Source organism: Streptomyces tailanensis (assembly GCF_008386495.1).
Taxonomy (GTDB): Bacteria; Actinomycetota; Actinomycetes; order Streptomycetales; family Streptomycetaceae; genus Streptomyces; species Streptomyces tailanensis.
The window spans coordinates 116,045-230,304 of the sequence record NZ_VTHJ01000001.1; the positions used below are offsets into that span (position 1 = coordinate 116,045).

103 protein-coding genes and 1 riboswitch (1 of these 104 cut by a window edge) are annotated in these 114,260 nt (G+C 70.6%); of the genes, 63 read left to right on the forward strand and 40 right to left on the reverse strand.

Features of this window, described 5'->3' with window-relative positions; translation table 11 throughout:
• Positions 1-26 precede the first annotated feature (26 nt).
• A complete protein-coding gene (locus F3T56_RS00520) occupies positions 27-260 on the forward strand; it encodes a (2Fe-2S)-binding protein (protein ID WP_149822620.1) in 234 nt (77 codons plus the stop codon).
• A gap of 10 nt (positions 261-270) precedes the next feature.
• On the opposite strand, the gene bfr is transcribed toward F3T56_RS00520, so the two are convergent.
• Positions 271-750 (reverse strand): bacterioferritin, encoded by a 480-nt coding sequence (gene bfr / locus F3T56_RS00525; protein WP_149822621.1) that lies wholly within the window; start codon positions 748-750, stop codon positions 271-273.
• A 174-nt stretch (positions 751-924) separates the two neighbouring features.
• On the opposite strand from bfr, the gene F3T56_RS00530 reads away from it, so the two are divergent.
• The gene (locus F3T56_RS00530) at positions 925-1,581 is read left to right on the forward strand and encodes a sulfite oxidase-like oxidoreductase (protein WP_149822622.1); all 657 of its coding nucleotides are present in this window, start codon (positions 925-927) and stop codon (positions 1,579-1,581) included.
• 33 nt (positions 1,582-1,614) lie between these two features.
• On the opposite strand, the gene F3T56_RS00535 is transcribed toward F3T56_RS00530, so the two are convergent.
• The 5 genes from F3T56_RS00535 to thiO form a co-directional block, all read right to left on the reverse strand.
• Entirely contained in the window at positions 1,615-2,526 is a 912-nt protein-coding gene (locus F3T56_RS00535; protein ID WP_149822623.1) for a deoxyribonuclease IV, read from the reverse strand.
• A gap of 275 nt (positions 2,527-2,801) precedes the next feature.
• Positions 2,802-4,724: a Stk1 family PASTA domain-containing Ser/Thr kinase gene (gene pknB / locus F3T56_RS00540; RefSeq protein WP_172638745.1), complete on the reverse strand. Its 1,923-nt coding sequence runs from the start codon at positions 4,722-4,724 to the stop codon at positions 2,802-2,804.
• Between the two features lie 205 nt (positions 4,725-4,929).
• On the reverse strand, positions 4,930-5,724 hold the full coding sequence (locus tag F3T56_RS00545; RefSeq protein ID WP_149822625.1) for a thiazole synthase: 795 nt from the start codon (positions 5,722-5,724) through the stop codon (positions 4,930-4,932).
• A gap of 3 nt (positions 5,725-5,727) precedes the next feature.
• Positions 5,728-5,928, reverse strand: a complete 201-nt coding sequence (gene thiS / locus F3T56_RS00550; RefSeq protein ID WP_149822872.1) for a sulfur carrier protein ThiS — start codon at positions 5,926-5,928, stop codon at positions 5,728-5,730.
• A gap of 23 nt (positions 5,929-5,951) precedes the next feature.
• Positions 5,952-7,154 (reverse strand): glycine oxidase ThiO, encoded by a 1,203-nt coding sequence (thiO, locus tag F3T56_RS00555; RefSeq protein WP_149822626.1) that lies wholly within the window; start codon positions 7,152-7,154, stop codon positions 5,952-5,954.
• Positions 7,152-7,263: riboswitch (TPP riboswitch) on the reverse strand. It overlaps the preceding gene by 3 nt.
• Positions 7,264-7,315: 52 nt before the next feature.
• Between thiO and F3T56_RS00560 the strand changes: the two genes are divergently transcribed.
• The 6 genes from F3T56_RS00560 (at position 7,316) to F3T56_RS00585 (ending at position 12,235) form a co-directional block, all read left to right on the forward strand.
• Positions 7,316-7,696 (forward strand): avidin-fold protein, encoded by a 381-nt coding sequence (locus F3T56_RS00560; RefSeq protein ID WP_149822627.1) that lies wholly within the window; start codon positions 7,316-7,318, stop codon positions 7,694-7,696.
• A gap of 31 nt (positions 7,697-7,727) precedes the next feature.
• On the forward strand, positions 7,728-8,954 hold the full coding sequence (locus F3T56_RS00565; protein WP_149822628.1) for an NAD(P)/FAD-dependent oxidoreductase: 1,227 nt from the start codon (positions 7,728-7,730) through the stop codon (positions 8,952-8,954).
• A gap of 104 nt (positions 8,955-9,058) precedes the next feature.
• Positions 9,059-9,424 (forward strand): Rv2175c family DNA-binding protein, encoded by a 366-nt coding sequence (locus tag F3T56_RS00570; protein WP_149822629.1) that lies wholly within the window; start codon positions 9,059-9,061, stop codon positions 9,422-9,424.
• 123 nt (positions 9,425-9,547) lie between these two features.
• Positions 9,548-10,288: a thiamine phosphate synthase gene (thiE, locus tag F3T56_RS00575; protein ID WP_246203309.1), complete on the forward strand. Its 741-nt coding sequence runs from the start codon at positions 9,548-9,550 to the stop codon at positions 10,286-10,288.
• Positions 10,289-10,301: 13 nt separating this feature from the next.
• On the forward strand, positions 10,302-11,225 hold the full coding sequence (gene metF, locus F3T56_RS00580; RefSeq protein ID WP_149822630.1) for a methylenetetrahydrofolate reductase [NAD(P)H]: 924 nt from the start codon (positions 10,302-10,304) through the stop codon (positions 11,223-11,225).
• Between the two features lie 56 nt (positions 11,226-11,281).
• Entirely contained in the window at positions 11,282-12,235 is a 954-nt protein-coding gene (locus F3T56_RS00585) for an SCO2102 family sporulation regulator (protein ID WP_149822631.1), read from the forward strand.
• Positions 12,236-12,245: 10 nt separating this feature from the next.
• Here the strand turns inward: F3T56_RS00585 and F3T56_RS00590 are convergent, their stop codons facing one another.
• The 4 genes from F3T56_RS00590 to F3T56_RS00605 form a co-directional block, all read right to left on the reverse strand.
• Positions 12,246-13,754 carry a phytoene desaturase family protein gene (locus F3T56_RS00590; RefSeq protein WP_149822632.1) on the reverse strand — a complete coding sequence of 503 codons (1,509 nt, stop codon included), beginning with the start codon at positions 13,752-13,754 and terminating at the stop codon, positions 12,246-12,248.
• A gap of 520 nt (positions 13,755-14,274) precedes the next feature.
• Positions 14,275-14,907, reverse strand: coding sequence for a TetR/AcrR family transcriptional regulator (locus F3T56_RS00595; RefSeq protein ID WP_149822633.1), 633 nt, complete (start codon positions 14,905-14,907; stop codon positions 14,275-14,277).
• A gap of 35 nt (positions 14,908-14,942) precedes the next feature.
• Positions 14,943-17,027 carry a YhgE/Pip family protein gene (locus tag F3T56_RS00600; protein ID WP_149822634.1) on the reverse strand — a complete coding sequence of 695 codons (2,085 nt, stop codon included), beginning with the start codon at positions 17,025-17,027 and terminating at the stop codon, positions 14,943-14,945.
• A complete protein-coding gene (locus F3T56_RS00605; protein WP_172638746.1) occupies positions 16,999-17,811 on the reverse strand; it encodes an ATP-binding cassette domain-containing protein in 813 nt (270 codons plus the stop codon). The genes F3T56_RS00600 and F3T56_RS00605 overlap by 29 nt, the downstream gene beginning before the upstream one ends.
• A gap of 172 nt (positions 17,812-17,983) precedes the next feature.
• Between F3T56_RS00605 and F3T56_RS00610 the strand changes: the two genes are divergently transcribed.
• From F3T56_RS00610 to F3T56_RS00620, 3 genes are all read left to right on the forward strand, one after another.
• On the forward strand, positions 17,984-18,523 hold the full coding sequence (locus F3T56_RS00610; protein ID WP_149822636.1) for an SAV_6107 family HEPN domain-containing protein: 540 nt from the start codon (positions 17,984-17,986) through the stop codon (positions 18,521-18,523).
• 134 nt (positions 18,524-18,657) lie between these two features.
• A complete protein-coding gene (locus F3T56_RS00615) occupies positions 18,658-19,428 on the forward strand; it encodes a methyltransferase (protein WP_149822637.1) in 771 nt (256 codons plus the stop codon).
• 278 nt (positions 19,429-19,706) lie between these two features.
• Positions 19,707-20,111 carry a DUF3040 domain-containing protein gene (locus F3T56_RS00620; RefSeq protein WP_149822638.1) on the forward strand — a complete coding sequence of 135 codons (405 nt, stop codon included), beginning with the start codon at positions 19,707-19,709 and terminating at the stop codon, positions 20,109-20,111.
• Positions 20,112-20,556: 445 nt separating this feature from the next.
• Here the strand turns inward: F3T56_RS00620 and F3T56_RS00625 are convergent, their stop codons facing one another.
• The 4 genes from F3T56_RS00625 to F3T56_RS00640 form a co-directional block, all read right to left on the reverse strand.
• Positions 20,557-23,085, reverse strand: a complete 2,529-nt coding sequence (locus tag F3T56_RS00625; protein WP_149822639.1) for a transglutaminase TgpA family protein — start codon at positions 23,083-23,085, stop codon at positions 20,557-20,559.
• Entirely contained in the window at positions 23,082-24,446 is a 1,365-nt protein-coding gene (locus F3T56_RS00630; RefSeq protein ID WP_149822640.1) for a DUF58 domain-containing protein, read from the reverse strand. Before F3T56_RS00630 ends, F3T56_RS00625 begins: the two co-directional genes overlap by 4 nt.
• Positions 24,443-25,486 (reverse strand): AAA family ATPase, encoded by a 1,044-nt coding sequence (locus F3T56_RS00635; RefSeq protein WP_149822641.1) that lies wholly within the window; start codon positions 25,484-25,486, stop codon positions 24,443-24,445. Before F3T56_RS00635 ends, F3T56_RS00630 begins: the two co-directional genes overlap by 4 nt.
• 292 nt (positions 25,487-25,778) lie before the next feature.
• Positions 25,779-26,324, reverse strand: coding sequence for a beta-class carbonic anhydrase (locus tag F3T56_RS00640; RefSeq protein WP_149822642.1), 546 nt, complete (start codon positions 26,322-26,324; stop codon positions 25,779-25,781).
• 338 nt (positions 26,325-26,662) lie between these two features.
• On the opposite strand from F3T56_RS00640, the gene rsmH reads away from it, so the two are divergent.
• From rsmH to F3T56_RS00720, 16 genes are all read left to right on the forward strand, one after another.
• Positions 26,663-27,625, forward strand: coding sequence for a 16S rRNA (cytosine(1402)-N(4))-methyltransferase RsmH (gene rsmH, locus F3T56_RS00645; protein WP_149822643.1), 963 nt, complete (start codon positions 26,663-26,665; stop codon positions 27,623-27,625).
• A gap of 30 nt (positions 27,626-27,655) precedes the next feature.
• Positions 27,656-28,228 carry a cell division protein FtsL gene (gene ftsL / locus F3T56_RS00650; RefSeq protein ID WP_149822644.1) on the forward strand — a complete coding sequence of 191 codons (573 nt, stop codon included), beginning with the start codon at positions 27,656-27,658 and terminating at the stop codon, positions 28,226-28,228.
• Positions 28,225-30,201 carry a peptidoglycan D,D-transpeptidase FtsI family protein gene (locus F3T56_RS00655; protein ID WP_149822645.1) on the forward strand — a complete coding sequence of 659 codons (1,977 nt, stop codon included), beginning with the start codon at positions 28,225-28,227 and terminating at the stop codon, positions 30,199-30,201. The genes ftsL and F3T56_RS00655 overlap by 4 nt, the downstream gene beginning before the upstream one ends.
• 288 nt (positions 30,202-30,489) lie before the next feature.
• Positions 30,490-32,019 (forward strand): UDP-N-acetylmuramoyl-L-alanyl-D-glutamate--2,6-diaminopimelate ligase, encoded by a 1,530-nt coding sequence (locus tag F3T56_RS00660; protein WP_149822646.1) that lies wholly within the window; start codon positions 30,490-30,492, stop codon positions 32,017-32,019.
• A complete protein-coding gene (locus tag F3T56_RS00665; RefSeq protein ID WP_149822647.1) occupies positions 32,016-33,422 on the forward strand; it encodes a UDP-N-acetylmuramoyl-tripeptide--D-alanyl-D-alanine ligase in 1,407 nt (468 codons plus the stop codon). The genes F3T56_RS00660 and F3T56_RS00665 overlap by 4 nt, the downstream gene beginning before the upstream one ends.
• Positions 33,419-34,492 carry a phospho-N-acetylmuramoyl-pentapeptide-transferase gene (gene mraY / locus F3T56_RS00670; RefSeq protein ID WP_149822648.1) on the forward strand — a complete coding sequence of 358 codons (1,074 nt, stop codon included), beginning with the start codon at positions 33,419-33,421 and terminating at the stop codon, positions 34,490-34,492. Before F3T56_RS00665 ends, mraY begins: the two co-directional genes overlap by 4 nt.
• On the forward strand, positions 34,474-35,895 hold the full coding sequence (gene murD, locus F3T56_RS00675) for a UDP-N-acetylmuramoyl-L-alanine--D-glutamate ligase (protein ID WP_149822649.1): 1,422 nt from the start codon (positions 34,474-34,476) through the stop codon (positions 35,893-35,895). Before mraY ends, murD begins: the two co-directional genes overlap by 19 nt.
• A 148-nt stretch (positions 35,896-36,043) precedes the next feature.
• Positions 36,044-37,399, forward strand: coding sequence for a putative lipid II flippase FtsW (ftsW, locus tag F3T56_RS00680; protein WP_149822650.1), 1,356 nt, complete (start codon positions 36,044-36,046; stop codon positions 37,397-37,399).
• Between the two features lie 6 nt (positions 37,400-37,405).
• A complete protein-coding gene (murG, locus tag F3T56_RS00685) occupies positions 37,406-38,494 on the forward strand; it encodes an undecaprenyldiphospho-muramoylpentapeptide beta-N-acetylglucosaminyltransferase (protein WP_149822651.1) in 1,089 nt (362 codons plus the stop codon).
• A gap of 37 nt (positions 38,495-38,531) precedes the next feature.
• The gene (locus F3T56_RS00690) at positions 38,532-39,329 is read left to right on the forward strand and encodes a cell division protein FtsQ/DivIB (RefSeq protein WP_149822652.1); all 798 of its coding nucleotides are present in this window, start codon (positions 38,532-38,534) and stop codon (positions 39,327-39,329) included.
• Positions 39,330-39,608: 279 nt separating this feature from the next.
• Complete coding sequence (ftsZ, locus tag F3T56_RS00695) at positions 39,609-40,799, forward strand: cell division protein FtsZ (protein ID WP_149822653.1); 1,191 nt, start codon at positions 39,609-39,611, stop codon at positions 40,797-40,799.
• Positions 40,796-41,524 carry a peptidoglycan editing factor PgeF gene (gene pgeF, locus F3T56_RS00700; RefSeq protein ID WP_149822654.1) on the forward strand — a complete coding sequence of 243 codons (729 nt, stop codon included), beginning with the start codon at positions 40,796-40,798 and terminating at the stop codon, positions 41,522-41,524. Before ftsZ ends, pgeF begins: the two co-directional genes overlap by 4 nt.
• Before the next feature lie 5 nt (positions 41,525-41,529).
• Positions 41,530-42,249 (forward strand): YggS family pyridoxal phosphate-dependent enzyme, encoded by a 720-nt coding sequence (locus F3T56_RS00705; RefSeq protein ID WP_149822655.1) that lies wholly within the window; start codon positions 41,530-41,532, stop codon positions 42,247-42,249.
• A gap of 129 nt (positions 42,250-42,378) precedes the next feature.
• The gene (locus F3T56_RS00710) at positions 42,379-43,020 is read left to right on the forward strand and encodes a cell division protein SepF (RefSeq protein WP_149822656.1); all 642 of its coding nucleotides are present in this window, start codon (positions 42,379-42,381) and stop codon (positions 43,018-43,020) included.
• Positions 43,021-43,078: 58 nt separating this feature from the next.
• Positions 43,079-43,363 carry a YggT family protein gene (locus tag F3T56_RS00715; protein WP_149822657.1) on the forward strand — a complete coding sequence of 95 codons (285 nt, stop codon included), beginning with the start codon at positions 43,079-43,081 and terminating at the stop codon, positions 43,361-43,363.
• Positions 43,364-43,418: 55 nt separating this feature from the next.
• Positions 43,419-44,693, forward strand: coding sequence for a DivIVA domain-containing protein (locus tag F3T56_RS00720; RefSeq protein WP_149822658.1), 1,275 nt, complete (start codon positions 43,419-43,421; stop codon positions 44,691-44,693).
• Positions 44,694-45,060: 367 nt separating this feature from the next.
• Here the strand turns inward: F3T56_RS00720 and ileS are convergent, their stop codons facing one another.
• Positions 45,061-48,204 carry an isoleucine--tRNA ligase gene (gene ileS, locus F3T56_RS00725; RefSeq protein ID WP_149822659.1) on the reverse strand — a complete coding sequence of 1,048 codons (3,144 nt, stop codon included), beginning with the start codon at positions 48,202-48,204 and terminating at the stop codon, positions 45,061-45,063.
• A 637-nt stretch (positions 48,205-48,841) separates the two neighbouring features.
• On the opposite strand from ileS, the gene F3T56_RS00735 reads away from it, so the two are divergent.
• The 3 genes from F3T56_RS00735 (at position 48,842) to F3T56_RS00745 (ending at position 51,424) form a co-directional block, all read left to right on the forward strand.
• Positions 48,842-49,705: a TraR/DksA family transcriptional regulator gene (locus F3T56_RS00735; protein ID WP_149822660.1), complete on the forward strand. Its 864-nt coding sequence runs from the start codon at positions 48,842-48,844 to the stop codon at positions 49,703-49,705.
• Between the two features lie 77 nt (positions 49,706-49,782).
• Entirely contained in the window at positions 49,783-50,394 is a 612-nt protein-coding gene (gene lspA / locus F3T56_RS00740) for a signal peptidase II (protein ID WP_149822661.1), read from the forward strand.
• 85 nt (positions 50,395-50,479) lie between these two features.
• Positions 50,480-51,424: an RluA family pseudouridine synthase gene (locus F3T56_RS00745; RefSeq protein WP_149822662.1), complete on the forward strand. Its 945-nt coding sequence runs from the start codon at positions 50,480-50,482 to the stop codon at positions 51,422-51,424.
• Between the two features lie 155 nt (positions 51,425-51,579).
• Here F3T56_RS00745 and F3T56_RS00750 read toward each other — a convergent pair whose 3' ends face one another.
• Positions 51,580-52,704: a mechanosensitive ion channel family protein gene (locus tag F3T56_RS00750; RefSeq protein WP_149822663.1), complete on the reverse strand. Its 1,125-nt coding sequence runs from the start codon at positions 52,702-52,704 to the stop codon at positions 51,580-51,582.
• 107 nt (positions 52,705-52,811) lie between these two features.
• Here F3T56_RS00750 and F3T56_RS00755 point away from each other — a divergent pair, with 107 nt between their 5' ends.
• Positions 52,812-53,381 carry a dienelactone hydrolase family protein gene (locus tag F3T56_RS00755; protein WP_149822664.1) on the forward strand — a complete coding sequence of 190 codons (570 nt, stop codon included), beginning with the start codon at positions 52,812-52,814 and terminating at the stop codon, positions 53,379-53,381.
• Between the two features lie 12 nt (positions 53,382-53,393).
• On the opposite strand, the gene F3T56_RS00760 is transcribed toward F3T56_RS00755, so the two are convergent.
• The 5 genes from F3T56_RS00760 to F3T56_RS00785 all read right to left on the reverse strand — a co-directional run bounded on the left by F3T56_RS00760 (position 53,394) and on the right by F3T56_RS00785 (position 58,697).
• Complete coding sequence (locus F3T56_RS00760; protein ID WP_149822665.1) at positions 53,394-55,049, reverse strand: alkaline phosphatase D family protein; 1,656 nt, start codon at positions 55,047-55,049, stop codon at positions 53,394-53,396.
• A gap of 185 nt (positions 55,050-55,234) precedes the next feature.
• A complete protein-coding gene (locus tag F3T56_RS00765; RefSeq protein WP_216372913.1) occupies positions 55,235-55,489 on the reverse strand; it encodes a helix-turn-helix domain-containing protein in 255 nt (84 codons plus the stop codon).
• Between the two features lie 167 nt (positions 55,490-55,656).
• Positions 55,657-56,457 (reverse strand): DsbA family protein, encoded by an 801-nt coding sequence (locus F3T56_RS00775; protein ID WP_149822667.1) that lies wholly within the window; start codon positions 56,455-56,457, stop codon positions 55,657-55,659.
• Between the two features lie 98 nt (positions 56,458-56,555).
• Positions 56,556-57,251 carry a hypothetical protein gene (locus tag F3T56_RS00780; protein WP_149822668.1) on the reverse strand — a complete coding sequence of 232 codons (696 nt, stop codon included), beginning with the start codon at positions 57,249-57,251 and terminating at the stop codon, positions 56,556-56,558.
• Positions 57,252-57,371: 120 nt separating this feature from the next.
• On the reverse strand, positions 57,372-58,697 hold the full coding sequence (locus F3T56_RS00785) for a DUF2252 domain-containing protein (RefSeq protein ID WP_149822669.1): 1,326 nt from the start codon (positions 58,695-58,697) through the stop codon (positions 57,372-57,374).
• 204 nt (positions 58,698-58,901) lie between these two features.
• Here F3T56_RS00785 and dnaE point away from each other — a divergent pair, with 204 nt between their 5' ends.
• Positions 58,902-62,441, forward strand: coding sequence for a DNA polymerase III subunit alpha (dnaE, locus tag F3T56_RS00790; RefSeq protein ID WP_149822670.1), 3,540 nt, complete (start codon positions 58,902-58,904; stop codon positions 62,439-62,441).
• An 87-nt stretch (positions 62,442-62,528) separates the two neighbouring features.
• Here dnaE and F3T56_RS45970 read toward each other — a convergent pair whose 3' ends face one another.
• The gene (locus F3T56_RS45970; RefSeq protein WP_172638748.1) at positions 62,529-62,693 is read right to left on the reverse strand and encodes a hypothetical protein; all 165 of its coding nucleotides are present in this window, start codon (positions 62,691-62,693) and stop codon (positions 62,529-62,531) included.
• Positions 62,694-62,936: 243 nt separating this feature from the next.
• On the opposite strand from F3T56_RS45970, the gene F3T56_RS00795 reads away from it, so the two are divergent.
• The 4 genes from F3T56_RS00795 to F3T56_RS00810 all read left to right on the forward strand — a co-directional run bounded on the left by F3T56_RS00795 (position 62,937) and on the right by F3T56_RS00810 (position 66,993).
• Positions 62,937-64,148, forward strand: a complete 1,212-nt coding sequence (locus tag F3T56_RS00795) for an NYN domain-containing protein (RefSeq protein WP_149822671.1) — start codon at positions 62,937-62,939, stop codon at positions 64,146-64,148.
• A 167-nt stretch (positions 64,149-64,315) separates the two neighbouring features.
• Positions 64,316-65,341, forward strand: a complete 1,026-nt coding sequence (locus tag F3T56_RS00800) for an ABC transporter ATP-binding protein (protein ID WP_246203310.1) — start codon at positions 64,316-64,318, stop codon at positions 65,339-65,341.
• A gap of 106 nt (positions 65,342-65,447) precedes the next feature.
• Positions 65,448-66,272: an ABC transporter permease gene (locus F3T56_RS00805; protein WP_172638749.1), complete on the forward strand. Its 825-nt coding sequence runs from the start codon at positions 65,448-65,450 to the stop codon at positions 66,270-66,272.
• Between the two features lie 34 nt (positions 66,273-66,306).
• Positions 66,307-66,993 (forward strand): DUF2567 domain-containing protein, encoded by a 687-nt coding sequence (locus tag F3T56_RS00810; RefSeq protein ID WP_149822673.1) that lies wholly within the window; start codon positions 66,307-66,309, stop codon positions 66,991-66,993.
• 118 nt (positions 66,994-67,111) lie between these two features.
• Here F3T56_RS00810 and ybaK read toward each other — a convergent pair whose 3' ends face one another.
• From ybaK to F3T56_RS00830, 4 genes are all read right to left on the reverse strand, one after another.
• Positions 67,112-67,612, reverse strand: a complete 501-nt coding sequence (gene ybaK, locus F3T56_RS00815) for a Cys-tRNA(Pro) deacylase (RefSeq protein WP_149822674.1) — start codon at positions 67,610-67,612, stop codon at positions 67,112-67,114.
• 22 nt (positions 67,613-67,634) lie between these two features.
• Positions 67,635-68,375: an LON peptidase substrate-binding domain-containing protein gene (locus tag F3T56_RS00820; RefSeq protein ID WP_149822675.1), complete on the reverse strand. Its 741-nt coding sequence runs from the start codon at positions 68,373-68,375 to the stop codon at positions 67,635-67,637.
• Between the two features lie 11 nt (positions 68,376-68,386).
• Positions 68,387-69,421, reverse strand: coding sequence for a hypothetical protein (locus F3T56_RS00825; protein WP_149822676.1), 1,035 nt, complete (start codon positions 69,419-69,421; stop codon positions 68,387-68,389).
• A gap of 140 nt (positions 69,422-69,561) precedes the next feature.
• A complete protein-coding gene (locus F3T56_RS00830; protein ID WP_246203321.1) occupies positions 69,562-71,076 on the reverse strand; it encodes an oxidoreductase in 1,515 nt (504 codons plus the stop codon).
• A 258-nt stretch (positions 71,077-71,334) separates the two neighbouring features.
• Here F3T56_RS00830 and hisD point away from each other — a divergent pair, with 258 nt between their 5' ends.
• From hisD to hisF, 8 genes are read left to right on the forward strand one after another with little or no spacing between them, the layout of a single operon-like run.
• Complete coding sequence (gene hisD / locus F3T56_RS00835; RefSeq protein WP_149822678.1) at positions 71,335-72,660, forward strand: histidinol dehydrogenase; 1,326 nt, start codon at positions 71,335-71,337, stop codon at positions 72,658-72,660.
• Positions 72,657-73,769: a histidinol-phosphate transaminase gene (locus F3T56_RS00840; RefSeq protein WP_149822679.1), complete on the forward strand. Its 1,113-nt coding sequence runs from the start codon at positions 72,657-72,659 to the stop codon at positions 73,767-73,769. The genes hisD and F3T56_RS00840 overlap by 4 nt, the downstream gene beginning before the upstream one ends.
• Positions 73,766-74,359: an imidazoleglycerol-phosphate dehydratase HisB gene (gene hisB / locus F3T56_RS00845; RefSeq protein WP_149822680.1), complete on the forward strand. Its 594-nt coding sequence runs from the start codon at positions 73,766-73,768 to the stop codon at positions 74,357-74,359. The genes F3T56_RS00840 and hisB overlap by 4 nt, the downstream gene beginning before the upstream one ends.
• Complete coding sequence (locus F3T56_RS45975) at positions 74,356-74,520, forward strand: hypothetical protein (RefSeq protein ID WP_172638750.1); 165 nt, start codon at positions 74,356-74,358, stop codon at positions 74,518-74,520. Before hisB ends, F3T56_RS45975 begins: the two co-directional genes overlap by 4 nt.
• Positions 74,517-75,161, forward strand: a complete 645-nt coding sequence (gene hisH, locus F3T56_RS00850) for an imidazole glycerol phosphate synthase subunit HisH (RefSeq protein ID WP_425473529.1) — start codon at positions 74,517-74,519, stop codon at positions 75,159-75,161. The genes F3T56_RS45975 and hisH overlap by 4 nt, the downstream gene beginning before the upstream one ends.
• Entirely contained in the window at positions 75,161-75,901 is a 741-nt protein-coding gene (gene priA, locus F3T56_RS00855) for a bifunctional 1-(5-phosphoribosyl)-5-((5-phosphoribosylamino)methylideneamino)imidazole-4-carboxamide isomerase/phosphoribosylanthranilate isomerase PriA (protein WP_149822682.1), read from the forward strand. The genes hisH and priA overlap by 1 nt, the downstream gene beginning before the upstream one ends.
• On the forward strand, positions 75,898-76,311 hold the full coding sequence (locus F3T56_RS00860; RefSeq protein ID WP_149822683.1) for a RidA family protein: 414 nt from the start codon (positions 75,898-75,900) through the stop codon (positions 76,309-76,311). The genes priA and F3T56_RS00860 overlap by 4 nt, the downstream gene beginning before the upstream one ends.
• Positions 76,308-77,063 (forward strand): imidazole glycerol phosphate synthase subunit HisF, encoded by a 756-nt coding sequence (gene hisF / locus F3T56_RS00865; RefSeq protein ID WP_149822684.1) that lies wholly within the window; start codon positions 76,308-76,310, stop codon positions 77,061-77,063. Before F3T56_RS00860 ends, hisF begins: the two co-directional genes overlap by 4 nt.
• Positions 77,064-77,132: 69 nt before the next feature.
• Here hisF and F3T56_RS00870 read toward each other — a convergent pair whose 3' ends face one another.
• Positions 77,133-77,768 carry a TIGR03085 family metal-binding protein gene (locus tag F3T56_RS00870; RefSeq protein WP_149822685.1) on the reverse strand — a complete coding sequence of 212 codons (636 nt, stop codon included), beginning with the start codon at positions 77,766-77,768 and terminating at the stop codon, positions 77,133-77,135.
• A 168-nt stretch (positions 77,769-77,936) separates the two neighbouring features.
• Between F3T56_RS00870 and hisI the strand changes: the two genes are divergently transcribed.
• The 11 genes from hisI (at position 77,937) to lgt (ending at position 87,498) form a co-directional block, all read left to right on the forward strand.
• Positions 77,937-78,392, forward strand: a complete 456-nt coding sequence (hisI, locus tag F3T56_RS00875) for a phosphoribosyl-AMP cyclohydrolase (RefSeq protein WP_149822686.1) — start codon at positions 77,937-77,939, stop codon at positions 78,390-78,392.
• Positions 78,393-78,403: 11 nt separating this feature from the next.
• Positions 78,404-79,909, forward strand: a complete 1,506-nt coding sequence (locus tag F3T56_RS00880; protein ID WP_149822687.1) for an anthranilate synthase component I — start codon at positions 78,404-78,406, stop codon at positions 79,907-79,909.
• A gap of 25 nt (positions 79,910-79,934) precedes the next feature.
• The gene (locus tag F3T56_RS00885; RefSeq protein WP_149822688.1) at positions 79,935-80,579 is read left to right on the forward strand and encodes a TIGR02234 family membrane protein; all 645 of its coding nucleotides are present in this window, start codon (positions 79,935-79,937) and stop codon (positions 80,577-80,579) included.
• 173 nt (positions 80,580-80,752) lie between these two features.
• Positions 80,753-81,025, forward strand: a complete 273-nt coding sequence (locus F3T56_RS00890; protein ID WP_149822689.1) for an HGxxPAAW family protein — start codon at positions 80,753-80,755, stop codon at positions 81,023-81,025.
• A gap of 76 nt (positions 81,026-81,101) precedes the next feature.
• On the forward strand, positions 81,102-81,560 hold the full coding sequence (locus tag F3T56_RS00895) for a DUF2752 domain-containing protein (protein WP_149822690.1): 459 nt from the start codon (positions 81,102-81,104) through the stop codon (positions 81,558-81,560).
• A gap of 218 nt (positions 81,561-81,778) precedes the next feature.
• Entirely contained in the window at positions 81,779-82,588 is an 810-nt protein-coding gene (gene trpC, locus F3T56_RS00900; RefSeq protein ID WP_149822691.1) for an indole-3-glycerol phosphate synthase TrpC, read from the forward strand.
• Positions 82,589-82,738: 150 nt separating this feature from the next.
• Entirely contained in the window at positions 82,739-82,942 is a 204-nt protein-coding gene (gene trpM, locus F3T56_RS49610; protein ID WP_342786888.1) for a tryptophan biosynthesis modulator TrpM, read from the forward strand.
• 416 nt (positions 82,943-83,358) lie between these two features.
• Positions 83,359-84,648, forward strand: coding sequence for a tryptophan synthase subunit beta (gene trpB / locus F3T56_RS00910; RefSeq protein ID WP_149822692.1), 1,290 nt, complete (start codon positions 83,359-83,361; stop codon positions 84,646-84,648).
• Positions 84,645-85,463, forward strand: a complete 819-nt coding sequence (gene trpA, locus F3T56_RS00915; protein WP_149822693.1) for a tryptophan synthase subunit alpha — start codon at positions 84,645-84,647, stop codon at positions 85,461-85,463. The genes trpB and trpA overlap by 4 nt, the downstream gene beginning before the upstream one ends.
• Positions 85,464-85,626: 163 nt before the next feature.
• Entirely contained in the window at positions 85,627-86,400 is a 774-nt protein-coding gene (locus F3T56_RS00920) for a DsbA family protein (protein ID WP_172638751.1), read from the forward strand.
• 126 nt (positions 86,401-86,526) lie between these two features.
• Complete coding sequence (gene lgt, locus F3T56_RS00925) at positions 86,527-87,498, forward strand: prolipoprotein diacylglyceryl transferase (RefSeq protein WP_149822695.1); 972 nt, start codon at positions 86,527-86,529, stop codon at positions 87,496-87,498.
• 90 nt (positions 87,499-87,588) lie between these two features.
• On the opposite strand, the gene F3T56_RS00930 is transcribed toward lgt, so the two are convergent.
• The 6 genes from F3T56_RS00930 to F3T56_RS00955 are packed head-to-tail and all read right to left on the reverse strand — an operon-like array spanning position 87,589 to position 95,037.
• Positions 87,589-88,440, reverse strand: a complete 852-nt coding sequence (locus tag F3T56_RS00930) for an HpcH/HpaI aldolase/citrate lyase family protein (RefSeq protein ID WP_149822696.1) — start codon at positions 88,438-88,440, stop codon at positions 87,589-87,591.
• Positions 88,437-89,642 carry a CaiB/BaiF CoA transferase family protein gene (locus F3T56_RS00935; protein ID WP_149822697.1) on the reverse strand — a complete coding sequence of 402 codons (1,206 nt, stop codon included), beginning with the start codon at positions 89,640-89,642 and terminating at the stop codon, positions 88,437-88,439. Before F3T56_RS00935 ends, F3T56_RS00930 begins: the two co-directional genes overlap by 4 nt.
• Complete coding sequence (locus F3T56_RS00940) at positions 89,630-91,135, reverse strand: ADP-ribosylglycohydrolase family protein (RefSeq protein ID WP_149822698.1); 1,506 nt, start codon at positions 91,133-91,135, stop codon at positions 89,630-89,632. Before F3T56_RS00940 ends, F3T56_RS00935 begins: the two co-directional genes overlap by 13 nt.
• Positions 91,132-92,346 (reverse strand): ADP-ribosylglycohydrolase family protein, encoded by a 1,215-nt coding sequence (locus F3T56_RS00945; protein WP_246203311.1) that lies wholly within the window; start codon positions 92,344-92,346, stop codon positions 91,132-91,134. The genes F3T56_RS00940 and F3T56_RS00945 overlap by 4 nt, the downstream gene beginning before the upstream one ends.
• Positions 92,347-92,353: 7 nt before the next feature.
• Positions 92,354-93,934: an ADP-ribosylglycohydrolase family protein gene (locus F3T56_RS00950; protein ID WP_149822699.1), complete on the reverse strand. Its 1,581-nt coding sequence runs from the start codon at positions 93,932-93,934 to the stop codon at positions 92,354-92,356.
• Positions 93,931-95,037, reverse strand: a complete 1,107-nt coding sequence (locus F3T56_RS00955; protein WP_149822700.1) for an ADP-ribosylglycohydrolase family protein — start codon at positions 95,035-95,037, stop codon at positions 93,931-93,933. Before F3T56_RS00955 ends, F3T56_RS00950 begins: the two co-directional genes overlap by 4 nt.
• A 622-nt stretch (positions 95,038-95,659) precedes the next feature.
• Between F3T56_RS00955 and gltB the strand changes: the two genes are divergently transcribed.
• Together gltB and F3T56_RS00965 are read left to right on the forward strand one after the other, a co-directional pair.
• Positions 95,660-100,255 carry a glutamate synthase large subunit gene (gene gltB, locus F3T56_RS00960; protein ID WP_149822701.1) on the forward strand — a complete coding sequence of 1,532 codons (4,596 nt, stop codon included), beginning with the start codon at positions 95,660-95,662 and terminating at the stop codon, positions 100,253-100,255.
• Complete coding sequence (locus F3T56_RS00965) at positions 100,248-101,708, forward strand: glutamate synthase subunit beta (RefSeq protein WP_149822702.1); 1,461 nt, start codon at positions 100,248-100,250, stop codon at positions 101,706-101,708. Before gltB ends, F3T56_RS00965 begins: the two co-directional genes overlap by 8 nt.
• Positions 101,709-101,836: 128 nt before the next feature.
• Here the strand turns inward: F3T56_RS00965 and F3T56_RS00970 are convergent, their stop codons facing one another.
• A complete protein-coding gene (locus F3T56_RS00970) occupies positions 101,837-102,772 on the reverse strand; it encodes a rhomboid family intramembrane serine protease (protein ID WP_149822703.1) in 936 nt (311 codons plus the stop codon).
• A 192-nt stretch (positions 102,773-102,964) separates the two neighbouring features.
• Between F3T56_RS00970 and F3T56_RS00975 the strand changes: the two genes are divergently transcribed.
• Positions 102,965-103,693, forward strand: coding sequence for a vWA domain-containing protein (locus F3T56_RS00975; protein ID WP_149822704.1), 729 nt, complete (start codon positions 102,965-102,967; stop codon positions 103,691-103,693).
• Between the two features lie 150 nt (positions 103,694-103,843).
• On the forward strand, positions 103,844-105,520 hold the full coding sequence (gene qcrB / locus F3T56_RS00980) for a cytochrome bc1 complex cytochrome b subunit (RefSeq protein WP_149822705.1): 1,677 nt from the start codon (positions 103,844-103,846) through the stop codon (positions 105,518-105,520).
• On the opposite strand, the gene F3T56_RS00985 is transcribed toward qcrB, so the two are convergent.
• Both F3T56_RS00985 and F3T56_RS00990 read right to left on the reverse strand, forming a co-directional pair.
• Positions 105,495-106,463, reverse strand: coding sequence for an acyl-CoA dehydrogenase family protein (locus F3T56_RS00985; RefSeq protein ID WP_149822876.1), 969 nt, complete (start codon positions 106,461-106,463; stop codon positions 105,495-105,497). The genes qcrB and F3T56_RS00985 overlap by 26 nt on opposite strands.
• 23 nt (positions 106,464-106,486) lie before the next feature.
• On the reverse strand, positions 106,487-107,626 hold the full coding sequence (locus tag F3T56_RS00990; RefSeq protein WP_149822706.1) for an acyl-CoA dehydrogenase family protein: 1,140 nt from the start codon (positions 107,624-107,626) through the stop codon (positions 106,487-106,489).
• Positions 107,627-107,674: 48 nt separating this feature from the next.
• Here F3T56_RS00990 and F3T56_RS00995 point away from each other — a divergent pair, with 48 nt between their 5' ends.
• From F3T56_RS00995 to F3T56_RS01005, 3 genes are read left to right on the forward strand one after another with little or no spacing between them, the layout of a single operon-like run.
• Positions 107,675-108,466: an SDR family oxidoreductase gene (locus F3T56_RS00995; protein WP_149822707.1), complete on the forward strand. Its 792-nt coding sequence runs from the start codon at positions 107,675-107,677 to the stop codon at positions 108,464-108,466.
• A gap of 26 nt (positions 108,467-108,492) precedes the next feature.
• Positions 108,493-109,128, forward strand: a complete 636-nt coding sequence (locus F3T56_RS01000; protein ID WP_149822708.1) for a TetR/AcrR family transcriptional regulator — start codon at positions 108,493-108,495, stop codon at positions 109,126-109,128.
• Positions 109,129-109,172: 44 nt separating this feature from the next.
• Entirely contained in the window at positions 109,173-110,330 is a 1,158-nt protein-coding gene (locus F3T56_RS01005) for an acetyl-CoA C-acetyltransferase (RefSeq protein WP_149822709.1), read from the forward strand.
• A gap of 130 nt (positions 110,331-110,460) precedes the next feature.
• Here the strand turns inward: F3T56_RS01005 and F3T56_RS01010 are convergent, their stop codons facing one another.
• Genes F3T56_RS01010 through F3T56_RS01025 form a run of 4 tightly spaced genes read right to left on the reverse strand, consistent with a single transcriptional unit; the run spans position 110,461 to position 113,852 of the window.
• Positions 110,461-111,525 (reverse strand): NAD(P)H-dependent flavin oxidoreductase, encoded by a 1,065-nt coding sequence (locus F3T56_RS01010; RefSeq protein WP_149822710.1) that lies wholly within the window; start codon positions 111,523-111,525, stop codon positions 110,461-110,463.
• Positions 111,525-112,244, reverse strand: a complete 720-nt coding sequence (locus F3T56_RS01015) for a CoA-transferase subunit beta (RefSeq protein WP_149822711.1) — start codon at positions 112,242-112,244, stop codon at positions 111,525-111,527. Before F3T56_RS01015 ends, F3T56_RS01010 begins: the two co-directional genes overlap by 1 nt.
• Positions 112,232-113,077: a CoA transferase subunit A gene (locus tag F3T56_RS01020; protein ID WP_149822712.1), complete on the reverse strand. Its 846-nt coding sequence runs from the start codon at positions 113,075-113,077 to the stop codon at positions 112,232-112,234. The genes F3T56_RS01015 and F3T56_RS01020 overlap by 13 nt, the downstream gene beginning before the upstream one ends.
• The gene (locus F3T56_RS01025) at positions 113,070-113,852 is read right to left on the reverse strand and encodes an enoyl-CoA hydratase family protein (RefSeq protein WP_149822713.1); all 783 of its coding nucleotides are present in this window, start codon (positions 113,850-113,852) and stop codon (positions 113,070-113,072) included. Before F3T56_RS01025 ends, F3T56_RS01020 begins: the two co-directional genes overlap by 8 nt.
• A gap of 66 nt (positions 113,853-113,918) precedes the next feature.
• On the opposite strand from F3T56_RS01025, the gene F3T56_RS01030 reads away from it, so the two are divergent.
• Positions 113,919-114,260: the 5' portion of an SDR family oxidoreductase gene (locus F3T56_RS01030; RefSeq protein ID WP_149822714.1), read on the forward strand. 411 nt of this gene lie beyond the right edge of the window; 342 of the gene's 753 nt are visible here — the first part of the coding sequence; it begins with the start codon at positions 113,919-113,921; its stop codon lies off the right edge, out of view.

Here is a 114,260-nt window from a genome sequence, read left to right on the forward strand (position 1 = left end):
GGCACCACTTATCGATCCCGGCGGAGGTGAACCGCGTGTACGTCTGCAGTTGCTTCGGCATCACCGAGCAGCAGGTCAAGAAGCACGCGGCGGACGGTGCCTGCACCCCTCGCCAGATCGCGTCGGCCTGCAAGGCGGGCACCGACTGCGGCTCGTGCGTACGCCGCATACAGGCGATCCTGGGCAGGGGCGCGTGCCCGCGCCGGGACCTGGCCGACCGGGGTGAGCCGGTTCTCACCGAGCTTGAGGAAGCGGCGTAGCTCAGCCCGCTCAGCTCTCCGGCTGCTCGACCAGCTGCGCGATGTACAGCGCCTCGCCGAGCTTCTCCAGCAGCTCCAGCTGGGTGTCCAGGTAGTCGATGTGGTGCTCCTCGTCCTTGAGGATCGACTCGAAGATGTTCGCGGAGGTGATGTCGCCCTTGTCGCGCATCACCTCGACGCCGCGCCGGAGACGGTCGATCGCCTCGACCTCGATCTGCCGGTCGGCCTCGAACATCTCCTTGACCGTCTGGCCGACACGGACATGGAAGAGCCGCTGGTAGTTCGGCAGCCCCTCCAGGAACAGGATCCGGTCGGTGAGCACCTCCGCGTGCTTCATCTCGTCGAAGGACTCGTGCCGCGTGTACTTGGCGAGCTTCGTCCAGCCGAAGTTCTCCTGCATCTTCGCGTGCAGGAAGTACTGGTTGATCGCCGTCAGCTCGGCGGTCAGCTGCTCGTTGAGGAATTCGATGACCTCGGGGTCGCCCTGCATCGCAGAGGCTCCTTCCAAGCGGGGGACTGGGAGGTTGCGCCGCGATGATTTCACCGCCGCCGAAGATCGTCCAGTAAGTGCTGGCTTAGTAAGTAAGTGCAGCCTTAGTTTGTTTTGTCCGAGTCGGGGCGACCCTGGTCATGTGCACCACTCGGGGTCTGTCAGGATGGAGTCATGGGTCAGCCGGTGGAACGCGAATCAGGAGATCGCGGCTCTGAGAACTCCGGGAACGCGGCACAGCCGCAGCTTCCGCCGGGACAGCGACTCCAGCGCGGCTGGCCGGTCACGCACTACGGCCCCGTCCCCAAGTTCCGCCCCGAGCGATGGGACTTCCGGGTCTTCGGCGCCACCGCCGACGGCGAGAAACACTCCTGGACCCACGAGGAGTTCACCGCTCTGCCGTACGCCTCGGTCGTGGCGGACCTGCACTGCGTGACGAAGTTCAGCATGATCGGCGCCGAGTGGGGCGGCATTCCGGCCCGTACGATCGTGGAGATCGCGCCGCCGGCCGCCGAGGTCACCCATGTGATGGTGTGGGCCGAGTACGGCTTCAGCTCCAACCTCCGCCTCGACGACTTCATCTCCGACCGCACGATCTTCGCCACCCACAAGGACGGCGAACTCCTCACCGCCGAACACGGCTTCCCCCTCCGCCTCGTCGTCCCACATCTGTACGCCTGGAAGGGCCCCAAATGGGTCCGGGGCATCGAGTACATGACCACCGACCGCCGCGGCTTCTGGGAAGAACGCGGCTACCACAACATCGGCGACCCATGGCGGGAACAGCGCTACTCGTACCAGGAGGAGCCGGGGGACGGGCCTGAGCTCTGACGCCTGATGCCGATGTGGGTGTCGTCGGCGAGGTCAGCCGTCCCGCAGCTTCTTCAGTCGCTCCACGTCCGCCGCGTGGCCCTGCTTGCCGCCGGGCGTCTCGATGATCAGGGGGACGCCCTCGGTGGCGGGGTGGGTCATGAGGGCGCGGAAGGGGTCCTCGCCGATGTGGCCGGAGCCGATGTTCTCGTGGCGGTCCTTGTGGGCGCCGACGATGTCCTTGGAGTCGTTGGCGTGGATCAGCTTGAGGCGTCCCTCGCCGACGGTGTCGACCAGCAGGTCGAGGGTCTCGTGCATGCCGTCGGGCCCGGTCAGGTCGTGGCCCGCGGCGAAGATGTGGCAGGTGTCCAGGCAGACGCCGAGCTTGGGGTGGGCGTCGAGTGCCTCGAAGTAGGGGCCGAAGTCCCAGGTGCGGGAGCACAGGGAGGAGCCCTGGCCGGCGGTCGACTCCAGGAGCAGATACGGGTCGTCGTCGTGCGTCAGCTCGTCCAGCAGCGGCAGCATGTACGCGCGGACCTGCTTCAGCGCCACCGACCGCTCGCGGCCGCCCGTCGCGCTCCCGGTGTGCACGACCACCCCCAGCGCGCCGATCTCCCGGCCCCGGCGCAATGAGTGCCGCAGCGACTCCACCGACTTCTCCACCGTCGCCTCGGTGTGCGAGCCGAAATTGATCAGGTACGGGGCGTGGACGTACGCCGGGATCGACTCGGTGGCACAGGCCGCGCGGAACTCCTCGTCCTGGCGCGGGTTTCCGGCGGGCGTCGCCCAGCCGCGCGGGTTGGCGACGAAGACCTGCACGGCCTCGGCCTTCAGATCACGGGCGTACGTGAGCCCGACGGAGTTCAGACCACCGGCGACAGGCACATGACCGCCGACGGGATTGCGGGAGGGGCGGGGGAGGGTGCCGGAGGGGCCGGACAGGCCGGGGGACTGCTGAGTACTCACCGCACCAGGGTGTCATGCGACCCGGGACACCCGGCCGGCGGATGCCGAGGGCGCCCCGAGCCCTGACCGGCGCCGGTCAGGCGCCTGTCAGCCGTGTCCGTCCGTCCGCGTCGGTCTGCCGGCGGTGGTGCTGACTGGCTTGGTCGGCCGGTGCCGGTGCCGGTGCTGTCTGGCTTGGCCCGCCGCGCCTGTGCCGACCGGCCAAGCCCGCCGGTGCCGGTGTCAGCTGTGTAGGTCTGCCCGTCTCGGTGCTGTCCGAGCGGGTTCGCTGTCCGTCAGCCGATCTCGATCGTGATCGTCGAACCCTTGGCCGCCTTCTCGCCGCCGGTCACCGACTGTCCCTTGACCTCGTCCCCGAAGAGGCCGAGCAGACCTCGATCCTCCTCGACCTCGAAGCCCGCGTCCTGGAGCTTCTGGGTGGCCTCGTCGACGCTGTCGCCCACGACGTCCGGGACCTCGACCATCTCGGGCCCCTTGGAGATCGTCAGGGTGACGGTGTCGCCCTCGCCGGCCTGCTCGCCCGCACCCGGCGAATGCTCGGCGACCAGCCCCTTGTCGAACTCCGAGTTGACCTGCTCCACGGCGATCTTCACCTTCAGACCTTCCCGCTCCAGCAGGGCGGTGGCGTCCTCGACCGAGGAGCCGGACACCTCGGGGACCTCCACCGGGGCACCCCGGCTGACCACGAGCGCGACGGCCGAGCCCGAGGAGGCCTCGGTGCCGACACCCGGCTCGGTACGGATCACCTGGCCCCGGATGACGTCCTCGCTGAACTCCCGTGTCACCAGGCCCGGTTCGAGCCCGTCGTTCTTCAGCCGGGTCTTCGCCAGGTCCAGCCGGTAGCCCTCCAGATCGGGCACCTTCACGATCTCCGGGCCCTTGGAGATCGTCAGGGTCACGGTGTCGTTGTCCCGGATCCGCTCCCTGGGCCCCGGATCGGTACGGATCACCCGGCCGCGCTTCACGGTGTCGCTGAACTCACGCTTGATGTCGACGTCGAGCCCGGCGCCCTCGATCCGCTTCTCCGCGGCCGACTCGGACACGTTCAGCACCGCCGGGACCCTCGTGAACTGCCCCGAGTTGATGTACCAGACACCTCCGCCCACCCCGAGGACGAGCAGCACGGCGGCGACGATCGCGAGCAGCCCGCGCCGGGGCGTCACAGAGCCGCGCGTACGAGCCCGCCGGGACGGCGGCGCGGGCGTCTCCAACCGGCTTGTGCGGTTCAGCTGTTCAGGCCCCGCCGCCCCCGTCCCGGGCAGGGACAACGAGCGCGGAATGACACTCGTCCGGTCCTCGGCGTTGTCGTGCCCCCCGGCTATCGCCTGCGGTGGCACCGAGTCCAACTGCGCGTCGTTCAACGCGGACCGCGCCTGACGCGTCCGGGCGAGCAGCGCGACCGCGTCGTACGGCCGCAGCTCGGGGTTGCGCGCCGTCGCCGAGGCGACCAGCTCGTCCAGCTCGTACGGCAGCCCCGGCACGGCGGCCGACGGCGGCGGCACGTCGTCGTTCAGGGCGTGGTAGAGCACCTGGGCGGGGGAGTCCCCGGAGTGCGGCTTACCGCCGGTGAGCATCTCGTAGAGCATCACCCCGCACGCGTACACGTCCACACGGGTGTCCGTGGTGCCGTGCTCCAGCTGCTCCGGGGCGAGGTAGGAGACGGTGCCGAGGACAGCGCCCGTGGTGCTCGTGACGGTGTCCACGGCCCGTACGAGCCCGAAGTCGGCGACCTTGACCCGGCCGTCGTCTCCTATGAGCACGTTCTCCGGCTTCATGTCCCGGTGCACGAACCCGGCACGATGCGCGGCCCCGAGCGCGGCGAGCACCGGCTCCAGGATGTCGAGCGCGGCCCGCGGCTGCAGAGCCCCACGCTCGCGCAGCACATCCCGCAGCGTGCAGCCGGCGACGTACTCCATCGCGAGGTAGACGTACGACCCGTCGGTGCCCTGGTCGAAGACCCCCACCACATTCGGATGCGACAACCGCGCCACCGATTTGGCCTCACGGATGAACCGCTCGACGAACGAGCCGTCGGCCGCCAGCGTCGGATGCATCACCTTGAGCGCGAGCACGCGGTCGAGGCGGGTGTCCACGGCCCGATAGACCGTGGCCATCCCGCCGACCGCGATCCGCGCCTCGACTCGATACCGGCCGTCGAGCACATGGCCGACAAGCGGGTCCTGAAGGGTCGTGTCCACGCAGGTGAGTGTACGAGCCGCCACGGACACCCCGCCGGGTTCTGCGCCCGGCGAGACGGACTGCAGCAGACCTGTGACCGGCGCTCCGCGGTGGTGCCGGGTGCCCAGGAACTCGGTGGGTGCGGTTCGTTGGCGGCTGCGGTGGGTGGGGGCAGCGCCCCTGGATGGGGGAGGGACGGGTAGGGGCGGCGGGGGCTAACCAAACTCAGAACGCCGGCCGCTCCGGATCCAACCGGGCCATCCCCTCACTCGGAGACGAAGCCTCCGCGAAGTGCCGCCGAGGAATCCGCCCCGCCCGGTACGCCAGCCGCCCCGCCTCCACCGCATGCCGCATCCCCTCGGCCATGAGCACCGGCTCCTGCGCCCGGGTCACGGCGGACGCGAGCATCACCCCCGCACACCCCAACTCCATCGCGAGCGCGACATCCGACGCCGTACCGGCCCCCGCGTCCAGAATCACCGGCACGCGCGCGTGCTCGACGATCAGCTGGAAGTTGTGCGGATTACGGATCCCGAGCCCGGACCCGATGGGCGACCCGAGCGGCATGATCGCCGCGCACCCGACATCCTCCAGCTTCCGCGCGAGGACGGGATCGTCGTTTGTGTACGGCAGCACGGTGAACCCGTCGTCGACCAGCGTCTCGGCGGCGTCCAGCAACTCGATCGGATCGGGCAGCAGCGTGCGCTCGTCGGCGATGACTTCAAGTTTGACCAGATCCGTGCCAAGGGCCTCGCGTGCGAGCCGCGCCGTGAGCACGGCCTCGCCCGCGGTGAAGCAGCCGGCCGTGTTGGGCAGCACCCGGATGCCCAGCTTGTCGAGCACGGACAGCACCGAGCCGTGCACGGAGGCGTTCACCCGGCGCATGGCGACCGTCGTCAGCTCCGTACCGGAGGCGGCGAGGGCACGCTCCAGGACATCGAGGCTGGGCGCGCCGCCCGTGCCCATGATCAGGCGGGACGAGTAGGTCGTACCGCCGAGGACGAAGGGATCGTCTGCCATGGGTCAGCCTCCTTGGACGGCGGTGAGGACCTCGACCCGGTCCCCCTCGGAGAGGACGGTCGACGGCCACTGCGCGCGCGGGACGACGGTTTCGTTGAGCGCGGCGGCAACCCCGGAGGGAGACGCGGTGAGCGTCGAAACGAGCGCGTCGAGGGCGGTGCCCGGAGCAACCTGCCGCCGTTCCCCGTTGACGAAGACGGTCATGACGTGGGTCGTGTCCATCGCGCTCATGCGGGCTGCTCCGTGAGTTCCCTGAGGTTCCCGAGTCCCTGTGACCCGCTGCCCTGGAACCGCAGCGGCGTGAAGTCGCGGGCCTCCTCCGGGAGTTCCCCGGTGGTCAGCACCTGCGCCATGACGTCGCCGGTGACCGGGGTGAGGAGCACGCCGTTGCGGTAGTGGCCGGTCGCCAGGAGGAGGCCGTCGAGGGCGGTGGGCCCCAGGAGCGGCGCGTTGTCGGGGGAGCCGGGGCGCAGTCCCGCGCGGGTCTCGGTGAGCGGGAGTTCGGTGATCCCGGGGACGAGTTCATGGGCGTCGCGCAGCAGCTCGTACACCCCGCCCGCGGTGACCGTCGTGTCCCAGCCGAGTTCCTCGCTGGTCGCGCCGACGACGAGTTCGCCGTTCTCGCGCGGCACCAGGTAGACGTGGCTGCCGCGGACCAGCGCGCGCACTGTGCGGCTCAGGAAGGGCGCGTACCGCTTCGGCACGGTCAGCCGCAGCACCTGCCCCTTCACCGGCCGTACCGGTGGCAGCACCTCGTCCGGCACGCCCGCGAGCCGTCCGCTGAGGCTGCCCGCGGCGAGGACGACCTGCCCGGCGGCCAGCAGAGTGCCGTCCGCGGTGCGCACCCCGGCCGCCCGCTCCCGGGCCACAGAGAGCTCCTCGGCCCAGGCCCGGCGGAAGGAGACCCCGGCGCGCTCGCAGGCCGTCACGAGGGCCCTGGCGAGCCGCCTCGGGTCGATCTGGTGGTCGCCGTCGACCCGCAGCCCGCCCCGCACGCCCGGCGCCAGCATCGGCTCCAGACGGCGGCAGTCACGACCGTTCAGCCACTCCGACGCGAGGCCCGACCGGCGCTGCAGGGCGTGCAGTTCACGCAGATGGGCGCGGTCGTCGGCGTCCCGCGCCACCGCGAGCGTGCCGGACCGGCGGTAGCCGAGGTCCAGGCCCGTCGCCTCGGTCAGCTCGGCCGCGAAGTCCGGGTAGCGGCGCGCGGACTCCAGGTTGAGCCCCAGCAGCGTCTGCTCGCCGTAGTGCAGCTCGGTGACCGCGGCGAGCATCCCGGCGGCCACCCGCGCGGCCCCGCCACCGGGCTCGGGATCCACCACGGCCGTGGTGAACCCGCGCTGCGCGGCCCGCCATGCCGTGACGAGCCCGATGATCCCGCCCCCCACGACGAGGACGTCCGACGTGCCTGATGTGTGCGTACGCGACATGGGCGTCCAGCCCCTCCCTTCGCCGGCATGACCCGGATCAGGTTCGTACGGTCGGAGGCCGCCAGCCTCCCTCTCAGCCCGGTGCGTCCGGGCTCCCGCGAGTGCTCTACGGTGGCCCACCCTAGCCTCTGCCGTTTGCCTCAGTAAGGGAGCCTCCGCCCATGGTCCGCTCGCTCGACGGTCTCGTCCTCGCCCCCGTCGCGGACCAGGCTCCAGGTCAGGTCGGCACCCGCACCCGGTTCGCGTACCACGAGAAGGACGGCGAGATCTGGGCCGAGTACGCGGGCGGCGACGTCGTACGCGGTCATCTGGTCGGTACGCGCGCGGGGGACCGGCTGGACTTCCGGTACGTGCAGCTGAAGACGGACGGGACCACCTCTTCCGGGCACTGTGTGTCTCTCGTCGTCGAACTGCCCGACGGGCGGGTCCGCCTGGAGGAGACCTGGGAGTGGGAGTCGCAGCCGGGCAGCGGGACGAGTGTGGTGGAGCAGGTCGACGAGGCCGGTGAGGGTGTGCAGGAGTTCACGTGGCACGACCACTGACTGACCATTCGTCAGTGTCTATGGTGATCAGGTGAGCGAGCAGACGCAGGCACCGGGACGGACCGCACGGCGGGTCGTCGTCGTGGGCGCGGGTATGGCCGGGGTGCAGACCGCGGTCGCCCTGCGGGAGCAGGGCTTCGCCGGCGACGTGACGCTGATCGGCGCCGAGCCGCACCAGCCGTACGACCGGCCGCCGCTGTCCAAGGCCGTGCTGCTCGGCAAGGCCGAGGGCTCCGCCTTCGACGTCGACTTCGAAGCGCTCGGCATCGAACTGCGACTGGGCCGCGAGGTGCTGGGCGTACGCCCCGGCGACCACGAACTCGACACGGCCGCCGGACCCGTCCCGTACGACCTCCTGGTCCTCGCCACCGGTGCGGAACCGATCCGGCTGCCGGGTACGGAGGGCGTGCCCGGCGTGCATCTGCTGCGCACACTGGACGACGCCGAGCGGCTGCGGCCCGTACTGGCCCGGCAGCACGACATCGTCGTCGTGGGCGCGGGCTGGATCGGCGCGGAGTTCGCGACCGCCGCGCGGGAGGCGGGCTGCGCGGTCACCGTCGTCGAGGCGGCCGACCGCCCGCTCGCGGGGGCGCTGCCCGCGGAGGTGGCCGCGCCGATGACCGCCTGGTACGCGGCCGGCGGGACCACACTGCGTACGCACGCGCGCGTGGAGCGCGTCGAGTCCGGATCGGTGGTCCTGGACGACGGCTCCCGGATCCCGGCCGGAGCGGTGGTCGTCGGCGTCGGCGCCCGCCCGGCCACGGCCTGGCTGAAGGGCTCCGGAATCGAGCTCGGCGCCTATGGCGAGGTGGTGGCCGACGACCACCTGCGTACCTCCGCACCGGACATCTACGCCGTCGGCGACTGCGTCTCCTTCCCGTCGGGCCGCTACGGCGAACGCCTCCTGGTCCACCACTGGGACAACGCCCTCCAGGGCCCCCGCACGGTCGCCGCGAACATCGTCGGCGAGACCCCCGAGCCGTACGACCCCGTCCCGTACTTCTGGTCGGAGCAGTTCGGCCGCTTCGTCCAGTACGCCGGCCACCACGCCTCCGCCGACACCCTGATCTGGCGCGGCGACCCCGCGGGCGCCGCCTGGACGGTCTGCTGGCTCCGCGAGACCCGCCTGATCGCCCTCCTGGCCGTAGGCCGCCCGAGAGACCTGGCCCAGGGCCGCCGCCTGATCGAAGCGGGCACCCGAATGAACCCGGAACTCCTCGCGGACCCGGCGAGACCCCTGAAGACAGCCGCGGCGTGACCGCCCCGGCCGAGACCCGCTGTCGGTCCCGCCGGGACCCCTGTCCGCCCCGCCGGAGGCGTCTCGGCTACCCACTGTCAGTCCCAGATGGCAGTCTTGGTGACGTGACCGAGATTGACGCAAAGATCGATGCTCTCGTCCCCGCGTGGCTGACGCTCCCCGACATCGCAGAGATGCTCGACGTCGAGGTGACGCGCGTTCGGCAGCTGGTCAAGGAGGGCCAGCTCATCGCCGTACGCCGTGGTGAGAACCGCGCGCTGCACGTCCCCGCCGCCTTCATCGACGGGGACAAGGTCGTCAAGGGCCTGTCCGGCACCCTGACGCTGCTGAGGGACGACGGCTTCACCGACGAAGAGATGCTGGAGTGGCTTTTCACCCCCGACCCGAGCCTGCCCGGCACCCCGGCCCAGGCCCTGAGCGAGAATCGCGGCACGGAGGTGAAGCGCCGCGCGCAGGCGCTCGCCGTCTGATCCGAAGCGCCTGAGCACCTGAAAACATCAGAACAACCGCCTGTGCGGCGTACGGACCCCGGGCCCGCGGGGGTCGAGGTCCGTACGCCGCACCGCCATCGCACCGCCAACGGGGGATTTCGCATGCCCAACGCCGCCGACCGGCTCGCCGACGCCCGGCTCTACCTCTGCACGGACGCCCGCACCCGCCAGGGCGACTTCCCGGAGTTCCTGGACGCGGTCCTGAGCAACGGCGTGGACATCGTGCAGCTGCGTGACAAGGGCATGGAGGCGGCGGAGGAGCTGGCGCACCTGGAGGTGTTCGCCGACAAGTGCCGCGAGCACGGCAAGCTCCTCGCGGTGAACGACCGGGCCGACGTGGCGCACGCCTCCCGCGCCGCGCACCCGTCCGGCGCCGCCGTCCTGCACCTCGGCCAGGGAGACCTCCCGGTCCCCGCCGCCCGCGCGATCCTCGGCGACGACGTCCTCATCGGCCGCTCCACGCACTCCGAGGAGGAGGCCGCGGCCGCCGCCGTCCAGGAAGGCGTGGACTACTTCTGCACGGGCCCCTGCTGGCCCACCCCCACCAAGCCCGGCCGTCCCGCCCCCGGCCTGGACCTCGTGCGTTACACCGCTGCCCTGGCCACCGACCGCCCCTGGTTCGCCATCGGCGGCATCGACCTCGGCAACCTCGACGAGGTCGTCGAGGCGGGCGCCCGCCGTGCCGTCGTCGTCCGCGCGATCACGGAGGCCGACGACCCGGGAGCCGCGGCCGCCGAGTTCGCCAAGCGCCTCCGCGCCCTCCAGCAGTGTCCAAGGGGTGGACAAGAGGTCGGCGAAACGGACAAAAGGTCCTGCTCTGGTTGGGGGACCGGTCCGACCTGACTAACCTGCCGGTATGGCCCTAGGAACCGCCTCCACCAGGACTGATCGCGCACGCACTGTGCGCGACATGCTCGCCACGGGCAAGACCACGTACTCCTTCGAGTTCTGGGCGCCCAAGACCGAGAAGGGCGAGCGGAACCTGTGGAACGCCCTCCGCAGGGTCGAGGCGGTGGCACCCAGCTTCGTCTCCGTGACTTACGGAGCGGGCGGCTCCACCCGGGCCGGCACGGTCAAGGCGACCGAGCAGATCGCCGCCGACACCACACTCACCCCGGTCGCCCACCTCACCGCGGTCAACCACTCCATCGCCGAGCTGCGCAACATCATCGGCCAGTACGCCGACGCCGGTATCCGCAACATGCTCGCGGTCCGCGGCGACCCGCCCGGCGACCCCATGGGCGAGTGGGTCCCGCATCCGCAGGGCCTGACGTACGCCGCCGAACTCGTCCAACTCATCAAGGAGTCCGGCGACTTCTGCGTCGGCGTCGCGGCCTTCCCGGAGATGCACCCGCGCTCCCCGGACTGGGACAGCGACGTGGCGCGCTTCGTCGACAAGTGCCGGGCCGGCGCCGACTACGCGATCACGCAGATGTTCTTCCACTCGGACTCGTATCTGCGTCTGAGGGACGCGGTCGCGAACGCCGGCTGTGAAACCCCTGTCATTCCCGAGGTCATGCCGGTCACCAGCGTGAAGATGCTGGAACGGTTGCCCCAACTCAGCAACGCCGCCATCCCGGACGCCCTGAAAGAGCGGATCGTCACAGCCAAAGACAATCCGGCCGCTGTACGCTCCATTGGTATCGAGTTCGCTACGGAGTTCTGCGCGAGGCTGCTGGACGAGGGAGTCCCCGGACTTCACTTCATCACTCTGAACAACTCCACAGCGACACTGGAAATTTACGAGAACCTGGGCCTGCACCACCCACCGAGGGCCTAGACCGGTCGCACTTGCGTACGACACACTGCGTAGCGGCCACAGGGAGAGGGGCGTACATGGGCTGGACGGTCCTCTACATCGCGTTCGGCGTCGTCGCGTTGTGGCTGCTGGGCGAGGTGTTGCTGCAGTACAAGGCGCGGCTGCGCTGGCGGCTGCTCGCCTTCGTCGGTTTCCTCGGTGTCGTCCTCGGCGTGCTCATCCCCTCGGTGTGGGTCATCGCGCTGGGCGCGGCCGGGTTCGCGGCCGGACAGACCTTTGTGACGCTCTCGTTCCGCCGTGGCTTCGAGGCGGGTTGGGCGGTCCGCCCGCGGTCCGGTGACGGTGACGGTGACGGCGAGAGCGGCAAGGGTGCCAAGATCGGCAAGAAGCGGCGCCGCGGCGAGCCGGAGTACCAGGAGCCGACCCTGGAGGTCTCCGACCTGCGGACCACCGCCGGCGGAACGTACCGCCAGGGCGGCGAGGCTCCGTTCGAGGACGACCGCGACGACGATGTGTTCGTCCGCCCGCAGTTCAGCCCCTCCGCGGCCGAGAGCACGGCCGTGTACTCCCCGCAGCCCCTGCCCGACGACACCAGCACCTACGGCGTCTACGGCGACGACAACGCCTGTGCGGGCGCCCCACAGCCACAGCAGTCCGAGCAGTCCCAGGACGAGGCCTTCGCCTACTACGGCTACGACCAGCAGAGTTACGGCTACGACGCCGCCCAGCAGCAGTACTCCGCCTACTCCGACCCGTACAACGGTACGCAGACCTACGACGCCACCTCCTCCTCCTACGACGACCCGTCCTACGGCCAGCAGTCGTACGGTCAACAGGGCTACGGCCAGGACCAGTACGGCAACGGCGGCTACGGCGACACCCCGCCCGGCGGTGTCTGGGTCCCGCAACAGCGCAACACCGACGACTCGTTCGACGCGTTCGGTAATCGGCTCCCGCCGGAGCAGCCGTATCCGCAGGAGCAGAACGGCAACGGCGGGAACGGGTACGACGAGCAGCAGTACCGTTTCTGAGAAGTCCGCTTCACTGCGAGCCGCGGAACTCCGGCCCCTCCACGATCAGTCCGGCCACCAGCGCGCCCGACATCCCGGCGTGCGGAAGGCCACCACCGGGGTGGGACCAGCCGCCGACCGTGAACAGACCGGATATTCCGGTGCTGTTGGACGGGTGCAGCCAGCCGCCGTCGCCCGCGGCGAGCGCCGGGGCGGGGATCGCGCCGCCCTCCGAGCCGGTCGTCCTCGCGATGTCGGCCGGGGTACGGACCTCGTGCCAGAGGAGGCGGTCGCGAAGGCCCGGTACGGCGCGCTCGGCGGTGGTGATCAGCTGCTCCGCGTGCCGGCCTAGGGCTTCGGGCTCCGCCCGGTCCGGCCCGGCCGGCACTGTCGAGGTGAGGACGATCGCCTCGTGGTCGGCGTCCGGCACCAGCGCCGGATCGTCGGGGCGCAGCACCGTGACCGTCGGATGCGCGCTCATCCCGGAGACGCCACCGAACAGCAGGTCCAGCTCGCTCTCACGCTCCTCCGTGTGCACCACGGTCCGGTGCGCCGTCCCCTCCGGGCGGCCACCGCGCAGCGCCAGCAGGACGGTCAGACGGCTCGTCGCCACGCGCCGGGGCGGCACGTCCCCGTCGCTCCGCACGGCCGACTGCCGTACGACTTGGCCCAGCACCTCGGGCGCGACCCCGGCGACCACGAAGTCCGCCTCGGTCACCGTCCCGTCCGCGAGGTCCACCCCGGCCGCCCGGCCGTCCTTCTCGACGATCCCCGTCACCTCGGCGTCGAAGACGAACTCGACCTTCCGGGCCAGGCACCGCTCGTGCAGCGCCCGCGCCAACTCCCGTATCCCGCCCCGGACATACCAGGTCCCGAAAGCGTGCTCCATGTACGGCAGCACCGCCGCGCTCGCCGGGGTGGCGCGGGGATCCAGGCCGTACGCGAGGGCGTGGCTCTCCAGCAGGGCCGTCAGCCGGGGGTCGCGCAGCTCCCACTCGCCGACCTCGGCCAGGGTGCGGGCACGCCGAGTGCGCAGGAGCCTCTTGTGGGGCACCGCGGGGTACGGTTCGCGCTCGCCGAGCATCCGCCAGTCGGGCCACAGCGGCTCTTCCAGGAGGGGCCGCCGGGTGTGGTCCCAGGCCTCGCGGGCCCGCACCAGGAAGTCGCCCCAGCGGTCGCCGGTGCCCGGGCCGAGGGCTGTGTTCAGGGCGGCGACGACGCCCGCACGTGAGGCGTTCGGCAGCAGCAGGTCCGTGCCGTCCGCGAAGACGTGCCGTGCCGCCGGGTCCACCTGGACCAGGTCCACGCACTTCTCCAGCGGCTCCTTGCCGGTCTTGAGGAAGAGGTCGCGGTAGACGGCGGGCAGCGGCAGCAGCCCCGGGCCCGTGTCGAACACGAAGCCGTCGCGCTCGAAGCGGCCCACGGCGCCGCCGTACGTCGCCATGCGCTCGTACACCACCACCCGGTGGCCCGCGACGGCCAGCCGGGCCGCGGCCGCCATTGCGCCCAGCCCGGCGCCGATCACCACGATCTTTGCCATGCCAGGGACTTTATCGGGCGCCGCTGACAATCCCGCCGGGTGCCCTCAGCGCCCGGGCGCGAGTACGTGCGCGGACGCGATCGTCACCAATCGGCAACGGTGCGGTCTGGGCCTGAGTGCGCAGCTCTGAGTACGCGTACCTAGTGAGTGAGATGAGTACGCGCGCGGATGGGCTCCGACCTGCGTGAACGAGAGAGTGGAGGCACGGGAAGGGGCGCGGCTCCGCACCGCCGGCACGGGGCGGCGGAACGGTACCCGCGCTCTTGACCGCTCCTTCCGTCGGCGGCGTCTACGCCTGTGGCGAGTCGGCGGGAGCGAGGCACGGGGAACCCGGGGAGGCCGTACGGACCGACGGGGGACGGACGAGGGACGGACGGGAACAGGGGAAACGGGGGAACGGGGAAAACGAGGGAACGGGGAAAACGGGGGAACGGGAGGCGCCGGTTCGAGGTGGCCGCGGGGGACGCGGCCAGTTCGGACCGGCGCTTTCACATGTGCCCGGCCAGGTGCCCGGGTCGGGCTACCGGTGGCCGCTCACCCGTCCCTGCAGCAGCCGGGACAGCGCCGCGTGGACGTCGTCCAGGGAGCGCTCCGGCTGGAAGGCCTTCCAGTCCAGGGCCGCCACCAGGACCATGCCGACCAGTGCCGACGCCGTCAGCCCGACGTCGATCTCGTCGCTCAACTCGTCCGCCTCGACGCCCGCGCGGAGCACGTCCTCGACGACGGCGACCGCCTCCTGCCGGACCACCATGAGCGTGGACTGCCAGGCCCGGTTGGTGCGCCACAGCTCGGCCACGTACAGCTGGGTGAAGGACGGGTAGCGGTCGATGAAGACGAGCCCGGCCCGGATCATCGCGTCCAGTGCGTCGACCTTGCTGCCGCTCTCCTCGGCGGTCCGCTCGGCCGCCTCCCGAAGGGAGGCGGTGAGAAGACCCACACCGTGCCGCAACAGCTCCTCGAAGAGGACCGACTTGCTCGCGAAGTTGTAGTAGACCGTGCCCTTGGCGACGCCGGCGCGCTCGGCGATCTCGTCCACCGTCGTGGCGGAGAATCCCTGCTCCGCGATCAGAGTGACGGCCGCCTCGTAGAGTTTCTGCCGGGTCGCCTCGCGGCGGCCCCCGCCTGCGCCGCCGGGGGCGTTGCTGCTTTCCATGGCCCTGATTCTCACAGGAACCGCGCGGTGCGCGGTCACAGCGCCAACTCCGGGTGCAGTCGGTCGAGAGTCCACACCTGCTTGCGGCGGGCGGACAGGGCGGTCAGGGCGAGGGCGCCGACGGTGAAGGCCACCAGCACCGCGCAGGCCTGCCAGACCGGGCCCAGGCCGCCGCCCGTGATGAGCCTGCGCAGGGCGTCCACGACGTGGCTCATCGGCAGGAAGGGGTGGAGCGCGTTGAAGAAGTCCGGGCTGGTCTGCACGGGGTACGTGCCGCCCGCGGACGTCAACTGGAGCATCAGGAAAGCGAGGACGAGGATCCGGCCCGCCGCCCCGAAGCGCGCGTTGAGCCACTGCACGATCGCCGCGAAGCACGCCGTCACCAGGAACAGGAAGCCCACCGTCCCGGCCGCCCGCGCCATCTCCAGGCCGACCGCCCAGTGCAGCACCGCCATCAGCGCGACCGTCTGCAGCACTCCCAGCGTGGCCACGGGCAGCCAGCCCGCCAGCGCGATCCGCCATGCCGCGGCGCCCGCCGCGAGGGCGCGCCGGTTGAGCGGCTGGATCAGCATGTACGCCACCATCGCGCCCACCCACAGGGACAGCGGGATGAAGTAAGGGGCGAACCCGGTGCCGTAGTTGGGCGCCTTGTGCAGGTCCCTGGTGGCCAACTGCACCGGATCGGCCATCACTTCGGTGCGCCGGTCGCGGTCCTGCTTGTCGTAGTCCGGGATCTGCTCGGCCCCGTCGTGCAGGCCGCCCGCGAGCTTGCCCGAGCCGTCGGCCAGCTTGTACATGCCGCCCTTGAGGTCGTTCGCGCCCGTCTTCAGGTCGCCGACGCCCGTGTCGAGGTTCTCCGCGCCGGTCTTGGCGGTGCCGAGGCCGGTGTGCAGTGTCTTGGCTCCCTTGGCGACCTTCTTGGCGCCCTTGTCGAGCGCGTTCACCTTGGTGACCGCGTTGTCGAGGTCCTCGGAGAGGGCGGGGGCCGCCTCGGCGAGGGCGCGGGCCTGCTTCTCCAGGGTCTCCAGGTCCTTGTCGATGGTTTTCATGTCACTGTCGTAGTTCTTCATCACCGTGTTGACGTCCTCGGTGAGGGTGGCCGCCTCCGCCGCCGCGTCCTTCGCCTTCTTCAGGTCCGCACAGGCCGCGTCTGGCAGCGTCGGCTCCTCACAGCGCCGCTCGTAGACGTCGTCCAGGGTGTCGGAGGCGGTACGGGTACCGGTCGCGGCGGCCGGGGCCGTCGTGACGAAGGTGTCGAGGTGGCTCCGGATCGTCGCCGCCGAGTCGGCCACCAGGGTCGCGGTGTCGGCGATCGTGTCGCCGTTCTCCTTGAGGAACGGCCGCGCCTGGTTGGCCACTTGGCCGACCTTCTCGGCGAGCTTCTGGGTGCCGTCCGCGACCTGCTGGGACCCTTCCTCCAGATCGCCCGCGCCCTCGTCCAGGTCCTTCAGCCCCCCGGACAGCTTCCCACTGCCCTCCTTGGCGGTCTTCAGCCCGTCCGCGAGATCCTTGGAGCCCTTCTCCGCCTTGTCGATACCGCCCTTGAGGTCATCGGCGCCGTCCGCCGCCTTCTCGGTCTCCTCATGGAGGTCCGAGAACGAGATGAAGATCCGGTCGAGGAACGACCGCGACGCCTTCGTCGACGCCGCCGTACGCACCTCGGAGAACACGGTCCGTGAGATCTGCCCGACGATGTAGTTGTTCGCGTCGTTCGTACGCACCTGAAGGGCGCCCGTCTCCGGCGATTCCCCGGAGCTGGACGCGACCCTCTCGCTGAAGTCCGACGGCATGGTCAGTGACAGGTAGTACGTGCCGTCCTCCACGCCCCTGCGGGCCTCGGCGGCGCTCACCCGGTGCCACGCGAAGGTGTCGCTGTCGCGCAGCCCCTCGGCGATGTCGTCCCCGGCCGTGAGCTTCTGCTTGCCGACCGACGCCCCCTTGTCGTCGTTCACCAAGGCCACCGGGATGCGGTCGAGACGGCCGTACGGGTCCCAGAAGGACCACAGGTACAGGGCGCCGTACAGCAGGGGCAGCAGCAGGAGCGAGACCAGGGCCGCGCGCGGCAGCTTCCCCCGGCCGAACCGCCTGAGCTCAAGCGCGGCCAGTCGCGGCGAGCGCATCGGCCTTCTCCTTGTCGTCGTTGTCGTGGTCGTCGTCACGGGCCGGCTCGAGGGAGGGGGCTTCGCTTACGTCCTCACGCGCGCGCGGCGCCCTCTCCGGGGCCGTCGACACCACGACCGCCCCCTCCGGAGCCTTGCTGCACACCGCCACGACAGTGATCCCGGACTCGGTGAGAGACCTCAACAGGGCCCACATCTCGGCCCGTTCGTCGTCGGAGAGCTTCAGGTCGGTGTCGTCCACGCCGAGCAGCCGGGGCCGGCCCATGAGGGCCAGGGCGAGGGACAGCCGCAGGGCCTCCAGCCGGTCCAGGTCGCGTACGGCGGTCCGGGAGCCCTTGGGCAGTGACTCGGGGTCGAGCCCGGCGGCGGTCAGCGCGGTGTCGATGCTGAGTCGCGACTCGGCGGCGCGCCCGGTGTGGGGCCGCAGCAGCCCGCGCAGAGAGCCGTCGAACCGCCGCTGCAGCAGTGCCCGTTCGCGGACGTGCTCCCCGACGGTCAGGGCGGGGTCGAGGTCGGTGACGCCGGGGACATGGGCGAGGGCGCTGATCCGGCGGACCGCCGCCATCCGCTTCGGCAGCCGGAGGGAACCGACCATGGCATGGCCCTCGCCGGGCTTCATACGGCCGGTGAGCGCGAGCAGCAGACAGGTCCGCCCCGACCCGGACGGCCCCTCGACGGCGACGATCGAGCCGGGCTCCGCGTCGAACCCCACGCCCCGGAACGCCCAGCCGCGCGGGCCCTTGAGCCCGAAGTCCTCCGCGACGACGGCGACACCCTGGTCCATGTCCCCGGACCCCATCCCTTTTGAACTGACTGGTCAGTGCAAAACCTAGCCCGAACCTCTGATCGAAGCAAAAGGGCAGGTCAGAACGGATTGTCAGTGGCATACCTCACGATGGGCACATACGGCACCTCGTATGAGGGTGTGCCGTCACGAAGACGACAGGAGGTTCGTCATGGCCACCTACCACGCAGCAGCCGCCAACCGGCGCCGCGCCACCGGCCCTGCCCCCTCACTGACCGGCCCGGCGAGCGACGTGCACCCCGTGCTGCGCCGGGCGACCGCCCCGCCCGCGGCCCTCGACCTGCTCGCCCAGGCCCGCGCCGGACTCGACGAGGCGTCCGCGCACCAGGCCCCGAACGAGCGCTACGCCACGGCCCATCTCGCCGCCCTGCGCACCGCCGCCGCGGTGCTCGCCGCCCGGGGCCGCCCGGAACCCACCCCGAAGCGCCGGGCCAAGATACGGAGCGCTTGGGAAGTGCTCCCCGAGATCGCGCCCGAACTCGCCGAGTGGAGCGCGATGTTCGCCTCCGGCGCCGCCCGCCGGGCTCGTGCCGAGGCGGGCATACAGGGCGCGGCGAGCGCGCGCGACGCCGACGACCTCATACGTGACGTGGCGATGTTCCTGCGCCTCGTCGAGCGGATGCTGGTGCTCCAGCCGGTGCTGCCCCAGCCCCGGCAGGACGGCGGCCAAGGAGTCCCGGACGCGGGCTGACCGACCGCCCCGGCGCCGCCCATTAGGGTTGGGGGCACCCGCAACCTCCGCCATGGCCGCCCGGCCGCCGGCGGAGGCGCACACCCACCGCTCCGCCGCACACCAGGCGGTGCCGCGCCGAGGAGTCAACTGCCGTGTCGGACCCGATGCGACCCCGAGCCTCTCTCCGTACCGCCGTGGTCTGGGAGGTCCTTCAGGACGCCCTCGACCGCAGGGTGAAGGCCACGGGGCGTGAGTCGCTCGACGTACTGGACACCGGCGGCGGCAGCGGCAAGTTCGCGGTGCCCGTGGCCCGCCTCGGCCACCGCGTCACCGTCGTCGACCCCAGCCCCAACGCGCTGTTCGCGCTGGAGCGCCGGGCCGCCGAGGCCGGCGTCGCCGACCGCGTGCGGGGCGTCCAGGGCGACGCGCACGGCCTCTTCGACGTGGTCGAGCGCGGCGGGTACGACGCCGTGCTGTGCCACGGCGTCCTGGAGTACGTGGACGACCCCGCCGAGGGCATCGGCAACGCGGTTGCCGCGCTGCGCCCCGAGGGTGTGCTCAGCCTGCTCGCCGCCGGCCTGGGCGGGGCGGTGCTCGCGCGGGCCCTCGCCGGGCACTTCAAGGAGGCAAAGCAGGCGCTCGACGACCCGAACGGACGCTGGGGCGAGGGTGATCCGGTACCCCGCCGTTTCACCGCCGAGCAGCTCACCGCGCTCGTCGAGGGCGCGGGTCTGGCCGTCGCCGCCGTGCACGGCGTGCGGGTCTTCGCCGATCTGGTCCCCGGGGTCCTCGTCGACACCGAGCCCGGGGCCCTGGACGCCCTGCTCACGCTGGAGGCCGCGGCCGCCGAACTGCCCGCGTTCCACTCCGTGGCCACGCAGCTTCATGTGCTGGGTGAGACCCGGGGGGCCGACGAGGTCTGAGCCGTCTCCTGCGGCGAGCCCGCTGATCAGCGGCTCGGCGGCGGATGGAGTACGCCACAGGCCCCCCGATCGGGCGCTCGGAGCCGTATGATCGAGGGAGACCGTCCGGCATGACGGGCCGTCCGCTGGGGAATTCACCCCTCAGCGAGTCGGGGTGCCATGGCGGGTTCCGGTTGGCGAATTGGCGTAGAGGGGCGGGTTTCAAGGGGGCGATTCCCTGCCTATCCTGAAGAGGACCCCCCGGGTCGCCCCGGCGACCGCACGATGAGGAGGACTCCGTGCCGCTCTCAGAGCACGAGCAGCGCATGCTCGAGCAGATGGAGCGAGCGCTGTACGCCGAAGATCCCAAGTTCGCGTCAGCGCTTGAGGGAAGCGGGCTGCGTACGTACACCCGGCGGCGGGTCTACCAGGCGGTCGCGGGCTTTCTTGTGGGTATCGCGCTCCTCATGGCCGGAATGGTCGCACAGCAGATCTGGGTCAGCGTGGTGGGATTCCTCGTCATGCTGGGCTGCGCGGTGCTCGCCGTCACCGGTTGGCGCAAGGCCCCCAAGCCGGGTGAGCAGCCCACGACCGGCGCCGCAGGCGCCGCTGGGGAGCGTCGTCAGACACGACAGCGCCGCTCCATGATGGACAGGATCGAACAGCGCTGGCAGCGCCGCCGCGACGAACAGGGCGGCCACTGAGCCCTCACGCTCACCGGCCCGAAGACGAACGTAAGGGGGGCCACCCCAAGGGGCGGCCCCCCTTCACGCACGCCCAGAACCCAATGGGCAGGCGCAGGAGGCCGGGCAACTCCAGGAACCCACGACTGAGCGGGGACACCGCCCAGCCGCTGGGCTGCCGGGCTGCCGGGCTGCCGAGAGGCCGAGCCGCTCAGTCGCTGGCCCGTCGAGCCACCGCCCCGCTTAGCAGGCGGGCCGCACAGCGCCCGTCCGCCGGGCTGCCCCGGGCCACCGAGCCATCGGCCCAACGGGCCGCAGAACCCCCGACTGCCGAGTTGTCGGCCTCCCGGCCGTTGTGCTCTCGCCCCGCCCCACCTGTGGCCCCAGCACGGCGTGTGAGACCCGCCCCTGTATGCGTCTGCCCCCGCCGGGCGAACCCGACAGGGGCAGACTCACACACGCAGCCTCAGTTGTTCTGGCTCGTCGACGGACGGCGTAGGCGCGGGCGCAGGGACGCGAGGCGGGTGAGTAGTTCGTCTCTGGTTTCCGCCCAGCGGGCCGACGCGGCCCAGGCCACTCGGATGGTTGAACGGGGCAGCAGCAGTGCTCGGAGCTTCGTCCAGCGGCCGACGTGGGCGCGTAGGCCGGTTCCGACCTGGTGGGCGTCGCGGGCGAGCCCTGCCGGGATCTGTGGCTGGGGTGCGAAGAGGACCTGCTCCACCGCCGTCGCCACCCGGTGCACCGCGTCCGCGGCCGCTGGTTCGAGCTGCCCGAGCCGCACGATCCGCGCGGCGGCCTTGCGGGGTGTCTGGGACTCGTCCGGCGGGATCCCGTAGTCCCACGCCGTGTCGGTCACCTCCCGCCAGGCGGCCAGCGCATGGGCCGCCGCGGCCTCCGTACGGGCGTAGGCCGTGGCTCTGCCCGGTGGCCGGGAGCCGCCGGGACCGTCCCCCTCGTAGGCCACCGCCGACAAGTCGGCCTGTCCACGGGCCGCCGCCACCGCACCCTCGTGCGCGCCGAGCCGCACGGACCGCACCCGCAGCCGCCACAGCATCGGCAGCAACGGGATCGCCAGCACCGCGAGCGTGCCCGGGAGCACCAGCAGGGTCCAGGGAGAGAAGAACAGCAGACCCCAGAAGGAGCTCTCGTCGTCGTCGGAGTCCGTCGAGACCGCCGCGGACGGGGTCCCGCAACCGCCTTCCAGCCTCCGCTGCTGAGCCGTGCAGCTCTCGCTCGCGGACGGCTCGGCGGACGGCTCCGCGGACGCCGACGCGGAGGGCCGGGGCACGTCCGGTAGGCCACTGGTGCCGGACGACTCGGGCTGGGTGTACTCGGGAGTCGTGCCCCGGTTCGGGGTCGGCTCGAAGCGGGTCCAGCCCACACCCTCGAAGTACAGCTCGGGCCAGGCGTGCGCGTCCCGCAGCCCCACCGACATCGAACCGTTCGACTGCGGGGTACCGGGGGTGAAGCCCACCGCCACCCGGGCCGGTATGCCCAGGGTGCGGGCCATCGCCGCCATCGCGAACGAGAAGTGGACGCAGAAGCCTTCCTTCTGCTCCAGGAACCGCGCTATCGCCCGCGAACCGCTGCCGACCTGGACCTCGGTGTCATACGTGAACTCGCCGCTGAACGCGAACCAGTCCTGGATCTTCACCGCCCGCTCGTAGTCGTTGGCCGAGCCCTCGGTGACCTCGAGCGCGGTCCGCGCCACCTCCGCCGGAAGCGACGCGGGCACCTTGGTGTACTCCCGCCGCAGGGCCGGCGGCGGCTCCGGCGCCGAGGAGAGCTGCTTCGCGGTGGGCTGCACGATCAGGCTCTGGACCTTGTACTGCACACCCTTGGTGTCCTGCTTGTGGTCACCGACGAGCGTGCGGCCCACCGGCTCGTACCGCCAGTCGCCGTCGATGTCCACGCCGGTCACCGGATACGGCATCGGCAACCAGTCCTGCTCGTAGTCCTTCGCCGCGGCGACCTGGGTCTGGATCACGGTCCGCTTGACCTCGGGCCCGAGGCCGGTCGGCGTGCCGAAGTCGTCCGGAACCCTGGTGATGGACCGCTCGGTGGGCTTCCAGGAGGTGCCGTCGAAGTCGTCCAGGGAGACGATCCGCAGATACATCTCCTGCACGTTGTCGGTGTTGGTGCGGTAGGCCAGGACCTCACGGTCCTCGTCCACGTTCAGGCTGTCGCGCAGCGACACCAGGGGGTTCACCGCGGAGATCGTGCCGCCGCCACCGGAACCCGAGCCGAGGCCGGCGCCCGCGCCGTCCAGCAGTCCGCCGTCGAGGGCGGGCAGTCCGAGCGGTACCACCAGAGCGATGCCCAGCGCGACCACGCCTATCCGCCGACCGGTGCGGACCGGAGCCACGGCGCCGCCCGGCGACTCCGGCCCCGGGCCCCGGGAGGCGCTGCCGAAGACACGGCCCCACTGCGAGAGCCGGTCGCGGCTCTCGGCCAGCAGCAGCATCAGATAGCCCGCGGAGGCGATCAGGAAGAACAGCCACGCGGCGCCGTCGGACAGTCCCGCGGCGACCGAGTACAGCGCGAGCAGCGGCAGACCCGCCGGAGCCGCGCTGCGGAACGTCACCGCGAGCGCGTCGACCATCAGCCCGATGATCAGGACACCGCCGATCACCATCAGATGGATGCCGTCGCTCAGCGGCGCCGGGATCGCATACCGCCCGATGTCCTCGGCGCCGGTCTGCAGCAGCGTCCCGAAGTACTGGAACGCCTCCGGGCCGGGGACGATCCCGGCCACCGCCTGCTGACGGGCGAAGACCAGCGTCAGCATCATCAGCGTGACCAGGGCCTGTGCCGCGATCGTCAGCGGCCGGGCCAGCGGGACCCGCCGGGTGAGCGCGCCCACCCCGGTCTGCACGCCCAGCATGAGGGCGGCCTGGAAGATCCAGGTCGCCGGTTCCACCAGCGGCAGCAGCGCGCACGCCGCCATGATCGTGGCGGCCCAGGCGCACAGCGCCAGCCTCGCCCGACCGCTCATGACCGTCCCTCCATACCGCTCCCGGTCGCCACGCCGGTACGCTGCCGGTCCGCCTGGCGCCACAGGTCCGTCAACGAGGCGCCGCGCGGCACGATCATCGCCGTCCAGCCCGCCTCGTGCAGCAGGCGCAGCGTCTCCTCGCCGGCGCTCCCGGCGCCGGGGCCCGCCACGTCGCCCGGTTCACGCGTCCAGATCTCGCTGTCCAGCAGGAAGGCGACCGCGCCGCCGCTGCGCTGACGCATCTTGCCGATCACCGTCGCCTGCTCCTCGTCGAGGTCGCCGAGGAAGGCGACCAGCAGCCCCTCGTTGCCGCCGCGCAGCACGTCGTACGCGGGCGACAGGCCCGTGCCGTCCGAGTGGTCGATCACCGAGAGGGTGTCCATCATCAGCCCGGCCGCGTCGGCGGACTCCTGGCTGGCGCCCGCGAACCCGTCGGCCCCGTCGCCGGGCACCGAACTGCCCGTGTCCGTCAACAGCCGTACGGAGAAGCCGCGTTCGAGCATGTGGACCAGCATGGACGCCGCGCCGGAGACGGCCCACTCGAAGGCCGAGTCCGGACCCGCGCCCAGGTACGCCTCCGCGCGGGTGTCCAGCAGGACGGTGCAGCGGGAGCGCTGCGGCTGTTCCTCGCGGCGCACCATCAGCTCGCCGTAGCGCGCGGTCGAACGCCAGTGCACACGGCGCAGGTCGTCGCCGTGCCGGTACCCGCGCGGGATCATGTCGTCCTCGCCGGCCAGCGCCAGCGAGCGCTGCCGCCCGTCGCCGTACCCCTTCGCCTCACCGCTCAGCCGCACCGGCGGCAGCGGTTCCACGCGCGGGATGACCGTGAGGGTGTCGTACGTGGAGAAGGACCGGGTCAGCTCGCACATGCCGAACGGGTCGGTCAGACGCAGCTGGAGCGGGCCCAGTGGATAGCGGCCGCGCAGGTCGGACCGTACGCGGTACGACACCTCGCGGCGGCCGCCCGCCTCCACCCGGTCCAGGACGAACCGGGGGCGCGGACCGAGCACGTACGGCACCCGGTCCTGGAGCATCAGCAGCCCGGTGGGCAGCCGCGAGACATTGTCCATCCGCAGGTGGACGCGGGCCTCGCTGCCGGCGGGGACACGCGCGGGGGAGAGGCGCCGGCTGCCCGCGACCCGGTAGCGGGTGCGGTACAGCACGGTCGCACAGACCAGCGGGAGTACGGCGAGCAGCAGGCCGACCCGGAGCAGATCGCTCTGCCCGAGGACGTACGCGCATATGGCGGCCGCTATGCCGGCGGCCAGGAAGGAGCGCCCGCGGGTGGTGAGACCGGCGAGGGCCGTGCGCAGCCCGCCCTTGTCCTGCTCCGGGGCGGCCGCGGGCCCCGGGGTGGTCATCCAAGCCTCCGCGGCGGCTGCTGCGGATACGCGGGCGCGGCGTGGCCCATGCCCGCGTAGCCGCTCTGCGGGGGCGCCTGCTGCGGCACGGGCGTGCGCTGCAGGATCTCCTGGACGACCTGCTCCGGTGTCCTGCGGTTCAGCTGGGCCTGCGCGGTGGGCAGCAGCCGGTGGGCGAGGATGGCCACCGCAAGCGACTGGACGTCGTCCGGCAGCGCGTACTCCCGGCCGCTGAGAGCGGCGGTCGCCCTCGCCGCACGCAGCAGATGCAGCGTGGCACGCGGCGAGGCGCCGAGTCTGAGGTCGGGGTGGTTGCGGGTGGCGCCGACCAGGTCCACCGCGTAGCGCCGGACCGATTCCGCGACGTGCACGCCGCGGACGGCCTCGATCAGCTTCACGATGTCGTGCGCGTGCGCCACCGGCTGCATGTCCTCCAGCGGGGAGGCGCCGCCGTGGACGTCGAGCATCTGCAGCTCTGCCTCCGGGCTGGGATAGCCCACGGACACCCGGGCCATGAAGCGGTCGCGCTGGGCCTCCGGCAGCGGATATGTGCCCTCCATCTCGACCGGGTTCTGCGTGGCCACCACCATGAACGGGCTCGGCAGCTCGTACGTCTGCCCGTCGATCGTGACCTGGCGCTCCTCCAGGGACTCCAGAAGCGCGGACTGCGTCTTCGGCGAGGCGCGGTTGATCTCGTCGCCGATCACGATCTGCGAGAAGATCGCGCCCGGCTTGAACTCGAACTCCTTGCGCTGCTGGTCCCAGATGGACACGCCCGTGATGTCCGACGGCAGCAGGTCTGGCGTGAACTGAATGCGTCGCACCGAGCAGTCGATGGACTTGGCCAGCGCTTTGGCCAGCATGGTCTTGCCGACGCCGGGTACGTCTTCGATCAGAAGATGTCCCTCGGCGAGCAGCACTGTCAGCGAAAGCCGTACGACCTCAGGCTTGCCTTCGATCACTCCTTCGACCGAACTGCGGACTCGCTCCACAGTGCTGGTCAGATCAGTGAGGCTCGCTCGATCGTCATAGGTCGTCACCCGGCCCTCCTCGGCCCGTTCTTTCTTTGCCGGGCCGACGCTCTGCGATGCGGACCGGCCCACCCCGAAACACGGACACCACGCGAACAGTGCTGGTTCGACGCGACGCCACTCCCGTCATTCTTGCTGCCGTTACCGTTTCGTGTCACTCGCCTGTGGATAACTGGCCGCGATATGTCAGGGCTTACGGGCCTTTGAGCGCCAGAGTGCCAGGGAATTGACAGGTTTCAGGGGCTGCGGAGGGCCCGCCGGGGGCGGTAGAGGGCCGCCGGGCGGGCCGGTTCGACACCGCTCAGGCCGGGATGATCTCCCGCAGCAGGCCGGTCTTCACATCGAAGACGAAGCCGCGTACGTCGTCGGTGTGGAGCAGGAACGGGTTGGTCCGCACCCGCTGCATGGACTGCCGTACGTCCTGGTCGACGTCCCGGAAGGACTCCACCGCCCACGCCGGGCGCTGGCCGACCTCCAGCTCCAGGTCGGTGCGGAAGTCCTCGGTGAGGGACTCGAGGCCACAGCCGGTGTGGTGGATGAGGACCACGCTGCGGGTGCCGAGCTTGCGCTGGCTGATGGTGAGGGAGCGGATCACGTCGTCGGTGACCACACCGCCCGCGTTGCGGATCGTGTGGCAGTCGCCCAGCGCCAGGCCGAGCGCGTCGTGCAGGTCGAGTCGGGCGTCCATGCAGGCCACGACGGCGACACGGAGAACGGGACGGGCGTCCATCCCGGGGTCGGTGAACGCGGCGGCGTACCGCTCGTTCGCCTCGACGAGACGGTCGGTGACGGTGCCGTCGGATATGGCGCCTTCGGGTCCGGTGGGAGCTGCTGCGGAAGTCGTCATAACGAAGACGGTACTGGTCACGGCCGCCGAGGGCCCTTTGTGAGAGGCGACAAAAAACGCCATTGAGGCTTGTTGTGAGGTAACCCACAGGAGTGGCGGAATTGCACGGGACCAAGCCCGTACGGATGAATTCTTCCCGTTCAGGTGTTCGTTCCGGGAGGTGTCGCGACGCGCAGGCCGGTTGATTGACCGCGAAGGGCCGTGGACTAAAGTGACGCGAGGCGGGAGGCGAGGCCGCCTGCTGGACTGAAATCCCCAGGAGACCCGGTGACAGCCCGGCATCTCCCCGCGTGCGCGGCGCGTACGTGCGGCTCGCGCCGGATCCTTGAGAGGGCCCCTTGAGCAACAGCCGCCACGTCCCCGTCATGCTCCAGCAGTGCCTGGACATGCTGGCCCCGGCCCTCACGGAGCCCGGAGCCGTCGTGGTCGACTGCACGCTCGGCCTCGGCGGCCACAGCGAGGCCCTCCTCACCCGGTTCCCCGAGGCCCGTCTCGTCGCCCTCGACCGCGACACGGAGGCGCTGCGCCTGTCCGGGGAGCGGCTCGCCCCCTTCGGGGAGCGCGCCACCCTCGTGCACGCCGTCTACGACGAACTCCCCGACGTACTCGAGCGCCTGGGCCTCCCGCGCGTCCAGGGCGTCCTGTTCGACCTGGGCGTCTCCTCCATGCAACTCGACGAGGCCGACCGCGGGTTCGCGTACGCCCAGGACGCCCCCCTCGACATGCGCATGGACCAGACGACCGGCATCAGCGCGGCCGAGGTCCTCAACACCTACCCGGCGGGCGAACTCGTCCGGATCCTCAGGGCGTACGGCGAGGAGAAGCAGGCCAAGCGGATCGTGTCCGCGATCGTGCGCGAACGCGAGAAGGAGCCCTTCAGCAACAGCGCGCGGCTCGTCGAACTGATCCGTGACTCCCTGCCGCAGGCGGCCAAGCGCACCGGCGGCAACCCCGCCAAGCGCACCTTCCAGGCGCTGCGCATCGAGGTCAACGGTGAACTCGCCGTCCTGGAGCGGGCGATCCCCGCCGCCGTGAAGGCCCTCGCGGTCGGCGGCCGGATCGCCGTGCTGTCGTACCACTCGCTCGAAGACCGCCTCGTCAAGCAGGTGTTCGCGGCGGGCGCCGCCACCACCGCGCCCCCCGGCCTGCCCGTCGTCCCCGAGCGTTACCAGCCACGGCTCAAGCTCCTCACCCGGGGTGCCGAACTTCCCACCGAGGAAGAGGTCACCGAGAACCGGCGCGCGGCACCGGCACGACTGCGCGGGGCCGAGCGTATCCGGGAGGAGTGGGACAAGGAGTGAGTCCGAAAAGCGAGCTCGCCGGGAGGGCGCGTGAGTAGGAAACCCGAACTGAGGGGCCGGGCCGCCCGTCTCGCGCGGCTCCTGCCCGCCGGCCGCGCCCGCGCCGCCCGCACCCCGTTCGTCCTCCTTGTCGTCCTTCTCCTGGGCGGTGGCCTCATCAGCCTCCTCGTACTGAACTCCGCGCTCAGCGAAGGGTCGTTCAAGCTCGACGACCTCCAGGACGACGTGAAGAGCTACACCGACCAGGAACAGGCCCTCCAGCGGGACGTGGACGCCTACTCCGCCCCCGAGGCCCTCCAGCGCCGCGCCCGCGAGCTGGGCATGCTGCCCGGCGGCGACCCGGCCTTCCTGAACCCCGACGGCAGCGTCAAGGGAGTTCCCGGGCCTGCCACGGCGTCTCCGGCCGCCGCGCGCATGCCCTACGTCCTCGCCCCCGAGGTGCTCTACCCCGGGCCGGCCGAGTACCCGACTCCCACACCTACTCCCACGCTCCCGGAATACCCGACGCCGACGCCTACGCTGCCGGACCCGCAGGCCCTCACCCCCACACCCACCGGCCCGTACGCACAGTCCACCCCGCTCTCGACGAACCCCGGCAGGTGACGGAAGTGGTCGATTCAGGCAGGCAGCCGCCCCGCCGTCGGGTACCCGGACCCGCCAGGCCCGTACGCCCGGGCAACCAGCAGCGCCGCCCGGGCCCCGGCGCCCGCCCCGTCGCGCAGCGCCGCCCGGGCACCCCCCGGCAGCCGCCCCCGCGCACCATCCGCCTGGGCAGCCCCCGCCCCCGGCTGCGCATGGTGAGCCTCGCGCTGACCCTGGTGATGATCGCCTTCGTCGTACGGCTGCTCCAGGTGCAGGCCGTCGACGCGAGCGAGTACGCCGCCAAGGCCGAACAGAACCGGTACGTCGGCCGCGTCCTGACCGCCGAGCGCGGCGGGATCACCGATCGCAACGGCGTCGCCCTGGCGATCAGCACGGACGCCAACGACATCACGGCCGACCCGACGATGTTCACGCGCAAGCAACTGAAGATCGACGACGGGCCCGAGCAGGCGGCCGCGCTCCTCGCGCCGATCCTGGGCGCGGACCAGGAGACGATCACCAAGAAGCTGCGCACCAAGAAGACCCGCTACGTGCTGCTGGCCCGCCGCCAGACCCCTCAGGTCTGGAACCAGATCAGCGACCTGAAGTCCGCGCTCGTCGAGAAGGCCCAGGACGACAAGAGCACGGTCAACGTCCTGGCGGGCGTCTTCCAGGAACCCAGCACCCAGCGCGTGTACCCGGGCGGCGACCTCGCCGCCGGCCTCCTGGGCTGGGTCAACGCCGCGGGCAAGGGCGGCGGCGGCATCGAGCAGCAGCTCAACAAGCAGTTGGCCGGCAAGAACGGCAAGATCCGCTACGCCCAGTCCGGCGGCCGTCTGGTGCCCACTGCGGGCTCCACCGAGACCCCCGCCGTGGCCGGCTCCGACGTCGAGCTGACCATCGACCGCGACATCCAGTGGGCCGCGCAGAACGCCATCACAAAGCAGGTGGAGAAGTCCCAGGCGGACCGCGGCTACGTGATAGTGCAGGACACCAAGACCGGCGAGATCCTAGCCATGGCCAACTCGCCCGGCTTCGACCCCAACGACCTCACCCGGGCGAACCCGGACGCCCTGGGCAACGCGGCCCTCCAGGACGCCTACGAGCCCGGCTCCACCGCCAAGGTCATGTCGATGGCCGCCGTACTGGAGGAGAACGCCGCCACGCCCGACACCCACGTCACTGTGCCCAACCGGCTGCACCGCGGCGACCGGCTCTTCAAGGACGACATCAACCACCCGACCTGGTACCTGACGCTCAACGGCGTGCTCGCCAAGTCCAGCAACATCGGCACCATCCTCGCCACCGGCGAGCTCGGCAGGACGCAGAAGGAGGCCAACCGGGTCCTCCACTCGTACCTGCGCAAGTTCGGCATCGGCGGCTACACGGGACTCGGCTTCCCCGGCGAGACCAAGGGCATCCTCGCCGCGCCCGGCGACTGGTCGACCTCGCAGCAGTACACGATTCCCTTCGGGCAGGGCTTCTCCATCAACGCCATGCAGGCGGCCTCCGTCTTCTCGACGATCGCCAACGGCGGCGTCCGCGTGGAGCCCACGCTCGTACGCGGCACCAAGGGACCGGACGGGCACTTCACCCCCGCCGAGAAGCCCAAGAAGACCCGGGTCGTGAGCGAGAAGACGGCGAAGACCCTCGCCCGGATGCTGGAGTCCGTCGTGGACGACGAAGAGGGCACAGGCAACAAGGCGCGCATCCCCGGCTACCGGGTCGCGGGCAAGACGGGTACGGCCAACCGCGTGGATCCGGCCACCGGCAGGTACAGCGGTTACACCTCGTCGTTCGCCGGGTTCGCGCCCGCGGACAACCCGAGGATCACCGTCTACTGCGCGATCCAGAACGCCACCCAGGGCAACTACTTCGGCGGCCAGATCTGCGGGCCCATCTACAAGGAGGTCATGGAGTTCGCCCTGAAGACCCTCCAGGTCCCGCCCACCGGCGCGCAGCCCGCGAACCTGCCCGTCACCTTCAGTCCCTGACCCAGGACCTGACTCAGGTCCTCACCGACGTCCTGACCCGCCTCCTGATCCACCCGCTGATCAGCGCAACCCGCCAGGAACCGACTCGTGACCATGATCACCCCCGACCCCGGGAACCACGCACCACCACCCCGCTCGCACAAACCCTCGCCCACCCGTCTCCCACCACCACCCTTGCCGGACCGCGCTTCGCGCGGGCTCCCTTTTAGCTCCGGCGGGGGTGCGCCCGGTACGCTCACCGCCGTGCCACACGCTGATCAGTCCCAAACCACCCAGAAGGGCGTTTCCGTGACATATCCGGGACCGCCCAGGCCGGCCCAGGTCTCCGCCACACCCCTCGCGGAGCTCGCCGACCAGGCAGGTGCCGAGCAGCCGGGGAGTGCCGCGGAGGTCACGGGCATCACCCACGACTCGCGTGCCGTCCGCCCCGGCGACCTGTACGCCGCCCTGCCCGGTGCCCGGCTGCACGGCGCCGACTTCGTGACCCAGGCGGCCGGCCTCGGCGCCGCCGCCGTCCTGACCGACCCGAGCGGGGCCGAGCGTGCCGCCGCCACCGGGCTCCCGGTCCTCGTCGTCGACGACCCGCGCGCGCGGATGGGAGGGCTGGCGGCCACGATCTACGGCCGCCCGGGCCGCGACCTGCTGCAGATCGGCATCACCGGCACCTCCGGCAAGACCACCACCGCGTACCTCGTCGAGGGCGGCCTGAAGACGGTGCGTTCCACCGGACTCATCGGCACGGTCGAGATGCGCATCGGCGACGAGCGCATCAAGTCCGAGCGGACCACCCCCGAGGCCACCGACCTCCAGGCCCTGTTCGCGGTCATGCGCGAGCGCGGTGTCGACTCGGTCGTCATGGAGGTCTCCAGCCACGCCCTGGTCCTCGGCAGGGTCGACGGCTGCGTGTTCGACGTCGCCGTCTTCAACAACCTCAGCCCGGAGCACATGGAGTTCCACTCCGACATGGAGGACTACTTCCAGGCGAAGGCGCAACTGTTCACGCCGGACCGCAGCAGGCTCGGCGTAGTCAACTTTGACGACGAGTACGGTCGCAGGCTCATCAAGGAGGCCACCGTCCCGATCGTCACCTTCTCCGCCGAGGGCCACCCCGACGCCGACTGGCGCGCCGATGACGTCCAGGTCGGGCCGATGGACTCGACGTTCACCGTGATCGGACCGAAGGGCGAGCGGATCACCGCGAAATCGCCGCTCCCGGGGCCCTTCAACGTCGCCAACGCCCTCGCGGCGATCGTCGCGCTGGCCACCGCCGGGCTCGACCCGCAGACCGCCGCCGACGGCGTCGCCGCCGTACCCGGTGTGCCGGGCCGCCTGGAGCGGGTGGACGCCGGGCAGCCGTACCTCGCGGTCGTCGACTACGCCCACAAGACAGACGCCGTCGAGTCGGTCCTCAAGGCGCTCCGCAAGGTCACCGAGGGCAGGCTGCACATCGTGCTCGGCTGCGGCGGGGACCGGGACAGGACCAAACGCTCGCCAATGGGCGCCGCGATGGCCCGGCTCGCCGACACCGCCGTACTGACCTCCGACAACCCCCGCTCCGAGGACCCCCTCGCCATCCTCGCGACCATGCTCCAGGGCGCGGCGTCCGTGCCGGCGCACGAACGAGGTGAGGTCGTCCTCTTCGAGGACCGGGCCGCCGCGATCGCCGCGGCCGTGGCCCGTGCACAGCCGGGCGACACCGTGGTGGTCGCGGGCAAGGGCCACGAGCAGGGCCAGGACATCGCCGGCGTGGTCCGTCCCTTCGACGACCGCCAGGTGCTTCGCGAAGCTATCCAGCAGACCCAGGGGATGAACTTGTGATCGCCCTCTCTCTCGCCGAGATCGCAGAAGTCGTCGGCGGGCAGACACACGACATACCGGATCCGTCGGTCCAGGTCACCGGACCGGTCGTCCGGGACTCCCGTGAGGTGGAGCCCGGCAGCCTCTTCGTCGCCTTCGTGGGCGAGCGCGTGGACGGCCACGACTTCGCGGCCGCGGTCGTCGAGGCGGGCGCGGCGGCGCTGCTGGCGTCCCGTCCGGTCGGCGTGCCCGCGATCGTCGTGGACGACGTCCAGGCGGCCCTCGGCGCCCTTGCCCGCCACGTCGTCCAGAAGTTCGGCACGACCCTCGTGGCCCTTACCGGCTCCGCGGGCAAGACCAGCACCAAGGACCTCGTCGCGCAGGTGCTCCAGCGCAAGGCGCCGACCGTGTTCACGCCCGGCTCCCTCAACAACGAGATCGGGCTGCCCCTCACCGCGCTCAGCGCCACGGAGGAAACCCGTTTCCTCGTCCTGGAGATGGGCGCCCGTGGCATCGGCCACATCCGCTACCTCGCCGACCTGACCCCGCCGAGGATCGGCCTCGTGCTCAACGTCGGCACCGCCCACATCGGCGAGTTCGGCGGCCGGGAGCAGATCGCCCAGGCCAAGGGCGAGTTGGTCGAGGCACTTCCGGAGGACGGCGCCGCGATCCTCAACGCCGACGACCCCCTCGTACGCGCCATGGCGTCCCGTACGAAGGCGAAGGTGATCCTCTTCGGCGAGTCCGGCGAAGCGGACGTACGCGCCGAGAACGTGACGCTCACGGACGCCGGACAGCCCGCGTTCAGGCTTCACACACCCTCCGGTGCAAGCGATGTGACCATGCGCCTGTACGGTGAGCACCACGTGTCGAACGCGCTCGCCGCGGCCGCCGTCGCCCATGAGCTGGGCATGTCCGCGGAAGAGATCGCCACCGCGCTCTCCGAGGCGGGCTCCCTCTCCCGCTGGCGGATGGAGGTCACCGAGCGCCCGGACGGCGTGACGGTCGTCAACGACGCCTACAACGCGAACCCCGAGTCCATGCGGGCCGCTCTGCGCGCGCTGGCAGCCATGGGCAAGGGGCGTCGTACGTGGGCGGTGCTCGGCAAGATGGCCGAGCTCGGGGACGAATCGCTCGCCGAGCACGACGCGGTCGGACGGCTCGCCGTCCGGCTCAATGTCGGCAAGCTCGTCGCGGTCGGGGGCAGGGAAGCGTCCTGGCTGCAACTGGGCGCATATAACGAGGGTTCGTGGGGTGAGGAGTCGGTGCACGTGTCCGACGCACAGGCGGCGGTCGACCTGTTGCGCAGTCAGTTGCGCCCGGGAGACGTCGTACTCGTGAAGGCGTCCCGGTCGGTCGGGCTCGAGAGCGTGGCGCAGGCGCTGCTCGACAGCGGCATCGAGGGTGAGGTTGCCGCCCGATGATGAAGCAGATCCTGTTCGCGGGAGTCATTGGCCTCTTCCTGACGCTGGTCGGCACTCCGCTGCTGATCAAGCTGCTCGCCCGCAAGGGCTACGGCCAGTACATCCGTGACGACGGCCCGCGCGAGCACGCCAGCAAGCGCGGTACGCCGACCATGGGCGGTATCGCCTTCATCCTGGCGACGATCGCCGCGTACTTCCTGTCCAAGCTGATCACCGGCTACACGCCGACCTTCTCCGGTCTGCTGGTGCTCGGCCTGATGGGCGGCATGGGCCTTGTCGGCTTCCTCGACGACTACATCAAGATCGTCAAGCGTCGCTCGCTGGGCCTGCGGGCCAAGGCGAAGATGGCCGGCCAGCTGATCGTCGGCATCGCCTTCGCGGTCCTCGCGCTGCAGTTCCCGGACGCCCGCGACCAGACGCCGGCCTCCACCAAGCTCTCCTTCGTGCAGGACTTCGGCTGGACGATCGGCCCCGTGCTGTTCGTGATCTGGGCCCTGTTCATGATCCTCGCCATGTCGAACGGCGTGAACCTGACCGACGGTCTGGACGGCCTCGCCACCGGCGCCTCGGTCCTCGTCTTCGGCGCGTACACCTTCATCGGCGTCTGGCAGTTCCAGGAGTCCTGCGCCAACACGCAGACCCTGACCAACCCGGCCGCCTGTTACGAGGTACGAGACCCCCTCGACCTGGCGATCGTGGCCTCCGCGCTGATGGGCGCCTGCCTCGGCTTCCTGTGGTGGAACACCTCGCCGGCGAAGATCTTCATGGGTGACACCGGTTCGCTGGCCCTCGGCGGCGCGCTCGCGGGTCTCGCGATCTGCTCCCGCACCGAGCTGCTGCTCGCGCTCCTCGGCGGTCTGTTCGTCCTCATCACCATGTCGGTCGTCATCCAGGTCGGCTCGTTCAAGCTGACCGGCAAGCGCGTCTTCCGCATGGCACCACTCCAGCACCACTTCGAACTCAAGGGCTGGTCCGAGGTCCTGGTGGTGGTCCGCTTCTGGATCATCCAGGGCATTTGTGTCATCGTCGGACTGGGTCTCTTCTACGCGGGATGGGCGGCCGAGAAGTGACGTCCTGGGACGGCATGCACATCACCGTCGCCGGCCTCGGCGTGAGCGGCGTCAGCGCCGCCCGCGCCCTGGCCGGCCTCGGCGCGTCGGTCACCGTCGTGGACGGCGGCGACTCCGAGGCGCTACGGGAGCGCGCCGCCTCCCTGGAGGGCACCGACGTACGGCTCGGGGACGCGGAGACGCTCCCCGAGGGCACCGAGTTGGTCGTCACCTCGCCCGGCTGGAAGCCCACTTCACCGCTTTTCGCCGCCGCCGCCGAGGCAGGCGTCGACGTGGTCGGCGATGTGGAGATCGCCTGGCGCCTGCGCGGCCCCGATGCGGCGCCCTGGCTGGCGGTCACGGGCACCAACGGCAAGACCACCACCACGCAGATGCTCGCCTCGATCCTGGGCGCCGCGGGGCTGCGCACGGTGGCGGTGGGCAACATCGGCACACCGATCATCGACATCGTCCTGGGCGACGAGCAGTACGACGTCCTGGCCGTCGAGCTCTCCAGCTACCAGCTCCACTGGGCGCCCTCCCTGCGCGCCCACTCCGCCGCCGTCCTGAACCTCGCCCCCGACCACCTCGACTGGCACGGCTCCATGGAGGCGTACGCCAGGGACAAGGGCCGTATCTACGAGGGCAATCGCGTCGCCTGCGTCTACAACGTCGCCGACAAGGCCACCGAGGACCTGGTGCGCGAGGCGGACGTCGAGGAGGGCTGCCGGGCCATCGGCTTCACGCTCGGCACCCCCGGGCCGTCCCAACTCGGCGTCGTGGAGGGCATCCTGGTCGACCGCGCCTTCGTCGAGAACCGGCAGAAGAACGCCCAGGAGCTCGCCGAGGTCTCCGACGTCAACCCGCCTGCCCCGCACAACATCGCCAACGCCCTCGCGGCTGCCGCCCTCGCCCGGGCCTTCGGAGTGCCCGCCAAGGCCGTACGGGACGGTCTGCGGGCCTTCCGACCGGACGCGCACCGCATCGAGCACGTGGCCGACATCGACGGCGTCGCGTACGTCGACGACTCCAAGGCGACCAACACCCATGCCGCGGAAGCCTCGTTGGCGGCGTACGAGTCGATCGTGTGGATCGCGGGCGGGCTCGCCAAGGGCGCGACCTTCGACGAACTCGTCGCCAGGTCGGCGACGCGGCTTCGGGGGGTCGTCCTGATCGGCGCGGATCGCGCGCTGATCCGCGAAGCGCTGGCGCGACACGCGCCCGAGGTGCCCGTCGTCGACCTCGACCGGACCGACACTGGGGCGATGCTCGCGGCTGTCCGCGAGGCACGGGCGCTCTCCCGGCAGGGGGACACCGTACTGCTGGCGCCGGCCTGCGCTTCGATGGACATGTTCGTCAACTACAACAAACGCGGGGACGCGTTCGCGGACGCCGTTCGTGAACTCGCCGCCGCCGACGGCTGACCCGGCCCGCCCTTGCCTGGCGGCGCCGGGTGGGACAGGGAGGGAACGCCCGTGACACGGATGTGGTCGGTGCATCGTGGGCGGCTGACCGCCGGTGGCACGGCGCCGCGGGGGGCCTGCGCCCACAGTCCGCTGGAGGGCTCCCGCGATGTCCAATAGCCGTACCGGCCGTCCCCCCGTCCAGCGCCTCACCAGACGGCCGCCCCTTCCCAGGCCGCCGCGGGAGAACCCCGTGCGGCGGTTGCACACGCGTGCGCGCAAGGCCTGGGACCGGCCACTGACCGCGTACTACCTGATCCTCGGCGGCAGTCTGCTGATCACCGTGCTGGGGCTGGTGATGGTGTACTCGGCCTCGCAGATCACGGCCCTCCAGAAGTCGCTGCCGGGGACCTTCTTCTTCCGCAAGCAGTTCCTCGCGGCCGCGATCGGCACCGTGCTGCTGCTCCTGGCCTCGCGGATGCCGGTGAAGCTGCACCGGGCGCTGGCGTATCCGATCCTGGCCGGCTGTGTCTTCCTGATGGCCCTGGTGCAGGTGCCGGGGATAGGGCAGTCGATCAACGGCAACCAGAACTGGATCGCCATCGGCGGCTCGTTCCAGATCCAGCCCAGCGAGTTCGGCAAGCTGGCGCTCGTGCTGTGGGGTGCCGACCTGCTGGCCCGCAAGGAGGACAAGCGGCTGCTGACCCAGTGGAAGCACATGCTGGTGCCGCTCGTCCCGGTGGCGTTCATGCTCCTCGGGCTGATCATGCTCGGCGGCGACATGGGCACCGCGATCATTCTCACGGCGATCCTGTTCGGCCTGCTGTGGCTGGCCGGGGCGCCGACGCGCATGTTCGTGGGCGTGCTGTCCATCGCGGGGCTCATCGGCTTCGTCCTCATCCGGACCAGCGAGAACCGTATGGCCCGCCTGGCCTGCATCGGCGCCACGGAACCCCGCTCGGGCGGCATCGACTGCTGGCAGGCCGTGCACGGCATCTACGCCCTCGCCTCGGGCGGAATCTTCGGCTCCGGACTCGGTGCCAGTGTGGAAAAATGGGGCCAACTCCCGGAAGCGCACACCGACTTCATCTTCGCCGTCACCGGTGAGGAACTGGGCCTCGCGGGGACGCTGTCGGTGCTCGCCCTCTTCGCGGCTCTAGGCTATGCGGGTATCCGCGTGGCCGGACGCACGGAGGACCCCTTCGTGAGGTATGCCGCGGGAGGCGTGACCACCTGGATCACCGCGCAGGCGGTGATCAACATCGGTGCGGTGCTCGGCCTGCTGCCGATCGCCGGAGTCCCGCTCCCGCTGTTCTCCTACGGAGGTTCCGCCCTGCTGCCGACCATGTTCGCCATCGGGTTGCTGATCGCCTTCGCACGCGACGAGCCCGCTGCGCGGGCGGCGCTTGCGATGCGGCAACCCCGCTTTGGTAGAAAGCGGGGCGGCGGCCCTTCGGGGCGGCCCGGGAGATGGAACACGATGCGACGGCGTGCCTCGGTGGCACGTACGTCCGGAGAGCGGTGAATTTCGGTGCATGTCGTCCTCGCCGGTGGCGGAACCGCCGGTCACATCGAGCCCGCGCTCGCCCTCGCGGACGCGCTGCGCAGGCAGGATCCGACCGTGGGCATCACGGCCCTGGGCACGGAACGCGGCTTGGAGACCCGCCTCGTCCCCGAGCGCGGCTACGAACTCGCGCTGATTCCCGCCGTACCCCTGCCACGCAAGCCCACCCCCGAGCTGATCACCGTGCCCGGCCGGCTGCGCGGCACGATCAAGGCGACCGAGCAGATCCTGGAGCGCACCAAGGCGGACGCCGTCGTCGGCTTCGGCGGCTACGTCGCCCTGCCCGGCTACCTCGCCGCCAAGCGCCTCGGCGTGCCGATCATCGTCCACGAGGCCAATGCCCGCCCGGGCCTCGCCAACAAGATCGGCTCCCGGTACGCCGCCAAGGTCGCCGTCTCCACCCCGGACAGCAAGCTCCGCGACGCCCGCTACATCGGCATCCCGCTGCGCCGCGCCATCGCCACCCTCGACCGGGCCGCCGCCCGCCCCGAGGCCCGCGCGATGTTCGGCCTCGACCCGAACCTGCCGACCCTGCTGGTCTCCGGCGGCTCGCAGGGCGCCCGCCGCCTCAATGAGGTCGTCCAGCAGGTCGCGCCCTACCTCCAGCAGGCCGGGATCCAGATCCTGCACGCGGTCGGCCCGAAGAACGAACTGCCGCAGGTACACCAGATGCCGGGAATGCCCCCATACATCCCGGTACCGTACGTGGACCGGATGGACCTCGCGTACGCCGCGGCCGACATGATGCTCTGCCGCGCGGGCGCGATGACCGTCGCCGAACTCTCCGCCGTCGGGCTTCCCGCCGCCTACGTCCCGCTGCCCATCGGCAACGGCGAGCAGCGGCTCAACGCCCAGCCGGTGGTCAAGGCCGGCGGCGGACTGCTGGTCGACGACGCGGAACTGACCCCCCAGTGGGTGCAGCAGAACGTCCTGCCCGTCCTCGCCGACCCGCACCGGCTGTACGAGATGTCCCGCGCCGCCGGCGAGTTCGGTCGCCGGGACGCCGACGACCTGCTCGTCGGGATGGTGTACGAGGCGATCGCGTCGCGCCGCTAGGGCAGCGGCCCAAGGCACAACACGGAGGCTGGGGAGCGTGGCCGGACCGACCACCGCCGAACGCGGTGCAGACGAGGATCTGGATTCCGGCCCGCTCCGCTGGAGGCGGCTTCCCGGCCCTCGTGCGCTGATCGCCCTCGCCGTGGCCCTGGTGCTGCTCGCCGGGGCCGTGGCGTGGGCCCTGTACGGCTCGGCGTGGCTGCGGGCCGAGCGGGTCTCCGTGTCCGGGACGCGGGTGCTGACCGAGGCTCAGGTGCGCGAGGCGGCCGAGGTGCCGCTCGGCGAGCCGCTGATTTCCGTCGACCTCGGCGGCATCGAGTCGCGACTGCTCAAGAGATTGCCCCGAATTGACTCGGTTGAGGTCACCCGTTCCTGGCCTCATGGAATCGGACTGAAAGTGAGTGAGCGCACTCCGGTTCTGATTGTCGAAGACGCGAAGAATTCGGGCAAGTACGTCGAAGTGGACGCGAAGGGCATGCGGTTCGCCACGGTTTCGCGCGCCCCGAAGGGCGTTCCCCTCCTGAGATTGACGCCGGCCCGGTCGGGTTCGTCCGCCGCCAGTCTGCGGCGATTCGGCGAGAGCCGGCTCGTACGGGAGGCAGTGCGTGTCGCCGGTGCCATTCCGGCCGCGGTCGCGCGCGACACCCTGGTCGTCAAGGTCCGTTCGTACGACTCCATCTCGCTGGAGTTGACCGGGGGTCGCGCTGTCGCGTGGGGGAGCGCGGAGAAGGGTCGCGCGAAGGCCCGCGCACTCACCGCCCTGATGAAAGCCGCCCCCGACGCGGGCCACTTCGACGTCAGCGTTCCCATCGCGCCCGCGTCATCAGGGAGTTGACGCACATCCGCGCAGGCCAGCACCCTGGTTGGGCAGCGCTATGGCTGATCACATAGGGTGAAAAGAAAAACGGGAGGTTCGGCGTGTTCGTTGAACGTGCGCCACTTGTCGACTTAGTGTCCTGTTCGGAAGAGTCCAAGGAACAGTCACACTGGTAACCCTAAACTTCAGCGTTAGGGTTCGGGTCGGCGTTCGGACCGTCCCACTTCGGCATCAGTCGTCGGATCGCGGGTCCCTCGCGAGGCGGCGACACGTAACTCGAGGCGAGAGGCCTTCGACGTGGCAGCACCGCAGAACTACCTCGCAGTCATCAAAGTCATCGGTGTCGGCGGCGGTGGTGTCAATGCCATCAACCGGATGATCGAGGTCGGTCTCAAGGGCGTCGAGTTCATCGCCATCAACACCGACGCACAGGCGCTGTTGATGAGCGACGCCGACGTCAAGCTCGACGTCGGCCGCGAACTCACCCGCGGACTCGGCGCCGGCGCCAATCCGGCGGTCGGCCGCAAAGCCGCCGAGGACCACCGCGAGGAGATCGAGGAGGTCCTCAAGGGGGCCGACATGGTCTTCGTGACGGCCGGTGAAGGCGGCGGCACCGGCACCGGCGGCGCGCCCGTCGTGGCCAACATCGCCCGCTCGCTGGGCGCCCTCACCATCGGCGTGGTCACCCGCCCGTTCACCTTCGAGGGACGGCGCCGCGCCAACCAGGCCGAGGACGGCATCGCCGAGCTCCGCGAAGAGGTCGACACCCTCATCGTCATCCCGAACGACCGGCTGCTGTCCATCTCGGACCGCCAGGTCTCGGTCCTCGACGCCTTCAAGTCCGCCGACCAGGTCCTGCTCTCCGGTGTCCAGGGCATCACCGACCTGATCACCACGCCCGGTCTGATCAACCTCGACTTCGCCGACGTCAAGTCCGTGATGTCCGAGGCCGGTTCGGCCCTCATGGGCATCGGCTCGGCCCGTGGTGACGACCGTGCGGTGGCCGCCGCCGAGATGGCGATCTCCTCGCCGCTCCTGGAGGCGTCCATCGACGGCGCCCGCGGCGTGCTGCTCTCCATCTCCGGCGGCTCCGACCTCGGTCTGTTCGAGATCAACGAGGCCGCCCAGCTGGTCAGCGAGGCCGCGCACCCCGAGGCCAACATCATCTTCGGCGCCGTCATCGACGACGCCCTCGGCGACGAGGTCCGGGTCACGGTCATCGCGGCCGGCTTCGACGGCGGCCAGCCCCCGGCCAAGCGGGACAACATCCTCGGCTCGGCAGGGGCCAAGCGCGAGGAGCCCGCGCCGGTACGGCCCGCCGAAAGCCGCCCGTCCTTCGGCTCGCTCGGCAGCGTCAAGCCGAAGGAGGAGCCGGCGCCCGCCCCGGAGCCGGTGAGCGAGGTTCCGGTCTCCCCGCCCGTCCCGCCGTCCCGGTCCTACACGGACAGCGCGGCGGAGGAGCTGGACGTGCCGGACTTCCTCAAGTGATAGGACAGCGCGAGAGCGTGAGCGGCGCGCACTTCGCCTTCACCGACCGGTGGGGCGGGGTGAGCGCCGCTCCGTATGAGGAGCTCAATCTCGGCGCGGCGGTCGGGGACGATGCCGACGCCGTGACGACGAACCGGGAGCTGGCCGCCAAGTCGCTGGGCCTGGAGCCGGACCGGGTCGTCTTCATGCATCAGGTGCACGGCGCGGACGTGGTGGTGACCGACGGGCCGTCGGGCTCGGCCGATATCCCGTCCGTCGACGCGATCGTCACCACCCGGCGGGGTCTCGGGCTCGCCGTTCTCACCGCCGACTGTGTGCCCGTCCTGCTGGCCGACCCCGTCGCCGGGGTCGCGGCCGCCGCCCACGCGGGCCGGCCCGGGATGGTCGCCGGAGTCGTCCCCGCCGCCGTACGAACCATGGTCGAACTCGGCGCCGACCCCGTTCGGATCGTCGCCCGCACCGGACCCACCGTCTGCGGCCGTTGCTACGAGGTGCCCGAAGCGATGCGCGCCGACGTGGCCGCCGTCGAGCCGACGGCGTACGCCGAGACCAGTTGGGGCACGCCCTCCGTCGATGTATGCGCCGGAGTGCACGCACAACTGGAGCGCCTCGGCGTGCACGACCGGGAGCAGTCGCCGGTGTGCACGCTGGAGTCGTGCGACCACTTCTCGTACCGCCGCGACCGCACCACAGGGCGACTCGCGGGATTTGTCTGGCTGGGCTGAGGGACATGACGGACCGTAAGACGCAACTCGCCGCGAACCTGGCGAAGGTGGAGGACCGCATCGCGGCGGCGTGCGCGGCCGCGGGGCGGGGGCGCGACGAGGTGACCCTGATCGTGGTCACCAAGACCTATCCCGCGAGCGATGTGCGGATCCTGTCGGAACTCGGTGTACGTCATGTCGCCGAGAACAAGGACCAGGACGCCGCCCCCAAAGCGGCGGAGTGCTCGGATCTGCCCCTTGTGTGGCACTTCGTGGGGCAGTTGCAGACCAACAAGGTCCGTTCTGTGGTGCGTTACGCGGATGTCGTACAGTCCGTCGATCGTTCCAGGCTCGTCACGGCTCTGTCGAAGGAAGCGGCCCGGGTCGGACGCGAGGTGGGATGCCTCATCCAGGTCGCACTCGACGCCGAGGAGGGCGCGCGGGAGGAGCGCGGAGGCGTCGGACCGGGTGGAATCGAAGAGTTGGCCGACCTCGTGGCGGACTCCCCGGGGCTCCGGCTCGATGGTCTGATGACCGTAGCGCCGCTGGCCGGGCCGTACGCGGGACGCCGACGGGCGGCGTTCGAGCGGCTGATGGATTTGTCCACCCACCTGCGCCGAGCCCATCCGGCTGCGAACATGGTCTCGGCAGGGATGAGTGCGGACCTCGAGGAGGCCGTGGCAGTCGGGGCGACACATGTACGCGTCGGCACTGCGGTACTCGGAGTCCGTCCCAGGCTCGGGTAACGTCGCCAAGAAGTCGGACCACAGCAGAAAATATGGTCATTCCGTCGAAGGGCGGGCGCAACGACCTCGTGGATCGCGGGCACTTGGGAAGTCGTCAGTGGATCCACCACAGAGCGGAGGACTCAGAGCATGGCCGGCGCGATGCGCAAGATGGCGGTCTACCTCGGCCTCGTGGAGGACGATGGGTACGACGGCAGGGGATTCGACCCCGATGACGACTTCGAGCCCGAGCTCGACCCGGAGCCCGAGCGGGACCACCGGCGCCACGAGCCGGTGCATCAGGCGCACCAGTCACATCAGTCCCAAAGGGATGAATCGGTGCGAGTGGTGCAGCCCCCGGTGCAGCGCGAACCCGTGTCGCATTCCACTTCGCTCCCCGCGGAATCGGTGCGACCCGCCCGGATCGCGCCCGTGGCGTCCATCACACAAGAACGTTCGAGTCTGGAGAAGAACGCGCCGGTGATCATGCCCAAGGTTGTGTCTGAGCGAGAGCCTTACCGGATCACCACGTTGCACCCGCGGACCTACAACGAGGCCCGTACCATCGGGGAACACTTCCGTGAGGGCACCCCGGTGATCATGAATCTGACTGAGATGGACGACACAGATGCGAAGCGACTTGTCGACTTTGCCGCCGGTTTGGTGTTTGGTCTTCACGGCAGCATCGAGCGGGTGACGCAGAAGGTGTTCCTGTTGTCGCCTGCTAACGTCGATGTCACGGCGGAGGACAAGGCCCGCATCGCAGAGGGCGGGTTCTTCAACCAGAGCTGAGACGCACCACCGGAACGAACAGCACGAATGGGAAACAGGGGAGAGGGAAGCACAGGTCATGAGCGTGGTTCTGGATGTCATCTACATCGCGCTGATGTGTTTCCTCATCGTGCTCATCTTCCGGTTGGTCATGGACTACGTCTTCCAGTTCGCCCGCTCATGGCAACCCGGCAAGGCGATGGTGGTCGTTCTTGAGGCCACCTACACTGTCACTGATCCACCGCTCAAGCTTCTGCGGCGGTTCATTCCGCCGCTGCGTCTCGGGGGCGTGGCGCTCGACCTGTCCTTCTTCGTACTGATGATCATCGTCTACATCCTGATCGCGATCGTTGGTCGGCTGTGATGAGCGATGTGACTACCGTCTTGCCGAATGCCGACGACTACGTTGAGGTGAAGAGATGCCGTTGACCCCCGAGGATGTGCGGAACAAGCAGTTCACGACCGTCCGCCTCCGAGAAGGCTATGACGAGGACGAGGTCGATGCCTTCCTCGATGAGGTCGAAGCCGAACTGACGCGCCTGCTCCGCGAGAACGAGGACCTGCGCGCCAAACTGGCCGCGGCCACGCGTGCTGCTGCCCAGAACCAGCAGAACATGCGCAAGCCCCCGGAGCCGCAGGACCAGCAGCAGGGCGGCATGCAGCAAGGTGGCATGCCGCAGCAGGGCGGGATGCAGCAGGGCGGGATGCAGCAGGGCGGGATGCAGCAGGGCGGCATGCCGCAGCAGGGCATGCGAGGTCCCGGCGCTCCGGTACCCGCCGGCATATCGGGCCCGCCGCAGCAGATGGGGGGCCCCATGGGTGGCCCGCCCCAGCTGCCGAGCGGTGCGCCGCAGCTGCCCGCCGGCCCCGGTGGCCAGGGCGGACAGCAGGGTCCCGGCCCGATGGGTCAGGGGCCGATGGGCCAGGGCCCCATGGGCCAGGGCCAGATGCAGCCGCAGATGGGCCAGGGCCAGATGGGCCAGGGTCCCATGGGCGGCCAGCCTCCCATGCAGCAGCAGATGGGTGGCCCGATGGGCGGCCCCATGGGTGGTCCGATGGGCGGCCCCGGTCAGGGTCCCGGCGGCGACAGCGCCGCGCGTGTGCTCTCGCTGGCCCAGCAGACCGCCGACCAGGCGATCGCCGAGGCCCGTTCCGAGGCCAACAAGATCGTCGGTGAGGCCCGTAGCCGCGCCGAGGGTCTGGAGCGCGACGCCCGTGCCAAGGCCGACGCCCTGGAGCGGGACGCGCAGGAGAAGCACCGCGTCGCGATGGGCTCCCTGGAGTCCGCTCGCGCCACGCTGGAGCGCAAGGTCGAGGACCTGCGCGGCTTCGAGCGCGAGTACCGTACGCGGCTGAAGTCCTACCTGGAGAGCCAGCTGCGTCAGCTGGAGACCCAGGCGGACGACTCGCTCGCCCCGCCGCGCACCCCGGCGACCGCGTCGCTGCCGCCGTCCCCGGCGCCCTCCATGGCTCCGGCCGGTGCGAGTGCCCCGTCCTACGGTGGCGGCAACCAGGGCATGGGTGGAGGCATGGGTGGTGCTCCGGCGCCGGCCGCGCCCTCCTACGGCGGTCAGCAGCAGATGTCCCCGGCCATGACCCAGCCGATGGCTCCGGTCCGGCCGCAGGGGCCGTCGCCGATGGGGCAGGCGCCCTCGCCGATGCGTGGGTTCCTGATCGACGAGGACGACAACTGACACATACTGGTACGCCGTAGGCGTCGGCAGCGTTCAGGGCGGGGCCCCGGATTTCGATCCGGGGCCCCGCCCTTTTGCTGCGCGTGTTCGGGGGTGGGTGCGGGTGTGCGGTGTATGCAACGCCGAAGGCCTGGGGCGCCGGATTTTTTTCGGTGCCCCAGGCCTTTGTTGGTTGCCCGGTGGTTGGGGCTGGGCGGGGGTGCGCTGCGCGACTCGGCGCTACGAGGTGCCGCTGCGCCCACCCTCCCCCACCCTCCCCCACTCTCGGCTTCGCTCGAGCGGGAGGTGCCCCCATCGCCCCAGCGGCACGATTGCCCGCAGCTACGCATGAGCTGCGTATGAGGCTGCGGGCAGTCGTTGTGAGGAGTTACGCCTTGCGGAGGCGGAACGTCAGGCTGAGGGGCTCGTCCGTGAATGGTGTGCCGTAGGTGTCGTCGGCCTCGCCTTCGGCGAAGTCCGTGGCCAGGACCTCGTCCGCGATCAGGGGCGCGTGCTCGGTCACGGCCACTGCCACCGCCGGGTCCATCGCCGTCCAGCGGAGGGCGATACGGTCGGCCACGTCCAGGCCGCTGTTCTTGCGGGCCTCCTGGATGAGGCGGATCGCGTCTCGGGCCAGGCCCGCCCTACGCAGCTCCTCCGTGATCTCCAGGTCCAGGGCGACCGTCGCGCCGGAGTCGGATGCCACCGACCAACCCTCGCGCGGGGTCTCCGTGATGATCACCTCGTCCGGGGCGAGAGTGATCGTCTCGCCGTCGACCTCGACCGATGCCGTGCCCTGGCGGAGGGCGAGGGAGAGGGCGGCCGCGTCGGCGCCCGCTACGGCCTTGGCCACGTCCTGGACGCGCTTGCCGAAACGCTTGCCCAGGGCGCGGAAGTTGGCCTTGGCGGTGGTGTCCACCAGGGAGCCGCCGACCTCGCTCAGGGACGCCAGCGAACTCACGTTCAGCTCTTCCGTGATCTGGGTGTGCAGCTCGGGGTCCAGGGACTCGAAGCCGGTCGCGGCCACCAGGGCGCGGGACAGCGGCTGGCGGGTCTTGACGCCCGACTCCGCGCGCGTGGCCCGGCCCAGCTCGACCAGGCGGCGGACCAGGACCATTTGCCTCGACAGCTCGGGGTCGATGGCGGAGAGGTCGGCCTCCGGCCAGGACGCCAGGTGCACCGACTCCGGGGCGCCCGGGGTCACCGGCACGATCAGGTCCTGCCAGACCCGCTCGGTGATGAACGGGGTCAGCGGGGCCATCAGCTTGGTGACCGTCTCGACGACCTCGTGCAGCGTGCGCAGCGCCGCCTTGTCGCCCTGCCAGAAGCGGCGACGCGACCGGCGTACGTACCAGTTGGACAGGTCGTCGACGAACGCCGAGAGGAGCTTGCCGGCGCGCTGGGTGTCGTAGGCCTCCAGCGCCTGCGTCACCTGGTCGGTGAGCGCGTGGAGTTCGGACAGGAGCCAGCGGTCGAGGACCGGGCGGTCGGCGGGGGCCGGGTCGGCCGCGCTGGGCGCCCAGTTCGAGGTACGGGCGTAGAGGGCCTGGAACGCGACCGTGTTCCAGTACGTGAGGAGCGTCTTGCGGACGACCTCCTGGATCGTGCCGTGGCCCACGCGGCGGGCCGCCCACGGGGAGCCGCCGGCCGCCATGAACCAGCGGACCGCGTCGGCGCCGTGCCGGTCCATCAGCGGGATCGGCTCCAGGGTGTTGCCCAGGTGCTTGGACATCTTGCGGCCGTCCTCGGCGAGGATGTGGCCGAGGCAGACGACGTTCTCGTAGGAGGACTTGTCGAAGACCAGGGTGCCGACGGCCATCAGCGTGTAGAACCAGCCGCGGGTCTGGTCGATGGCCTCGCAGATGAACTGCGCCGGGTAGCGGGCCTCGAACAGCTCCTTGTTCTTGTACGGGTAGCCCCACTGCGCGAACGGCATCGAACCCGAGTCGTACCAGGCGTCGATGACCTCTGGGACGCGGGTCGCGGTCGCGCCGCAGCCGTCCTGGGGGCACGCGAAGGTGACCTCGTCGATGTACGGGCGGTGCGGGTCGAGGCCCGACTGGTCGGTGCCGGTCAGCTCGGTCAGCTGGGTGAGGGAGCCGACACAGGTGAGGTGGTCGTCCTCGCAGCGCCAGATCGGCAGGGGGGTGCCCCAGTAGCGGTTGCGGGACAGCGCCCAGTCGATGTTGTTGTTCAGCCAGTCGCCGTACCGGCCGTGCTTGACCGTGTCCGGGAACCAGTTGGTCTTCTCGTTCTCCTGGAGGAGACGGTCCTTGATGGCCGTGGTGCGGATGTACCAGGACGGCTGCGCGTAGTAGAGGAGCGCGGTGTGGCAGCGCCAGCAGTGGGGGTAGCTGTGCTCGTACGGGATGTGCCTGAAGAGCAGACCGCGCTGCTGGAGGTCCTCGGTGAGCTTTTCGTCCGCCTTCTTGAAGAAGACGCCGCCGACGAGCGGGACGTCCTCCTCGAAGGTGCCATCCGGGCGGACCGGGTTGACCACCGGGAGGCCGTACGCGCGGCAGACCTTGAGGTCGTCCTCACCGAAGGCGGGGGACTGGTGGACCAGACCCGTACCGTCCTCGGTCGTGACGTATTCGGCGTTGACGACGAAATGTGCCACTTCGGGGAACTCGACCAGCTCGAACGGACGTTGATACGTCCAGCGCTCCATCTCGGCGCCCGTGAAGGTCTGGCCGGTGGTCTCCCAGCCCTCGCCGAGGGCCTTGGCGACGAGCGGCTCGGCGACGACGAGCTTCTCCTCGCCGTCGGTCGCGACGACGTAGGTGACCTCGGGGTGCGCGGCGACAGCCGTGTTGGAGACGAGGGTCCAGGGCGTCGTCGTCCACACCAGGAGTGCGGCTTCGCCGGCGAGCGGACCGGAGGTGAGCGGGAAACGGACGTACACCGAGGGGTCGACGACCGTCTCGTAGCCCTGTGCCAGCTCGTGGTCCGACAGGCCGGTGCCGCAGCGGGGGCACCAGGGGGCGACGCGGTGGTCCTGGACCAGCAGGCCCTTGTCGAAGATCTCCTTGAGCGACCACCAGACGGACTCGATGTACTCGGGGTCCATGGTGCGGTACGGGTCCTGGAGGTCGGTCCAGTACCCCATGCGGCTCGTCAGCGCTTCGAAGGCGTCGGTGTGGCGGGTCACGGACTCGCGGCACTTGGCGTTGAACTCGGCGATGCCGTACGCCTCGATGTCCTGCTTGCCGCTGAAGCCGAGCTCCTTCTCGACCGCCAGTTCCACCGGGAGGCCGTGGCAGTCCCAGCCGGCCTTGCGGGCCACGTGGTAGCCGCGCATCGTGCGGAAGCGGGGGAAGACGTCCTTGAAGACGCGGGCCTCGATGTGGTGGGCGCCCGGCATGCCGTTGGCGGTGGGCGGGCCCTCGTAGAACACCCACTCGGGGCGGCCCTCGGACTGCTCCAGGCTCTTGGCGAAGATCTTCTGCTCGCGCCAGAAGTCGAGCACGGCGTGCTCCAGCGCGGGCAGGTCGACCTGAGCGGGCACCTGGCGGTATGTCGGCTCTGTCATGAGCGGGCTTCCTCCAACGGACTTGCTGCCTTCCGTCGGAGGGACGAGAGCTTCGATCTTTCGAACGCCGTGTGCGGCGTGCTCCCGCGGTACCACCCTCCTTGGCTCCCCTGTGCGCCGTACGCACCGGTGAGCCCCCTCATTGAGGTCGCGATGCCGGGTCTACCGGCCGAGCCCGATGGGTTTCGGCTTTCTTCCGGCGGCTCCGGGGTGATCTTCACGTCGCGCTCGCCCCCGGGCTTCCACCGTCCCCGGGTCGCTCTGGGCTGCGTACGCCGCTACTCGTCCCCATCCACGCTTTTCGCTCCGCCCAGTGTACGGCGCCGCACGGACAGCGGCCGACAGGTTTTCCTGCCGCCACGGACGGGGGCGGCGGAGGCGTCCGGCGGGCCTGTGGTCCGGGGGGCTGTGACCTGCGCGGTGACCCGAATGGAGCGGGTGGGGCGTCCGGATCCTGGGACGTGTGGCGGGGCGGAATACCCGGCGGGGAGCTGGGCATCACGCTTGAAGGCTCGCCGCGCGACGATTGTGGGGCGGGCGGAATGGGTGATGTGCCCGGTTGCTGCGGGACTCAAGTCGATTTATCGTCCCAGCACGATTCGCGAGCAAGATCACAGTATGTGAAGGGGCCGCGGCCATGGTGGCGAAGAAGACCGCCGTACAGCAGTCGGCGTCCGGCAGATCCACGGTGGCCTCCGGCGGTAAGAAGCAGGTCCGCGTGGACTCAGAGGTGGAGGCGGACGCCAAGAAGACGACCGCGCGGAAAACGGCTACTACGGAGAAGGGTGCTTCGAAGACGGGGGCCGCCGCCGCGAAGAGCGTCGCCAAGAAGGCCACCACCAAGAAGAGCGCCGCCACAAAGGGTGCGGTCAAGAAGAGCACTGCCAGGAGCGCCGCAAAGGGCGCTCCTGCGAAGCGCACGTCCAAGAAGAGCACCACTAAGAGCACCTCTACCAAGAAGAGCACGGTCAAGAAGGTGGGCGCGGCCGAGGCCGCCGAGACGACGGGAGCCACGACAGTGGTTGCGAAGAACACTCCTGGTACGGCTACGGCGGCGAAGAAGCCCACCGCCGTCCCCAAGGCACGGCCCGCCGCGGTGAAGCCCGGCGAGCTCGCGGTACGCCCCGGTGAGGACCCCTGGAGCCCGGCGGAGGTCGCCGAGGCGCGTACGGAGTTGCAGTCCGAGGCGATGCGGATCCGGGCGGAGCTGGAGGCATCCGAGCGGTCGCTCACGGGCCTGATGCGGGACTCCGGGGACGGTGCCGGCGACGACCAGGCCGACACCGGGGCCAAGAACATCACGCGCGAGCACGAGATGGCGCTCGCCCACAACGCGCGCGAGATGCTCGACCAGACCGAGCGCGCCCTGGACCGGCTCGCGGCCGGCACGTACGGGCTCTGCGAGAACTGCGGCAACCCGATCGGCAAGGCGCGGATGCAGGCCTTCCCGCGGGCCACGTTGTGCGTGGAGTGCAAGCAGAAGCAGGAACGCCGACAGTGATCGTCGCCTCAGCCGTGCGCCACGGGGGGCGTGTCGTACCTTTGTCCTCAGTCAGGAACCTAGGTTGAGGGACTCACGTGGCAGAGGCGGAGCGCATCATCGGTACGCCGGACATCCCAGAGGCGGCGGGCACGGACCCGGAGCAGTCCGACGGCGGGAACGGCGCCGAGGCGGCGGAGGCGACCGCTGACGCGCAGCCGCGCGGCAAGCGCCGTATCGCCGTGCTGTTCGGGGTCGCCGCCCTGGCGTACGCGCTCGACCTGATCAGCAAGATGATCGTGGTCGCCAAGCTGGAGCACCATGAGCCGATCGAGATCATCGGGGAGTGGCTGAAGTTCGAGGCGATCCGCAACGCGGGCGCGGCCTTCGGCTTCGGCGAGGCCTTCACGATCATCTTCACAATGATCGCGACGATCGTGATCGTGGTGATCGCCCGGCTCGCCCGCAAGCTCTACAGCCTGCCCTGGGCGATCGCGCTCGGACTGCTGCTCGGCGGTGCGCTGGGCAACCTCACCGACCGGATCTTCCGTTCGCCGGGCGTCTTCGAGGGCGCGGTCGTCGACTTCATCGCGCCCAAGGGCTTCGCCGTGTTCAACCTCGCGGACTCGGCGATCGTGTGCGGCGGCATCCTGATCGTGCTGCTGTCGTTCCGGGGGCTCGACCCGGACGGAACCGTCCACAAGGACTGACCGGGGGCACAAGGGGGGACCGGGGCCGGAGGGGTTTTCCACAGGCCTGGTCGGGCGTGTCGGGGCGGTCCGGCATACTCGACGGGTGAGCACGATTCCCGAGATCCGTACCCTGCCCGTGCCCGACGGCCTGGAGGGCGAGCGCGTCGACGCCGCCATCTCCCGCATGTTCGGCTTCTCCCGTACCAAGGCGGCCGAGCTCGCAGCCTCGGGGAAGGTCACGGTCGACGGGTCGGTGGTCGGCAAGTCGGAGCGGGTGCGCGGCGGGGCCTGGCTGGAGGTCGAGATGCCGCAGGCGCCCGCGCCGGTGCAGGTCGTCGCCGAGCCGGTCGAGGGCATGGAGATCGTGCACGACGACGATGACGTGGTCGTGATCGTCAAGCCGGTCGGCGTGGCCGCGCACCCGAGCCCCGGCTGGTCCGGGCCGACCGTCATCGGCGGGCTCGCCGCCGCCGGGTACCGGATCTCGACGTCGGGTGCCGCGGAGCGGCAGGGCATCGTGCACCGGCTCGACGTGGGCACGTCCGGGCTGATGGTGGTCGCCAAGTCGGAGTACGCGTACACGTTCCTGAAGCGGCAGTTCAAGGAGCGGACGGTCGACAAGCGGTACCACACGCTGGTTCAGGGCCACCCCGACCCGACCAGCGGCACGATCGACGCGCCCATCGGGCGGCACCCGAACCACGACTACAAGTGGGCCGTCATCGCCGAGGGCAAGCCGTCGGTCACGCACTACGACCTGGTCGAGGCCTTCCGGGCCGCGTCGCTGCTCGACGTCAAGCTGGAGACCGGGCGCACCCACCAGATCCGCGTCCACATGTCCGCCCACCGGCATCCGTGCGTGGGCGACCTGACGTACGGCGCCGACCCGACGCTCGCCAAGCGGCTCGGTCTCACCCGCCAGTGGCTGCACGCCGTACGGCTCGGATTCGAGCACCCCGGTGACGGGAGCTGGGTCGAGTTCGCGAGCGACTATCCCGCTGATCTGCAGAAGGCCCTCGACCAGGTGCGGGAGGAGACGTACGCGTGAGCCCGGTCCCGGTGTCGTAGCTTGCGGTGAGTGGTGGGTTGCTCGCCGTTGGGGTCTCCCACCCGTGCACTGCCCGTTACTCCTTGGCGGAGAAGTACGGGTTTCCCGTGGGGGCTGACCGCCGTCGGCGGCTGCGGCTGCGGGGTGTTGGTTGCTCAGGCCCTGCCCGGGGACCTCGGGGGTTCGTGGACTCGGCTTCGGGTTGTGCGTGGGGGTGTGCCGTCGGGGTGGGCGTTCGGGTGGGTTGGGGGGAGGACCGCGTCGGCGGTGTTGACGCGGGGGAGGGCGTAGGGGTGGGTTTCCGTCAGCCAGTGGATCAGTTGTTCGCGGACTGTTACCCGGACCGTCCAGAGGTCGTCCGGGTCCTTGGCGGTGACCAGGGCGCGGACCTCCATGGTGGACGGGGTCGAGTCGGTGACGGCCAGGTCGTAGTGGCGGCCGTCCCAGGCGGGGCAGCCGCGCAGGATGTCGCGGAGTTGCTCGCGCATCGCGGGCAGGGGGGCGGCGTGGTCGACGTGGAGGAAGACCGTGCCGGTCATCTGGGCGCCGCCGCGTGACCAGTTCTCGAAGGGCTTCGAGGTGAAGTAGGAGACGGGCATCGTGATGCGGCGCTCGTCCCAGGTGCGGACCGTCAGGAAGGTGAGGGTGATCTCGTCCACCGTGCCCCACTCGCCCTCCACCACGACCACGTCACCGAGGCGGACCATGTCACCGAAGGCGATCTGGAGCCCCGCGAAGAGGTTGCTGAGCGTGGACTGCGCGGCGATACCGGCGACGATGCCCAGGATTCCGGCCGACGCCAGCAGTGAGGCGCCGGCCGCGCGCATCGCCGGGAAGGTGAGGAGCATCGAGGCTACGGCGACTACGCCTACGACCGCGGACACCACCCGCATGATCAGCGTGACCTGCGTCCGCACCCGGCGCACCCGGGCCGGATCACGGTGGGCGCGGGCGTAGCGGCTGTACGTCGTCTCCACGATCGCGGCCGTGATGCTGACCACCAGCCAGGCCGTCGCGCCGATCAGCACCAGCGTCAGAGCCCGGCCGACGGCGGTCCGGTGCTGCTCCAGCAGCTGCGCATGGTCGAACGACCCTCTGAGCAGGGCCGCACACAGCACCAGCTGGTAAGGGATGCGGCCGCGGCGCAGCAGGCCCCAGAGCGGTGTCTCGGGGTGCCGCTGGTCCGCCTTGCGCAGCAGGAGGTCGGTGGCCCAGCCGATGAGGACCGTCAGGACGACCGAGCCACCGATGACGATCAGGGGGCGGAGTAGGTTCTCCATGCCTTCGAACGTAACCGGCCCCATGGGGTGCTGAACATGTGACTTCGGCCGCGCTCGGGGTACGGGCGCCGCCCTGCGTTGTCGTACCCGGCTGGCACCATGGCCTCATGAACATCATGCTCTTCCACTCGACGTATGGCCTCAGGCCCGCGGTACGCCAGGCGGCGGACCGGTTGCGTGCCGCCGGACACGAGGTGTGGACGCCGGACCTCTTCGAGGGGCGGACGTTCGACACGGTCGAGGAGGGCATGGCCTTCAACGAGGAACTGGGCAAGGACGAGTTGCTCAAGCGGGCGGTCCTGTCCGCCGCCCCCTACTCGGAGAGAGGGCTCGTCTACGCCGGGTTCTCCCTCGGCGCCGCGACCGCGCAGACGCTGGCGCTGGGCGACGAGAAGGCCCGTGGGCTGCTGCTTCTGCACGGTACGTCGGACATCGCGGCGGGCGCGTCCGTGGACGACCTGCCCGTCCAGCTGCACGTGGCCGAGCCCGACCCGTTCGAGACGGACGACTGGCTCAGCGCCTGGTACCTCCAGATGCGCAAGGCGGGCGCCGATGTCGAGGTCTACAGATACGCCGGGGCCGGGCACCTCTACACCGACCCCGATCTGCCCGACTACGACGAGGAGGCCGCCGAGGCCACCTGGCGGGTGGCTCTCGGCTTCCTCGAAACCCTGTGAGTCCTGCACGGGCTACACGGGGTCGTACGTCCGTTCCACCTTCTGCGTCCCGCTGCGCGTCCGGTATGAGCGGGCCCAGGACGACGTCGCGTCGGCCTTCGTACGGTCGGACAGGACGTAGAAGTCCATCTGGGCCCGCGCGGCGGTGATGTCCAGGACGCCGTAGCCGTGCCGGTCGGTGTCGACCCAGTGGACGTGGCGGTTGGCGGCGCGGATCAGCGGGGAGGCCACGGCCGAGACGGTGCCCTCGGGGACCTTGACGAGGTCGTCGAGGTTGTCCGAGGTGACCGACGTGACGACGAACTCCGTGGCGGCGGAGGCCGACAGGGGGTACGTACCGGCGTTGAGCGGCACGTCGTTGGCCCAGGCCATGTGGATGTCGCCGGTGAGGAAGACCGTGTTGCGGATCGCGTTGTCCCGCAGGTGGGCGAGGAGTTCGCGGCGGTCGTCGGTGTAGCCGTCCCACTGGTCGGGGATGAGGGCGAGGCCCTCCTTCGGCAGTCCGAGCAGCTCTGCGAGCGGTTCGAAGAGGTCGGCGGTGAGGTTGCCGAGGGCGAAGGGGGCGATCATCACCGAGTTGCCGACCAGTCGCCAGGTCGTGTCGGAGGACTTCAACCCGGCCTTCAGCCAGTCGAGTTGGGCCCGGCCCGTCAGCGTACGGTCCGGGTCGTCGACCTCGCCGTCGCCTATCCCCACCTGCTGTGATCGGAAGGAGCGCAGGTCCAGCAGCGAGAGGTCGGCGAGCTTGCCGAAGCGCAGCCGGCGGTAGGTCGTGCCCGCGATCGCCGGGCGCACCGGCATCCACTCGAAGTACGCCTGCTTGGCCGCCGCCTGGCGGGCCGCCCAGGTGCCCTCCGTGCCCTCGGTGTGGTTCTCGGCCCCGCCCGACCAGGCGTCGTTGGCGATCTCGTGGTCGTCCCAGATGGCGATGGCGGGCGCGGCCGAGTGCAGCGCCTGGAGGTCAGGGTCGCTCTTGTAACGGCCGTGCCGGACGCGGTAGTCGGCGAGGGTGAGGATCTCGTGGGTCGGCGCGTGGGGGCGTACGACCTTGTCGCGGGTGCCGTACTCGCCGGTGCCGTACTCGTAGATGTAGTCGCCGAGATGCAGCCAGGCGTCCAGGTCGCCGCGGGCGGCCAGGTGGCGGTAGGCGGCGAAGTGGCCGCCCTCCCAGTTGGCGCAGGAGACCACGCCGAAGCGCAGGCCGGCCGTGGCGGCGTCGGCGGCCGGGGCGGTGCGGGTGCGGGCGGCGGGCGAGTCGGTGCCGCCGGCGGAGAAGCGGAACCAGTAGTCGGTGGCGGGGGCGAGGCCGCGTACGTCCGCCTTGACGGTGTGGTCGGAGGCGGCGGACGCGGTGGTCGAGCCCTTGGCGACGATGTTCGTGAACGCCTTGTCCAGGGCGACGGTCCAACCGACCTCGATGTCCGGGCCGAGCCCGGAGCCGGGTGTCGCCTCCGCCGTGGGCGTCACCCGGGTCCACAGCAGGACGCCGTCGGGCAGCGGATCGCCGGAGGCGACACCGTGCAGGAACGCGGGGGCCTCGGCGGCCCGCGCCGGGATAGCGGCGGCCAGCGGGGCCGCGAGGGCGGCTCCGGCCGCGGCCGCCTTGACGACCGTACGGCGGCTCGGCGAGGGAGAGTTGGGGCTGGAGTGAGATCTGCGACTGGTCACGGCCGATGAGATTACTGGCGGGTAAGGAGTTGGGTAAGGCGGATGACGTGAAATCCGCGCAATGTTCAGGCTTTGGTGCGCTGTTCGTCGGCCGGTGAACGGAGAACATGGGGGCGTAGGTCCCAATTAGGGGTGCGTGGGTCCCAACTGGGAGGCGCCGGGGGCCGCTTGAGGGGCAGCGGGGGTCACCGGTCGGCGGCGTAGCGCCTGGCCGGGGCGATCAGGGCGGTGAGGTCGGACTGGCCGGTGCGGTTGCGGAGGCCGGCGAGGTGCTTCTCGACGGTGCGGAGGGAGAGGAGGAGGTGTTCGGCGATCTCCTGGTTGCCGAGTCGGGCGCCGAGGAGGCGCGGTACTGCGTCGGCCGGGACACCGGCGTCCAGTGCGCCGGTCACCGTCCAGCCGGAGCCCGGTTCCCGCACGAGGCTGCCGCTGCCGACCATCGCTCGCCCCCGTCTACCTCTTCATCTCGGACGACGAGGACGCCGACAAATACTGCAACGAGGTCCGGCCCGAGGACTACCGCAAGCGCGTACATCGCGCCGTAGCGGCCGCAGCAATGCCGTAGCCGCCGTAGCTGCCGTATCGACAGCTGCGGCGGCTATGGCGGCTACTTGGTGACGCCCGCGTCCTTCAGCGCCGTCTCCCACTCCGCGACCGTGGACGGGGTGGTGATCGCCTTGTCGTTGATCTTGATGGTCGGGGTCGACTCGACACCCTCGGCGTCGTCGAAGGACTTGCCCATCTTCATCGCCCAGGCGTCGTAGGTGCCCTTCTCGACGGCGTCCTGGAACTTCTTGTTGTTCTTCAGCGCGTCGACCGTGTTCGCGACCTTGATCAGGTAGCTGTCCTTGGCGAACTCGTCGGTCGACTCCGCCGGGTGGTACTTCGCCGAGTACAGCGCGGCCTTGTAGTCGAGGAACGCCTCGGGGCCGACGTCCAGGGCGGCGCCGAGCGCGCTGAGCGCGTTCTTGGAGCCCTCACCGGTGAGGTTGCCGTCGAGGAAGGTGCCGATCGTGAAGGAGAGCTTGTAGTCGCCGTCCTCCATGCCCTTGTTGACGGTCTCGCCGAGGGTCTGCTCCATGTTGGCGCAGCCCGGGCAGCGCGGGTCCTCGTAGAGGTGGACCACGTTGTCGGTCTTGGAGTCGCCGATGAGGACCGTGGTGCCGTTCTTGCCCGAGGTGTTGGCCGGGGCGACCACCGTGGCGTCGGCGGCCGCCTCCCACTTCGTGGGCTTGTTGGTCTGAACGACGGCGTAACCGATACCGCCGGCTGTCGCGAGGACGGCGACGATCGAACCCGCCACGATGGCCTGCCGCCTGACCTTCGCACGCTTGGCCTGACGCTCGCGCTCCAGGCGCAGCCGCTCACGGGCCGCCGACTTCGCCGCCTTGCTGTTCCGCTTGCTCATGTGGGTGAACTCCCTGGGGACGCGCACATGTCGTGCGCGGATACGTGTATGGGGGACTGCTCGTGCTCAGGAAGAGGTCGCGCGAAGGTGACCGGTGGTCACGCGAAGGCGACCGAGCACGGCGGTCCACGCCGTCCCAGGGAGTGGGCGAAGAGAAGGGTGCGGGCGGTGGCCGTACGGTGCGCGGTGCGCCTCGGCCGGTGCTCCGCCGGGGCGCACCGCACAACAACAACGATGGTGGCGACCGCGATCAGCAGCGGCCGGAAGCCCGCGGCGACCGCGGCACCCAGCAGCTGGGCCAGTGCCCGCTCGCCGCGCCGCAGCCAGGCGGCGGCCAGCAGGCCCACGCCGATGTGCGCGGCGAGCAGCAGCCAGGCGGCGGCGGGTCCGGCGCCCGCCAGCAGCGTGGCCGCCCGCTCGGAGTCGCCGACCCGCGCCAGCGAGGTGCCGACGCTGCCGCCGCCGCACAGCATGTCGAGGCCGACCTGGCGCAGCGGACCGGTGACCGGGCCGCCCGCCTCGCCGTAACAGGCGTGCTGGCCCGTCGTGAACACCGTGTCGGCGGCCAGCTCCAGCGGGATCAGCACGCCGGCGATCCGTCCGAAGCCGCGCTCGCAACCGCCGCCCGCCAGCGCGTACGCGACGACGAAGACGGCGGCGGCGATCGCGGCCACGGCGGTCAGCGGCAGCGGGGACCCGGACAGCAGGACGTGCGACGCGGTGCCGAGCGTCACGACGAGTGCCGTGAACAGCGCCGCGCGTACGGCTCTGAACGGGGTCCCGGATATGTCCATGGCGTTGGAGAGTGTCCCACGTACCCCTGTAAGGGATCCCTAAAAGGCATCAAAGGGCCCTGTGGAAAGCCTTACAAGCCAGGGACCCCTTACAAACCGGGGTCCTTACAAACCGGGTCCTTACAAGCCAGGGATCCGGCCGTTGCGGAACAGGTCCACGAAGATCTGGTGGTCCGCACGCGCGCGTGCCCCGTAGCTGTGGGCGAAGTCCACGAGCAGGGGCGCGAAGCCCTCCTCGTCGGCGGCGATCGCCGCGTCGATGGCCCGCTCGGTGGAGAACGGCACCAGCGACTGCCCGGTCAGATCGTCGGCCGCCGCGTGCATCGTGGCCGTGGCCCGGCCGAGGTCGGCGACGACCGCCGCGATCTCCTCCGGGTCGTCGATGTCGCTCCAGTCCAGGTCCACCGCGTACGGCGACACCTCGGCGACCAGCTGACCCGCGCCGCCCAGCTCGGTCCAGCCCAGCCACGGGTCCGCGTACGCCTGGAGGGCGCGCTGGGAGATCACCGTGCGGTGGCCCTCGTGCTGGAAGTAGTCACGGATCCGCTGGTCCGTGATGTGCCGGGAGACGGCCGGGGTCTGGGCCTGCTTGATGTAGATCACGACGTCGTTCTCCAGCGCGTCGCTCTGCCCCTCCAGCAGGATGTTGTACGACGGCAGTCCCGCCGAGCCGATGCCGATGCCGCGGCGGCCGACGACGTCCTTCACGCGGTATGAGTCCGGGCGGGTCAGCGAGGACTCCGGCAGCGTCTCCAGATAGCCGTCGAATGCGGCCAGCACCTTGTAGCGCGTGGCCGCGTCCAGCTCGATGGAGCCGCCGCCCGGCGCGAAACGGCGCTCGAAGTCACGGATCTCGGTCATCGATTCGAGCAGCCCGAAGCGGGTCAGCGAGCGGGCGTCGCGCAGCGCGTCGAGCAGCGGCCCCTGGGCGGTGTCCAGCGTGAACGGCGGCACCTCGTCCCGCTTGGCGCCCGTCGCTATGGCGTGGACCCGCTCGCGGTACGCGCCCGCGTACACCTGCACCAGCTCCGTGATCTGCTCGTCGCTGAGTGCCTTCGCGTACCCGATCAGCGCCACGGAGGCGGCGAAGCGCTTCAGGTCCCAGGTGAAGGGGGCGACGTAGGCCTCGTCGAAGTCGTTCACATTGAAGATCAGGCGGCCCGTGGAGTCCATGTACGTGCCGAAGTTCTCCGCGTGCAGGTCGCCGTGGATCCACACGCGCGAGGTGCGCTCGTCGAGGTAGGGCCCGGAGGCCTTCTCCTCGTCGAGATCGTGGTAGAAGAGGCAGGCCGTGCCGCGGTAGAACGCGAAGGCCGAGGCCGCCATCTTCCGGAACTTCACGCGGAACGCGGCCGGGTCGGCGGCCAGGAGCTGGCCGAAGGCGGTGTCGAAGACGGCGAGGATCTCCTCGCCACGTCGCTCGTCGTTGAGCTGCGGAACCGACATCGCTGGGTGCCTCCTGGAGGATCACGGGTGGGTCAGCTTCTGAACGTCCGAAGGTACGCGGGAGTGCCCGCGACTCCTCCATGAAGGTACGGGGGAGACCCCTCGCGGTGTCAGTGCCGAGGCATAGACTTCGATGCTGTCCCCCAGACTGTCCGCAGCCCGTGGGGAAGTTGTTCACGCCTGTTTCCCTGGGAGGCCGAAACCGTGTCAAAGCCGCCGTTCACGCACCTGCACGTCCACACCCAGTACTCGCTGCTGGACGGTGCCGCGCGGCTCAAGGACATGTTCAACGCGTGCAACGAGATGGGCATGACCCATATCGCCATGTCCGACCACGGCAACCTCCACGGGGCCTACGACTTCTTCCACTCCGCGCAGAAGGCCGGCGTCACCCCGATCATCGGCATCGAGGCGTACGTCGCCCCCGAGTCCCGGCGCAACAAGCGCAAGATCCAGTGGGGCCAGCCGCACCAGAAGCGGGACGACGTGTCCGGTTCCGGTGGTTACACCCACAAGACGATCTGGGCGGCGAACAAGACCGGCCTGCACAACCTCTTCAAGCTCTCCTCGGACGCGTACGCCGAGGGCTGGCTGCAGAAGTGGCCCCGCATGGACAAGGAGACCATCGCCCAGTGGTCCGAGGGGCTCATCGCCTCCACCGGCTGCCCCTCCGGCGAGCTGCAGACCCGTCTGCGCCTCGGCCAGTTCGACGAGGCACTGAAAGCAGCCGCCGAATACCAGGACATCTTCGGCAAGGACCGCTACTTCCTGGAGCTGATGGACCACGGCATCGAGATCGAGCACCGAGTGCGTGACGGTCTGCTGGAGATCGGCAAGAAGCTCGGCATCCCGCCGCTGGTGACGAACGACTCGCACTACACATACGCGCACGAGGCGACCGCCCACGACGCGCTGCTGTGCATCCAGACCGGCAAGAACCTCTCCGATCCCGACCGCTTCAAGTTCGACGGCACCGGCTACTACCTGAAGTCCACGGACGAGATGTACGCCATCGACTCCTCGGACGCCTGGCAGGAGGGCTGCGCAAACACCCTGCTGGTCGCCGAGCAGATCGACACCACCGGCATGTTCGAGGCCAAGAACCTCATGCCGAAGTTCGACATCCCCGACGGCTTCACCGAGGTCACCTGGTTCCAGGAGGAAGTCCGCCGCGGTATGGCCCGCCGCTTCCCCGGCGGCGTCCCCGAGGACCGCCAGAAGCAGGCCGAGTACGAGATGGACGTCATCATCCAGATGGGGTTCCCGGGGTACTTCCTCGTCGTCGCCGACTTCATCATGTGGGCCAAGAGCCAGGGCATCGCGGTCGGTCCGGGCCGTGGTTCCGCGGCCGGTTCGATCGTCGCGTACGCCATGGGCATCACCGACCTCGATCCGATCCCGCACGGCCTGATCTTCGAGCGGTTCCTCAACCCCGAGCGCGTCTCCATGCCCGATGTCGACATCGACTTCGACGAGCGCCGGCGCGTCGAAGTGATCCGGTACGTGACGGAGAAGTACGGCGCCGACAAGGTCGCCATGATCGGCACGTACGGCAAGATCAAGGCGAAGAACGCCATCAAGGACTCCGCGCGCGTGCTGGGCTACCCGTATGCGATGGGCGACCGGCTCACCAAGGCGATGCCCGCCGACGTCCTCGGCAAGGGCATCGACCTGAACGGCATCACCGACCCCTCCCACCCGCGTTACAACGAGGCCGGCGAGATCCGGTCGATGTACGAGAACGAACCGGACGTGAAGAAGGTCATCGACACCGCCAAGGGCGTCGAGGGCCTGGTCCGGCAGATGGGTGTGCACGCGGCCGGCGTGATCATGTCCAGCGAGCCCATCGTCGACCACGCCCCGATCTGGGTGCGGCACACCGACGGCGTGACCATCACCCAGTGGGACTACCCGCAGTGCGAGTCGCTCGGCCTGCTGAAGATGGACTTCCTGGGCCTGCGGAACCTCACGATCATGGACGACGCCATCAAGATGGTGAAGGCCAACAAGGGCATCGACCTGGAGATGCTCGCCCTCCCGCTGGACGACCCCAAGACCTTCGAACTGCTCTGCCGCGGTGACACCCTCGGCGTCTTCCAGTTCGACGGCGGTCCCATGCGCTCGCTGCTCCGCCAGATGCAGCCCGACAACTTCGAGGACATCTCCGCCGTCTCGGCCCTCTACCGGCCGGGCCCCATGGGCATGAACTCGCACATCAACTACGCCGAGCGCAAGAACGGCCGCCAGGAGATCACACCGATCCACAAGGAGCTGGAGGAGCCGCTCGAGGAGGTCCTCGCGGTCACCTACGGCCTGATCGTCTACCAGGAGCAGGTGCAGAAGGCCGCCCAGATCATCGCCGGGTACTCGCTCGGCGAGGCCGACATCCTCCGCCGGGTCATGGGTAAGAAGAAGCCCGACGAACTGGCGAAGAACTTCACCATCTTCCAGGCCGGCGCCCAGAAGAACGGCTACAGCGACGAGGCCATCCAGGCCCTGTGGGACGTGCTGGTCCCCTTCGCCGGCTACGCCTTCAACAAGGCCCACTCCGCCGCGTACGGACTGGTCTCGTACTGGACGGCGTATCTGAAGGCCAACTACCCGGCCGAGTACATGGCCGCGCTGCTCACCTCGGTGAAGGACGACAAGGACAAGTCGGCGGTCTACCTCAACGAGTGCCGGCGCATGCGCATCAAGGTGCTCCCGCCGAACGTCAACGAGTCGGAGCACAACTTCGCCGCCCAGGGCGACGACGTGATCCTCTTCGGGCTCGAAGCCGTCCGCAACGTCGGTACGAACGTGGTCGAGTCGATCATCCGCAGCCGCAAGGCCAAGGGGAAGTACGCCTCCTTCCCCGACTACCTCGACAAGGTCGAGGCGGTCGCCTGCAACAAGCGCACCACGGAGTCGCTGATCAAGGCGGGCGCGTTCGACACGATGGGGCACACCCGCAAGGGCCTCACCGCGCACTTCGACTCGATGATCGACAACGTGGTCGCGGTCAAGCGCAAGGAGGCCGAGGGCCAGTTCGACCTCTTCGGCGGCATGGGCGAGGAGGAGAGCGACGAGCCGGGCTTCGGGCTCGACGTGGAGTTCACCACCGACGAGTGGGACAAGACCTATCTGCTCGCCCAGGAGCGGGAGATGCTCGGCCTCTACGTCTCCGACCACCCCCTCTTCGGCTTGGAGCACGTGCTGTCCGACAAGGCCGACGCGGGCATCGCCCAGCTCACCGGCGGTGAGCACGCGGACGGCGCGGTCGTCACCATCGGCGGCATCATCTCCGGCCTCCAGCGCAAGATGACCAAGCAGGGCAACGCCTGGGCCATCGCCACGGTGGAGGACCTGGCGGGCTCCATCGAGTGCATGTTCTTCCCGGCGACCTACCAGCTCGTCTCGACCCAACTCGTCGAGGACGCCGTCGTCTTCGTCAAGGGCCGCCTCGACAAGCGCGAGGACGTCCCGCGTCTGGTCGCCATGGAACTCCAGGTCCCCGACCTGTCCAACGCGGGCACCAACGCCCCCGTGATCCTCACCATCCCGGCAACCAGGGTCACCCCGCCCATGGTCAGCCGCCTCGGCGAGATCCTCACCCACCACAAGGGCGACAGCGAGGTCCGCATCAGGCTCCAGGGCCCGACCAAGACGACGGTGCTCCGCCTCGACCGCCACCGGGTGAAGCCGGACCCGGCGCTGTTCGGTGACTTGAAGGTGTTGCTCGGCCCATCCTGCCTGGCCGGCTAGGCAGGGACGTGAGTGCGCGAGGGGCGCATCCGTGTGTCGGATGCGCCCCTCGGTGTACTTGGGCTGCAACAGCCCTTTACGCAGATGTCAGTTGTGACCGAAGCGCTTCTGCCGGCCCTTGCGGGCCACATCACCGGGAGTCACCTGGGTGGCACGCTGCTCGGTCTGCGACTCCATCGACGAGCGCTGGGCCTCCTGCTGGCCACGCTCGGACTGCGGCTGCTTACGCTCCTGCTTCTTGTTCTTGGCCATGGTGCTCTGCCTCCTGTGGGGGATCTAGGGGCCAGGGCCGCGACCAGATTCACATAGGCCGACAAGACACGCATGTCGGAAAATCACGGTCCGTGACGAGAGTTGTCGGCGCGTGTACCGCGATGGCGGGGGTGCTCGGCGAATACGCCACGCCGAAGATCGAGTTCCGGCCGTTAACCTCCGCGTGGTCGGGCAGACTCGAAGGAAGCCCGAAGCAAACCTCCCGGAAAGAGGGTGGATCGCGTGGACCGCTGCATCGTCCTGGTGGACGCCGGGTATCTGCTCGGCGCAGCCGCCAGCCTCCTCGCCGGGGAACCATCCCGCTCCCGCATCACCGTCGACCACACCGCCCTCATCCAGGGGCTGCGCGAACGCGCCGAGGCCGACACCGAGCGACCGCTGCTGCGCATCTACTGGTTCGACGGCGCCCCCGACCGCGTCCCGCAGCCCGAGCACCGCAGGCTGCGCGTGATGCCCCGGGTGACCGTCCGGCTCGGCGCCCTGACCCGCAGCGACGGCCGCTGGGCACAGAAGGGCGTGGACGCCGCGATGCACGCCGAGTTGACCGAACTGGCCCGCAACCGCGCCTGCTCCGACGTGGTGCTCGTGACCGGGGACGGGGATCTGCTGCCGGGCATGATGGCGGCCAAGGAGCACGGCGTCGCCGTACACCTGTGGGCGGTGCAGGCCGCCGACGGGGACTACAACCAGTCCGAGGACCTGGTCGCCGAGGCCGACGAGCGGCGGGTGCTCGACCGGGTGTGGATCACCAAGGCGGTACGGGCCAAGGAACTCGGCGGGACCTGCGCGCCGCCGCCGGTGCCGCGGCCGGAGATCGCCGCGATCCTGTCGGCGCCGCTGCCGGATTCGGCCCTCGGGACCGCCGATCGGGCGACCGGGGAGCCCGAGTCGCCCCCTGCGGGGCGTAATGGCGACGAGGAGCGGGTGCCGGCCGCGTCCAAGGGCGTACCCACGCCGAAGGACCTCGCCGCCATGCGGGGGCCCGGGGCGCATGTCGTGCAGCATCCGGCTACCGCCACGTTGCGGTGGTCCTCCGACAAGGGGTGGGTCGATCGGCCCGGGGGCGCGGCGGAGTCGCCGGACGCGGCGGCCATGCCGACGCTCGCGCAGCTCACGACGGCGGAGCAGCGGTGGGCCGATCGGGAGGAGGACATCACGACGGTGGGGGGTGACCCCTATGAGGTCGGGCAGGTGTTCGCTCGGCGGTGGATGTCCCGGCTGACCGACCAGTCGCATCTGCAGAAGTTGTCTGGGATGTATCCGCGGGTTCCTCATCGGGTGGATGGGGAGTTGTTGCGGTATGCGGCTCGGTTCGGGTTGCTCGCGCACAAGGACGATCAGATCGATGAGCATGATCGGTATGCGATTCGGGCGGGGTTCTGGCGGGAGATCGATGTGCGGACCGCGGCCGAGCATGCCCCTGCCGGGGAGTAAGCCGGTTGAGCGCCTAATAGCTCGGGGGTGCCTGTTCGTAGGGCGACTGCGGGTTGTTCGTGGCTGGTCGCGCCCACGCGGCGGAGCCGCATAGGTCACAGCCCCGCGCCCCTGAAGGGGTGACCCGGGGGTAATTCGGTGCCCGGGACCCCGTAGGCTCCTTCTTCGTGAGTACGCGTGTGGCATCGGCGAACCGGCGGAGCGGGGACGTCGTGTGTGCTGTACGCGGGCTGACGAAGACGTATCCCGCTACCCGGGGGCGGCGCGGGGTGCCCGGGACCCCCGAGGTGCGGGCCAATGATGCCGTCGGGCTTGAGGTCCGGCGTGGGGAGATCTTCGGGTTGCTCGGGCCCAATGGGGCCGGGAAGACCACGCTCGTACGGCAGCTGACCGGGCTGATGCGGCCCGATGACGGCACCGTCGAGATCCTCGGGCACGACATCGTGCGGCATCCGGAGCGGGCCTCGCGGATCCTCGCGTATCTGGGGCAGGAGTCGACCGCGCTCGATGAGCTGACCGTGGCGCTCGCCGCGGAGACCACCGGGCGGCTGCGCGGGCTGGAGGTACGGCAGGCGCGGGCCGAGCGGGATGCCGTGCTGGAGGAGCTGGGGCTCACCGCGCTGGCGTCGCGTCCGCTGAAGAAGCTGTCCGGCGGGCAGCGGCGGCTCGCCTGTTTCGCCACCGCGCTGGTCGGGGAACGGCCCCTGCTCGTGCTGGACGAGCCGACCAGCGGAATGGACCCGGTGGCCCGGCGGGCCGTGTGGGCCGCTGTCGACCGGCGGCGCGCCGAATCCGGCACCACCGTCCTGCTGGTCACCCACAACGTCATCGAGGCGGAGACCGTACTCGACCGGGTCGCCGTCCTCGACAACGGGCGGGTCATCGCCTGCGACACCCCGGCCGGGCTGAAGGAGCAGGTCGCGGGCGAGGTCCGCGTCGAGCTGGTGTGGCGGGAGAAGGCCCCGCTGGACATGCCCGAGGTCGCCGCGCTGCGTCCGCGTGCCGTGGAGTCCGGGCGGCGCTGGTCGCTCCGTCTCGCGCCGGAGGAGGCGCGCGCGGTGGTGGCCACCGTCACCGGCGGCGCCGCCTTCGTGGCGCTCGACGACTTCACGCTCGCCACGCCGAGCCTGGAGGACGTCTACCTGGCGCTCGGCGGCAGCGCGGGCAGCGCACAGGGGCTGGTCAAGGGGTGAGGAACGCGCGTGTGAGCCGGAGAACAGTCGGTGCGGGTGTGAACGGCAGGGCTGCCGCAGCCGTACGAAAATGGGCGACAGCCGAAGCGAAGGGGAGCAACTCGACGTGAGTGTCGTACCCGCCGAGGTTCTGCCGGGCAGTGTCCTGGCCGTAGAGGAGCGCGTGAAGCGTGGAGCCGCCGAGCTCGGGCCCCGTGCGCGGCTGTGGCCGGCGCTCTGCGCGGTGTACCGGGCGCAGCTCTCGCGGGCGCGGGTCGCGCGGATCCCGCTGCTGTTCGTGGCCACCTTCCAGTCGATCGGGATCATGATCCTGATGCGCGGGGTGGTGGACGGCGGGGCCGAGGCGCGGGCCGTCGTCGCCGGTTCGTCGGTGCTCGTCGTCGCCTTCGTCGCGCTGAACCTGCTGGCGCAGTACTTCGGGCAGCTCCGGTCGAGCGGGGGGCTTGATCACTACGCGACGCTGCCCGTGCCGCCCGCTGCCGTCGTGCTGGGCGCGGCCGGGGCGTACGCCTCCTTCACCGTGCCCGGGACCGTGGTCACCGCCGTTTTCGGATGCGTGCTCTTCGGGCTGCCGCTGGCCCACCTCTGGGTGCTCGCCCTGGTGATCCCGCTCGCCGGGGCCGCGCTCGCCGGGCTCGGCGCCGCGCTGGGCCTGCTCGCGCCGCGCCCCGAACTCGCCACCGTGCTCGGGCAGTTGGGGATGTCGGCGGCGCTGCTCCTTGGCGTGCTGCCGGCCGACCGGATGCCGGGCCTCATCCAGTTCGCCCGTGATCTGCTGCCCTCCACGTACGGGGTGGAGGCCTTCGCCCGTACGTTCGGGCCGAACCCCGACTGGGCGTTCGTGCTTGGGGACCTCGCCGTGTGCGCGGGAGTCGGTGTCGTGTCGCTCGCGGTCGCCACCTGGGCGTACCGGCGGGCCGCCGTCCGGTGACGCGCCGCACAGCCGCGCCTGGCACGATGTCAGAGTGACCGCACCGTTTTCGCCGCCTCCGCCGCCGCACCATCAGCCTCCGGACGACCCCTGGGCACCGCCGCCCGCCGGGGGCGGGGGCGGGGGCGCGGTGCCCGATGCGTACGCGCAGGGCGGCTCCGGGACTGATTCCGATCCTGGTCCCGGTCTGGCGAGCGAGCTGATCACGGCCGCCGTCGTCACAGTCGTCATGGCGGTGCTCGGGGGCGTACTGCTCGGACTTCTGTGGTGGTGGCTCGCGCCGCAGGTGCCGCTCGTCTCCGACGGGTCGGCGGTCTACCTCAAGGAGACCGAGGGCGAGCAGGCCGCCGGGGTCGACGGAACGTTCACGCTGCTGGCGCTGGGGGTCGGGGCGCTGAGCGCGCTCGTCGTGTTCCTCGTGCGCCGGAGCGGGGGTGTGCCGCTGGTCGTCGCGCTCACGGTGGGTGGGCTGCTGGGTGCGGTGCTGGCGTGGCGGCTCGGGGTGTGGCTCGGGCCCGAGACCGATGTCGCGGCGCGGGCGAAGGAAGTGGGGCAGGGGGTGACGTTCTCGGCGCCGCTGAAGCTGAGTGCGAAGGGTGCGCTGTTGGCTTGGCCCTTGGCCGGGGTACTCGTCCACCTCGGGCTGACCGCGCTGTTCGGGCCGCGGGACCCCGATCCGTACGAGGAGCACCAGCCGTACGGTTCACCGCCGGCCGCGTAGGGGACCTTTTTCGCCCCCGCCGCCCCTACCCGTCCCATCCCCAGGGGCGGCTGCCCCTTCGACCCACCCGCACCCGCCGAACAAACCGCGCCCCGCGAGCTGGAAGGCGTGGCGGGGGTCACGCGCGGGCGATGGGCGCGGATACCGCTTCCGTGAGTTTCGTGAGGTCCGCGGGGGCCAGTTCGACCTCCAGCCCGCGCCGGCCCGCCGAGACGCAGATCGTCTCGTGGGTGTCCGCCGACGCGTCCAGGACCGTGCGGAGCTTCTTGCGCTGGCCCAGGGGGGAGATACCGCCCCGGACGTACCCGGTGGTGCGTTCGGCGAGGGTCGGGTCGGCCATCGCCGCGCGCTTGCCGCCCACAGCCGTGGCCAGGGACTTCAGGTCGAGGGAGCCGGCCACCGGGACCACCGCGACGACCAGCGCGCCGTCGACGTCCGCCACCAGCGTCTTGAAGACCCGCTCGGGGGACACCCCCATCGCCTCGGCGGCCTCCTCGCCGTAGGAGGGGTGGGAGGGGTCGTGCTCGTAGGCGTGGACGGTGAACTCCACGCCCGCCGCCGTCAGGGCCACGGTCGCGGGCGTCCCCCCGGCCTGCTGCTTCTTCGACTTCTTCGCCATCGGCCTTCTCGTGTCGTGTATGTCAGTTGAGGCTCGTCGGGCCCCGCGTCAGCTCCGACGCGGGCAACGACGGCAGACTACGGATGATGGCGGTCTCGGCGCGCAGGAGTTTCAGCTCGTCGCGCAGCCGGGACGCGGTGTCGGGGGCCTGGAGAAGCCGCTGCTTGGCCGGGGTGTCGAGCATCATCGCCGCGGCCACCAGATACGAGACGACGGCCGGCTCGTCCGGCAGGTCCGCCCCCGTCGACAGCGACCGCTCACGCGCGCCCGCCAGCCGCTTCTGGTACTGGCGGAAGGCCCGCAGCACCCCCTCCGCGAGCGCGCCCGCCTCGTCGCCGGCGTTCTCCGGGAGCTCCTCCAGCTCCGCCACCAGGAACGGACCGGAGGCGTCCACCGAGAGCAGCCGCACCCGGGTCGTACCGGTCGCGAGAACCTCGTACGTGCCGTTGTCGCGCTCCCGGATGGTGGCCGCGTCCGCGATACAGCCCACGGAGTGGAACGCCTTGACCGGGTCGTCGCCGAACCCGGCGGTCGGACCGCGCTCGGGCAGCGCCGTCGGATCGGGCATGCCGGGTGCGCTCGGCGCGACCTCGTGGCCGTCGCGGATGGCGACGACGGCGAAGCGGCGTGGTTCGTCCTCGGGGGTTTTCAGCAACTCGCGCATCATGGCGCGATAGCGCTCCTCGAAAATGTTCAGAGGTAGCACGAGCCCCGGGTACAACACCGAGTTCAGGGGGAAGAGCGGCAGCCGGACGGTGGTCACGAGGCCAGAGCCTAATGGTCCGCGGGGTGCGTGTGTCTGTTCGTACTTGTTTGTGATCTTCTTCTTCGCGCCCGCAGCGGCATCGAGGACGCCACCTCCAGCCGTACGCCGTCCCGCAACTCCAGGAACTGGCCCAGCGGATCGTCCGAGACGCGGTCCCAGGGGAACGACGTGGCGTACGGGCCGATCATGCGCAGCTGGGTCAGGGCGTCCGGCCAGCGTTCCAGGCGTACGAGGACGTAGGTGAGGAGGTTGCGGACCTCCGCCGGCCACGGGTCGCCGGGCGCGTACTCGGCGGAGAGCGCGATCGCCCGGTCCGCCGCCTCGTCCAGACGGGCGCGAGGCACTTCGGCCCCGCCGCCCTCGGTGAGGTAGGAGAACACCGCCCGGACCGGAAGCGCCTGCACGAGCGAGCCCGGCAGCGCGTCCTCGGCGGCCCGTTCGGCGAAGTCGAAACACTCGGCGTGCGAGCCGTACCAAGATGCCGAGAGGTACTTGAGAGCCGACACATGGCAGCCGTAGTGGTGCGGCGAGCGGCGGACGGCCTCCGCCCACAGCTGTTCGAAACCGGTGTGGCCGAGGCCCGTGCCCCGGGCGTGGTCGAGCGCGATCCGCCACGGCACCGGATCATGCGGCTCGCCCTCGGCGGCCGCCGTGATCAACGGGCCCGCCTCGCGGAGCAGCTCGACCCGGGCCGGCGAGTGCCAGCCCTGGGCCACCGCCAGCTGGGCCTTGATCAGCAGGACGTCCGGGCCGTGCGGAGCGGCGCTCTGCCAGGTCCGCAGCCACGCGTCGCGCGAACGGGCGAAGGAGGCGAGCCGCGAGACGTACCGGTCGCGGTTCTCCCACTCGGCGGCCTCCCGGGTCGTCCCCAGGAGCTTGGCCGCGGGCGTGTGGTCACCCCGGCCCGCCGCCACCAGCGCGGGCCCCAGCCGCTCGTCCGGCGCGTCGAGCAGCACCTCGTCGTCGGCGGGCAGCCCGACGGCGAGCCCCGAGGTATGACGCGCCATCCGGGCCGTACGGATGAGCGCACGCAGCACGTTCATACGGCGCGGGGTACCTCCTTGCGCCTGAGCCGGCGCCGCTCTCGCGGGCCGGGTTGCTCGCCGTCGTGGTTTCACAATTGATGGTTTCGGTAGCAAGACGACGGGAAGGCGAATCAGGTTGTGCGCTTTCAGATTACGGTTCAGTTCCTGCTCAGGAGGCGGGTCGCGCCCGCGGCCACCGTCGTCGCGAGGATCCAGCCCAGGATGATCACCACCGCGGCCAGCCACTGCCAGCCGCCGCGCAACTGCCAGTAGCCGACCTGACCGAGGTCGATGACCGGGAGCAGCAGGTCCAGGGCGAACAGGGACGGGCTCCAGTGCGGGTGCTCGCCGCTCTTGATCGGCGGATGGTGGGCGTGCGAGAAGGCGTACGAGGTCAGCGCCCACAGCAACGCCATCCATACGGCGGCCCGGCCCGGACGGTACCCGTACGCGACCGTCCAGTCCTGCGCGTAGCCCCAGAGCTTCCCCGCGAACGGCAGGTTCTCGCGCCGGTGGCGCTGCTTGGCCAGCAGCACCTCGCGCGCGCCCTCGTCGTCGCCGCCGGTCCGCAGCACGGAGGCGAGTCGCTCGTACGGCTCCGGGCTGTACTCGGCGGTCGCCGCCGCCACCCACTCCAGCCGCTTGGCCAGCGGGAACCGGTCACGCGGTACGAGGGTCTCGTACTGGAATCCACCCATCTGGAGGTTGCCCGGGCCCGGCCAGCTGTCCGCCCTGTCGATGAGGACGCCGACGCGGGCGCCGGACAGGACGACCTTGCCGCGCTCCGGCTTCTCGCCGAGGAAGCGCAGCTCGGGCACCTGGACGCGGCGCAGGGACAGCTCCTGTGTGTCGGTGAAGGTGAAGCGAGCCCGCTCCAGGTCGACGGCGTCGCCGAACCGTCCGTCGTCCAGCCGTATCCCGCCCTCGCACACGAAGCGCTGGACACGGGTGCCGCGCGCGGGAGTGCTTCCGCTCGTGTAGAGGGGATTGCCGACGCCGGCGGGGGTCAGATAGAGGGTGCGCTCGACGGTCAGCTGGGGCGCGTTGAGGGCGCGTTGGCCGTACGGGTTGGTGAGCCGGCTGCCGCGCAGGCTGAGCGAGGCGCCGACAGTCGCGCCGCGCAGACTCAGCTCGCCGTGCGACTCCAGCATCTCGGCCTGCACGTCCTGGGCGACGGTCAGCCCGTCCGCGGAGATCGAACGGCCGTGCCGGTCGCGGTAGACGACCGCCTGGTTGAGCAGCAGATCGGTGCCGATGTGCGCGTCCGCCAGCCGGACGCCGTTGTGGAAGCGGCAGCGCGGCAGATGCAGATCGCCCTCCGTGTGCAGGCGCGCCGCCTCAAGACGCGGTACCGAGCAGTCCACCAGCCGCACGGTGGTGAACCGGGCCTCCGGCAGCAGGATCTGCTTCTCGAACCGGCAGCCCTTCAGCTCCACGTACGGCACCACGTTGCCGCCCGCGAGCTCCAGGGTGCCCTCGATCTGGACGCCGACCATCTTCAGCGCCGACACCCGGCCCGCCAGCGCGGGCGGGCCGTCCAGCAGCAGCCAGGCCACGATCCGGGCCCGTACGGTCCGCTCGGGCCCCCAGGGATGGCCGCCGTGCGGATCGTCCACCGCGGTGTCCCCGTCACGCAGGTCGTACACGCTGCTGTTGCGGAATGCCTGCCACATGCCGGCCTCGGCGGCGGTCAGGTCGTCCGGCAGGTCCCCGTCCCGGACGCCGTCACCCTCGTCGGTCACGGCCCTTCCTTTCCTCCTCGATCACTCGCGAGTCGGTGCGTCCACCATGTATCGCACAGCTGTTCATGCCCGCTGAGTGACGCCCTGAACGCTAGACGTGAAGGTGATCTTCCGGGTTCCTTGTGCCCGGTTGTTCCAGCCACTGGAACGCTCGAACGTCAGCCGACCGACGTCTGCGAGAATTGGGCCGTGATCTCTCGAATCGATCTGCGCGGCGACGCCCTCCCGGAGGGACCCGCCCTGCGCGACCTGCTGCCCCGAGCCGACTTCGACGTCTCGGCCGCCCTGGAGAAGGTGCGTCCGATCTGCGAGGCCGTGCATCATCGGGGCGACGCGGCGCTGATCGACTTCGCGGAGAAGTTCGACGGCGTGCGCCTCACCTCCGTACGGGTCCCGGCCGAGGCCCTCACGGACGCGCTGGAGCAGCTCGACCCGGCCGTCCGCGCGGCCCTGGAGGAGTCGATCCGCCGCGCCCGTACCGTCCACCGCGAGCAGCGCCGCACCACGCACACCACCCAGGTCGTCCCCGGCGGCACGGTCACCGAGAAGTGGGTACCGGTCGAGCGTGTCGGCCTCTACGCCCCCGGTGGCCGGTCGGTGTACCCGTCGTCCGTGATCATGAACGTGGTGCCCGCGCAGGAGGCCGGTGTCCCGTCGGTCGCCCTCGCCTCCCCGGCGCAGGCCGAGTTCGACGGACTGCCGCACCCCACGATCCTCGCCGCCTGCGCGCTGCTCGGCGTCGACGAGGTGTACGCGGCCGGTGGCGCCACCGCCGTCGCGATGTTCGCGTACGGCACCGAGTCCTGCCCGCCGGCCCCCATGGTCACCGGTCCGGGCAACATCTGGGTGGCCGCCGCCAAGCGGTACTTCACCGGTGTCATCGGCATCGACTCCGAGGCGGGCCCGACCGAGATCGCGGTCCTCGCGGACGACACCGCCGACCCGGTGCACGTCGCCGCCGACCTGATCAGCCAGGCCGAGCACGACCCGCTCGCCGCCGCCGTGCTCGTCACCGACTCCGTCGCGCTCGCCGACGCCGTCGAGAAGGAGCTGGCACCGCAGGTCGAGGCCACCAAGCACATCGAGGACCGCATCCGGCCCTCGCTCGCGGGCAGGCAGTCCGCGATCGTGCTGGTCGACGGCGTCGACGAGGGCCTCCGTGTCGTCAACGCGTACGGCGCCGAGCACCTGGAGATCCACACGGCGGACGCGGCGGCCGTGGCCGAACGCGTCGTCAACGCGGGCGCGATCTTCATCGGCCCGTGGGCGCCGGTCTCCCTCGGCGATTACGCGGCCGGCTCCAACCACGTGCTCCCGACCGGCGGTTGCGCCTGCCACTCCTCCGGTCTGTCCGTCCAGTCCTTCCTGCGCGGCATCCACATCGTCGACTACACGAAGGACGCGCTGGCCGAGGTCGCGCACCACGTGGTGACGCTGGCGGAGGCGGAGGACCTGCCCGCGCACGGCGCGGCGATCAAGGCACGATTCGGCTGGAAGGTACCCGAGGGCAAGTGAGCGACGTACGTATCGACGATCTCCCCGTACGCGACGAGCTGCGCGGCAAGTCCCCCTACGGCGCGCCCCAACTCGACGTCCCCGTACGGCTGAACACCAACGAGAACCCGTACCCGCTGCCCGAGGCGCTGGTCGAGCGCATCGCCGAGCGCGTCCGGGACGCGGCGCGCAACCTCAACCGCTACCCGGACCGGGACGCGGTGGAGCTGCGGACGCGGCTCGCGGAGTACCTGACGAAGACATCCGGGTACGAGGTCGGCCTGGCCAACGTGTGGGCGGCCAACGGCTCCAACGAGGTCATCCAGCAACTCCTGCAGACCTTCGGCGGACCCGGCCGTACGGCCATCGGCTTCGAGCCCTCGTACTCCATGCACGGGCTCATCTCGCGCGGCACGGGCACCGGCTGGATCTCCGGCCCCCGGGGCGGCGACTTCACGATCGACCTCGCGGCGGCCGAGAAGGCCATCGCCGAATACCGGCCGGACGTCGTCTTCATCACCACCCCCAACAACCCCACGGGCAACGCCGTTTCGCGGGAGACCGTCCTCGCGTTGTACGAGGCCGCGCAGGCGGCCAAGCCGTCGATGGTGGTCGTGGACGAGGCGTACATCGAGTTCAGCCACGGCGACTCACTGCTGTCCCTCATCGAAGGACGGCCGAATGTCGTCGTCTCGCGCACGATGTCCAAGGCCTTCGGCGCGGCCGGACTGCGTCTCGGTTACCTCGCCGCGCACCCGGCGGTCGTGGACGCGGTCCAGCTCGTTCGGCTGCCGTACCACCTCTCCGCCGTCACCCAGGCGACCGCCCTGGCCGCCCTGGAGCACACCGACACCCTCCTCGGCTATGTCGAACAGCTGAAGCTGGAGCGGGACCGGCTGGTCGAGGAACTGCGCGCGATCGGCTACGAAGTGACCGAGTCCGACGCGAACTTCGTGCAGTTCGGCAGGTTCGAGGACGCGCACGAGGTGTGGCAGAAGATTCTCGACCGGGGCGTCCTGGTCCGGGACAACGGAGTGCCCGGGTGGCTGCGAGTGACCGCCGGAACCCCCGCCGAAAACGACGCGTTCCTCGACGCGGTACGTGAGTTGAAGAAGGAGCAGAGCGCATGAGCCGCGTAGGACGCGTGGAGCGGACCACGAAGGAGACGTCGGTCCTCGTCGAGATCAACCTCGACGGCACCGGAAAGACGGAGATCTCCACCGGGGTCGGCTTCTACGACCACATGCTCGACCAGCTCGGCCGCCACGGTCTGTTCGACCTGACCGTGAAGACCGACGGCGACCTGCACATCGACTCGCACCACACCATCGAGGACACCGCCCTCGCGCTGGGCGCGGCCTTCAAGCAGGCCCTCGGTGACAAGGTGGGCATCTACCGCTTCGGCAACTGCACGGTCCCGCTGGACGAGTCCCTCGCCCAGGTCACCGTCGACCTGTCGGGGCGCCCGTACCTCGTGCACACCGAGCCCGAGAAGATGGCGCCGATGATCGGCGAGTACGACACGACGATGACCCGGCACATCCTGGAGTCCTTCGTCGCCCAGGCCCAGATCGCGCTGCACGTGCACGTGCCGTACGGGCGCAACGCGCACCACATCGTCGAGTGCCAGTTCAAGGCGCTCGCGCGGGCGCTGCGCTACGCCTCCGAGCGCGACCCGCGCGCGGCAGGCATCCTGCCCTCCACGAAGGGCGCGCTGTGAACGGCCTGTCCACGGTTCTGATCGTCGTGGGTCTCTTCCTGATCGGCGGTGTCATCTCCTTTGTGAAGCAGCAGATGCCGAAGAGTCTCATCACGCTGTTGTCGATCGGCGCCGCGATGTGTCTCGTCGCGGGCGTCCTGAGGCTGGAGGTGTGGAATTGAGCGCCCCTTCGAAACGAGTAGTCGTCTTTGACTACGGCTTCGGCAACGTCCGCTCCGCCGAGCGTGCTCTCGCGCGCGCGGGCGCCGAGGTCGAGATCACGCGTGACTTCGACAAGGCCATGAACGCGGACGGGCTGCTGGTGCCGGGTGTCGGCGCCTTCGCCGCCTGCATGAAGGGCCTGAGGGAGGCGCGCGGCGACTGGATCATCGACCGCAGGCTCGCCGGCGGCCGCCCCGTGATGGGCATCTGCGTGGGCATGCAGATCCTCTTCGCGCGCGGCATCGAGCACGGCGTGGAGACCGAGGGCCTCGACGAGTGGCCCGGCGCGGTCGAGCCCCTCCAGGCCGAGATCGTGCCCCACATGGGCTGGAACACCGTCGACGCCCCGGCCGGCTCGGAGCTCTTCGCGGGCCTCGACGCCGACGCGCGCTTCTACTTCGTGCACTCCTACGCCGTCCACGACTGGGCCCTGGAGACGCACAACCCAGCCCTGACCGCGCCCAAGGTCACCTGGTCGACGCACGGCAAGCCCTTCGTGGCGGCCGTCGAGAACGGCGCGCTGTGGGCCACGCAGTTCCACCCTGAGAAGTCCGGCGACGCCGGAGCGCAGCTGCTGAACAACTGGATCGGAACCCTCTGATGTCTGCCAAGCCCTCCGGAAAGCTCGAACTCCTCCCCGCCGTGGACGTCCGCGACGGCCAGGCGGTCCGGCTCGTACACGGCGAGTCCGGTACAGAGACTTCCTACGGCTCTCCCCTGGAAGCCGCCCTCGCCTGGCAGCGCGCGGGCGCCGAGTGGCTGCACCTGGTCGACCTGGACGCCGCGTTCGGCACCGGCGACAACCGGGACCTGGTCGCCGAGATCACCGGGGCGATGGACATCAAGGTAGAGCTGTCCGGCGGCATCCGAGACGACGCCTCGCTGGCGAAGGCCCTGGCCACCGGCTGCACCCGCGTGAACCTCGGCACCGCCGCCCTGGAGACCCCCGAGTGGGTCGCCAAGGTCATCGCCGAGCACGGCGACAAGATCGCGGTGGGCCTCGACGTACGCGGCACGACCCTGCGCGGCCGCGGCTGGACCAGCGACGGCGGTGACCTCTACGAGACGCTGGAGCGCCTCAACAAGGAGGGCTGCGCGCGTTACGTCGTCACGGACATCGCCAAGGACGGCACGCTCCAGGGGCCCAACCTGGAGCTGCTTCGCAAGGTGTGTGCCGCGACGGACCGCCCGGTCGTGGCCTCCGGCGGCGTGTCGTCCCTCGACGACCTTCGCGCCATCGCCGACCTGGTGCCCCTCGGTGTCGAGGGCTCCATCGTCGGGAAGGCCCTGTACGCGAAGGCGTTCACCCTGGAAGAGGCCTTGGAGGCGGTAGACCGGTGAGCGACGTACGACGCGTCACGACGGGCGCGCCCTGGGAGGAGACCTTCGGCTACTCCCGGGCGGTCGAGCTGCCGAACGGCCTGGTGCTGGTCTCCGGCTGCACGTCCATAGTGCACGGCCAGATCGCCGGAGGCGGTCCGTACGAGCAGACGGTCAACGCCTTCAACGTCGCGTTCGCGGCGCTGGAGCAACTCGGCCTCGGCCGCGACGACGTCGTACGTACGCGCATGTACATCACCCATGCCCGGGACGTGGACGAGGTCGGACGCGCTCACAAGGAGCTGTTCGACTCCGTCCGGCCCGCCGCATCCATGATCATCGTCTCCGGCTTCGTGGACCCCAGCCTGGTCGTCGAGGTCGAGGTGGAGGCGTTCCGCCCCGGCGGAGAAGACGGAGAAGCCGCAGCATGACCCTTGCCGTTCGAGTCATCCCCTGCCTGGACGTGGACAACGGCCGGGTCGTCAAGGGAGTCAACTTCCAGAACCTGCGCGACGCGGGCGACCCCGTCGAGATGGCCAAGGTGTACGACGCCGAGGGCGCCGACGAGCTGACGTTCCTGGACATCACCGCCTCGTCGGGCAACCGCGAGACCACGTACGACGTGGTGCGCCGCACCGCCGAGCAGGTCTTCATCCCGCTGACGGTCGGCGGCGGCGTCCGTACCGCGGAGGACGTGGACAAGCTGCTGCGGGCGGGCGCGGACAAGGTGGGCGTCAACACCGCCGCGATCGCCCGCCCCGACCTGATCCGCGAGATCGCCGAGCGCTTCGGCCGGCAGGTACTGGTCCTGTCGGTGGACGCGCGCCGCACGGAGTCGGGCTCCTTCGAGGTCACCACGCACGGCGGCCGCAAGGGCACCGGCATCGACGCCGTCGAGTGGGCCCACCGGGCCGCCGAGCTGGGCGCGGGCGAGATCCTGCTCAACTCGATGGACGCGGACGGCACGAAGGACGGCTACGACCTGGAGATGATCGCGGCCGTCCGCCGGCACGTGACCGTCCCCGTCATCGCCTCGGGCGGCGCCGGCAAGCTCGCCGACTTCTCCCCGGCCATCGAGGCGGGCGCCGACGCGGTCCTCGCCGCCTCGGTCTTCCACTTCGGTGACCTGCGCATCGGCCAGGTCAAGGACGCGCTGCGGGAGGCGGGCCACCCCGTACGGTGACGCCTCGCTCGGCTCGAGCCCCGGTCGCCCGACGGCGGCCGGGGCATCGCCAACTGCCCAGATGAGAGCTCAGATCCCCAGCTGCTTCGTCTCGTGCAGCCGGGTGATCGCCTCCTTCTCGCCCTCCAGCTCCACATCGGCCACCTGCTGGCGCCCGTAGAGGAACAGCAGCAGCTCGGAGGGCTCGCCGGTGACCGTGACGACCGGAGCACCCCGGTGGGCCACCGCGGTCTGGCCGTCCGGGCGGCGGAGCACCAGGCCGGTGGGGGCGCCGCGGCCCATGAGGCGGGCGGTGCGCTCCAGACGGGACCAGAGGGCGTCCTGGAAGACGTGGTCGAGCTCGCGCGGGGACCAGTCGGGCTGGGCGCGGCGGATGTCCTCGGTGTGGACGTAGAACTCGATCGTGTTGGACGCCTCGTCGATCTGCTTGAGGGAGAAGGGCGAGAAACGCGGGGGACCGGTGCGGATGAGCTGGATCAGCTCCTCGTACGGCTTCGCGGCGAACTCCTCCATCACCCGGTCCAGGCGCGAGGCGAGCTGCTTGATGAGGATGCCCCCGGCGGCGTCCGGGCGGCGCTCGCGCACCACCACGTGCGCGGCCAGATCACGGGTCTTCCAGCCCTCGCACAGGGTGGGAGCCTCCGGGCCCGCGGTCTCCAACAGGTCGGCGAAAAGGAGCCGTTCACGCTTCGCATGGGTCGACATGACGCCAGCCTACGACCGGGCGGAGCGGTCCGGGCGGCCAAGGCCCCGGCGAGGCGCGACATGGGGGCCGGAGAGGTGTTCGGCGAGCACGTGGCATTTGTATGACAAGAGGGTCCGGCTTGTGGACAACGGAACGGGCACCTCGCGGCGGCGCGGCACAATGGCCGCATGACCAGCACGCCGTCCTCCAGCAGCCCCCCCAGTCCCGGAGCCCAGAGCGGCCCCGGCGCTCCCAGCGGCCTGGACCCCGAGATCGCCGCGCGCCTCAAGCGCAGCGCCGACGGGCTCCTGCCCGCCATCGCCCAGCAGTACGACACCGGTGAGGTGCTCATGCTCGGCTGGATGGACGACGAGGCACTGCACCGCACGCTCACCACGGGCCGCTGCACCTACTGGTCACGCAGCCGCCGCGAGTACTGGGTCAAGGGCGACACCTCCGGCCACTTCCAGTGGGTGAAGTCCGTCGCCCTGGACTGCGACGCCGACACCGTCCTCGTCAAGGTCGACCAGGTGGGCGCCGCCTGCCACACCGGCGCCCGTACCTGCTTCGACGAGGACGTCCTCAAAGCCGTGGAAGGCGTCGAGGGCGACGCCGATTCCGACGTACCGTCACTGGATCAGTAAGGTCAGCCGCCATGGACCTCGAGACGTTCCGCAAGCTGGCCACCGACCGCCGCGTCATCCCGGTCAGCCGCAAGCTCCTCGCCGACGGCGACACCCCGGTCGCGCTCTACCGCAAGCTCGCCGCCGAGCGCCCCGGCACCTTCCTGCTGGAGTCCGCCGAGAACGGCCGCTCCTGGTCCCGCTACTCCTTCGTGGGCGTCCGCAGCCACGCCACCCTCACCGCCCGCGACGGCCAGGCCCACTGGCAGGGCACCCCGCCCGTCGGCGTCCCCGTCGACGGTGACCCGCTCGCCGCCCTGCGCGCCACCATCGAGGCGCTGCACACCCCCCACCAGGAGGACATGCCGCCCTTCACCGGCGGCATGGTCGGCTACCTCGGCTACGACATCGTGCGCCGCCTGGAGAAGATCGGCCCCGGCGAGCGCGACGACCTCCGGCTGCCCGAGCTGACCATGCTGCTGACGAGCGACCTGGCGGTCATGGACCACTGGGAGGGCTCGGTCCTCCTCATCGCCAACGCCATCAACCACAACGACCTCGACACCGGTGTCGACGAGGCCTACGCCGACGCCGTCGCCCGCCTCGACGCCATGCAGGCCGACTTGGCCCGCCCCGTCGCCCAGCCCCCCGCGGTCCTCCCGCCCTCCGAACTGCCCGAGTACACCGCACTGTGGGGCGGCCCCGACTTCCAGGAGGCCGTCGAGGACATCAAGGAGCGCATCCGGGCCGGCGAGGCCTTCCAGGTCGTCCCCTCCCAGCGCTTCGAAACGCCGTGCGCGGCAAGCGCGTTGGACGTCTACCGGGTCCTCAGGGCGACCAACCCCTCCCCGTACATGTACCTGTTCCGCTTCGACGGCTTCGACGTCGTCGGCTCCTCCCCCGAGGCCCTGGTCAAGGTCGAGGACGGGCAGGCCATGGTCCACCCCATCGCCGGCACCCGGCACCGTGGGGCGTCCCCGCAGGAGGACCAGGCCCTCGCCGACGAACTCCTCGCCGACCCCAAGGAACGCGCCGAACACCTCATGCTCGTCGACCTGGGGCGCAACGACCTGGGGAGGGTCTGCGAGCCGGGCTCGGTCGAGGTCGTCGACTTCATGTCCGTCGAGCGGTACTCCCACGTCATGCACATCGTGTCCACCGTCACCGGCCGGGTGGCGGCGGGCCGTACGGCCTTCGACGTGCTGACCGCCTGCTTCCCCGCCGGCACCCTATCCGGAGCCCCGAAGCCGAGAGCCATGCAGATCATCGACGAGCTGGAGCCCTCCCGCCGAGGCCTCTACGGCGGCTGCGTCGGCTATCTCGACTTCGCGGGCGACTCCGACACGGCCATCGCCATCCGCACGGCCCTGCTGCGCGACGGCACGGCGTACGTCCAGGCCGGCGCCGGCATCGTCGCCGACTCCGACCCCCTCGCCGAGGACACCGAATGCCGCAACAAGGCGGCGGCGGTCCTGCGCGCGGTCCACACGGCGAACCGGCTCGGACAAGAGGGCGCGTCTCACGTGAACCCCGAGTGACGGCGACCCCGGTGCGCAGGCGATAGTGGAGTACGTGACCGCTGTACCTCATCCCCGTTCCGAACCCGCGTTCGTCCGCTCCGGGCGGCGCAGCCTCGCCCTGGCGCTGCTGAGCGGCGCGCTGGGCGCGGCCGTGGCGCTGCTCGCCTCCCGGCAACTCTGGTCGCAGGGCACCGCCTCGATCGCGGGCGGCGCCTTCCCGCTGACCGCCAAGGGCAGCGACGTCACGGGTGTGCCGGCCGCCCTCGCCATAGTGGGCCTCGCCGCGCTCGTCGCCGTCTTCGCCGTACGCCGGTCGGGGCGCATCCTGGTGGCCGTCCTGCTCGCGCTCTCCGGCGCGGGCACCATCGCGGCGGCGCTGCTCGGCGCCTACGACAGTTCGGCGCTCGACGACAAGGCCGCCGAGGCCTCCGGCGACACCTCCGCGACGGTCGACGCGCTCAGCCACACCGGCTGGCCGTATGTCGCGGCGGCCGGCGGGGCGCTCATCCTCCTCGCGGGGCTGCTCGCACTCCGCTACGGGCGGCTGTGGCCCGCGATGTCCGGCCGCTACGAGCGCGACGGCACCCCCCGGCCGCGCAAGGCCAAGCCCGTCGACCCGGACCGGCCCGAGGACATGTGGAAGGCCCTCGACCGCGGTGAGGACCCCACGGGCCCGGATCCGGCATAGGCCGTACGACCGTCCGTCCGCCCCCTCCGTGACGGGCGGCACATGACCCCCACTCACGGCACGCGCCTGAGATACGGGACAATGGGCGGCGAGCGTCCACTCATCACGCGCTCGAGCGAAACCCACGAGCGGAACGCATCGAGCACCACGCATTCAGCAACGAGGAGTAAGACATGGCGGGCAGCAGCCACGGTCACACCCCGGCCGCCTGGACCGGCGTCACCATCGCCTTCATCGGTTTCTGCGTCTCGGGCGCCTACATGGTGATGGCCAAGCCGCTGGGATTCTGGGCCGGCATGGTCATCGTGGTCCTCGGCGGTGTCGTCGGCATGATCATGAAGGGCATGGGCCTCGGCCAGCCGAAGGACGCGCACGCCGTGTACCACCAGGCTTCCGCCAAGAGCAGCGAGGTCGTGACCCCCGAGCCTGCGGTCGCCAAGGGCTGACTTCCGTCGAGGGGCGGTCCGGCGCCGATACCGCCGGACCGCCCCTCGCGCGCGTGTGCGGACCGCGCGGTGCAGAATGCGGTGTGTGAACGCCGAGACCCAGCCCGTCGTGCCGCCGCCGCCCACCCCCGCGGTCGGCGGTGTGCTGCGACGCCTGTGGGTGCCCGCCGGGGTGCTCACGGCCGTCGGCGCGGCCTTCGCGTACGTCGCCGCCGTGGACCCCAACGAGCCCGGCCACTACCCGGTCTGCCCGCTCTGGCGTTTCACCGGCCTGTACTGCCCCGGATGCGGCGGTCTGCGCAGCGCGCACGCCTTCGCGCACGGGGACATCGCGACCGCTCTCACCAGTAACGTGCTGGCCGTGGCCGGATTCCTGGGCTTCGCGGTGCTGTGGACCGTATGGGTGGTCCGTGAGGTGCGCGGACGGCCGATGCACGTCGCCCTCGGCCCTCTACAGCTGTGGACGCTAGGCACGTTGGCGCTGGTCTTCACCGTTGTCCGGAACCTTCCGTTCGGAGGCTGGCTCCACCCTTGATCGAATGGCGAACGTCCAGGATGGGGGCACCTCCCACCCGAGGCGAGAGAAGCTGGTTCGAGGGTGGGGGAGGGACCGCCGACAGCCGGATGCGAGAGCTGCGCCCCGCTCCGGATACCATCGCAGTGAACTGCCAGAACCGGAGAACCGCTCGACTGTCAATACTTGGCTGTCAAACGTTGTCACCGATCGCAACCGTCTGAAAGGGGGCCGCTCGCGTGAGTGTGCTCGACGAGATCATCGACGGAGTCCGTGCCGACCTCGCGGAGCGGCAGGCGCGCGTCAGCCTCGACGAGCTCAAGGAGCGCGCGGCGAAGGCTCCCGCGGCCAAGGACGGCGCGGCCGCCCTGCGCGGTGACGGCGTCAAGGTGATCTGCGAGGTCAAGCGTTCCAGCCCCTCCAAGGGCGCGCTCGCCGCGATCGCCGACCCGGCCGGCCTCGCGGCCGACTACGAGGCGGGCGGCGCGGCGGTCATCTCCGTCCTCACCGAGCAGCGCCGCTTCGGCGGCTCGCTCGCCGACCTGGAGGCCGTTCGCGCCCGCGTGGACATCCCCGTCCTGCGCAAGGACTTCATCGTCACCTCGTACCAGCTGTGGGAGGCGCGGGCGTACGGCGCCGATCTGGCCCTGCTGATCGTCGCGGCCCTCGACCAGTCGGCGCTGGAGTCGTTGATCGAGCGGGCCGAGTCCATCGGGCTCACCCCGCTTGTCGAGGTGCACGACGAGGACGAGGTCGAGCGGGCGGTGGACGCCGGCGCCCGGGTGATCGGTGTCAACGCGCGCAACCTCAAGACGCTCGAGGTCGACCGCTCGACGTTCGAACGGGTCGCCCCTGAGATCCCCGACTCCATCGTCAAGATCGCCGAGTCCGGCATCCGCGGGCCGCACGACCTCATCGCCTACGCCAACGCCGGCGCTGACGCGGTTCTCGTGGGCGAGTCCCTCGTCACCGGCAAGGACCCCAAGACCGCGGTCGCCGACCTCGTCGCCGCGGGCGAGCACCCGGCGCTGCGGCACGGCCGGGGCTGACCGGGCATGACCGACCGCGCCGCCGCCATCACCACCACTGCCGACCGGCCGGGGTCCGACCCGGCCGGGGCGACGGGGTGTGCGGGGGCGGCGGTCCGGTCTGGGGTTATCACTCACACGGGTGATCCGGGGCCGGTAGGCTGTGCCCCGATGTTCTCGACGTTCTCGATCGCCATGACAACCAGGGACCCCTACGCCCGCCTCGCGCGCGGGTGCCGTCCCCGTGGCTGCCGGGCGCCCGCCCGCCGCGTCCACGGGCGCCGGGTCCGTTACGTCATCGGCGACGAGCCGGGCCAGGTGAACGGCATGCGATGGCCCCACCGGCGTACGCGCCGGTCCCCTGCGACCAGCTGAGCCGCGCCCACCTTTCGCTTCCGCACGCCGGGTGCGCTGTCCTCGTCGGCCCCCTCAGGTTCCTTCCGGCCGGTTCGGCACCGCCGGTCCACGCCGCCGTGGTTGCTCGCCGTTGCGGCGGGTGAGTTCCGGTGAGGAAGCCGTCGGCTGAGGCGACCCCGGCGGGCGAGGCGACTCCGTGGGCCTACGAGGCTCCACCGGCTGCTGTCGAGGACCGTCTCTCCCGGCCCGGCACCCTGATTGATGTAGGCCGGCCTCCGATCACTTGGGATCGGCCCCCGTGGAGGTCTGTTGTGCCACCTCTGTCGGCAGTCAGGGCGGGCGGTGGCGGCAGGCCCCGGGGGCAGCGCGCGTACGTGATTTCCGTGACCCATAGTCCGACCAACGACGGGGCTACGCCCCTGTGAGGTAACCGCATGTCCAGCGAGTTCTTCATTCCCGACCCGGAGGGTCAGGTTCCCAGCGCCGAGGGGTACTTCGGTGCGTTCGGCGGCAAGTTCATCCCGGAGGCGCTGGTCGCCGCCGTGGACGAGGTGGCCATGGAGTACGACAAGGCCAAGCACGACCCCGAGTTCGCGCGTGAGCTCGACGATCTGCTCGTGCACTACACCGGGCGGCCCAGCTCGCTCACCGAGGTGCCCCGGTTCGCCGAGCACGCCGGTGGCGCCCGGGTGTTCCTCAAGCGCGAGGACCTCAACCACACCGGATCACACAAGATCAACAACGTGCTCGGGCAGGCCCTGCTCACCAAGCGCATGGGCAAGACCCGGGTCATCGCCGAGACGGGCGCGGGGCAGCACGGCGTCGCCACCGCCACCGCCTGCGCGCTCTTCGGGCTCGACTGCACGATCTACATGGGTGAGATCGACACCCGGCGGCAGGCGCTCAACGTGGCCCGGATGCGCATGCTCGGGGCCGAGGTCATCGCCGTGAAGTCCGGCTCCCGGACCCTCAAGGACGCCATCAACGAGGCGTTCCGCGACTGGGTCGCCAATGTCGACCACACCCACTATCTCTTCGGGACGGTCGCGGGGCCCCACCCCTTCCCCGCCATGGTGCGTGACTTCCACCGGGTGATCGGTGTGGAGGCCCGGCGGCAGCTGCTGGAGCGCGCCGGGCGGCTTCCCGACGCCGCCATCGCCTGTGTGGGTGGTGGGTCCAACGCCATCGGGCTCTTCCACGCCTTCATCCCGGACACCGACGTACGCCTCATCGGCTGCGAGCCTGCCGGCCACGGTGTCGAGACCGGTGAGCACGCGGCGACCCTGACCGCCGGTGAACCGGGCATCCTGCACGGCTCGCGGTCGTACGTCCTGCAGGACGAGGAGGGGCAGATCACCGAGCCGTACTCGATCTCGGCGGGGCTCGACTACCCGGGCATCGGGCCCGAGCACTCCTACCTCAAGGACAGCGGCCGTGGCGAGTACCGCGCTGTCACTGACGACGCGGCCATGCAGGCGCTGCGCCTGCTGTCGCGCACCGAGGGCATCATCCCGGCGATCGAGAGCGCCCACGCGCTCGCCGGCGCCCTGGAGGTCGGCAAGGAGCTGGGCAAGGACGGGCTGATCGTCGTCAACCTGTCCGGGCGCGGCGACAAGGACATGGACACGGCCGCGCGCTACTTCGGCCTGTACGACACGGCCGCCGATGCCGAAATGGCCGCCGACGCGGCCGACATCGCCGAGATCGAGGGGGACGCCAAGTGAGCGGAAACATCCAGCTGTTGAGTGACACCCTCGCCGCCGCCAAGGCGGAGGGACGGTCCGCGCTCATCGCCTATCTGCCGGCCGGGTTCCCGACCGTCGACGGCGGCATCGCCGCCATCAAGGCGGCCTTCGAGGGCGGCGCGGACGTCGTCGAGGTCGGGCTGCCGCACAGCGACCCGGTCCTCGACGGGCCGGTCATCCAGACCGCCGACGACATCGCCCTGCGCGGCGGCGTCAAGATCGCGGATGTGATGCGTACGGTGCGGGAGGCCTTCGAGGCCACCGGGAAGCCCGTACTGGTCATGACGTACTGGAACCCGATCGACCGCTACGGCGTCGAGCGCTTCACCGCCGAGCTCGCCGAGGCGGGCGGTGCCGGGTGCATCCTGCCCGACCTCCCCGTCCAGGAGTCGGCGCTGTGGAGGGAGCACGCCGAGAAGCACGGGCTCGGCACGGTCTTCGTGGTCGCGCCCAGCAGCAAGGACGCCCGCCTCGCCGAGATCACCGCGGCGGGCAGCGGCTTCGTCTACGCCGCCTCGCTGATGGGCGTCACGGGTACGCGCGAGTCGGTGGGCGCGCAGGCCCAGGACCTGGTGCAGCGCACCCGGGCCACCGGCACCGACCTGCCCGTCTGCGTCGGACTCGGTGTCTCCAACGCAGCGCAGGCCGCCGAGGTCGCAGGCTTCGCCGACGGCGTGATCGTCGGGTCCGCGTTCGTGAAGCGGATGCTGGACGCGCCGGACGAGGCGGCCGGCCTGGACGCCGTACGGGAACTGGCGGGCGAGCTCGCGAAGGGCGTGCGCCAAGGCGTCTGAACGGGCGCGTGCCCCCGCGTGTGCCACGGCGTACGAGGGGGCGCGTGACGTTCGCCCGCTTGTCGTACGGGGTGGGTGGACGTAACGGGTCATCCGCTCACTCGAACGGGTGGAAGTGGGATCGGGGAGGCGCGGTGCGCCTCCCCGGTTCGTTCTGCGGGATGTGAGCGAGAAGAACCGTGAGGGAAAGCGCACAGCCCGTGAGCGGCTGGCAAAGGAGCGCGAGAAGCAGAAGGCCGCCGAGAAGCGCCGTCGGGCGTTGATCGTGGGCGCCTCGGTGGTGTGTGCCCTGGGGCTGGCCGCCGTGATCGGCGTCGCGGCGGCGAACGCGGGCAAGGACGACGCCGAAGCCTCGGGCCCGGTCGTCGCGCCCTCGGGGGCCAACGGCGAGGACGGACTCGCGATCCCCGTAGGGGACGCCGGCGCCAAGTCGACCCTCACGGTGTGGGAGGACTTCCGCTGCCCGGCGTGCAAGTCCTTCGAGGACGCCTACCGCTCGACGATCCACGAGCTGACCGAGGCCGGCCGGCTGAAGGTCGAGTACCACCTCGTCACCCTCATCGACGGCAACATGGGCGGCAGCGGCTCCCGCAAGGCCGCCAACGCCGCCGCGTGCGCGCAGAACGAGGGCAAGTTCGCCGCGTACCACGATGTGCTCTTCGAGAACCAGCCTGCTGAGACCAAAGACGAATTCGCCGGCGACAGCAAGCTCATCGACCTCGCGAAGAAGGTGGAGGGGCTGGACACCCCGGCCTTCCGCAGCTGCGTCGAGGACGGCAGGCACAACAGCTGGGTCGCGAAGTCGAACGAGGCCTTCCGGAAGGGCAAGTTCTCGGGCACGCCCAGCGTGTTCCTCAACGGCACCAACATCTACGCGGACCGGTCGATGACCCCCGCCAAGCTGAAGCAGATGGTGGAGGCGAAGGCCAAGGGATGAGGCCCCTGGGCAGGCTGTGTCGGGTGGGGCTCGTGTGTCGTCAAGGGCCGGGTGGTACGGCGTTATGGACCCGTTGCCGGGCTGCCTGCCGTCTGCCGGGCCCGGCAGGGTAGCGTCGACCCTGCCATGGAACTTGCCTACATTCCCAGCCCGTCGCGCGGGGTGCTGTACCTCGGACCCGTCCCGCTGCGCGGCTACGCTCTCTGCATCATCGTCGGTGTCTTCGTAGCGGTCTGGCTCGGCAACAAACGCTGGATCGCCCGAGGCGGGCGGGCCGGTACGGTCGCCGACATCGCGGTCTGGGCCGTGCCCTTCGGCCTCATCGGCGGGCGGCTCTACCACGTGATCACGGACTACGAGCTGTACTTCAGCGAGGGCCGTGACTGGGTGGACGCCTTCAAGGTGTGGGAGGGCGGGCTCGGAATCTGGGGTGCGATCGCCCTCGGTGCCGTGGGGGCGTGGATCGGGTGCCGCCGTCGTGGCATCCCGCTGCCCGCGTACGCCGATGCCGTCGCGCCCGGGATCGCGCTCGCGCAGGCGATCGGGCGGTGGGGCAACTGGTTCAACCAGGAGCTGTACGGGCGCCCGACGGACCTGCCGTGGGCCGTGGAGATCACGTCCTCCACGGACGGGCGGATGCCGGGGACGTACCACCCCACGTTCCTCTACGAGTCGCTGTGGTGCATCGGGGTCGCGGTGCTCGTGATCTGGGCCGACCGGCGGTTCAAGCTCGGGCACGGGCGGGCGTTCGCGTTGTACGTGGCCGCGTACTGTGCCGGGCGGTTCTGGATCGAGTACATGCGGGTCGACACGGCCCACGAGATTCTGGGGCTGCGGCTCAACAACTGGACCGCGCTGTTCGTGTTCCTCCTCGCTGTCGTCTTCCTCGTGGTGTCGGCCCGGAAGCGGCCGGGGCGGGAGGAAGTCGTGGAGCCGGGTGTCTCCGACGGTGACGGGGACGAGGGCTCCGCTTCCGTGGACCTTGAGAAGGACAGGGACTCGGGGTCTGCGGAGCCCTCGGGGAAGTCGGAGGAGAAGGACGACACCGAGGCCAAGGCCGACGACGAGGATCGGGCTGAGTCCGTCGAGAAGAGCTGAGGTTTCGCACGGGTTGCTGTGATCCGCCGCTCCGCGGCGGATGTTCCCCACCCACCCGCCTGAAAGGGCGGGTGGGTTTTTGGGTTGCGGTCATTGTTTGGTGTGGCGGTTGGCCAAGGAGAGGGTTCTGTGGGCGCCCTCCACTACGGCTGGGTCGATGAAGCGGCCGTTGGGGAGGGCTTGGGCGCCGGAGGTGGTGGAGGCAGCTTCGAGGATTTGTTCGGCTGACTCGATCTCCTGCTGGGTGGGGGCGTAGGCCTGTTCGATGACGGGGAGTTGGCGGGGGTGGATGGCCGCGCGGCCGAGGAAGCCCAGGGCGCGGCCGTGGGCGCAGGAATGGGTGAGGCCGGCCAGGTCTCTGGTGTCGGGGTAGATCGACTGGGCGGGGGCGGGGAGGCCGGCGGCGCGGGCGGCGACGATCACTCGGGAGCGGGGCCAGTCCAGGGCGGTGTCGTGGTGTACGCCCAGGTCGGCGCGGAGGTCGGCCTCGCCCAGGGCCAGGCCGCGGACGGCGGGGTGGGCGGAGGCGATGTCGTAGGCGCGTTCGACGCCCAGGGCCGACTCGACGAGGGCGTACAGGGGGACGGCGCCGCCGTCGGCGGGGGCGGTCCGTTCCGCGATCCGTACGACGTCGGCGGGGGACGTGACCTTGGGCAGACGGAGGGCGGAGAGGCCCGGGAGTGGGGTGAGGGCCTTGAGGTCCGCTGCCGAGCGGGCCGTGTGCAGAGGGTTGACGCGTACGTGGACCGGGACCGGCGGGGCCTCCGAGAGGAGTTCGGCGGTGGCCGAGCGGGCGTACTCCTTGCGGTCGGGGGCGACGGCGTCCTCCAGGTCGACGATCACCACGTCCGCGCCGGAAGCCAGGGCCTTGGCCACGACATCCGGGCGGTCTCCGGGGGCGTAGAGCCAGGTCAGGGGGAAGGCCGTGGTCCGAGGGATCACAGGGCGCCTTCCTCGCGGAGCGTCGCGATGTCCGTTTCCGTCAGGCCCAGTTCGGTCAGGATCGCTTTCGTGTCGGCGCCGTGCGGGCGGCCCGCCCAGCGGATGGCGCCGGGGGTGGCGGAGAGGCGGAAGAGGACGTTCTGCATCCGCAACGGGCCGAGGTCGGGATCGTCGATGGTGGTGATGGTGTCCAGGGCCCGGTACTGACGGTCCGCCATCACGTCCCGTACGTCCTGGATGGGGGCGACCGCCGCCTCAGCCTTCTCGAACGCGTCGATGACCTTCTCGCGGGTGTGACGGGCGATCCACACGCCGACCGCGTCGTCGAGGACGTCGGCGTGGCGGGCACGGTCGGCGCCCGAGCCGAACCAGGGCTCGTCGATCAGCTCGGGGCGGCCGACCAGGCGCATCACGCGCTCGGCGACCGACTGGGCCGAGGTGGAGACCGCGACCCAGGAGCCGTCCGCCGTGCGGTAGGTGTTGCGGGGGGCGTTGTTGGCGGAACGGTTGCCGGTACGCGGCTGGACGTGGCCGAGTTGGTCGTACCAGAGGGGTTGCGGACCGAGGACCGTGAGGATCGGCTCGATGATCGCCATGTCCACGACCTGGCCCTCGCCCGTGCGGTCGCAGGCGGCCAGAGCCGTCATCACCGCGTACGCCGTCGCCAGGCCCGCGATGGAGTCGGCGAGGCCGAAGGGCGGGAGCACGGGTGGGGCGTCGGGTTCGCCGGTGATCGCGGCGAAGCCGCTCATCGCCTCGGCGAGGGTGCCGAAGCCGGGGCGATGCGCGTACGGGCCGAACTGGCCGAAGCCGGTGACGCGGGCGAGGACCAGGCGGGGGTTCGCGGCGGAGAGTTCCTTCCAGCCAAGGCCCCATTTCTCCAGGGTGCCGGGGCGGAAGTTCTCGATGATCACGTCGCTGGTCGCGGCGAGGCGGAGGAGCGTGTCGCGGCCGCCGGGCTTGGAGAGGTTCAGCGTCAGGGTGCGTTTGTTGCGGCCGAGGAGTTTCCACCACAGGCCCACGCCGTCCTTCGAGGGGCCGTGGCCTCGGGACGGGTCCGGTTTGGTGGGGTGCTCGATCTTGATGACCTCCGCGCCGAAGTCACCGAGCATCGTGGCGGCGAGGGGGCCGGCGAAGAGGGTGGCGAGGTCGAGGACGCGGAGGTGGGTCAGGGGGGCGGACGTCTCGTTCACTGCGGGCATGGAAGAGCGGTCTCCCGGAGGGTGAGCTGGGCCAGGGCATCGAAGCCGATGCCGTTGAAGTCGGCGATGGAGGTGGCCAGGCGGTTCTTGAGGGGGGTCGTCCAGCGGTCCGGGAGCGCTTTCGGGGAGCCGGCGAGCAGGCCCGCGATGCTGCCCGCCGTCGCGCCGTTGGAGTCCGTGTCCCAACCGCCCGACACCGCACGGCAGATGGAGGCCGTGAAGTCGCCGTCCGCGTGAGTGAGGGCGGCGGTGAGCAGGGCCGTGTTGGGGATGGCGTGGACCCAGTGGTGGTCGGCGTAGGTGGTGTGGAGTGCGTCGGCGATCGTGTCGAAGTCGGCGTGGTCCTCGGTGAGTTGGAGGGCGTGCTCGATCGCTCCGGCCAGGCGGCAGCGTGGGGGGACGACGGTCAGTCCCGTGCGCAGGCAGTGGTGGATGTCGTGGGTGCCGGTCGCCGCCTCGGCGATGGTGGCCGCGATGAACATCGCCGCGTAGACGCCGTTCGCCGTGTGGGTGAGCGTGGCGTCGCGGTGGGCCTGTTCCGCTGCGGCGGCCGGGTTGCCCGGGTTGGTCCAGCCGTGGACGTCCGCGCGGATGAGGGCGCCGATCCATTCGCGGAAGGGGTTGCGGTGGCGGGCGGTGCGGGGTGGGTCGATGCCGGTGAGGAGGTTGCGGTAGGCGATGCGTTCGGCGGTGAAGGTGCGGCCTGCGGGGAGCTCGTCGAGCCAGAGGCGGGCCACGTCGGTGGTGGTGAAGCCGGGGCCGTGGCGCCTGAGGAGGAGCAGGTTGAGGAGGGGGTAGTTGAGGTCGTCGTCCTCGGGCATGCCGTCGATGTTCTCGGCGAGGGAGGTGGGGGCCGAGCGGCGGTTCCAGGGGTGGGCTTGGAGAAGGTCGGTGGGGACGCCTCTGGCGGTGAAGTAGGTGTTCAGAGGCCAGTTGCCGGTGACTTTTGCGAGTTGGCGGATGGCGGGGAGGGGGAGTTTTTCCACGGGTTTGCCCAGGAGGCAGCCGGTGGCTCTGCCCAGCCAGGCGGCTTCCAGGCGGGGGAGGTACTGGGGTGCGGCCGTGTGCTCGGCGCTTACCGGCGCTGACAGGGTGCCGCCTGCGCCCACCCTCCCCCACTCTCGGCTGCGCTCGAGCGGGGGGACCCCCATGAGCGGGGGGACCTCCATCGCCCCAGCGGCAGGATTGCCCGCAGGGTGGTGGGACGGCCACGATGGACACAGGGCCTTGATCTTGCTCAGCTCCGTCGGCTCGTTGTCCGCCAAGTTGCTCGGTAGGTCTGCCAGTTCGTCCAGCAAGTCCTCGGCCAGCAGGCGCAGGTAGCGGGAGGCCGGTTGGGGTGAGGCTCCTGCGCGCGAGGGGGCTGCCGGGCCGCCGGCCGCGTGCCAGCGGGCTGTGATGGCTGAGGGTTCGCGGCCGTCCTGGGTGGCCTGGTGGAGTTCGTGGGCGAGGAGGTCCTCCGGTTGGACCCAGGTGAGGCGGAGGGGGGTCACCGGGGGGCCGCCAGGGTGGTGAAGGCGGCCTCGTGGGCGCGGCGGCGGCGTACGTCCTGGTCGTGGATCGCGCGGGTGACCTCCGCCAGTGTCGCGGCGGGGGCGTGCAGGTCCAGGCGGCTTGCCTCCGCCACCGTCTTTGCCCAGTCCGGTGGGATCTCGGAGCCCAGCGCTCCCGCCAGGGCGCCCGACATCGTGGCGGTCGAGTCGCAGTCGCGGCCGTAGTTCACCGAGCCCAGGACCGCGTGGCGGTAGTCGCCGCGGGACACCAGCAACATGCCGAGGGCGATGGGGAGTTCCTCGATCGCGTGGAGGCGGGAGGGGCGGCGGGCGCCGAGGGAGGGGGAACGGTAGTCGGGGCCGACCGTGTCGAAGGGCGTCACCGCGTCGCGGAGGGGGCGTAGGGCCGACTCGAAGTCCGTGTACCGGGCCGCCACTTCGCACACCGACTCGATCGCCGCCTGCGTGCCGTCCTTCGCCAGGGACAGACAGGTCTCGATCACCGACTCCGCCGTCGCGCCTGGTGTGCACGCGGCCGCCACCGCCGCCGCGAACACGCCCGCCGCCTCCCTGCCGTACGACGACTGGTGGGCGCCCGCGGTGTCGAGGGCCTCGGCGTACGCGCCCCTCGGGTCGGCCGCGTTGACCAGGCCGACCGGGGCCATGTACATCGCGGCGCCGCAGTTGACGATGTTTCCGACGCCGGCCTCGCGGGGGTCGTTGTGGCCGTAGTGGAGGCGGGCGACCAGCCACTTCTCCGCGAGGAAGACGCGGTGCAGGGGGAGGGCCTCCGCCTCCAGCTCCGGGATCCAGCGCGGGGTGGTCATCATGTCGGGCACCAGGTGCTCGGCGACGGCGTACGCGTCCAGGTGGTCGCGGACCTTCGCGTAGACCCGTACCAGCGCGTGGGTCATCAAGGTGTCGTCGGTGACGTGGCCGTCGCCCTTGTGGTAAGGGGCGATGGGGCGGGCGGTGCGCCAGTCGTCGCCGTTCCAGGGGCCGACGATGCCGTGGACGCGGCCGCCGTGGCGTTCGGTGATCTGGTCGGGGGAGTAGCCCTCGACCGGGCCGCCGAGGGCGTCGCCGACGGCGGCGCCGACCAGGGCGCCGGTGATGCGGTCTTCGAGCGTCGCGGTGATGGTTACTTCGGTGGCTGCTTCGGCTGTTGGGTCGGTGGTTGCTTCCGGATTGGGGGCCATTGGGGGCGTCATGCCCGAATCATCCTCCGGGGGCGGCGAGTTCCGTGGCTGCGAGAAGTTCGGCGAGGTGTACGAGATCCGTACCGGTGAGGCGGGGGAGGGCGCAGCCGGAGAGGGTGCGGCAGGCGTCCCGCCAGGCGTCGGGGATGGCGGTGCCGCCGCTGAGTGCGCCGGTCAGGGCGCCGGCGAGGGCGGGGGCGGAGTCGGCGACCCGGGAGAGGCAGGCGGCGGCGGGGACCGCCTCGTCGATCCGGCCGTGTGCGGCGGTGGCGAGGGCGAGGGCGACGGGGACGGTCTCGGCGGCGGCGATGCCGTAGCTGTAGACGTGGTCGACGATCTGGTGCTCCAGGAGCGGGACCAGAGCGAATGTTCCTTCTCTTTTGTGGTGTTGGGCGAGGAGCAGGGCGTGGCGGGCGTTGCGGCCGATCTCCGTTTCCGCCGGTAGTTCAGCGAGGGCGGCGGTCGCGCAGTCGTCCACGTCCGCGCCGACGAGGGCGAGCGCCACGGCGGCGGCCATGGCGCGGGCGCCGTGCACGCCGTCGCCGTCCTGGGTGTAGCGGGCGTCGAACTCGGCGAGGTCGGCGGCGAGTTGGGGGTTACCCGGGTGGGCGACCGCCAGGACGCAGGCGCGTACGCAGGCCGCGTCGTCGAAGTAGTGCGGGTTGTCGTGGCCGGTGGCGGGTGGACGGAGGCCGGTGGCGAGGTTGCCGAGGCCTGCGCGTACGGAGATGCGGGCACGTAGGGGGAGTACGGCGGACTCGACCTCGGGGGCGCGTTCGGCGGCCGCGGCGATTTCGCTGGCCACGGTGTTCCAGGAGAGGTCGATGGAGGCGCGGGTACGGCGTTCCAGGCTGAGGTCGCCGAGGGCGGCCGCGTCGCCGGCGCGGAGGAGGGCCTCCGCGGCGAAGGCCGCCCATTCCGCGTCGTCGGAGGGGCCGAGGCGTAGGGGTTCCGGGGGTTGGTTGAGTGCGATCGGGACGGGGAGGGTGGTCGTCGCGTTCTGCTCGGCGAAGGTGTCCAGTTCGCGGGTGAGTCGGCGGGTCCACTCCGGCATGCGGGCGGCGCGGTGCCGTGCGGCGGGCCAGCCGGCGGCGTCGCCTGCGGCCAGGCCGAGGAGGAGGCCTTCGATACGGCGGGGGTGCGGGCGGCGCCTCTCGGCCTCGGCTTCGCCTTCGGCCCTCGTTTTCCCATTCCCACCCGCACCACTCGTGCGACTTTCGTCGTCGAGTGCGGGTGCCCCCTGCGGGGCGCCCCCACCGTCGGCGGCCGCGGGTTCGATCGGCTTCGCCGTGACCGTGAGTTCCCTTGCGGCGGGCGTTGCTCTGCCCCGCGAGGTCGACGGTGCGACGGCCGTCGCTTCGCCCCATGGGGCGGGCGGCGCGACGGGTGTCGTCTCGCCCCATGGGGCGGGCGGTGAGCCATGTGCCGCCTCTTTCCCCGGCGCGGGCGTTGGGGCAGGCGTCGCCCCGTCCCACGTGGTGGACGTTGTGGCAAGCGTGGTCTCATCCCCCGGCGCGGGCGTCGCGACAGACGTCGCCCCCTCACCCGGCACAGGCATTGCCGCAGGCGTCGTTTCCTCCCAAGGGGCGGGTGGTGTCATGACGGGGTCTCCGTGGGGTTGTCCGGGGCCGGGGCGTAGGTGGTGGGGGGCGGGGGTGGCCAGGTGTCGTGGTGTTGGGACTGCGTGGTTGTGGTCCACTTGCCGCCCTCGCTCGGGACCAGTAGTTCCGCTACGTCCAGGACGTGGTGGCCGGCCATCGAGGGGAGGCAGCTGCCTCGGGCGGGGCCGATGGCCGCGGCCCAGGCGGGAGGGATGGCCGAGGTTCCCCGGGTCGCTCCGGCCAGCGCGCCCGCCACCGCCGCCGTCGTGTCGGCGTCGCGGCCCATGTTGACCGCGGTGAGGACGGACTCGGAGAAGTCGCCGTCGGCTGCCGCGTAGGCGCCGAAGGCGAGGGCGACGGCTTCGGGGGCCAGGTCGGTCCAGGGGTAGCCGCCGATGACGACCGCGGAGCGGACCGCTCGTTCGCCGCGGTGGGCGCCGGCGACCGCGCGGCGCAGGGAACGGGCGGTCCAGGAGTCGTCGGGGATCACGGCGAGGGCGGAGGCCACGACGGCGATCGTGGGGGCGCCCGCCATCGCCGCCGCCACGCCCGCGGCGACCGCCTGGCCGCCGTAGATGCCCTCGCCCTCGTGGCTGACCGAGCCGTCGATGGCGACCAGGCGGGCGGCCTCCGCCGGGCGGCCCGCCGCGAAGACGCCGAAGGGGGCCGCGCGCATCGCCAGGCCGTCGCTCCAGGCGTGCCGGTGCTGGGCGGAGATCGGTGCGGCCAGGCCCCGGCGGAGGTTCTCCAGAGTGCCGCGTTCGCTGAAGCCGGCGCCCCGGAACGGCCCCTCGTCCTGGTCCGCGATCCACTGGTGCCAGGCCGTCTCCACATGCGTGACGGTGAGCGCCGAGCCGTGCCGGGCCAGCAGCAGCCCGGAGAAGATGGCGTACTCGGTGTCGTCCGTGCCCGAGGGGCTCTCCGCCACGTACCCGGTGATACGGCCCCAGCGTGCGCGGATCTCGGAGGGCTTCATGTTCTCCGCGGGTGCCCCCAGCGCGTCCCCGATGGCGAGCCCGAGCATGGCGCCGCGCGCCCGGTCGCGCAGATCGGTGGCGTCCCCGGGTGCCGGGACCGAAGGAACGCAGGCGATGGAAGGCATACGGTCGCCTCTCTGGCCCTGTGGGCAGTTGATCCGCTCTGAAGATTTCTGGATCTCTCTTGCAGATCTCTGCCACATCGAGGGCCTCACCGGCGCCCGGAACGCGCTCGTATCACCCGGTCGACATCTGTGCGGGCCCATGTACGAATGAGCGGCAACGATTCCTCGAACAGGTCGGCGCGATGGACGGGCTTGTGTGTGACGTACGCCCTGGGCAGCCTGTTCTGAGCCGCCGTACGATGGATCGGATGGCTACGTATGCGATGGGCCGCATAAGTAGCCGTTACCAGGCGGTTTCGAATGCTTAACCGCTGGGCATGAGCCGTAAGCGCCGCGGGCAACGACGCCTGCTCCGCAACCTCCGGTAGTACCTCCAGTAGTGGGCGGCACCGCCCCCTGCGCCGAGCCGATGGACATCGATCTGTCCGGTTGGCTCCCCTTATCCCGCCGCCGTGCGCAGCACCCGCTCCGCGCTCGCGGCGTCCCGCATGTTGAAACGAAGTATCCAGTTCCCGAGAACCGTTTCATCATGTAACCTGCACGAAATTTTGCACTCCGCGCAGAGGGCCAACGTCGTCCCTCGGCACTTGCACATGCCAGATAGACGACGACGGGAGAGCCGATGCGTACGCCGCGCCAGCCGTCCCAGCACTCCGAGAATGGCCAGAAGTGGTCGTTCATGGATGCTCGCCCTGCTGCGCAGGGTATGTACGACCCCCGCAACGAGCACGACGCCTGTGGCGTCGGCTTTGTGGCCACCCTCACCGGCGAGGCGAGCCATGCGCTGGTCGAGCAGGCGCTCACGGTTCTGCGCAACCTGGAGCACCGAGGGGCGACCGGTTCGGAACCCGATTCGGGGGACGGCGCCGGCATTCTCTCGCAGGTCCCGGACACGTTCTTCCGTGAGGTGGCCGGATTCGAGCTGCCCGAGGCCGGCTCGTACGCCGTCGGTATCGCCTTCCTGCCCGAGGAGGGCGCGGACGACGCCGCCGCCCGTATCGAGGCCATCGCCGCCGAGGAGGGCCTCACCGTCCTCGGCTGGCGCGAGGTGCCCGTCGCCCCCGAACTGCTCGGCGCCACGGCCCGCTCGACGATGCCCTCCTTCCGCCAGGTCTTCGTCACCGACGGCACCTCGAAGGACATCGACCTCGACCGCAAGAGCTTCGTGCTGCGCAAGCGCGCCGAGCGCGAGGTCGACGTCTACTTCCCCTCGCTGTCCGCGCGGACCATCGTCTACAAGGGCATGCTGACCACCGGCCAGCTGGAGCCCTTCTTCCCGGACCTGTCCGACCGCCGCTTCGCCTCGGCCATCGCGCTCGTCCACTCGCGCTTCTCCACGAACACCTTCCCGTCGTGGCCGCTCGCCCACCCGTACCGCTTCGTCGCGCACAACGGCGAGATCAACACCGTCATGGGCAACCGCAACTGGATGCGCGCCCGTGAGTCGCAGCTGGTGTCCGACCTGTTCGGCCCGGCGGAGAAGCTGGAGCGGATCTTCCCGATCTGTACGCCGGACGCCTCCGACTCTGCCTCGTTCGACGAGGTCCTGGAGCTCCTCCACCTCGGCGGCCGTTCGCTTCCGCACTCCGTGCTGATGATGATCCCGGAGGCGTGGGAGAACCACGACTCCATGGAACCGGCCCGGCGCGCCTTCTACCAGTACCACTCCACGATGATGGAGCCCTGGGACGGCCCGGCCTGTGTCACCTTCACCGACGGCAAGCAGGTCGGTGCCGTTCTCGACCGCAACGGCCTTCGCCCCGGCCGCTACTGGGTCACCGACGACGGCCTCGTCGTCCTCGGCTCCGAGGTCGGCGTCCTCGACATCGAGCCCTCCAAGGTCGTCCGCAAGGGCCGCCTGCAGCCCGGCAAGATGTTCCTCGTCGACACCGTCGAGCACCGCATCATCGAGGACGACGAGATCAAGGCACAGCTCGCCGCGGAGAACCCGTACGCGGAGTGGCTGGAGGCCGGCGAGATCGAGCTCTCCGACCTGCCCGAGCGCGAGCACATCGTGCACACCCACGCCTCGGTCACCCGCCGCCAGCAGACCTTCGGTTACACCGAGGAGGAACTGCGCGTCATCCTCGCGCCCATGGCCAAGGCCAGTGCCGAGCCGATCGGCTCCATGGGTACGGACTCGCCGATCGCCGCGCTGTCCTCGCGCCCGCGTCTGCTGTTCGACTACTTCACCCAGTTGTTCGCGCAGGTCACCAACCCGCCGCTGGACGCGATCCGCGAAGAGCTGGTCACTTCTCTGCGCTCCTCGCTGGGCCCCGAGGGCAACATCCTGGAGCCGACCGCCGCGTCGTGCCGCAGCGTCACCCTGCCCTTCCCGGTGATCGACAACGACGAGCTGGCCAAGCTCATCCACATCAACGCCGACGGCGACATGCCCGGCATGACGGCCGCGACCCTCTCCGGCCTGTACCGGGTCTCCGGCGGCGGCGACGCCCTCGCCGCGCGCATCGAGGAGATCTGCGCCGAGGTCGACAACGCCATCGACAACGGCGCCCGCCTGGTCGTCCTGTCGGACCGCCACTCGGACGCCGAGCACGCGCCGATCCCGTCGCTGCTGCTCACCGCGGCCGTCCACCACCACCTCATCCGCACCAAGCAGCGCACCCAGGTGGGCCTGCTGGTCGAGGCCGGTGACGTCCGCGAGGTCCACCACGTCGCCCTGCTCATCGGCTACGGCGCCGCGGCGGTCAACCCGTACCTGGCGATGGAGTCCGTCGAGGACCTCGTCCGCGCCGGAACGTTCCTCTCCGACATCGAGGCCGAGCAGGCCCTCCGCAACCTGATCTACGCCCTCGGCAAGGGCGTCCTCAAGGTCATGTCCAAGATGGGCATCTCCACGGTCGCCTCCTACCGCGGCGCCCAGGTCTTCGAGGCCGTCGGCCTGGCCGACGACTTCGTCGAGAAGTACTTCAACGGCACCGCCACCAAGATCGGCGGCGTCGGCATCGACGTCATCGCCAAGGAGGTCGCCGCCCGCCACGCCAAGGCCTACCCGGCGTCCGGCATCGCGCCGGCCCACCGCGCCCTGGAGATAGGCGGCGAGTACCAGTGGCGCCGCGAGGGCGAGCCGCACCTGTTCGACCCGGAGACGGTCTTCCGCCTCCAGCACTCGACCCGCACCAAGCGCTACGACATCTTCAAGAAGTACACGGACCGCGTGAACGAGCAGTCCGAGCGCCTGATGACGCTGCGCGGCCTGTTCGGCTTCAAGTCGGACCGGCGGCCGATCTCCATCGACGAGGTCGAGCCGGTCTCCGAGATCGTCAAGCGGTTCTCGACCGGCGCCATGTCGTACGGCTCGATCTCCCGCGAGGCGCACGAGACGCTCGCCATCGCCATGAACCAGCTGGGCGGCAAGTCCAACACCGGTGAGGGCGGCGAGGACCCGGACCGTCTGTACGACCCGGCGCGCCGGTCCAGCATCAAGCAGGTCGCCTCCGGCCGCTTCGGTGTGACGAGCGAGTACCTGGTCAACGCGGACGACATCCAGATCAAGATGGCCCAGGGCGCCAAGCCCGGTGAGGGCGGTCAGCTGCCCGGCCACAAGGTGTACCCGTGGGTCGCGAAGACGCGTCACTCGACGCCGGGCGTGGGTCTCATCTCCCCGCCGCCGCACCACGACATCTACTCGATCGAGGACCTGGCCCAGCTGATCCACGACCTGAAGAACGCGAACCCGCAGGCGCGGATTCACGTCAAGCTGGTCTCCGAGGTCGGCGTCGGCACGGTCGCGGCGGGTGTGTCGAAGGCGCACGCGGACGTCGTCCTCATCTCCGGCCACGACGGTGGTACCGGTGCTTCGCCGCTGACGTCGCTGAAGCACGCCGGCGGTCCCTGGGAGCTCGGCCTCGCCGAGACCCAGCAGACCTTGCTTTTGAATGGTCTGCGCGACCGCATCGTCGTCCAGACCGACGGCCAGCTGAAGACCGGCCGTGACGTGGTCATCGCCGCCCTGCTCGGCGCCGAGGAGTTCGGCTTCGCGACCGCGCCGCTGGTCGTCTCCGGCTGCGTCATGATGCGCGTCTGCCACCTGGACACCTGCCCGGTCGGCATCGCCACGCAGAACCCGACGCTCCGCGACCGGTTCTCCGGCAAGGCCGAGTACGTCGTGAACTACTTCCAGTTCATCGCCGAAGAGGTCCGCGAACTCCTCGCCGAGCTGGGCTTCCGCTCCATCGAGGAGGCCGTCGGCCACGCCGAGGCGCTCGACGTGACCCGCGCGGTCGACCACTGGAAGGCGCAGGGCCTGGACCTGGAGCCGCTGTTCCACGTGCCCGAGCTGCCCGAGGGCGCGGTGCGCCACCAGCTGATCGAGCAGGACCACGGCCTGGAGAAGGCGCTTGACAACGAGCTGATCAAGCTCGCCGCCGACGCCCTGGCCGCGAACGACGCCACCGACGCCCAGCCGGTCCGCGCCCAGGTCAAGGTCCGCAACATCAACCGCACCGTCGGCACGATGCTCGGCCACGAGGTGACGAAGAAGTTCGGCGGGGCCGGTCTGCCCGACGACACCATCGACATCACGTTCACCGGCTCGGCGGGCCAGTCCTTCGGCGCCTTCCTCCCGCGCGGTGTCACGCTGCGCCTGGAGGGCGACGCCAACGACTACGTCGGCAAGGGGCTCTCCGGCGGCCGTGTGGTCGTCCGTCCCGATCGGGGCGCCGACCACCTCGCCGAGTTCTCCACAATCGCGGGCAACACCATCGCCTACGGCGCGACCGGCGGCGAGCTGTTCCTCCGGGGTCGTACGGGCGAGCGGTTCTGTGTCCGTAACTCCGGCGCGACGGTGGTGTCCGAGGGCGTGGGCGACCACGGCTGCGAGTACATGACCGGCGGCCACGCGGTCGTCCTCGGCGAGACGGGCCGTAACTTCGCGGCCGGTATGTCCGGCGGCATCGCGTACGTCATCGACCTCAACCGCGACAACGTCAACGTCGGCAACGTGGGCGCCGTCGAGGCCCTCTCCGACGACGACAAGCAGTGGCTGCACGACGTGGTGCGCCGCCACGCGGAGGAGACCGGTTCGACGGTCGCCGAGAAGCTGCTCGCCGAGTGGCCCGTGGCCGTGGAGCGCTTCAGCAAGATCATCCCCAGCACGTACAAGGCAGTGCTCGCCGCCAAGGACGCCGCCGAGCGAGCCGGTCTCTCCGAGACCGAGATCACCGAGAAGATGATGGAGGCGGCGACCAATGGCTGATCCCAAGGGCTTTCTCAACCACGGCCGTGAGGTCGCCAAGTCCCGCCCCGTCGACGTACGGCTGAAGGACTGGAACGAGGTCTACGTCGCCGGCTCCCTGCTGCCGATCATCAGCAAGCAGGCGTCGCGCTGCATGGACTGCGGTATCCCGTTCTGCCACAACGGCTGTCCGCTCGGGAACCTCATCCCCGAGTGGAACGACTACGCCTACCGCGAGGACTGGGCGGCCGCGTCGGAGCGCCTGCACGCCACGAACAACTTCCCGGAGTTCACGGGCCGCCTGTGCCCGGCCCCGTGCGAGTCGGCGTGCGTGCTCGGCATCAACCAGCCGGCCGTGACCATCAAGAACGTCGAGGTCTCGATCATCGACAAGGCGTGGGACAGCGGTGATGTCGCGCCGCAGATCCCGGAGCGCCTGTCCGGCAAGACGGTCGCGGTCATCGGCTCGGGCCCGGCGGGCCTGGCGGCCGCCCAGCAGCTGACGCGGGCCGGCCACACGGTCGCCGTGTACGAGCGCGCCGACCGTGTCGGCGGTCTGCTCCGCTACGGCATCCCCGAGTTCAAGATGGAGAAGCGGCACATCAACCGCCGTATCGAGCAGATGCGCGCGGAGGGTACCCGCTTCCGTACGGGCATCGAGATCGGCCGCGACCTCAAGGCGACGGACCTGAAGAAGCGGTACGACGCCGTCGTCATCGCGGCGGGCGCCACCACCGCCCGCGACCTCCCGGTCCCCGGCCGCGAACTCTCCGGCATCTACCAGGCCATGGAGTACCTGCCCCTGGCCAACAAGGTCCAGGAGGGCGACTACGTCACCTCCCCGATCTCGGCCGAGGGCAAGCACGTCGTGGTCATCGGTGGCGGTGACACCGGCGCCGACTGCGTGGGCACGGCTCATCGCCAGGGCGCGGCCTCCGTCACGCAGCTGGAGATCATGCCCAGGCCGGGCGAGGACCGTGCCCCGCACCAGCCGTGGCCGACCTTCCCGATGCTCTACAAGGTCACCTCGGCCCACGAGGAGGGCGGCGAGCGGGTCTACTCCGTCTCCACCACCCACTTCGAGGGCGACGAGGACGGCAACGTCCAGTGGCTGCACCTCGTCGAGGTCGAGTTCATCGACGGCAAGCTGACCCAGAAGCCGGGCACGGAGCGCAAGATCCCCGCCCAGCTGGTCACTCTCGCCATGGGCTTCACCGGCACCGACCGTGAGAACGGCATGGTCGAGCAGTTCGGCCTGGAGCTCGACGAGCGCGGCAACATCGCCCGCGACGCCGACTTCCAGACGAACGTGCCGGGTGTCTTCGTGGCCGGTGACGCGGGTCGTGGTCAGTCGCTGATCGTGTGGGCGATCGCCGAGGGCCGCTCGGCGGCGCGCGGTTGCGACCGCTTCCTCACGGGAGCGAGCGACCTGCCTGCGCCGATCCGGCCTACGGACCGCTCGCTGATGGTCTGATCCACCGGATCAACAGACGTCCCGTACAAAGGCGTACGGAACACAGACGGCGCCTGCCCGCCAGTCCCCGACCGGACGACTGGGCAGGCGCCGCCGCATGTTCGGTGGCGTTTCTCCGGGGCCTCGCCTCAGCCCGTCATCGCCGCGACCTTCCCCACCGCCAGCACCACCAACAGCGCCAGCACCCCCGCGCACGCCCCCGCCTGGATCAGCGCGCGGCGTCGGTCGCGAGGGGCGTAGGCGAAGGCGAGAGCCACGAGGCCGCCCGTCAGGAGGCCGCCGAGGTGGCCCTGCCAGGAGGTGGCCACCGCGGAGATGACGAGCCACAGCAGCAGGCCGATCATGAAGCGGTTGACGCTCGATGGGTCGGCGCCCAGGCGGCGGGCGAGGACGTAGTAGGCGGTGCAGACGCCGAAGATCGCGCCGGAGGCGCCGACCGTGCTGTCGTCCGGGGCGAGGAGGAGGACCAGGACGGCGCCGCCGAGGCCGGAGAGGAGGTAGAGGGCGAGGTAGCGGGCGCGGCCGAGTTGGGCTTCGACGATCCGGCCCACGTTCCACAGGGTGACCATGTTCATCACGATGTGGAGGATGCCGAACGTGCCCTGGGTGGGCGGCAGATGGAGGAACTCGCCGGTGAGGAGGCGGTACCACTCACCGTCGATGACGCCTTCGGGGTGGAAGTCGGCCGGGTAGATGTCCTGCCAGACATAGTGGAGCCCGTCCGGGCCGAGCAGACCCCGGCCCAGCATCGCGAAGTCGTCCACGATCTCCGGGCGGATCAGTTCGCCCACGTAGGCCAGGACGTTCAGAGCGATCAGGACGTACGTCACCAGCGGCACGGTCGAGATCCGGCCGCCGAAGGCCGTGCGGGCCTGACGGACCGTCCGGGCGCCCTCCTTCACGCACTCCGGGCACTGGTGGCCCACCGCGGCGTCGTGCATGCAGTCGGGGCAGATGAAGCGCTCGCAGCGGGTGCAGCGGACGTACGACTCCACCTTCGGGTGGCGGTAGCACGTGGTGACGGCAGGCTCGGACGGCGAGGGGGACGGGGACTCGGATTCCACGACCGGCTCCTTGTTGGGTGCGGACTGATGACGAGCCGGTGAGGGCGGCGGCGAACAAAATAGCGAACTTTGGGTGGGGAGGCGGAGGGGGGAGGTGTTTTGGGTGTCGTAGCCTCGGCACGCCCACGACCTCGGTCTTCCGCCGATGCCTCTTCCGTCGAACCACCTCGTGCCCCGCATCAGGAGAACCCCATGCCCGCTATCAGCCTCACCAAGGTGCGGGACACCGCCCCGGCCCTCGTCGACCTCTACAAGACCGCCGGAGTGTCCCTCGCCAAGCACGGGCTGGACGGGGTGAGGGCCGCCGTCTATCTCGTCGTCGACTACAGCGGCTCCATGAAGCCGTACTACAAAGACGGCAGCGTCCAGGCCCTCGCCGACCGCGTGCTCGGGCTGTCGGCGCACCTCGACGACGACGGGAGCGTGCCCGTCGTCTTCTTCTCGACGGACATCGACGCCGTGACCGACATCGCCCTCGCCGACCACCAGGGCCGCGTCGAGCGGATCGTGGCGGGGCTCGGCCACATGGGAAAGACCAGCTACCACCTGGCCATGGACGCCGTGATCGACCACTACCTGGACCATTCCGCGGGTGGCTCTCGGGTCCCCGCCCTCGTCGTCTTCCAGACCGACGGCGGCCCCATCAACAAGCTCGCGGCGGAACGGTATCTGTGCAAGGCCGCCCGGCTGCCGTTGTTCTGGCAGTTCATCGGGTTCGGGGACAAGGACAGCAAGCAGTTCGACTTTCTGCGGAAGCTGGACGAGCTGGCGGTGCCGGGCAAGCGGGTCGTCGACAACGCCGGGTTCTTCCATGCGGGTGCCGACCCTCGGCGGGTTTCGGACGGGGAGTTGTACGACCGACTGGTGGGCGAGTTCCCGAAGTGGCTGGTGGCGGCACGGGCCCAGGGGATCGTCGCATGAGCGGGTAAGCGGTCCAGGTGGATGTCACATAAGCGGACTCTCGGATCGTCGGATAAGGAGTGCGACCCGCGTGGCATAAGTGGGGAGTGGGCCCCATTTACGGCAACGGACGTGGGTGCCACTCTGGGACGAGCCGATGGGAGGCGACGCATGGACGGCGCGCGAGCGGTCGGGACGGACGGCGGCGGTGAAAGGAGCGCCGCGGCGAGCGGCCGGCGACGGCGGGGCGAGATCGGAAAGGGGGAGCGCTTCGCGGACTGGTCCGACGGGCGGCTCGGGATCTACGGCATCGCCAAGGCCAATCTGCGCAAGGTGTTCCCGGACCACCCCTCCTTCATGCTCGGCGAGATCAGCCTCTACAGCTTCCTCGTCCTGATCCTCACCGGCGTCTGGCTGACCCTCTTCTTCGACCCGAGCACCATCGAGGTCGAGTACAACGGCACCTACGAGCCGCTGAACGGCATCCTGATGACACGGGCGTACGAGTCCACGCTGGAGATCAGCTTCGACGTACGCGGCGGTCTGCTGATCCGGCAGATCCACCACTGGGCGGCGGTGGTCTTCGTCGCCGGGATGATCCTCCACATGATGCGGGTGTTCTTCACCGGCGCGTTCCGCAAGCCGCGCGAGCTGAACTGGGCGTTCGGCTGGACGCTGCTGTTCCTCGGCATCATCACCGGCCTGACGGGCTACTCGCTCCCGGACGACCTGCTCTCCGGCACCGGCCTCCGCTTCGCCCAGGGCGCCCTCCTGTCCGTCCCGATCGTGGGGACGTACCTCTCCTTCTTCCTGTTCGGCGGCGAGTTCCCTGGTGAGGACTTCATCGCGCGGCTCTACCCGATCCATATCCTGCTGCTGCCAGGGATCATGGTGGGCCTGGTCACCGCCCATCTGATCCTGGTCTTCTACCACAAGCACACCCAGTACCCCGGGCCCGGACGGGACCAGAAGTCGGTGGTGGGCATGCCGTTCATGCCGGTCTACATGGCCAAGGCCGGCGGTTTCTTCTTCCTCGTCTTCGGGGTGCTGGCCTTCATGGGCGCGATCGCGACCATCAACCCCGTGTGGGCCTTCGGCCCCTACCGCCCCGACCTGGTCACCACCGGCGCCCAACCCGACTGGTATCTCGGCTTCTCCGAGGGCCTGATCCGGGTGATGCCGGGATGGGAGATCAACGCCTGGGGCCATACCCTCGCCCTCGGCGTCTTCATCCCCTTCTCCCTCTTCCCGCTGATCATGATGGCCATCCTCGTCTACCCGTTCATCGAGGCCTGGATCACCGGCGACAAACGCGAGCACCACATCCTCGACCGGCCACGCAACGTGCCCGTGCGCACCGGACTGGGCGCGGCCTGGCTGAGCCTGTACGGTGTCCTGCTGATCGGCGGCGGCAACGACATCGTCGCCACCCATCTGCATCTCTCCATCAACGCGATCACCTGGTTCGTGCGCATCGCCTTCTTCGTCGTGCCCGTCGCCACCTTCATCATCACCAAACGGATCTGTCTGGGGCTCCAGCGCCGGGACCGCGCCAAAGTGCTGCACGGCCGCGAGACCGGCATCATCAAGCGGCTGCCGCACGGCGAGTTCGTCGAGGTCCATGAGGGGCTCTCGCAGGAGCAGCTGTTCACCCTCACCCAGCACGAACAGGAACAGCCGTACGAGATCGGCCCGCTCGTCGACGCCGGTGGCGTACGGCGCCGGGTCAAACCCAGCCGGCGGCTGCGCGCCCACCTGGCCCGGGCAATGTTCGGGCCGGGGACACGCGTCCCCAAGCCGACGGTGGAGGAGTACCGGGAGGTCACCAGCGGCGACCACCACCACTGAGGACATCGTTCCGGCATGCCGTGGGGCTGCCCCAGGCCGTGCGCAACGCACGGGCCTTGGTCAGCCACAGCGACAGGTCGTACTCCGCCGTGTAGCCGATCGCGCCGTGCAGTTGCAGCGCGGTACGGGCGGTCGTGTACGCCGCCTCGCAGGCCGTGACCTTGGCGGCGGCCACGTCGGCCGGGTCCAGGGTGACCGCGGCCCCGAAGACCAGCGGGCGCGCGAACGCCAACGCCACCTTCGCATCCGCCAGCCGGTGCTTCACCGCCTGGAACGAACCTATGGACACGCCGAACTGGGCCCGCTGCCTGACATAGGTGACGGTCCGGTCGAGGAGGGCGAGCCCTACGCCGAGGGCCTGGGCGGCGACCGCGAGTCGGGCCCAGGTGAGGGCCCGCGCGGCGGGTGGGTGCGTGGCAAGGAGTTCGCCGCCGGGTGCGAGGGAGGTCAGGCGGCGGGCCGGGTCCAGGGAGGGCCGGACCGGGCCGTGGCCGGGGGCCAGCCGCAGTTCGGCGTCGCTCAGGGACAGCCGGGTCGCCGCCGAGTCCCCGTCCAGGGCGTACGACCCCGCGGGCGCGAGCGTGGCCATCGCCTCCCCGGAAACCAGCGTCGGCAACAGGCGCTTCGCCGGACCCGGGTCGTCCAGCCCGGCCAGGGTCACCGCCGCCACGACCGTCTCCACCAGCGGGCCGGGCACCGCGTGCCGACCCAACTCCACGAAGGCGACGGCAAGTTCGACGGGGAGGGGGCCCACACCGTCGTACGCCTCCGGGACGGCCAGCGCGAACACGCCCAGCTCCGCGATACGGGACCACAGCGCCCGCCCCGCCGTGTGCTCGCCCCGCGCCCAGTCCCGTACGACCGCGGGAGTGTCCGCGGCGGTCAGCATCGCGTCCAGCGACTCGGCGAACGCCCGCTGTTCCGAGGAGAGGAGGAAACGCATCTGCGGCGGCATCTGCGACGACATCAGCGGCGGCCCTTCGGCAGGCCGAGGAGGCGCTCGGCGATGATGTCGCGCTGGATCTCGTTGGTGCCGGCGTAGATGGGGCCGGCGAGGGAGAAGACATAGCCCTCGGTCCAGTCGGTCACAGCCAACTCGGCCTCCTCGCCGAGCAGTTCGAGGGCCGTCTCGTGCAGGGCGATGTCGTACTCGGACCAGAACACCTTGTTCAGGCTGGATTCCGGGCCGAGCGGGGTGCCCTGGAGGAAGCGGGAGGCGGCCGCGTAGGTGAACAGCTGGTAGGCGCGGGCGCCGATCAGCGCGTCGGCCACGCGGTCGCTCGTCGACGCCGGGCACCCCCGCGCGCTCCACAGGTCGTGCAGCCGGGTCGCGGAGGCGAGGAAACGGCCGGGGGATCGGAGCGTCAGACCGCGTTCGTTGCCCGCGGCGGACATCGCGATGCGCCAGCCCTGGCCGGGCTCGCCGATGACGTCCTCGTCCGGCACGAACACGTCGTCCAGGAAGAGCTCCGCGAAGGCCGGTTTTCCGTCGAGGCGGGCGATGGGGCGGACCGTGACGCCGGGGGCGCGCAGGTCGAACATCAGATACGTCAGGCCCTGGTGGGGCTTGGGGGTGCCCGGCTCGCTGCGGAACAGGCCGAACGCCCGGTCCGCGAAGGCGGCACGCGACGACCAGGTCTTCTGGCCGCTCAAGCGCCAGCCCCCGTCCGCGCGTACGGCTCTGGAGGTGAGCGAGGCCAGGTCCGAGCCGGCCTCGGGCTCCGACCAGGCCTGCGCCCAGACGACCTCGCCGCAGGCCATGGACGGCAGGACACGGGCCCGCTGCTCCTCAGTGCCGTGGTCGAAGAGGGTCGGGGCGAGGAGGCTGATGCCGTTCTGGCTCACCCGGCCGGGGGCGCCCGCCGCGTAGTACTCCTCCTCGAAGATCAGCCAGCGCATCAGGCCCGCGTCGCGCCCGCCGTACGCGGTCGGCCAGCTCACCACCGACCAGCGGTCCACAGTCAGTTCGGCCTCCCAGGCGCGGTGGGCAGCGAAGCCCTCCTCCGTCTCCAGGGAGGGCAGCGGCTCGGACGGGACATGGGCGCGCAGCCAGGCGCGCGCCTCGGCGCGGAAGGCCTCGTCGGCCGGGGAATGGGCGAGGTCCACGGGCCACCCTCCTTCCCTAACAAGTGTTTGGTAGGTTAGCGTGCTGTCATGAAGAACGTCGAGGGTCCGGCGTACGTTCCCGGGCACGGACTGCTCAGCGGACGCACCGCCGTGATCACCGCGGCGGCCGGCGCGGGCATCGGCGGGGCGACCGCGCGACGCTTCCTGGAGGAGGGCGCACGCGTGCTGATCAGCGACGCGCACGCGCGACGGCTCAAGGAGTACGAGGCCGAGCTGGCCGGGGAGTTCGGCGGGGAGCGGGTCGGTGCGGTGCCGTGTGACGTGACGGACGAGGCTCAGGTGCGCGCGCTGTTCGAGGCGGCGGTGAGGGAGCACGGGCGGTTGGACGTCGTGGTCAACAACGCGGGGCTCGGGGGGACGTCGCGGATCGTCGACATGACCGACGAGCAGTGGTCGAAGGTGCTGGATGTGACGCTGAACGGCACGTTCCGGTGCGTACGGGCTGCGCTGCGACTCTTTTGTGAACAGGAACCCGGTGGCGTCATCGTCAACAACGCCTCCGTCGTCGGCTGGCGCGCCCAGGCCGGGCAGGCGCACTACGCGGCGGCGAAGGCGGGGGTGATGGCGCTGACCAGGTGTGCCGCGATGGAGGCCGCCGAGTACGGGGTGCGGATCAACGCCGTCTCGCCGAGCCTCGCCATGCACCCCCATCTGGTGAAGGTGACGACGGACGAGCTGTTGGAAGAGCTGACCGCGCGGGAGGCCTTCGGGCGGTACGCCGAGCCCTGGGAAGTGGCCAACGTGATCGTGTTCCTGGCGTCCGGCTACTCGTCGTACATGACGGGCGAGGTCATCTCCGTCAGCAGCCAGCACGCCTAGGAAGACGACAGGACCACAATGGAACCGTGCCGACCAAGAAGCCGACCACGACGCCGGCCCAGAAGAAGCCCCAGGTGACCGCCGCGCCCGCCCGTCGCCGCGAACTCCTCGACACCGCCGCCGAGGTCTTCGCCGAGCAGGGCTACAACGCCACCACCGTACGCAAGATCGCGGACCACGCGGGCATGCTCGCGGGCAGCCTCTACTACCACTTCGACTCCAAGGAATCGATGCTGGAGGAGATCCTGCGGACCTTCCTCGACGAGCTCTGGGACGGCTACGACACCGTCCTGGCGGCCGAGTCGGGGCCGCGAGAAACCCTGGAGGCGCTGGTCACCGAGTCGTTCCGGGAGATCGACCGGCACCGGGCCGCGGTCGCGATCTACCAGAAGGAAGCGAAGCAGCTGGTCGCGCAGGAACGGTTCGCGTTCCTCGCCGAGTCGCAGCGCAGGTTCGAGAAGGCGTGGCTGTCCACGCTGGAGCGCGGCGTCGCGGCCCGGGTCTTCCGGGCCGACCTCGACATGCGGCTCACCTACCGGTTCGTGCGCGACACCGTGTGGGTCGCCGCGTCCTGGTACCGGCCCGGGGGACAGCACAGCCCGGAGGAGATCGCCCGGCAGTACCTGTCGATGGTGCTGGACGGGATCGCCGTACGCACGTAGCTCATTGAACCCGTTCAACTCATCGTGGAAGCAGGGGAGTTGCCATGGCCGAGGCCTACATCGTCGAAGCGGTCCGTACGCCCGTCGGGCGGCGTGGGGGAGGGCTCGGCGCGGTTCATCCGGCCGATCTGGGCGCGCATGTGCTGAAGGAGTTGGTGGGGCGCGCCGACATCGATCCCGCCGCCGTGGAGGACGTCGTCTTCGGCTGTCTGGACGCGGTGGGGCCGCAGGCCGGTGACATCGCGCGGACCAGTTGGCTGGCCGCCGGGCTGCCGGAGGAGGTGCCCGGGACGACCGTCGACCGGCAGTGCGGCTCCTCTCAGCAGGCCGTGCACTTCGCCGCCCAGGCCGTGCTCTCCGGCACGCAGGACCTGGTCGTCGCGGGTGGCGTGCAGAACATGACCATGGTCCCCATCGCCTTCGCCTCCCGGCAGGCCGCCGTGCCGCTCGGGCTCACCGAGGGGCCGTTCGCGGGGAGTGAGGGGTGGCGGGCGCGGTACGGGGAGCGGCCGGTGAACCAGTTCGTCGGGGCCGAGATGATCGCCTCCAAGTGGGGGATCAGCCGGGAGGACCAGCAGGAGTACGCGCTCCGGTCGCATCAGCGGGCGGTGCGGGCCATTGACGAAGGGCGCTTCGAGAAGGAGACCGTCGCGTACGGGGGTGTGGCCGTGGACGAGGGGCCGCGCCGGGACACCTCGCTGGAGAAGATGGCCGCGCTGAAACCGGTGATCGACGGGGGCACTGTCACCGCCGCGTGCTCCTCCCAGGTGTCCGACGGTGCGGCCGCGCTGCTGCTCGCCTCCGAGCGGGCGGTACGCGAACACGGGCTGCGGCCACGCGCGCGCGTGCACCACCTCTCCGTGCGCGGCGAGGATCCCATCCGTATGCTCACCGCCCCGATACCGGCGACCGCGTACGCCCTGAAGAAGACCGGCCTCTCGCTGGACACCATCGACCTCGTCGAGATCAACGAGGCGTTCGCGCCCGTCGTGCTGGCCTGGCTGAAGGAGACGGGGGCGGATCCGGCGAAGGTCAACGTCAACGGGGGCGCGATTGCCCTCGGGCACCCCCTGGGTGCGACGGGCGCCAAGCTGATGACGACTCTGCTGCACGAGTTGGAGCGCACGGGGGGGCGGTTCGGGCTCCAGACGATGTGCGAGGGCGGGGGGCAGGCGAACGTGACGATTGTTGAGCGGGTTTGAAGGGGCTGACCCGCCGTCGTAGCTGCGGGCAGTCGTGCCGCTGGGGCGATGGGGGTACCTCTCGCTCGAGCGAAGCCGAGAGTGGGGGAGGGCGGGCGCAGCGGCACCTCGTAGCGCCGAGTCGCGCAGCCTACCCCCGCTCAGCCACAGCGCCGGGTGCGAGCCCGTCGATGATTTGCGCGGCCTCCTTCATCACCCGCTCCACCAGCTCCGCGCATGACGGCAGGTCGTCGATCACCCCGCTGACCTGGCCCGCTGCCATCACTCCCAGGTCCGTGCGGCCGTCGACCATCGCGGACTTGAGGAGGATGGGGGTGTTGGCGGCGAGGAGGAGTTGGCTCCAGGTGAGATTTTTGCCGTGGCGGGTGGTGAGGGCGTCTTGGAGGAGTTGGCGCCAGGTCAGGCCGGAGAGCTTGTGGAAGGCGGCTGCGTGGCGGATCGCCTGGGAGAGGGTTTTCAGGCGGCCGGCGTTTTCCAGTGCGGTGACCAGGTCTGTGCGGAGCATGCGGTGGGGGAGGCCGTCGACCGCGCGGGTCACGGTGATGTCTTTGACGGTGGCCGCCAGGTAGCGGGCCTTCACCGGGTCCGGCACCGTCGAGTCCGAGGTGAGCAGGAAACGCGTGCCCATGGCGATGCCGGTCGCGCCGTAGGCCAGCGCCGCGACCAGGCCCCGTCCGTCGAAGAAGCCGCCTGCCGCGACGACCGGGATGTCCACGGCGTCCACGACCTGCGGGAGGAGGACCGTTGTCGCCACCTCGCCGGTGTGGCCGCCGCCCTCGCCGCCCTGCACGATCACGGCGTCCGCACCCCAGGCCGCGACCTTCTCGGCGTGCCGTCGGGCGCCTATGGAGGGGACGACGACTATGCCTGCTTGCTTGAGTTCGGTGATCAGGTCGGGGGAGGGGGCCAGGGCGAAGGAGGCTACGGGCACGCCCTCCTCGATCATGATGCGTACGCGGTCGCCGGCGTCCGTCGCGTCGGCGCGGAGGTTGACGCCGAAGGGGGCGTCCGTGCGGGACTTGACCTCTTGGATCGCCGTACGCAGCTGGTCGAGGGTCATGGTCGCGGAGGCCAGGATTCCGAGGGCGCCCGCGTTGGCTGTGGCGGAGACCAGGCGGGGGCCCGCCACCCAGCCCATGCCGGTCTGGACGATGGGGTGGCGGACACCTGTCAGGCGGGTGAGTGCCGTTTCCATCAGGCCTCGACCTCGCGGATGCGGGTGTTCCGCGGGTCGATCACCTCGCGGATCAGGTGCAGTTCGGCGGGGGTCGGGTCACGGGTGTACGGCACGTCGTCCGGGATGGTAACGGCGAAGGCGGTCGCCTCCTTGACCTGGTCGACGGTGACTTCCGGGTGCAGGGACGCCAGCCGCATCGAGCGGTCCGGGGTGGTGAAGTCGAAGACGCCGAGGTCGGAGACGACGCGGGGGATGCGGTGGTGGCGTGCGTCGAGGGCGTGGTCGTAGCCCACTCCGCACACCATGTCGGCCTTCTCGACGAAGACACGGCGGGAGTGTTTCGGGATCCAGTAACTGGTGGGGTTGTTGAGGGTGTTGACGGGGGCGCCGCGTACGCCGAGCAGTTGGCGTTTCGGTTTTGTCCAGTCGCCTATGCAGGAGATGTTCTGGTTGCCGTAACGGTCGATCTGGCTCGCGCCCATCATCACGTGGCGGCGGCCGCCGGTGACCAGGGTGAGGTGCTGGCGGTAGGGGAGCCAGCCCTCGACGGTGCCGTCCGGGGTGACCAGCAGGGCCTCGCCGTCGGTGAGGAGCAGGTCCGGGGAGAAGGTGTGGCGGGCGAGGCGGGCGCCGATGGAAGGGATCAGGCCCATCGGGCTCGCGAGGATCTCGCCCGCGTCGCGCCAGGTCTCGGCGCAGGCGATCACGCAGTACTCGGCGCGGCTCACTCCGGACACGTCGCCTCCTTGACCGCCGACTGGTACGCCTGCTCGTCGCCGCTGAGGAAACGCGCCGCGAACTCGGGCCAGGGGGTTGTCGCGTAGGTCTTCTGGAAGGCCTCGTCGCGGGCGTAGTCGGGGACGCAGGAGGTGAAGTGCGCGCCGCCCGGGGCCTCGATCACGCCTGTCACGACATGGCGTTTGAGGAGGAGTGAGGGGGGTGGGGCCTCCTTGGCCAGGTCCGCCGTGTCGACGATGCGTTCGCAGGAGACGTACGCCGTGTCGGCGGCCTCGCAGAAGAGGTCGTCGAAGTACGGGTCCGGGCCCAGGTACTGGCCGTTGCCCTGGCGGTCGGCGCGGTTGACGTGGACGAGCGCCGCGTCCAGGCGGAGGGCGGGCATGGCCACGAAGGTCTCGCCGTCGGCGTAGGGGGAGGTGATGGTCCGCAGCTCCGGGTTGACCCGCATCACGTCGGAGCCGATGCCTGCCCTTACCGGCATGAAGGGGAGGCGGTTGGCGGCCGCGTGCAGGCCCCACATGAACATCGCCTCGTCGATCTCCATCAGCTCGAAGGCCCCCCGCTCGCGTGCCGCGCGGAAGTGGGGTTCCAGGGGGATCGAGTCGAGGGTGGCGAAAGCGGCGATCAGCTTTCGGATGCGGCCGGCGGCGGCGAGCATGCCTACGTCCGGGCCGCCGTACGAGACGACGGTGAGATCGGTGATCTCGGTACGGAGCAGTGCTCGCACCAGGGCCATGGGCTTGCGGCGCGAACCCCAGCCGCCGATGCCGAGCGTCATCCCGCTCTCCAGCCGCGAGGCGGCCTCGTCGGAGGTCATCGTCTTGTCACTCACCCGGTTCCCCCTCAGGTCCCTTCGCTTCCGGCTTGGTTTCGGGCTTGCCGAAGGTGTCGCGGAGCTCGTCTGCCACCCCGTCGAGGTTGGCCTCGAAGGTGAAGCCCTGTTCGAAGCGGTAACTGCGGCGGACGTCGACGGGGTCGATGCCGTTGATCGCGGCCTTGGCCAGCCGGATCAGCCGGGCGTCCTTGGCGGCTATCTCGCGCGCCAACTCCAGGGCCGCGGTGAGCAGTTCGGCGCGCGATACGACCTTCCAGACCGAGCCGTGCCCCCGTAGCTCGGCCGCCGTCGCCGTACGCGAGGTGTAATACAGCGCGCGCATCAGGTGCTGGGGGACCAGCCGGGCCAGATGCGTCGCCGCACCCAGCGCACCCCGGTCGAGCTCCGGCAGCCCGAACGTGGCGTCGTCGCTCGCCACGATCGCGTCCGCGCTGCCCACCAGCCCGATCCCACCTCCCAGACAGAAACCGTGCACCGCGGCGACCACCGGCACCTCGCACTCGTACACGGCGGCGAACGCCTCCGCGCAGCCCTGGTTGGCGCCGATCAGCGCACGCCGCCCCGCCGCCTGGATCTCCTTGATGTCCACCCCGGCGTTGAACCCGCGCCCTTCCGCCGCCAGCACCACGCACCCGACGGACGGATCACGCCCCGCCCCGCGCAGCGCGTCGGCCAGCTCGAACCAGCCGCGCACCGGCAACGCGTTCACCGGCGGGAAGTCAACCGTGACAACGGAAATCCCCTTTTCGGGGGACGAGGTGGAGACACCCATAGCCGCATCAGCTACCTTCCACCTAACGTTTGTTAGGTACATCTCTTGGGTGGAAGGTAGCAGCGGATGCGGCTCAACGGGAAGGTCGCCGTCGTCACCGGCGGCACGCGCGGCGTCGGCGCCGGCATCGCCCGCGCCCTCGCCGAAGCGGGCGCCGAGGTCGTCGTATGCGCCCGCCGTCCGCCCGAAGTGCCGGTCAAGGGCGCCGAGTTCAGACCCGTGGACGTCCGGGACCCCGACGCCGTCCACCGCCTCTTCGACGACCTGCCCCGGCTCGACACCCTCGTCAACAACGCTGGAGGCACCCCCTACCGGCCCCTCACCGCAGCCGACGCCCACCGCCACGCCCGCGTCATCGACCTCAACCTCACCGCCCCGCTCACCGTCTCCCTCGCCGCGTACGAGCAC

Excerpts from the sequence above, each read along its gene's own strand:
- bfr (WP_149822621.1), bottom strand. The coding sequence starts at position 750 with ATGCAGGGCGACCCCGAGGTCATCGAATTCCTCAACGAGCAGCTGACC.
- F3T56_RS00530 (WP_149822622.1), top strand. The coding sequence starts at position 925 with ATGGGTCAGCCGGTGGAACGCGAATCAGGAGATCGCGGCTCTGAGAAC.
- F3T56_RS00545 (WP_149822625.1), bottom strand. The coding sequence starts at position 5,724 with ATGGCAGACGATCCCTTCGTCCTCGGCGGTACGACCTACTCGTCCCGC.
- thiS (WP_149822872.1), bottom strand. The coding sequence starts at position 5,928 with ATGACCGTCTTCGTCAACGGGGAACGGCGGCAGGTTGCTCCGGGCACC.
- thiO (WP_149822626.1), bottom strand. The coding sequence starts at position 7,154 with ATGTCGCGTACGCACACATCAGGCACGTCGGACGTCCTCGTCGTGGGG.
- F3T56_RS00560 (WP_149822627.1), top strand. The coding sequence starts at position 7,316 with ATGGTCCGCTCGCTCGACGGTCTCGTCCTCGCCCCCGTCGCGGACCAG.
- thiE (WP_246203309.1), top strand. The coding sequence starts at position 9,548 with ATGCCCAACGCCGCCGACCGGCTCGCCGACGCCCGGCTCTACCTCTGC.
- metF (WP_149822630.1), top strand. The coding sequence starts at position 10,302 with ATGGCCCTAGGAACCGCCTCCACCAGGACTGATCGCGCACGCACTGTG.
- F3T56_RS00585 (WP_149822631.1), top strand. The coding sequence starts at position 11,282 with ATGGGCTGGACGGTCCTCTACATCGCGTTCGGCGTCGTCGCGTTGTGG.
- F3T56_RS00590 (WP_149822632.1), bottom strand. The coding sequence starts at position 13,754 with ATGGCAAAGATCGTGGTGATCGGCGCCGGGCTGGGCGCAATGGCGGCC.
- F3T56_RS00595 (WP_149822633.1), bottom strand. The coding sequence starts at position 14,907 with ATGGAAAGCAGCAACGCCCCCGGCGGCGCAGGCGGGGGCCGCCGCGAG.
- F3T56_RS00600 (WP_149822634.1), bottom strand. The coding sequence starts at position 17,027 with ATGCGCTCGCCGCGACTGGCCGCGCTTGAGCTCAGGCGGTTCGGCCGG.
- F3T56_RS00605 (WP_172638746.1), bottom strand. The coding sequence starts at position 17,811 with ATGGACCAGGGTGTCGCCGTCGTCGCGGAGGACTTCGGGCTCAAGGGC.
- F3T56_RS00610 (WP_149822636.1), top strand. The coding sequence starts at position 17,984 with ATGGCCACCTACCACGCAGCAGCCGCCAACCGGCGCCGCGCCACCGGC.
- F3T56_RS00625 (WP_149822639.1), bottom strand. The coding sequence starts at position 23,085 with ATGAGCGGTCGGGCGAGGCTGGCGCTGTGCGCCTGGGCCGCCACGATC.
- F3T56_RS00630 (WP_149822640.1), bottom strand. The coding sequence starts at position 24,446 with ATGACCACCCCGGGGCCCGCGGCCGCCCCGGAGCAGGACAAGGGCGGG.
- F3T56_RS00640 (WP_149822642.1), bottom strand. The coding sequence starts at position 26,324 with ATGACGACTTCCGCAGCAGCTCCCACCGGACCCGAAGGCGCCATATCC.
- mraY (WP_149822648.1), top strand. The coding sequence starts at position 33,419 with ATGATGAAGCAGATCCTGTTCGCGGGAGTCATTGGCCTCTTCCTGACG.
- murD (WP_149822649.1), top strand. The coding sequence starts at position 34,474 with ATGGGCGGCCGAGAAGTGACGTCCTGGGACGGCATGCACATCACCGTC.
- ftsW (WP_149822650.1), top strand. The coding sequence starts at position 36,044 with ATGTCCAATAGCCGTACCGGCCGTCCCCCCGTCCAGCGCCTCACCAGA.
- F3T56_RS00705 (WP_149822655.1), top strand. The coding sequence starts at position 41,530 with ATGACGGACCGTAAGACGCAACTCGCCGCGAACCTGGCGAAGGTGGAG.
- F3T56_RS00710 (WP_149822656.1), top strand. The coding sequence starts at position 42,379 with ATGGCCGGCGCGATGCGCAAGATGGCGGTCTACCTCGGCCTCGTGGAG.
- F3T56_RS00715 (WP_149822657.1), top strand. The coding sequence starts at position 43,079 with ATGAGCGTGGTTCTGGATGTCATCTACATCGCGCTGATGTGTTTCCTC.
- F3T56_RS00720 (WP_149822658.1), top strand. The coding sequence starts at position 43,419 with ATGCCGTTGACCCCCGAGGATGTGCGGAACAAGCAGTTCACGACCGTC.
- ileS (WP_149822659.1), bottom strand. The coding sequence starts at position 48,204 with ATGACAGAGCCGACATACCGCCAGGTGCCCGCTCAGGTCGACCTGCCC.
- F3T56_RS00735 (WP_149822660.1), top strand. The coding sequence starts at position 48,842 with ATGGTGGCGAAGAAGACCGCCGTACAGCAGTCGGCGTCCGGCAGATCC.
- F3T56_RS00750 (WP_149822663.1), bottom strand. The coding sequence starts at position 52,704 with ATGGAGAACCTACTCCGCCCCCTGATCGTCATCGGTGGCTCGGTCGTC.
- F3T56_RS00755 (WP_149822664.1), top strand. The coding sequence starts at position 52,812 with ATGAACATCATGCTCTTCCACTCGACGTATGGCCTCAGGCCCGCGGTA.
- F3T56_RS00765 (WP_216372913.1), bottom strand. The coding sequence starts at position 55,489 with ATGGTCGGCAGCGGCAGCCTCGTGCGGGAACCGGGCTCCGGCTGGACG.
- F3T56_RS00775 (WP_149822667.1), bottom strand. The coding sequence starts at position 56,457 with ATGAGCAAGCGGAACAGCAAGGCGGCGAAGTCGGCGGCCCGTGAGCGG.
- F3T56_RS00780 (WP_149822668.1), bottom strand. The coding sequence starts at position 57,251 with ATGGACATATCCGGGACCCCGTTCAGAGCCGTACGCGCGGCGCTGTTC.
- F3T56_RS00785 (WP_149822669.1), bottom strand. The coding sequence starts at position 58,697 with ATGTCGGTTCCGCAGCTCAACGACGAGCGACGTGGCGAGGAGATCCTC.
- F3T56_RS45970 (WP_172638748.1), bottom strand. The coding sequence starts at position 62,693 with ATGGCCAAGAACAAGAAGCAGGAGCGTAAGCAGCCGCAGTCCGAGCGT.
- ybaK (WP_149822674.1), bottom strand. The coding sequence starts at position 67,612 with ATGGCGAAGAAGTCGAAGAAGCAGCAGGCCGGGGGGACGCCCGCGACC.
- F3T56_RS00825 (WP_149822676.1), bottom strand. The coding sequence starts at position 69,421 with ATGAACGTGCTGCGTGCGCTCATCCGTACGGCCCGGATGGCGCGTCAT.
- F3T56_RS00830 (WP_246203321.1), bottom strand. The coding sequence starts at position 71,076 with ATGTGGCAGGCATTCCGCAACAGCAGCGTGTACGACCTGCGTGACGGG.
- hisB (WP_149822680.1), top strand. The coding sequence starts at position 73,766 with ATGAGCCGCGTAGGACGCGTGGAGCGGACCACGAAGGAGACGTCGGTC.
- priA (WP_149822682.1), top strand. The coding sequence starts at position 75,161 with ATGTCTGCCAAGCCCTCCGGAAAGCTCGAACTCCTCCCCGCCGTGGAC.
- hisF (WP_149822684.1), top strand. The coding sequence starts at position 76,308 with ATGACCCTTGCCGTTCGAGTCATCCCCTGCCTGGACGTGGACAACGGC.
- F3T56_RS00870 (WP_149822685.1), bottom strand. The coding sequence starts at position 77,768 with ATGTCGACCCATGCGAAGCGTGAACGGCTCCTTTTCGCCGACCTGTTG.
- hisI (WP_149822686.1), top strand. The coding sequence starts at position 77,937 with ATGACCAGCACGCCGTCCTCCAGCAGCCCCCCCAGTCCCGGAGCCCAG.
- F3T56_RS00880 (WP_149822687.1), top strand. The coding sequence starts at position 78,404 with ATGGACCTCGAGACGTTCCGCAAGCTGGCCACCGACCGCCGCGTCATC.
- F3T56_RS00890 (WP_149822689.1), top strand. The coding sequence starts at position 80,753 with ATGGCGGGCAGCAGCCACGGTCACACCCCGGCCGCCTGGACCGGCGTC.
- F3T56_RS00895 (WP_149822690.1), top strand. The coding sequence starts at position 81,102 with ATGCGGTGTGTGAACGCCGAGACCCAGCCCGTCGTGCCGCCGCCGCCC.
- trpM (WP_342786888.1), top strand. The coding sequence starts at position 82,739 with ATGTTCTCGACGTTCTCGATCGCCATGACAACCAGGGACCCCTACGCC.
- trpB (WP_149822692.1), top strand. The coding sequence starts at position 83,359 with ATGTCCAGCGAGTTCTTCATTCCCGACCCGGAGGGTCAGGTTCCCAGC.
- lgt (WP_149822695.1), top strand. The coding sequence starts at position 86,527 with ATGGAACTTGCCTACATTCCCAGCCCGTCGCGCGGGGTGCTGTACCTC.
- F3T56_RS00935 (WP_149822697.1), bottom strand. The coding sequence starts at position 89,642 with ATGCCCGCAGTGAACGAGACGTCCGCCCCCCTGACCCACCTCCGCGTC.
- F3T56_RS00945 (WP_246203311.1), bottom strand. The coding sequence starts at position 92,346 with ATGACGCCCCCAATGGCCCCCAATCCGGAAGCAACCACCGACCCAACA.
- F3T56_RS00950 (WP_149822699.1), bottom strand. The coding sequence starts at position 93,934 with ATGACACCACCCGCCCCTTGGGAGGAAACGACGCCTGCGGCAATGCCT.
- F3T56_RS00955 (WP_149822700.1), bottom strand. The coding sequence starts at position 95,037 with ATGCCTTCCATCGCCTGCGTTCCTTCGGTCCCGGCACCCGGGGACGCC.
- gltB (WP_149822701.1), top strand. The coding sequence starts at position 95,660 with ATGCGTACGCCGCGCCAGCCGTCCCAGCACTCCGAGAATGGCCAGAAG.
- F3T56_RS00965 (WP_149822702.1), top strand. The coding sequence starts at position 100,248 with ATGGCTGATCCCAAGGGCTTTCTCAACCACGGCCGTGAGGTCGCCAAG.
- F3T56_RS00975 (WP_149822704.1), top strand. The coding sequence starts at position 102,965 with ATGCCCGCTATCAGCCTCACCAAGGTGCGGGACACCGCCCCGGCCCTC.
- qcrB (WP_149822705.1), top strand. The coding sequence starts at position 103,844 with ATGGACGGCGCGCGAGCGGTCGGGACGGACGGCGGCGGTGAAAGGAGC.
- F3T56_RS00985 (WP_149822876.1), bottom strand. The coding sequence starts at position 106,463 with ATGCGTTTCCTCCTCTCCTCGGAACAGCGGGCGTTCGCCGAGTCGCTG.
- F3T56_RS00995 (WP_149822707.1), top strand. The coding sequence starts at position 107,675 with ATGAAGAACGTCGAGGGTCCGGCGTACGTTCCCGGGCACGGACTGCTC.
- F3T56_RS01005 (WP_149822709.1), top strand. The coding sequence starts at position 109,173 with ATGGCCGAGGCCTACATCGTCGAAGCGGTCCGTACGCCCGTCGGGCGG.
- F3T56_RS01010 (WP_149822710.1), bottom strand. The coding sequence starts at position 111,525 with ATGGAAACGGCACTCACCCGCCTGACAGGTGTCCGCCACCCCATCGTC.
- F3T56_RS01025 (WP_149822713.1), bottom strand. The coding sequence starts at position 113,852 with ATGGGTGTCTCCACCTCGTCCCCCGAAAAGGGGATTTCCGTTGTCACG.